The 115,343-nt window shown below is 66.2% G+C and carries 87 protein-coding genes, 2 tRNA genes and 1 pseudogene (2 of these 90 only partly in view); 55 read left to right on the top strand and 35 right to left on the bottom strand.

The window, feature by feature from the left end; all coding sequences use genetic code 11:
- Positions 1 to 3,017 carry the 3' portion of an Rne/Rng family ribonuclease gene (locus EZH22_RS23010; protein WP_203192734.1) on the top strand. The gene continues 247 nt to the left of window position 1, outside the view, so the window shows 3,017 of its 3,264 coding nt (coding positions 248–3,264); its start codon lies beyond the left edge, outside the window; the stop codon is at positions 3,015 to 3,017.
- A gap of 237 nt (positions 3,018 to 3,254) precedes the next feature.
- Here EZH22_RS23010 and EZH22_RS23005 read toward each other — a convergent pair whose 3' ends face one another.
- Genes EZH22_RS23005 through EZH22_RS22985 form a run of 5 tightly spaced genes read right to left on the bottom strand, consistent with a single transcriptional unit; the run spans position 3,255 to position 7,213 of the window.
- Positions 3,255 to 3,986, bottom strand: coding sequence for a (5-formylfuran-3-yl)methyl phosphate synthase (locus EZH22_RS23005; protein WP_203192733.1), 732 nt, complete (start codon positions 3,984 to 3,986; stop codon positions 3,255 to 3,257).
- Positions 3,983 to 4,552, bottom strand: coding sequence for a DUF447 domain-containing protein (locus EZH22_RS23000; protein WP_203192732.1), 570 nt, complete (start codon positions 4,550 to 4,552; stop codon positions 3,983 to 3,985). Before EZH22_RS23000 ends, EZH22_RS23005 begins: the two co-directional genes overlap by 4 nt.
- A complete protein-coding gene (locus tag EZH22_RS22995) occupies positions 4,549 to 5,967 on the bottom strand; it encodes a DUF6513 domain-containing protein (protein ID WP_203192731.1) in 1,419 nt (472 codons plus the stop codon). The genes EZH22_RS23000 and EZH22_RS22995 overlap by 4 nt, the downstream gene beginning before the upstream one ends.
- A gap of 2 nt (positions 5,968 to 5,969) precedes the next feature.
- Entirely contained in the window at positions 5,970 to 6,551 is a 582-nt protein-coding gene (locus EZH22_RS22990; RefSeq protein ID WP_203192730.1) for a flavoprotein, read from the bottom strand.
- Positions 6,548 to 7,213 (bottom strand): amino acid kinase family protein, encoded by a 666-nt coding sequence (locus EZH22_RS22985; RefSeq protein ID WP_203192729.1) that lies wholly within the window; start codon positions 7,211 to 7,213, stop codon positions 6,548 to 6,550. Before EZH22_RS22985 ends, EZH22_RS22990 begins: the two co-directional genes overlap by 4 nt.
- A 199-nt stretch (positions 7,214 to 7,412) precedes the next feature.
- Between EZH22_RS22985 and EZH22_RS22980 the strand changes: the two genes are divergently transcribed.
- The 3 genes from EZH22_RS22980 (at position 7,413) to EZH22_RS22970 (ending at position 10,144) form a co-directional block, all read left to right on the top strand.
- Entirely contained in the window at positions 7,413 to 7,805 is a 393-nt protein-coding gene (locus tag EZH22_RS22980) for a c-type cytochrome (RefSeq protein ID WP_203192728.1), read from the top strand.
- Positions 7,806 to 8,040: 235 nt separating this feature from the next.
- On the top strand, positions 8,041 to 8,772 hold the full coding sequence (locus tag EZH22_RS22975) for a 16S rRNA (uracil(1498)-N(3))-methyltransferase (RefSeq protein WP_203192727.1): 732 nt from the start codon (positions 8,041 to 8,043) through the stop codon (positions 8,770 to 8,772).
- Between the two features lie 250 nt (positions 8,773 to 9,022).
- Entirely contained in the window at positions 9,023 to 10,144 is a 1,122-nt protein-coding gene (locus EZH22_RS22970; protein WP_203192726.1) for a carboxylate-amine ligase, read from the top strand.
- 216 nt (positions 10,145 to 10,360) lie between these two features.
- On the opposite strand, the gene EZH22_RS22965 is transcribed toward EZH22_RS22970, so the two are convergent.
- On the bottom strand, positions 10,361 to 11,209 hold the full coding sequence (locus EZH22_RS22965) for a fumarylacetoacetate hydrolase family protein (RefSeq protein ID WP_203192725.1): 849 nt from the start codon (positions 11,207 to 11,209) through the stop codon (positions 10,361 to 10,363).
- Between the two features lie 205 nt (positions 11,210 to 11,414).
- Between EZH22_RS22965 and EZH22_RS22960 the strand changes: the two genes are divergently transcribed.
- The 5 genes from EZH22_RS22960 (at position 11,415) to EZH22_RS22940 (ending at position 16,253) form a co-directional block, all read left to right on the top strand.
- Positions 11,415 to 12,023 carry a LysE family translocator gene (locus EZH22_RS22960; RefSeq protein ID WP_203192724.1) on the top strand — a complete coding sequence of 203 codons (609 nt, stop codon included), beginning with the start codon at positions 11,415 to 11,417 and terminating at the stop codon, positions 12,021 to 12,023.
- Positions 12,024 to 12,172: 149 nt separating this feature from the next.
- Positions 12,173 to 13,000, top strand: a complete 828-nt coding sequence (locus EZH22_RS22955; protein WP_203192723.1) for a UDP-2,3-diacylglucosamine diphosphatase — start codon at positions 12,173 to 12,175, stop codon at positions 12,998 to 13,000.
- Positions 13,000 to 14,067, top strand: a complete 1,068-nt coding sequence (locus tag EZH22_RS22950; protein WP_269902890.1) for a glycosyltransferase family 4 protein — start codon at positions 13,000 to 13,002, stop codon at positions 14,065 to 14,067. Before EZH22_RS22955 ends, EZH22_RS22950 begins: the two co-directional genes overlap by 1 nt.
- Positions 14,064 to 15,056, top strand: coding sequence for a threonine ammonia-lyase (locus tag EZH22_RS22945; RefSeq protein ID WP_203192721.1), 993 nt, complete (start codon positions 14,064 to 14,066; stop codon positions 15,054 to 15,056). The genes EZH22_RS22950 and EZH22_RS22945 overlap by 4 nt, the downstream gene beginning before the upstream one ends.
- Before the next feature lie 12 nt (positions 15,057 to 15,068).
- Positions 15,069 to 16,253: an MFS transporter gene (locus EZH22_RS22940; RefSeq protein ID WP_203192720.1), complete on the top strand. Its 1,185-nt coding sequence runs from the start codon at positions 15,069 to 15,071 to the stop codon at positions 16,251 to 16,253.
- Here EZH22_RS22940 and dgcA read toward each other — a convergent pair.
- A complete protein-coding gene (gene dgcA, locus EZH22_RS22935) occupies positions 16,223 to 17,203 on the bottom strand; it encodes an N-acetyl-D-Glu racemase DgcA (RefSeq protein ID WP_203192719.1) in 981 nt (326 codons plus the stop codon). The genes EZH22_RS22940 and dgcA overlap by 31 nt on opposite strands.
- 330 nt (positions 17,204 to 17,533) lie before the next feature.
- Here dgcA and EZH22_RS22930 point away from each other — a divergent pair, with 330 nt between their 5' ends.
- The 4 genes from EZH22_RS22930 to EZH22_RS22915 all read left to right on the top strand — a co-directional run bounded on the left by EZH22_RS22930 (position 17,534) and on the right by EZH22_RS22915 (position 21,183).
- Positions 17,534 to 18,661, top strand: coding sequence for an MlaE family lipid ABC transporter permease subunit (locus EZH22_RS22930; protein ID WP_408647641.1), 1,128 nt, complete (start codon positions 17,534 to 17,536; stop codon positions 18,659 to 18,661).
- Positions 18,662 to 18,667: 6 nt separating this feature from the next.
- On the top strand, positions 18,668 to 19,471 hold the full coding sequence (locus tag EZH22_RS22925; RefSeq protein WP_203192718.1) for an ABC transporter ATP-binding protein: 804 nt from the start codon (positions 18,668 to 18,670) through the stop codon (positions 19,469 to 19,471).
- A 154-nt stretch (positions 19,472 to 19,625) separates the two neighbouring features.
- Entirely contained in the window at positions 19,626 to 20,549 is a 924-nt protein-coding gene (locus tag EZH22_RS22920; RefSeq protein WP_203192717.1) for an MlaD family protein, read from the top strand.
- A 7-nt stretch (positions 20,550 to 20,556) separates the two neighbouring features.
- Entirely contained in the window at positions 20,557 to 21,183 is a 627-nt protein-coding gene (locus EZH22_RS22915) for an ABC-type transport auxiliary lipoprotein family protein (protein WP_203192716.1), read from the top strand.
- A 274-nt stretch (positions 21,184 to 21,457) separates the two neighbouring features.
- On the opposite strand, the gene EZH22_RS22910 is transcribed toward EZH22_RS22915, so the two are convergent.
- Both EZH22_RS22910 and EZH22_RS22905 read right to left on the bottom strand, forming a co-directional pair.
- Positions 21,458 to 22,231 carry a hypothetical protein gene (locus EZH22_RS22910; RefSeq protein ID WP_203192715.1) on the bottom strand — a complete coding sequence of 258 codons (774 nt, stop codon included), beginning with the start codon at positions 22,229 to 22,231 and terminating at the stop codon, positions 21,458 to 21,460.
- 256 nt (positions 22,232 to 22,487) lie between these two features.
- Positions 22,488 to 26,681 (bottom strand): apolipoprotein A-IV repeat region-like domain-containing protein, encoded by a 4,194-nt coding sequence (locus tag EZH22_RS22905; protein WP_203192714.1) that lies wholly within the window; start codon positions 26,679 to 26,681, stop codon positions 22,488 to 22,490.
- 305 nt (positions 26,682 to 26,986) lie between these two features.
- Here EZH22_RS22905 and EZH22_RS22900 point away from each other — a divergent pair, with 305 nt between their 5' ends.
- The gene (locus tag EZH22_RS22900) at positions 26,987 to 27,307 is read left to right on the top strand and encodes a 2Fe-2S iron-sulfur cluster-binding protein (protein ID WP_203192713.1); all 321 of its coding nucleotides are present in this window, start codon (positions 26,987 to 26,989) and stop codon (positions 27,305 to 27,307) included.
- Positions 27,308 to 27,453: 146 nt separating this feature from the next.
- On the opposite strand, the gene EZH22_RS22895 is transcribed toward EZH22_RS22900, so the two are convergent.
- Positions 27,454 to 29,739 (bottom strand): lytic transglycosylase domain-containing protein, encoded by a 2,286-nt coding sequence (locus EZH22_RS22895; protein ID WP_203192712.1) that lies wholly within the window; start codon positions 29,737 to 29,739, stop codon positions 27,454 to 27,456.
- Positions 29,740 to 30,137: 398 nt separating this feature from the next.
- Between EZH22_RS22895 and dapA the strand changes: the two genes are divergently transcribed.
- The 5 genes from dapA (at position 30,138) to EZH22_RS22870 (ending at position 33,090) form a co-directional block, all read left to right on the top strand.
- Positions 30,138 to 31,037 (top strand): 4-hydroxy-tetrahydrodipicolinate synthase, encoded by a 900-nt coding sequence (gene dapA, locus EZH22_RS22890; RefSeq protein WP_408647640.1) that lies wholly within the window; start codon positions 30,138 to 30,140, stop codon positions 31,035 to 31,037.
- Between the two features lie 25 nt (positions 31,038 to 31,062).
- On the top strand, positions 31,063 to 31,293 hold the full coding sequence (locus tag EZH22_RS22885) for a hypothetical protein (RefSeq protein WP_203192711.1): 231 nt from the start codon (positions 31,063 to 31,065) through the stop codon (positions 31,291 to 31,293).
- A 322-nt stretch (positions 31,294 to 31,615) separates the two neighbouring features.
- Positions 31,616 to 32,092, top strand: a complete 477-nt coding sequence (gene smpB, locus EZH22_RS22880) for an SsrA-binding protein SmpB (RefSeq protein ID WP_203192710.1) — start codon at positions 31,616 to 31,618, stop codon at positions 32,090 to 32,092.
- A 28-nt stretch (positions 32,093 to 32,120) separates the two neighbouring features.
- Positions 32,121 to 32,519 (top strand): VOC family protein, encoded by a 399-nt coding sequence (locus EZH22_RS22875; RefSeq protein WP_203192709.1) that lies wholly within the window; start codon positions 32,121 to 32,123, stop codon positions 32,517 to 32,519.
- 4 nt (positions 32,520 to 32,523) lie between these two features.
- Entirely contained in the window at positions 32,524 to 33,090 is a 567-nt protein-coding gene (locus EZH22_RS22870) for a peroxiredoxin (RefSeq protein WP_203192708.1), read from the top strand.
- Here EZH22_RS22870 and EZH22_RS22865 read toward each other — a convergent pair.
- Together EZH22_RS22865 and EZH22_RS22860 are read right to left on the bottom strand one after the other, a co-directional pair.
- Positions 33,069 to 33,782 carry a uracil-DNA glycosylase gene (locus EZH22_RS22865; RefSeq protein ID WP_203192707.1) on the bottom strand — a complete coding sequence of 238 codons (714 nt, stop codon included), beginning with the start codon at positions 33,780 to 33,782 and terminating at the stop codon, positions 33,069 to 33,071. The two genes, EZH22_RS22870 and EZH22_RS22865, sit on opposite strands and share 22 nt — an antisense overlap.
- 22 nt (positions 33,783 to 33,804) lie before the next feature.
- Entirely contained in the window at positions 33,805 to 34,416 is a 612-nt protein-coding gene (locus EZH22_RS22860) for a LabA-like NYN domain-containing protein (protein ID WP_203192706.1), read from the bottom strand.
- A 208-nt stretch (positions 34,417 to 34,624) separates the two neighbouring features.
- Here EZH22_RS22860 and rpoZ point away from each other — a divergent pair, with 208 nt between their 5' ends.
- On the top strand, positions 34,625 to 35,014 hold the full coding sequence (gene rpoZ, locus EZH22_RS22855; protein WP_203192705.1) for a DNA-directed RNA polymerase subunit omega: 390 nt from the start codon (positions 34,625 to 34,627) through the stop codon (positions 35,012 to 35,014).
- Between the two features lie 265 nt (positions 35,015 to 35,279).
- Here the strand turns inward: rpoZ and rimO are convergent, their stop codons facing one another.
- The gene (gene rimO / locus EZH22_RS22850; protein WP_203192704.1) at positions 35,280 to 36,614 is read right to left on the bottom strand and encodes a 30S ribosomal protein S12 methylthiotransferase RimO; all 1,335 of its coding nucleotides are present in this window, start codon (positions 36,612 to 36,614) and stop codon (positions 35,280 to 35,282) included.
- A 232-nt stretch (positions 36,615 to 36,846) separates the two neighbouring features.
- Between rimO and EZH22_RS22845 the strand changes: the two genes are divergently transcribed.
- Positions 36,847 to 38,988 (top strand): sodium-translocating pyrophosphatase, encoded by a 2,142-nt coding sequence (locus tag EZH22_RS22845; RefSeq protein ID WP_203192703.1) that lies wholly within the window; start codon positions 36,847 to 36,849, stop codon positions 38,986 to 38,988.
- A gap of 10 nt (positions 38,989 to 38,998) precedes the next feature.
- Here the strand turns inward: EZH22_RS22845 and EZH22_RS22840 are convergent, their stop codons facing one another.
- Positions 38,999 to 39,505: a hypothetical protein gene (locus tag EZH22_RS22840; protein ID WP_203192702.1), complete on the bottom strand. Its 507-nt coding sequence runs from the start codon at positions 39,503 to 39,505 to the stop codon at positions 38,999 to 39,001.
- On the bottom strand, positions 39,502 to 40,683 hold the full coding sequence (locus EZH22_RS32440) for a M23 family metallopeptidase (protein WP_203192701.1): 1,182 nt from the start codon (positions 40,681 to 40,683) through the stop codon (positions 39,502 to 39,504). The genes EZH22_RS22840 and EZH22_RS32440 overlap by 4 nt, the downstream gene beginning before the upstream one ends.
- Before the next feature lie 172 nt (positions 40,684 to 40,855).
- Here EZH22_RS32440 and EZH22_RS22830 point away from each other — a divergent pair, with 172 nt between their 5' ends.
- The 7 genes from EZH22_RS22830 to EZH22_RS22800 all read left to right on the top strand — a co-directional run bounded on the left by EZH22_RS22830 (position 40,856) and on the right by EZH22_RS22800 (position 48,501).
- Complete coding sequence (locus EZH22_RS22830) at positions 40,856 to 42,154, top strand: NCS2 family permease (RefSeq protein WP_210352029.1); 1,299 nt, start codon at positions 40,856 to 40,858, stop codon at positions 42,152 to 42,154.
- A gap of 198 nt (positions 42,155 to 42,352) precedes the next feature.
- Complete coding sequence (gene secG / locus EZH22_RS22825; protein WP_203192699.1) at positions 42,353 to 42,769, top strand: preprotein translocase subunit SecG; 417 nt, start codon at positions 42,353 to 42,355, stop codon at positions 42,767 to 42,769.
- A gap of 108 nt (positions 42,770 to 42,877) precedes the next feature.
- Positions 42,878 to 44,506, top strand: coding sequence for a CTP synthase (locus tag EZH22_RS22820; protein ID WP_203192698.1), 1,629 nt, complete (start codon positions 42,878 to 42,880; stop codon positions 44,504 to 44,506).
- Positions 44,507 to 44,719: 213 nt separating this feature from the next.
- Positions 44,720 to 45,598: a VOC family protein gene (locus EZH22_RS22815; protein ID WP_203192697.1), complete on the top strand. Its 879-nt coding sequence runs from the start codon at positions 44,720 to 44,722 to the stop codon at positions 45,596 to 45,598.
- A gap of 177 nt (positions 45,599 to 45,775) precedes the next feature.
- Positions 45,776 to 46,093, top strand: a complete 318-nt coding sequence (sugE, locus tag EZH22_RS22810; RefSeq protein WP_203192696.1) for a quaternary ammonium compound efflux SMR transporter SugE — start codon at positions 45,776 to 45,778, stop codon at positions 46,091 to 46,093.
- A gap of 63 nt (positions 46,094 to 46,156) precedes the next feature.
- Positions 46,157 to 47,023, top strand: coding sequence for a 3-deoxy-8-phosphooctulonate synthase (gene kdsA, locus EZH22_RS22805; RefSeq protein ID WP_203192695.1), 867 nt, complete (start codon positions 46,157 to 46,159; stop codon positions 47,021 to 47,023).
- 107 nt (positions 47,024 to 47,130) lie between these two features.
- Positions 47,131 to 48,501, top strand: coding sequence for a glutamate--cysteine ligase (locus EZH22_RS22800; protein ID WP_203192694.1), 1,371 nt, complete (start codon positions 47,131 to 47,133; stop codon positions 48,499 to 48,501).
- Here EZH22_RS22800 and EZH22_RS22795 read toward each other — a convergent pair.
- The 5 genes from EZH22_RS22795 to EZH22_RS22775 all read right to left on the bottom strand — a co-directional run bounded on the left by EZH22_RS22795 (position 48,495) and on the right by EZH22_RS22775 (position 55,406).
- A complete protein-coding gene (locus tag EZH22_RS22795) occupies positions 48,495 to 49,193 on the bottom strand; it encodes a DUF2459 domain-containing protein (protein WP_203192693.1) in 699 nt (232 codons plus the stop codon). The genes EZH22_RS22800 and EZH22_RS22795 overlap by 7 nt on opposite strands.
- The gene (locus EZH22_RS22790) at positions 49,193 to 51,985 is read right to left on the bottom strand and encodes a valine--tRNA ligase (protein ID WP_203192692.1); all 2,793 of its coding nucleotides are present in this window, start codon (positions 51,983 to 51,985) and stop codon (positions 49,193 to 49,195) included. The genes EZH22_RS22795 and EZH22_RS22790 overlap by 1 nt, the downstream gene beginning before the upstream one ends.
- A 150-nt stretch (positions 51,986 to 52,135) precedes the next feature.
- Complete coding sequence (locus EZH22_RS22785; protein WP_203192691.1) at positions 52,136 to 53,023, bottom strand: DUF2497 domain-containing protein; 888 nt, start codon at positions 53,021 to 53,023, stop codon at positions 52,136 to 52,138.
- 171 nt (positions 53,024 to 53,194) lie between these two features.
- A complete protein-coding gene (locus EZH22_RS22780; RefSeq protein WP_231711105.1) occupies positions 53,195 to 54,469 on the bottom strand; it encodes a TolC family outer membrane protein in 1,275 nt (424 codons plus the stop codon).
- A gap of 274 nt (positions 54,470 to 54,743) precedes the next feature.
- Positions 54,744 to 55,406, bottom strand: coding sequence for a protein-L-isoaspartate O-methyltransferase family protein (locus tag EZH22_RS22775; RefSeq protein WP_203192689.1), 663 nt, complete (start codon positions 55,404 to 55,406; stop codon positions 54,744 to 54,746).
- Between the two features lie 243 nt (positions 55,407 to 55,649).
- Here EZH22_RS22775 and EZH22_RS22770 point away from each other — a divergent pair, with 243 nt between their 5' ends.
- The 4 genes from EZH22_RS22770 to EZH22_RS22755 all read left to right on the top strand — a co-directional run bounded on the left by EZH22_RS22770 (position 55,650) and on the right by EZH22_RS22755 (position 58,686).
- Entirely contained in the window at positions 55,650 to 56,093 is a 444-nt protein-coding gene (locus EZH22_RS22770; protein WP_203192688.1) for a group III truncated hemoglobin, read from the top strand.
- 103 nt (positions 56,094 to 56,196) lie between these two features.
- Positions 56,197 to 56,270, top strand: a tRNA-Cys gene (locus EZH22_RS22765).
- Positions 56,271 to 56,672: 402 nt separating this feature from the next.
- Positions 56,673 to 58,484: an ABC transporter ATP-binding protein gene (locus tag EZH22_RS22760; protein WP_203192687.1), complete on the top strand. Its 1,812-nt coding sequence runs from the start codon at positions 56,673 to 56,675 to the stop codon at positions 58,482 to 58,484.
- A gap of 126 nt (positions 58,485 to 58,610) precedes the next feature.
- Positions 58,611 to 58,686: transfer RNA gene (locus EZH22_RS22755), tRNA-Asn, on the top strand.
- Here EZH22_RS22755 and EZH22_RS22750 read toward each other — a convergent pair.
- Complete coding sequence (locus EZH22_RS22750; protein ID WP_203196716.1) at positions 58,645 to 60,321, bottom strand: recombinase family protein; 1,677 nt, start codon at positions 60,319 to 60,321, stop codon at positions 58,645 to 58,647. The genes EZH22_RS22755 and EZH22_RS22750 overlap by 42 nt on opposite strands.
- Positions 60,322 to 60,876: 555 nt before the next feature.
- Here EZH22_RS22750 and EZH22_RS22745 point away from each other — a divergent pair.
- From EZH22_RS22745 to EZH22_RS22730, 4 genes are all read left to right on the top strand, one after another.
- Positions 60,877 to 61,179: a hypothetical protein gene (locus EZH22_RS22745; RefSeq protein ID WP_203192686.1), complete on the top strand. Its 303-nt coding sequence runs from the start codon at positions 60,877 to 60,879 to the stop codon at positions 61,177 to 61,179.
- A complete protein-coding gene (locus EZH22_RS22740; RefSeq protein WP_203192685.1) occupies positions 61,176 to 61,607 on the top strand; it encodes a PIN domain-containing protein in 432 nt (143 codons plus the stop codon). Before EZH22_RS22745 ends, EZH22_RS22740 begins: the two co-directional genes overlap by 4 nt.
- 155 nt (positions 61,608 to 61,762) lie before the next feature.
- On the top strand, positions 61,763 to 62,413 hold the full coding sequence (locus EZH22_RS22735; protein ID WP_231711104.1) for a hypothetical protein: 651 nt from the start codon (positions 61,763 to 61,765) through the stop codon (positions 62,411 to 62,413).
- 53 nt (positions 62,414 to 62,466) lie between these two features.
- Complete coding sequence (locus EZH22_RS22730) at positions 62,467 to 62,847, top strand: thermonuclease family protein (RefSeq protein ID WP_203192683.1); 381 nt, start codon at positions 62,467 to 62,469, stop codon at positions 62,845 to 62,847.
- A gap of 40 nt (positions 62,848 to 62,887) precedes the next feature.
- Here the strand turns inward: EZH22_RS22730 and EZH22_RS22725 are convergent, their stop codons facing one another.
- The 6 genes from EZH22_RS22725 to EZH22_RS22700 are packed head-to-tail and all read right to left on the bottom strand — an operon-like array spanning position 62,888 to position 74,012.
- Complete coding sequence (locus tag EZH22_RS22725) at positions 62,888 to 65,650, bottom strand: DEAD/DEAH box helicase (RefSeq protein ID WP_203192682.1); 2,763 nt, start codon at positions 65,648 to 65,650, stop codon at positions 62,888 to 62,890.
- 11 nt (positions 65,651 to 65,661) lie between these two features.
- Positions 65,662 to 66,162, bottom strand: a complete 501-nt coding sequence (locus EZH22_RS22720) for a hypothetical protein (protein WP_203192681.1) — start codon at positions 66,160 to 66,162, stop codon at positions 65,662 to 65,664.
- 2 nt (positions 66,163 to 66,164) lie between these two features.
- Entirely contained in the window at positions 66,165 to 69,380 is a 3,216-nt protein-coding gene (locus EZH22_RS22715; RefSeq protein WP_203192680.1) for a DUF1156 domain-containing protein, read from the bottom strand.
- Positions 69,381 to 69,392: 12 nt separating this feature from the next.
- Complete coding sequence (locus EZH22_RS22710; protein ID WP_203192679.1) at positions 69,393 to 70,382, bottom strand: hypothetical protein; 990 nt, start codon at positions 70,380 to 70,382, stop codon at positions 69,393 to 69,395.
- Entirely contained in the window at positions 70,382 to 73,129 is a 2,748-nt protein-coding gene (locus tag EZH22_RS22705) for a DUF499 domain-containing protein (RefSeq protein WP_203192678.1), read from the bottom strand. Before EZH22_RS22705 ends, EZH22_RS22710 begins: the two co-directional genes overlap by 1 nt.
- Positions 73,116 to 74,012 carry a WYL domain-containing protein gene (locus EZH22_RS22700; protein ID WP_203192677.1) on the bottom strand — a complete coding sequence of 299 codons (897 nt, stop codon included), beginning with the start codon at positions 74,010 to 74,012 and terminating at the stop codon, positions 73,116 to 73,118. Before EZH22_RS22700 ends, EZH22_RS22705 begins: the two co-directional genes overlap by 14 nt.
- Before the next feature lie 223 nt (positions 74,013 to 74,235).
- Here EZH22_RS22700 and EZH22_RS22695 point away from each other — a divergent pair, with 223 nt between their 5' ends.
- Genes EZH22_RS22695 through EZH22_RS22670 form a run of 6 tightly spaced genes read left to right on the top strand, consistent with a single transcriptional unit; the run spans position 74,236 to position 89,820 of the window.
- Positions 74,236 to 76,848: a PD-(D/E)XK nuclease family protein gene (locus EZH22_RS22695; protein WP_203192676.1), complete on the top strand. Its 2,613-nt coding sequence runs from the start codon at positions 74,236 to 74,238 to the stop codon at positions 76,846 to 76,848.
- Positions 76,848 to 80,252 carry a UvrD-helicase domain-containing protein gene (locus tag EZH22_RS22690; RefSeq protein ID WP_203192675.1) on the top strand — a complete coding sequence of 1,135 codons (3,405 nt, stop codon included), beginning with the start codon at positions 76,848 to 76,850 and terminating at the stop codon, positions 80,250 to 80,252. The genes EZH22_RS22695 and EZH22_RS22690 overlap by 1 nt, the downstream gene beginning before the upstream one ends.
- Before the next feature lie 23 nt (positions 80,253 to 80,275).
- Positions 80,276 to 83,617, top strand: coding sequence for a DEAD/DEAH box helicase (locus EZH22_RS22685; RefSeq protein WP_203192674.1), 3,342 nt, complete (start codon positions 80,276 to 80,278; stop codon positions 83,615 to 83,617).
- 57 nt (positions 83,618 to 83,674) lie between these two features.
- A complete protein-coding gene (locus tag EZH22_RS22680) occupies positions 83,675 to 84,859 on the top strand; it encodes a DUF6361 family protein (protein WP_203192673.1) in 1,185 nt (394 codons plus the stop codon).
- Positions 84,849 to 86,705 carry a phospholipase D family protein gene (locus EZH22_RS22675; protein ID WP_203192672.1) on the top strand — a complete coding sequence of 619 codons (1,857 nt, stop codon included), beginning with the start codon at positions 84,849 to 84,851 and terminating at the stop codon, positions 86,703 to 86,705. Before EZH22_RS22680 ends, EZH22_RS22675 begins: the two co-directional genes overlap by 11 nt.
- The gene (locus EZH22_RS22670; RefSeq protein WP_203192671.1) at positions 86,695 to 89,820 is read left to right on the top strand and encodes a helicase-related protein; all 3,126 of its coding nucleotides are present in this window, start codon (positions 86,695 to 86,697) and stop codon (positions 89,818 to 89,820) included. Before EZH22_RS22675 ends, EZH22_RS22670 begins: the two co-directional genes overlap by 11 nt.
- A gap of 70 nt (positions 89,821 to 89,890) precedes the next feature.
- On the opposite strand, the pseudogene EZH22_RS22660 reads toward EZH22_RS22670, so the two are convergent.
- The 6 genes and pseudogenes from EZH22_RS22660 to EZH22_RS22635 all read right to left on the bottom strand — a co-directional run bounded on the left by EZH22_RS22660 (position 89,891) and on the right by EZH22_RS22635 (position 99,938).
- Positions 89,891 to 93,675, bottom strand: a pseudogene (locus EZH22_RS22660) (AAA family ATPase).
- A 3-nt stretch (positions 93,676 to 93,678) separates the two neighbouring features.
- Positions 93,679 to 94,911, bottom strand: a complete 1,233-nt coding sequence (locus EZH22_RS22655) for an exonuclease SbcCD subunit D (RefSeq protein WP_203192668.1) — start codon at positions 94,909 to 94,911, stop codon at positions 93,679 to 93,681.
- Positions 94,911 to 97,019 carry an ATP-binding protein gene (locus tag EZH22_RS22650; RefSeq protein WP_203192667.1) on the bottom strand — a complete coding sequence of 703 codons (2,109 nt, stop codon included), beginning with the start codon at positions 97,017 to 97,019 and terminating at the stop codon, positions 94,911 to 94,913. The genes EZH22_RS22655 and EZH22_RS22650 overlap by 1 nt, the downstream gene beginning before the upstream one ends.
- A gap of 7 nt (positions 97,020 to 97,026) precedes the next feature.
- Positions 97,027 to 98,403 carry an SIR2 family protein gene (locus EZH22_RS22645; protein ID WP_231711103.1) on the bottom strand — a complete coding sequence of 459 codons (1,377 nt, stop codon included), beginning with the start codon at positions 98,401 to 98,403 and terminating at the stop codon, positions 97,027 to 97,029.
- A 4-nt stretch (positions 98,404 to 98,407) separates the two neighbouring features.
- Entirely contained in the window at positions 98,408 to 99,328 is a 921-nt protein-coding gene (locus tag EZH22_RS22640; protein WP_203192666.1) for a nucleotidyl transferase AbiEii/AbiGii toxin family protein, read from the bottom strand.
- A complete protein-coding gene (locus EZH22_RS22635) occupies positions 99,318 to 99,938 on the bottom strand; it encodes a type IV toxin-antitoxin system AbiEi family antitoxin domain-containing protein (protein ID WP_203192665.1) in 621 nt (206 codons plus the stop codon). Before EZH22_RS22635 ends, EZH22_RS22640 begins: the two co-directional genes overlap by 11 nt.
- A gap of 283 nt (positions 99,939 to 100,221) precedes the next feature.
- On the opposite strand from EZH22_RS22635, the gene EZH22_RS22630 reads away from it, so the two are divergent.
- The 3 genes from EZH22_RS22630 to EZH22_RS22620 all read left to right on the top strand — a co-directional run bounded on the left by EZH22_RS22630 (position 100,222) and on the right by EZH22_RS22620 (position 103,848).
- Positions 100,222 to 101,184 carry an ArdC family protein gene (locus EZH22_RS22630; protein ID WP_203192664.1) on the top strand — a complete coding sequence of 321 codons (963 nt, stop codon included), beginning with the start codon at positions 100,222 to 100,224 and terminating at the stop codon, positions 101,182 to 101,184.
- Complete coding sequence (locus EZH22_RS22625) at positions 101,184 to 101,633, top strand: hypothetical protein (protein ID WP_203192663.1); 450 nt, start codon at positions 101,184 to 101,186, stop codon at positions 101,631 to 101,633. Before EZH22_RS22630 ends, EZH22_RS22625 begins: the two co-directional genes overlap by 1 nt.
- A gap of 82 nt (positions 101,634 to 101,715) precedes the next feature.
- Positions 101,716 to 103,848, top strand: coding sequence for a ParB/RepB/Spo0J family partition protein (locus EZH22_RS22620; RefSeq protein WP_203192662.1), 2,133 nt, complete (start codon positions 101,716 to 101,718; stop codon positions 103,846 to 103,848).
- 144 nt (positions 103,849 to 103,992) lie between these two features.
- Here EZH22_RS22620 and EZH22_RS22615 read toward each other — a convergent pair whose 3' ends face one another.
- Entirely contained in the window at positions 103,993 to 104,349 is a 357-nt protein-coding gene (locus EZH22_RS22615; RefSeq protein ID WP_231711102.1) for a hypothetical protein, read from the bottom strand.
- Between the two features lie 282 nt (positions 104,350 to 104,631).
- Here EZH22_RS22615 and EZH22_RS22610 point away from each other — a divergent pair, with 282 nt between their 5' ends.
- The 3 genes from EZH22_RS22610 (at position 104,632) to EZH22_RS22600 (ending at position 111,273) form a co-directional block, all read left to right on the top strand.
- Positions 104,632 to 108,969, top strand: coding sequence for a strawberry notch family protein (locus EZH22_RS22610; protein WP_203192661.1), 4,338 nt, complete (start codon positions 104,632 to 104,634; stop codon positions 108,967 to 108,969).
- Between the two features lies 1 nt (position 108,970).
- Positions 108,971 to 110,014: a DUF7146 domain-containing protein gene (locus EZH22_RS22605; protein ID WP_203192660.1), complete on the top strand. Its 1,044-nt coding sequence runs from the start codon at positions 108,971 to 108,973 to the stop codon at positions 110,012 to 110,014.
- 323 nt (positions 110,015 to 110,337) lie between these two features.
- Entirely contained in the window at positions 110,338 to 111,273 is a 936-nt protein-coding gene (locus EZH22_RS22600) for a DUF2493 domain-containing protein (RefSeq protein WP_203192659.1), read from the top strand.
- A 7-nt stretch (positions 111,274 to 111,280) separates the two neighbouring features.
- Here the strand turns inward: EZH22_RS22600 and EZH22_RS22595 are convergent, their stop codons facing one another.
- Positions 111,281 to 112,033 carry a hypothetical protein gene (locus EZH22_RS22595; protein WP_203192658.1) on the bottom strand — a complete coding sequence of 251 codons (753 nt, stop codon included), beginning with the start codon at positions 112,031 to 112,033 and terminating at the stop codon, positions 111,281 to 111,283.
- A 314-nt stretch (positions 112,034 to 112,347) separates the two neighbouring features.
- Here EZH22_RS22595 and EZH22_RS22590 point away from each other — a divergent pair, with 314 nt between their 5' ends.
- From EZH22_RS22590 to EZH22_RS22560, 7 genes are all read left to right on the top strand, one after another.
- Positions 112,348 to 112,515: a hypothetical protein gene (locus EZH22_RS22590; RefSeq protein ID WP_203192657.1), complete on the top strand. Its 168-nt coding sequence runs from the start codon at positions 112,348 to 112,350 to the stop codon at positions 112,513 to 112,515.
- A gap of 141 nt (positions 112,516 to 112,656) precedes the next feature.
- Complete coding sequence (locus tag EZH22_RS22585) at positions 112,657 to 113,091, top strand: hypothetical protein (RefSeq protein WP_203196710.1); 435 nt, start codon at positions 112,657 to 112,659, stop codon at positions 113,089 to 113,091.
- 572 nt (positions 113,092 to 113,663) lie between these two features.
- The gene (locus tag EZH22_RS22580) at positions 113,664 to 113,990 is read left to right on the top strand and encodes a DUF736 domain-containing protein (RefSeq protein ID WP_203192656.1); all 327 of its coding nucleotides are present in this window, start codon (positions 113,664 to 113,666) and stop codon (positions 113,988 to 113,990) included.
- A 176-nt stretch (positions 113,991 to 114,166) separates the two neighbouring features.
- Positions 114,167 to 114,400: a helix-turn-helix domain-containing protein gene (locus tag EZH22_RS22575; protein ID WP_203192655.1), complete on the top strand. Its 234-nt coding sequence runs from the start codon at positions 114,167 to 114,169 to the stop codon at positions 114,398 to 114,400.
- 132 nt (positions 114,401 to 114,532) lie between these two features.
- Complete coding sequence (locus tag EZH22_RS22570) at positions 114,533 to 114,796, top strand: DNA -binding domain-containing protein (RefSeq protein WP_203192654.1); 264 nt, start codon at positions 114,533 to 114,535, stop codon at positions 114,794 to 114,796.
- Positions 114,797 to 114,916: 120 nt separating this feature from the next.
- Positions 114,917 to 115,240 (top strand): transcriptional regulator domain-containing protein, encoded by a 324-nt coding sequence (locus EZH22_RS22565; protein ID WP_203196840.1) that lies wholly within the window; start codon positions 114,917 to 114,919, stop codon positions 115,238 to 115,240.
- A 73-nt stretch (positions 115,241 to 115,313) separates the two neighbouring features.
- Positions 115,314 to 115,343 carry the 5' end (the start) of a DUF2285 domain-containing protein gene (locus tag EZH22_RS22560; protein WP_231711101.1) on the top strand. 342 nt of this gene lie beyond the right edge of the window, so only the first 30 of its 372 coding nucleotides appear in the window; it begins with the start codon at positions 115,314 to 115,316; the stop codon falls past the right edge of the window.

Here is a 115,343-nt window from a genome sequence, read left to right as displayed (position 1 = left end):
TCGCCGACCGCCTCGCCTTGATCGAGGAGGAGGAGCGCGCTGCCCGCCTCGCCGAGGACGAGGTCGAGGTGAAGGAGCGTCGCCGCGAGCGCGGCCGGTCCCGCCGCTCGAACCACGATCACAGCGTGAGCGAAGCTGTCGAGGAAGCCGAGGTCGTCGCCGAGGCGGCCAAGGTCGAGGCGGCGGATGTCGACGTCGCGGAAGTCAACGTGACGGAAGCCAACTCGGCGGAAGTCGTTTCGGCGCCGGTCGATGTCGCGCCGGTTGAGGTCGCGAATATCGATGCGCCGGCCTCCTTCGAGGCGCCCGGGCCCGCTGCCGAGCCCGCCGTCCCCGTGCCGGAGCATCACGCTCCGTCGAGCGTCACCGACCTGCTGTCCGCCGCCGAGGCGGTGGAAGCCTCCGCCGAGCTGAAGGAAGCTGCGGCCGAGGCCGAGTTCGGCACCCCGCTGCCGGCGCCGCAGGAGCAGCACGTGGCCGACGACGAGGCCACCCGCCGCTGGGAGGCCCCCGAAGGCGAGACCCATCCTGCCCCCGTTCTCGAAGGCGATGACGAGGCCCCCTCCCAGGCCCGCAGCCGGAAGCACGACGACGATGAGGACGAGGATGAGGACGACGGCGACGTCGACCAGATCGACGAGGACGAGGAGATCGAGCATCTCGGCGCCGACGAGGACGCCCTGGAAGAGGTGCCCGAGCGCGCGCCGCAGCGCCGCGCCCGCTCCTACAAGATCCAGGAGGTCATCCGCCGCCGCCAGGTGATGCTGGTGCAGGTGGTGAAGGAGGAGCGCGGCAACAAGGGCGCCGCCCTGACCACCTACCTGTCGCTCGCCGGCCGCTATTCCGTGCTGATGCCCAATACCGCCCGCGGCGGCGGCATCTCCCGCAAGATCACCAATGCGGTGGACCGCAAGCGCCTGAAGGACGTGGTGCAGGATCTGGAGGTGCCGGAGGGGATGGGCATCATCCTGCGTACCGCCGGCGCCAACCGCACCAAGGTGGAGATCAAGCGCGACTTCGAATATCTCCTGCGCCTGTGGGAGACGGTGCGCGAGCTCACCCTCTCCTCCGCCGCGCCGAACCTTGTCTATGAGGAGGGCTCGCTGATCAAGCGGGCCATCCGCGACCTCTATAACAAGGACATCGACGACATCCAGGTGGCCGGCGAGGAAGGCTACAAGGAGGCCAAGGACTTCATGCGCATGCTCATGCCGAGCCATGCCAAGATGGTCCTGCCCTATCGCGAGCCCCAGCCCATCTTCGCCCGCTACGGCGTGGAGCAGCAGCTCGACGCCATGTTCTCGCCGGTGGTGCAGCTGAAGAGCGGCGGCTACATCGTCATCAACCCGACGGAAGCCCTGGTCTCCATCGACGTGAACTCCGGGCGCGCCACCCGCGAGCACCATATCGAGGACACCGCCCTCAAGACCAACGTGGAAGCCGCCGAGGAGATCGCCCGGCAGCTGCGCCTGCGCGACCTTGCCGGCCTCATCGTCGTCGATTTCATCGACATGGAGGAGAAGCGCAACAACCGGGCGGTGGAGCGCAAGCTCAAGGATTGCCTGAAGAACGACCGGGCGCGCATCCAGATCGGCCGCATCTCCCATTTCGGCCTGCTGGAGATGTCGCGCCAGCGCATCCGCACCGGCGTGCTGGAGAGCTCCATCGAGGTGTGCCCGCACTGCGGCGGCACCGGCCACGTGCGCTCCGCCGCCTCCGTCTCGCTCCAGCTGCTGCGCGCGCTGGAGGAGCAGTTGCTGCGCTCGCAGACCCACAACCTCATCGCCCGCACCCGCACCGAGGTGGCGCTCTATGTGCTCAACCAGAAGCGCGCCCACCTGCGCGAGCTGGAGGAGCGCTTCAGCGTCACCCTGTCCATCATCGCCGACGAGAGCGTGACCGGGCATCAGCCGTTCATCATCGAGAAGGGCGAGCCGGCCGTGCCCGCCCCCGCCGCCCCGCGCCTCTCCACCGTGGTGCAGCCCGATTCCATCCTCCCCGACGAGGACTATCTCGAGGAGGAGGATGAGGAAGGCGTCGAGGAGCCGGCCGAGGCCGAAGCCGATGTCGAAAGTGAGGCCGGGGCTGAGCCCTCCGGCGAGCGCACCGACGAGAACGGCCGCCGCCGCCGCCGCCGCCGCCGCCGGCGGGGCGACCGCAAGGAGGGCCGCGAGCCCGGCGCCGAGGGCGAGGATGAGGAAGATGCCTCGGCCGAAGCCGAGGCCGAGGACGGTGAGGCCGAGGATGACGACCGCTCCGAGGAGGAGCGCGCCGCTGACGCCGAGCGCAGCGACGAGGAAAACGCCGAGCGTCGCCGTCGTCGCCGTGGCCGTCGCGGCGGTCGCCGCAACCGGCGCGAGCGTGACGGCGACGCCCCGCTGGCCGCCGGCGAAGGTGACGAGCCGGGCGAGGGCGACGAGGAGGGCGAGGACGCAGTCGGGGCATCCGTGCCGGTTTCCGATGCGGACGCCGCGGAGCTTTTTACCGCCGGGACTCCCGCTGAGGAGAATCCCGCCGGGGAGATTTCCGCCTCGGAGGCACCCGCTCGCCGGCGTACCCCGGCATTCGTGACGCAGCCGGTCGCCGCGCCGCTTCCGGTGGAAGCTGCGCCCGTGCCCGCCGCAACCGAGAAGCCGGCCGAGGATGAAGCCGCCGTGGCGCCAAAGCCGCGCCGCCGCTCCACGGTGCGCGAGAAGGCGCCGGCGATCCTCTCGTCCGAGGCCGCCGTCGTTCCCGCTCCGGCGGAGCCCTCGGCCGCACCGGCGCCTGCGGCTGAGGCCACGGACGCTTCCGTCTCCGCCAGCGGGGAGGCGCCCGCGCCTTCAGGTCAGGAAGCTGGAACCCGGGAACCGGCGCCCCAGGACACGGCGCCCCAGGACTCGGTGGCCCGGGACTCGGAGGCCCAGGAGTTGGCCAACCGGGAGCCCCTCATCCCGGTTCCCGCCGCCCCGGCGGCGGATGAGCCGCCGGCCAAGCCGAAGTCCGGCTGGTGGCAGCGCAAGCTGTTCGGCGGCTGATCGGTCCTGCCGTTTCAAGATCCAGCGCCTCCCGGTCTCCGGGGGGCGCTTTTTCTTTGCCGCGCGGGCGGGGCGGTCCGTAACGGCGGGGAAGAGCGCAGGGGGGAGGCGGCCCACCGGGGCCGTGTGCGCCGGGATCGCCTCCCGCCGCACGCCTCCGGCTCCCGGGCGGGCATGACGGCCCGACCTGAACGACAGGCCATCGCGTTGCCGGGGGGACCCTGGCCGAGGGGACCCTTACGCCGCCGCGCGTCCGCGCAGGGTGTCGCGCACGGCGGCGAGGCGGGCGGGATCGAGGGCGCCGGTGCGGCCGTCCGCGCACAGGGCGCCGCGGAAGCCCAGGTAATGGGGACCCAGCGGGGCGAGGATGGCGATGTCCTCCAGCCGCAGGGAGCCGGCAAGGCCGGTGAGGAGCCCCAGCCCGCGTGCCGAAGCGACGAAGCCGGCGAGGGCCTCCACCCCGAGATGAGCGCCGAGCCGGCCCCGGGCCTTGTCCGCCGTATCCAGCATCACGCCGTGAAAGCCGGCCTCGGCGAACAGGGGCACCATCGACAGGTCCGGGTGCTGGTCGGCGAACAGGACGGCGATGAGCCGGGTGCTGCGCGCCAGCGGTCGCAGGCCGGCGAGGACCGGCGCGAGGGCATCCCCCGCCGCTTCGGCCGGCAGCGGAAAGCCGATTTTCACCAGGGGCACGCCGGCTTCGGCGGTGCGCGCGGTCGCGGCGCAAATCGCCTCTGTCGCCAGCGGATGGTCGCCGATGGTGGCGCTCAGGTCGGCACGGGTGGCGGCCCCCGCGCGCCAGCGGGCGACGGCGGCGCGCAGGGCGCCGTCCTCCCAGGCCCCGAGGGCGCCTGCGGCCGGGTTCTTCAGGTCGACGATGTCGGCGCCGGCAGCCAGCGCCACATCCATTTCGCCGACGCTGGCCACGGACGCGAGGAAGCCCGGCCGCGACGGGGCGCGCACGCTCATGATGCCGCCCGCGCGCGATGGTCGGCGATGGTCTCGCACAGCCAGTCCCAGGCCTCGCGCTCGGCCGGGCCGGCGGTCTTCTCGATGGCGACGGAGAGATAGTTCATCTCCCGGTCCACCCGGTCGGGATCCATCATGTGCAGGCGGGAGACCAGGATCGCGCCCTCCAGCACCGCCGCCACGGCCCGGTTGAGGCCGAGGAACGGTGCGTGGGTCTCCCGGTGCACCGTGCGGCAGAAGAAGCGCGGGCGGGTGGGGTCGTCCTCCATGCGGACGATCTCCACCTCGTCGTGGGCGAGGCAATGGTCGAGGCGCACGGCGCCGTCGAGCCGCGTCGCCGGCACGGTCGGCCAGGAGCGGTGCCGGCCGGAAATGCAGCCGGCGAAGATGCGCGCGTCGTCGGAGAAGTTCACCACCGCGACCTTGAGCGCGGCGAGGTTGTCGAGGGTGCGGGACGGCCGGAAGGGTTGCAGCAGGTAGCCGCCCTCCACGATCGTCGCGCCCATGGGGGCGACATGCGCCTCTCCCGTCGCCGAGGCGGTGGTGACGATGGTTTCGCGGATCACGTGCTTTCGCCTTTCTTGGCCGGGGAAAGGGTTGAGCCCGCCTGCTTGAAAGTCAACCGGTGGGCCTCGTCCGCGCTGCCGCCGGTCTCGCCGGCGACGCCCCATTTCAGCGGCTCGTCCTGCGCATAGCGCTTGCCGAGGCGATAGGCGATCTCCGCCCGCGCCGTCTCCACCCCCAGATAGAAGGCGTGGGCGCCGTCATCCTCCACCTTGAGGTGGGGGAAGAGGTCGAACGGGTCCGCCGCCACATGGTGGCCGTCGCGGTTGTAGGCATGGATGCCCTGTTCGGTGACCTCGATGCGGAAATTGCGATCCGCCACCGTGGCGGCGAGGCGCTCGACCTCCTGCGGGCTGGTGGTGACCGGGCGCCGGTCGCGCAGGGCCATGAGCCCGCCGCCGAAGCCCTGGGGCAGCGCGCCGGCTTCGCGGGCGGCGAAGAATTCCCGCCGCGCCCGGTCGAACTCACGCACGGCGGTGCGGCAATGCGGGCTCACCTGCACCGCCAGCACCGCGTTGAGCCGCAGCTCGGAGATGATGCCCATGAGCAAAGCGTTCATGCCGGTGGTGTCGGCGTCCGTCAGCTCGGTGACGTTGCCGATGCCCATGAGGATGGCGATGTCCGGCTTCAGCCGGCGCAGTTCCGCATAGCGCAGCAGCGAGGCGGTGAAGCCCAGGTGGATGGGGTCGAGGATGGGATCGGCGAGGAAGGGCCGGCCCATGGCCTCGCACATCTCCACCGCGCGGACGAGGGAGGAAAGGTCGCCCGCCTGCGCCGGCACCAGCACCGGCACGGCGTCTCCCTCCTCGGCGATGGCGAGGTTGGTCTCGTTGAGGCTGAGCAGGTAGTCGGCCCCGGCCCGTGTGGCGCGGCGCAGCTCCTGCGGGTCGAAGCTGTCCACGCTCACCCTGAAGCCCTCCGCCTTGAGCGCGGCGATGGCCTCCTCGAGATGGGGGAAGGGGGAATCGGGCAGGGCGCCGAGGTCGATCACGTCCGCCCCCTCGCCCTTGAGAAACCGGGCGCGGTCGAGAAGCTCGGCCACGGAAAGCCGGGTGGCGTCGACGATCTCGGCGAACAGCAGCACGTCCTGCCGGTCGAGGGCGGCCGGCCTGGCGCGGCCCTTGCCGAAATAGTCCGGAATGTCCGCCGCCTCCTCGGGCCCGCGGGCGAAGGGCAGGCCGAAATGGGTGGCGAGGCGGTCGAGGTCGCCGCGGAACCGGCCGGGCATCAGCACCCGGTCCGTGCCCTCGGGCAGCTTGAGGCGCCGCTCGACGATCTCGGCGGTCATCAGGGCGGCGACCTTGACGCCCACGTTCACCACCACCGGATCGAGCCGCTCGTCCGCGATCTCCCCGGCGATGCGGCGGATGCGCGGCTCAGCCAGGGACCCGGTGACGAGGGCGACGCGCTCGGCCATGGTCACAGGGCCGGGACGGGGACGAGGGCGGCAAGCTCGGCGCGGCGGCGGGCGATGGCGGCGCGCAGCTCGCCCAGCGTCTCGGCCACCACCGTCGCCTCGAATGCCTTGAGGCGGGCCGTGTTCTCCAGGTCGATCCGGCGCGGATAGACCGGCACCGGGCCTTCCGGGGCCATGGTGACCATTTCCGGCATGCTGTCGCAGGCGAACACGATGGCCGGCACCCGGCATTTGCCGGCCTGGGCGAAGCAGTTGGTGACGAGGGTGTCCGAGATGCCGGCCACCGCCTTGGCCACCGTGTTGGAGGAGGCCGGCGACACCACGAGGGTGTGGTATTCCCCATGGTAGAAGCGGCCGATGGAGGCGGAGGAGGCGCTGTTGTCGCGGAACACCTGGGTCTGCGCCGGCAAGGGCTCCTTGTCCTGCTTGTACATGCGCAGCACCTCGTCCGCGGCGTCCGAGATGAACAGGTCCACGTCCTGAAGCTCGCGGATGATCTCGATGCTCTCGGTGAAATAGTGGCCGGAGCCGGTGAGGGCCCAGGCCCATCTCGGAGCTTTCGCTGGGAGCGCTTTGGCGGTCATGACGGGCGCGAGCCTTCCTTGGAGCCGTCCTCGGGTTTTACCTCCCCGATGATGTCGCGCTCCTTTTTCCCCGGGCGCAAGGCATCGTCGAGACGGCCCGCTTCGTCGGCGGGGACGAGGAGAATATCGCCTCGAAACCCCTGCGCCATGGTCGCAAAAGCCGCATCCACCAGGCCGAGGCCGGTCCAGGCCGCGATGTCGCCGGCGCGGCTGCCGGCGGGGGCGGGCAGTCGCAGGCCCGGCGCCTTCACCAGCACCAGCCGTTCGGCGGAAAGTTCGGCGGCGAGCCACACCGAAAGGCTGTCGGAGGTCACTGCCCAGCTCTCGGGAATCTCCGCGCGGCCGAGGGTCATGGCGGCGGGAAACCACAGGGCCGTGCCGACCGTCGCCGCCTGCGCCAGTTCGGCCCGGCTGCAAGCGGGCACGAGGCCTGGGGCAAGATCCGCCATGGCGTGGGCCATCTGCTCCATGGCGAGCAGCGCCATGCGGTGGGCCGCGCCGTCGGTGAGGCGCCACTGCGGCTGAACAGCGCGGACGGCATCAGCCAGCGCGCCGCCGCCGGGCACCACGACAAGGCCGCGCTGTCCGGCAAGGCGCTGCAAAAGCGTGTGCGGGGCGGCGCCGCGCGTCAGGCTGCCGCCGAACTTCACGATGATGGTCACGCGGGGCCGGCCTCCGGCTTGGGCTCAAGGTCGCATCGGAGCCACGATTGGAGTCATGCTAAGGAAGCCGCGCGCTGCCTCCAACAGCGGAGTTTTGTGCGCCGCAGCAAGGGGTTGCTTCCCGCAAGGGCAGGTTTTGCGCATTCAATTGCGTGAATGTTATCCCAGCGGCTTTCGTCTGTTTAGAGAGGAATGCTTCATGCGTCTCATTCTGGCTTCGGCCCTTCTCATCGCTGTCACGGGCACCGCCCTTGCGGATCCGGATGTGACGAAGGGCGAGACCTCGTTCAAGAAGTGCATGGCGTGCCACGCCATCGGCCCCGATGCCAAGGTGAAGGTGGGACCGCCGCTGAACGGCATCGTCGGCGCCAAGTGGGCGCATTTCGAGGGCTATGCCTATTCCGCCGACATCAAGGACGGCGCCGCCGCCGGCAAGGTGTGGGACGAGGCCAACCTCGACAATTACCTGACCAACCCCAAGGTATTGGCGCCGAAGGGAAAGATGGCCTTCGCCGGCATCAAGAACGAGGACGAGCGCAGGGACTTGATCGCCTTCCTCGCCCAGTTCAACGCCGACGGCTCGAAGAAGTAGGGGCCGGTAGCCGGGTCCGTTCGATGGCGCATCCTCAGTTTGGGGGATGTGCGCCGCGCGCGGCGCTGTGAATAGTAGGGCATCGCCGGTCAGGGCGAGCCCTCTGGGGGGCGGCAGGCGGCGTCCGGTCGGACGCCGTCTGTTTTCGTGAGCCTTCCCCGCATGCGAGGAAGGGGCCGGCTTGCCAGCGCCGTCCGGCCGTGGTGTCCCTCGCGCGAACGAGGACTCGCCCCAGATGCCCGACCACGATTTCCACGCCCAGCGCCTGCACGTGTCCGCCGACCTCGCCGAAGGCGCGGTCGTCCTGTTGGAGCCGGACCAGGCGCACTACGTGGCGAACGTGATTCGCCTCGCGGTCGGCGAGGCGCTCCTCGTGTTCAACGGCCGCGACGGGGAGTGGAGCGCCACCCGCGCCGCCGGCGGCAAGCGCGAGGTGCGCCTCGAAGTGGCGGCCCTGGTGCGGCCGCAGCCGGCGGCACCCACCCTGGAATATGCCTTCGCCCCGCTCAAGCACGCGCGGCTCGACTACATGGTGCAGAAGGCGGTGGAGATGGGGGCGGGCCTGCTGTCCCCCGTCATCACCCGCTACACCCAGGTGTCCCGCGTCAATCTGGACCGCATGGCGGCCAACGCCGTGGAAGCCGCCGAGCAATGCGGCATCCTCTCCTTGCCGCGCGTCGCCGAGCCGCGCCCCCTCGCCCAGTGGCTGGCGGCGCTGCCGCCGGAACGTGTCGTCGTCTTCTGCGACGAGGCGGCGGAGGTCGCCGATCCCATCGCCGCCCTGCGCCAGGCGCCGGCCGGCCCGGTCAGCGTCGTCATCGGCCCCGAGGGCGGCTTCAGTCCGGAGGAGCGGGCGCTCCTGAAGCCGCGCGCGGTCACCCTCTGCCTCGGGCCGCGCATCCTGCGCGCGGATACGGCGGCGGTGGCGGCGCTCGCCCTCGTCGGCGCGGCCCGCGGCGAGGGGTGAAGCGAAGGCGGATAACGCTGCACCCGGATATTGGTTCCCCGATTGTGCGTGAGCTTAAATTTTTCTTTGTGCATATCCAGAATTCAGCCGGAGATCCGTGCAGTGCGGTAAGCATTTGAAGTCGCATGCGTCTGTTTTCTGTGGAAATGTCCGCCGCATTTTGGTCCTATTTGCCGCCAGTCTGACGGAACTTGGCAGCGCGCCTCGCGTTGCTCACTCGCATTTTTCGAATATTTGGCGGGAGGCCTCCGTGTCGAACACTTATAAATTCGGTATCGAGGAGGAGTTCTTCGTCGTTGATGCCAATACGAAGTCGGTACAGAGGCGCATGCCCTCGGGCTTCTTCGGCGAGCTCAAGGAGCATCTGGGCGATTCCATATCGGTGGAGATGCTGCAGTCGCAGCTGGAGATCGCCACCCAGCCCACCACCGGAACCGGCAGCGCCCTCGACCAGCTGAAGGATCTGCGCCGCACCGTGGCCAACGTGGCGGCCGGGCACGGCCTCGGCGTCATCGCCGCCGGCACTCATCCCACCGCCACCTGGGACGGGGTGCGCGCCACCCGGGCCAACCGCTACGACGGCGTGATGAACGAGCTGAAGATGCTGGGCGAGCGCAACATGGTGTGCGGCCTGCACGTGCATGTGGAGCTGCCGGACCCGGACGAGCGGGTGAACGTGATGCGTCGCCTCGTGCCCTACATCCCGCATTTCATCGCGCTCTCCACCTCCTCGCCCTTCTGGGGGGCCAAGCAGACCGGGCTCATGGGCTACCGGCTCGCCGCCTATGACGAGCTGCCGCGCACCGGGCTGCCGGAGATGTTTGAATCCGCCGCCGCCTACGAGCGCTACGTGGACGCGCTGGTCTCGGCCCGAGCCATCACCGATTCGAGCTATGTGTGGTGGACCATCCGTCCCTCCCGCAAGCTGCCCACCCTGGAGCTGCGCGCGCCCGACAGCTGCACCCGCGTCGCCGATACGGTGGCCATCGCCGCCCTGTTCCGCGCCCTGGTGCGCTTCCTGGTGCGCAATCCGCACCACAATCGCGACGTGGGGGCGGTGGACCGGGCCATCGCCGACGAGAACAAGTGGCGCGCCCAGCGCTACGGCATCCACGGCTCGTTCGTCGACCTCGGCGAGCGGCGCGCCCTCTCGGTGCGGGACGCGGTGGACGGCATCGTCCACCTGGTGGGGGAGGATGCGGAGGCGCTGGGTTGCCTCGATGCGCTGATGCATGTGCGCACCATCGCCGAAGGAGGCACCAGCGCCGACGTGCAGCTCGCCGTCTATCAGGAGGCGCTGCACCGCACCGGCAAGCGCAACGAGGCCCTTGACGCGGTGAAGACCTGGCTCGCCCACGCCACGCTGCAATAGCCGCAAGCCTTTGATCCACCAGGGCGGCGGTTCCGGGCGGGGCTGGAGCTGATGCTTGGCGGCCTGTGGCTGCCCGGGCCGCCGGCGCGATGGGGCCTGGCATCAAGCCCGCGCGGCGCCTGAGCGTCACCACTTGGGCCCGGCCGAAGACCGAGGCAAACGCAGGATCTTGAACCGGGGCGCGGCGGGCCGGCCACCCGCCGCGCCCCGTGGGGCTCACAGCTGGAACGGGACCACGGTCTGCTGCTGCACGCCGAGCCCATCGATCCCCACGCGCATCACGTCGCCGGCCTTCAGGAAGCGCGGCGGCTTGAAGCCGAGGCCGACGCCGGGGGGCGTGCCGGTGGTGATCACGTCGCCGGGGTCCAGCACCATGAACTGGCTGATGTAGTGCACCAGGAACGGGATGCGGAAGATCATGGTCTTCGTCGAGCCGTTCTGCACCTTCTCGCCGTTCACCTCCAGCCACATGGGCAGGGCGCCGGTGTCGGTGATCTCGTCGGTGGTCACGAGCCACGGGCCCAGCGGCCCGAAGGTCTCGGAGCCCTTGCCCTTGGTCCACTGGCCGGAACGCTCGATCTGGAAGTGGCGTTCGGACACGTCGTTGCAGATGCAGTAGCCAGCCACGTGGTCTAGGGCGTCCTTCTCCTCCACGTAGCGGGCGCGCTTGCCGATGACGAAGGCCAGCTCCACTTCCCAGTCGAGCTTGAGCGAGCCCTTGGGGATCATCACGTCGTCATCGGGGCCGACGACGCAGTTGGGCGCCTTGTTGAAGAGCACCGGCTCCTCGGGAATGGGGTTGTTGGTCTCGGCGGCGTGGTCCGCGAAATTGAGGCCCACGGCGACGAAATTGCCCGGCCGCGCGACGCAGGAGCCGAGGCGCGCACCCTCCGGCGCCAGCGGCAGGCTCGCCGGGTCGAGGGCGGCGATGGTCTTCAGGCTGGCGGGCGAGAGCGCCTCGCCGGCGAGGTCGGGGATGACGGAGGACAGGTCGCGCACCTTGCCGGTTGAATCGATTAGACCCGGCTTTTCCCGTCCTTTTTCCCCGAAGCGAACCAGCTTCATCGGTCGAACTCCCTCATCGTGCTGTGGATGGTATCCTGGTGGACCAAAGAGTTGTGGCTCGACCTGCGCGCGACGGACGGGTTCCATCCGTCGCGGTCGAACCGCCAGACGCCGTGACCGGTGCGGCGCGCGGTCGCTCCCGGGGCGGGCACGCTGGCGCGGACTTGAGCGTTGGTCAATGGTGGCGGAGAAGAAAAAGCGGACCATGTCGATCCAGATCCTGCCCGACCAACTGCTCCCGCTGCTGCTGTTCTCGATCGTGGCGAGCGTCACGCCGGGACCGAACAACCTTATCTCGGCGGCCTCGGGCGCCCGCTTCGGCTTCTGGCGGACCCTGCCGCAGATGGCCGGCGTGGCTGCGGGCTTTCCCCTGCTGGTGATCGCCATCGGCCTCGGGCTCGGGCGGTTGTTCGTGGCGGTGCCGGCTTTGCATCTCGTGCTCAAGCTCGCCGGAGCGGCCTACCTGCTCTATCTCGCCTACGGCCTGCTGCGGGCCGATGCGCCGGATGCGCCGGCGGCGAGCGAATCGGCCCCGAGCTTTCTCGGCTCCGCCGCCTTCCAGTGGGTCAATCCGAAGGCGTGGACCATCGCGCTCAGTGTCATTCCGGCCTTCGTGCGGCCCGAGGGAGATGTGCTGCCGCAGGTTTTGCTGGTGGCGCTCGTGTTCTTGCTGACGGCGGTTCCGTCTCTCATGGTGTGGGCGTTGTTCGGGGTGGCGTTGTCCCGCCTTCTTTCTGAGGAAAAGCTGCGGCGGCGGGTGAATGGTCTTTTAGCCGCCTCCGTAGCGGCGAGCGTAATACTGCTATTTTTCTAATCATGACGATCCTATGGGCAGTTGCCCTTCCGTTTTTCGCGTCCGCGTCATAAAAGGGAAACACGACTCCGGCTAAGTCGGGTCGCGCTCCGAGGGAGCAGAGCGATGGTGAAGAGACCGCGGAGAGGGCTGGCCCCGTCCTTGGGCAGATGCCGGGAGGTGATGGCGTGAGCGACAGTTCCGAAGCGCGCCGCTACCGCGCCCTGTTCATTTCAGACGTCCATCTCGGCACCAAGGGGTGCCAGGCGGACCTCCTTCTGGACTTCCTCAAATACCACGATGCCGACACCATCTATCTGGTGGGCGACATCGTCGACGGCTGGCGGCTGAAGTCCTCCTGGTACTGGCCGCAGAAGCACAACGACGTGGTGCAGAAGCTGCTGCGCAAGGGCCGCAAGGGCACGCGCATGCTCTATCTGCCCGGCAACCACGACGAGTTCCTGCGCGACTATTACGGTACCCATTTCGGCGGCATCGAGGTGGTGGAGACCGCCATCCACGAGGCGGCGGACGGCAAGCGCTACCTCGTCATCCACGGCGACGTGTTCGACCTGGTGGTGCGCCACGCCAAGTGGCTGGCCTTCCTCGGGGACTGGGCCTACAGCGCGGCCCTCACCGTCAACACCTACCTGAACAAGGTGCGCCGGCGCCTCGGCCTCACCTACTGGTCGCTGAGCCAGTGGGCCAAGCTCAAGGTGAAGAACGCCGTCAACTATATCGGCAAGTTCGAGGAGGCGGTGGCCGAGGAGGCCAAGCGCCACCAGGTGGACGGCGTAATTTGCGGCCATATCCACCACGCGGTCATTCACGACCAGTTCGGGGTGCGCTATGTGAATTGCGGCGACTGGGTGGAAAGCTGCACCGCCATCGCCGAGCATGAAGACGGCCACCTCGAGATCATCTGCTGGACGCGGAACCTCGAGAAGGCCCCCTCGGAGGAACGGGACATGGTCGAGGGGGCGCGCGCGGCGGCTTGATGCGGGTTCTTGTCGCCACCGATGCGTGGCATCCCCAGATCAACGGCGTGGTGCGCTCGTTGGAGCACACCGCGCATGAAGCTGCCAACCTCGGGGCCGAGCTGGAGTTCCTGAGCCCTCAGGGCTTCCGTACCATCCCCATGCCCACCTACAGCGAGATCCGCCTCGCGCTCGCCACGCCGCGCATGATCATGCGGCGGATCGAGGCCATGGAGCCGGATTTCGTCCACATCGCCACCGAGGGGCCCATCGGCATCCTGGTGCGGCGGGCCTGCATCGCCTCGCGGCGCACCTTCACCACCTCCTATCACACCAAGTTCCCGGAATATCTGGCGGCCCGAGCGCCGGTGCCGGAGCGGCTGACCTATGCCTGGCTGCGCTCCTTCCACAATGCCGGCGGCGGCGTGATGGTTTCCACCGCGACGCTCGAGCGTGACCTTGCGGCGCGCGGCTTCAAGCGGCTGATGCGCTGGTCGCGCGGGGTGGACGCCGAGCTGTTCCGCCCGCGGCCCGAGGCGAGCCTGAACATTCCGCGCCCCGTCTACCTGTTCGTCGGCCGGGTGGCGGTGGAAAAGAACATCGAGGCCTTCCTCCAGCTGGACCTGCCCGGATCCAAGGTGGTGGTGGGCGCCGGCCCGGCGCTGGCCGGCCTGAAGGAGCGCTTCCCGGCCGTGCATTTCCTCGGCTCCAAGGAGGGGGAGGACCTGGCCCGGGTCTATTCCGCCAGCGACGTCTTCTGCTTTCCCAGCCGCACCGACACCTTCGGCATCGTGCTGCTGGAGGCGCTGGCGAGCGGCCTGCCGGTGGCCGCCTATCCCGTCACCGGTCCCACCGACGTGCTGGCGGACGCCACCGAGCCGGTGGGCGTGCTGGACGAAGACCTGCGCACCGCCTGCCTGAAGGCGCTCGAACTCTCGCCGGCGGCGGCGCGGCGCTTCGCCCTGCGCTACACGTGGCGGGAAAGTGCCCGGCAGTTTCTCGACAACGTATTGATCGCGCATGATATAGGACCTATAGCTCGGCGGTATCGCCTGCGACGCAGGCGCAAAGTAGCGTCCGCACCATGAGCCCCTACATCCATCGCCTTCCCACTCCGGCAGACGTGGACGCGGCCGCGCGGCGGCTCGCCGGCGTCATCGTGCGAACGCCGCTCCTGTTCTCGCCGGAGCTCAGCGCATTGGCCGGCGCCCGGGTGTTCGTGAAGCCGGAGACGCTTCAGCTCACCGGATCGTTCAAGTTCCGCGGCGCCTATAACCGCCTCGTGCAGATTCCCGAGACGGCGCGGGCGGCCGGCGTGGTGGCCTCCTCCTCGGGCAATCATGCCCAGGGCGTGGCCGCGGCGGCCAAGCTTCTCGGCATTCCCGCCACCATCGCCATGCCCACCGACGCGCCAGCGCTGAAGCGCGAGCGCACCGAGGCCTACGGGGCGGAGGTCATCGGCTTCGACCGGGCCAAGGAGGACGGCGAGGACATCGCCAGCGTCCTGGCGGGGACGCGGGGCGCCACCCTGGTGCCGCCCTACGACGATACCGAGGTGATCGCCGGGCAGGGGACGGTGGGACTGGAGATCCTCGAGGATCTGGCCGAGCAGGGCCTGACTCCGGACGTGATCGCCGCTGCGGCCGGCGGCGGCGGGCTCGTGGCCGGCATCGCCCTCGCGGTCAAGTCGCGCTCGCCGTCGACGCGCGTCGTCGCCTGCGAGCCCGCGGGCTTCGACGACCATGCCCGCTCCTTCCGCTCCGGCGTGCGCGAGCGGAATCCCGCCACGGTGGGCTCTTTCTGCGACGCGTTGCTCGCGCCCCATCCCGGCGCCATGACCTTCGAGATCTCCCGCGACCTCGTAGGCGAGGCCGCCGCGGTGGACGACGACGAGGTGGCGCGGGCGGTGGCCTTCGCCTTCCGCGAGCTGAAGCTGGTGGTGGAGCCCGGCGGCGCCGTGGCCCTCGCCAGCCTGCTGGAAGGCCGGCTCCACGTCGGTGCCGGCGAAACGGTGGTGATCGTGCTTTCCGGCGGCAACGTGGACACCGAGACCTTCATCGGCTGCCTCACGGCCTGAGGCCGCTCCGCCATGGCGCCACGCCCCGCCGCCGGGAACGGGGCCCCCGAGCTCTTCAGCCTCCGGCTCCGCCTCGGCGGCGCCTACGCCACCTTCTATCTCGCCCTGGGCATCCAGATGCCCTACCTGCCCCTGTGGTTCCAGCATCAGGGGCTGGGGCCAGAGGCCATCGGCGTCGCCCTCGCGGTGCCCATGGTCATGCGGCTCGTGGCGACCCCGGTCCTCGGCGTCCTGTCCGACCGGCTGGGCCGGCCCAAGGCGATGCTGGTGGCGCTGGCGCTGGCGACCGTGCTCGGCATGGCGGCCCTGGCGGCGAGCCGTGACCCGCTTTTGATCTTCATCGTGCTCGGCCTGATGGCCATGGGCTGGTTTCCGAGCTTCTCCCTGCTGGATTCCTACGCCGCGCGCCTGGCCCGTACCGGGCGGGCGGACTACGGCAAGGCGCGCCAATGGGGCTCGGCCTCCTTCCTGGTGGCGAACCTGGTGGGCGGGGCCGTGGCGTCGGTGCTGGGGGCGGGCTCGGTGGTGATGCTGATGCTCGGCTGCCACCTGACCTATGTGGCCGCGGCCCTGAGCCTGCCCGAGCTGCCCCGCGCGGAAGTGCGGCCCCATCCGGTGTTCGGACGCCGGGCGCGGCTCGGCCTGTTCGCCGGCATCGTCGCCTCGGCGCTGGTGCAGGCGAGCCATGCCCAGCTCTATGCCTTCGCCTCGGTGCACTGGCAGGCGGATGGCCTGTCCCTCACCACCATCGGCGCGCTCTGGGCGGTGGGGGTGGCGGCGGAGATGGTGCTGTTCCGTTTCGGGACGCGTTTCGTCATGCGGTTCGGCCCGCACGCGCTGATCGCCATGGGCGGGCTGGCGGCGATGGTCCGGTTCGCCGCCATGGCCACGGATCCGCCGCTGGTGGTGCTGTTTCCGTTGCAGCTGCTCCATGCCTTCACCTTCGGCGCCACCTATCTCGGCATGGTGGAGCTGGTGGCGCGCAGCGTGAGCGAGCATCGCGCCGGCACCGGGCAGACCGCGGCCGCCTGGATCAACAGCCTGGTCATGGCGGCGGCGAACGTGGCGTCGGGTCCCCTATGGAACGCCTTCGGCCCGCTGGCTTTTCTCGCGTCGTGCGGGATCGCGCTGGCCGGTGCCGGCGCCGCCGTCGTCGCGGCGCGGCTTCAGCCCCACAGCTCCGGCTCGGGCGGGTAGACGACGGCGCCTTCGTATCTCAGCCCCGGCACCCGGTCGCGGGCGAGCAGGAGCGGCCCGTCGAGATCCACCACCTCGGCGTGCTGCGCCACGAGCAGGGCAGGGGCCATGGCCAGGGAAGAGGCGAGCATGCAGCCCACCATGACCGAGAAGCCGTGCCCCCTTGCCGCATCCGCCAGCGCCAGCGCCTCGGTCAGTCCGCCGGTCTTGTCGAGCTTGATGTTCACCGCGTCGTAGCGGTCCTTCAGCGTGGCGAGGCCGGCGCGGTCGTGCACGCTCTCGTCGGCGCAGACGGGCACGAGGCGGTCGATGCGCGCGAGGATGGCATCCTTGCCGGCGGGCAGGGGCTGTTCCACCAGCTCCACCCGGGCGGCGGCGCAGGCTTCCATCATCAGATGCAGGTCGGCGGGCTTCCAGCCTTCGTTCGCATCGACGATGAGGCGCGCCTGGGGCACGGCGGCGCGGATGGCCGCAAGCCGCCGGGCGTCACCCGGCGCGCCGAGCTTGAGCTTGAGCAGCGGCCGGTCGATCGCGGCGGCTGCGGCGCGGGCCATGGCGTCCGGCTCGTCGAGGCTCAGGGTGTAGGCGGTCACCAGCGGGCGCATCGCCGGCAGGCCGGCGAGCTCGGCGGCGCGCAGGCCGCCGCGTTTCGCCTCTAGGTCCCAGAAAGCGCAGTCGAGCGCGTTGCGGGCGGCCCCGGCGGGCATGCGGTGCTGCAATTCCTCGCGCCCCAGCCCCGCCGCGATGGCCGGTCCGAGCGCGGTGATGGCGGCCGCGACCCCTTCGACCGTCTCGCCGTATCTGGCGTAGGGCACGCATTCGCCCCGTCCGATAAGGCCATCCTCGGCGAGGCGCACCTCCACCACCACCGCCTCCGTCTTGGAGCCGCGGGCGATGGTGAAGGTGCCGGCGATGGGGAAGCGTTCGACGCTCAGGGTCAGCTCTGCCATGGATTAAGATTAATAGCCGATTCCGCGCGCCCGTCTCGGGGGGCGGGGCGGATGGCGCGGCTGTGTGGCTTTCGTGATCTCGACGCCGCGTGCGCTTGTCTATATGGCTAACTCAACGGCCTGCACTGTCGAAGGAAACCGGTGGATGGCAGGCGGTGCCCGCCGCGCGCCGCGTCCTCGCGACGTGCTCGAAGGCGGGTTCGAGTGGGGCGAAGGTTTGCCCGGGCGGACTGCGTCGCGGGCGCTTGCCGGTGGGTCCACGCGCGGGACCCGCGCCGGAATTGACGGGCGGATCCGGCAGGTCCGGTTCCGCTGATGGAGATGGAAGCGTTGCCCCACGCCTCTCTGATTTCCGTGCACAGCCAGGACGACCGGCTCACGGTGGCCGGGCGCGGCGCGTGGACGTCGGACTATGCCGACGAGCTGGAGCTGGCCGTCGACGACACTGTACGCACCTACGGCAACGCCAAGGGCGTCAAGATCGATCTCGCCGGTGTCGAGCGCATGGACACGTTCGGCGCCGTGCTGCTGGAGCGGCTACGCCGCGCCTTCGCCGGGGGCGGGGCCGAGCCGAAGGTGGACGGCCTTTCGCCGCGCTACGCCGTCCTCATCGACGAGATGGCCCGCATGGGCAAGGATCCGCTGCCGCCCAAGCGCCGGCACGAGGCGATTCTGGAGCGGTTCGGGCATGAGGTGGTCAACGTCCTGAAGGACGCCCTCGCGCTGCTCAACTTCGTCGGGGCGACGGTGGCGGCCATTGGGCGCGTGCTGCTGCGCCCGAAGACCTTCCGCTTCACCTCCATGGTGAACCAGCTCGACCGGGTCGGCTTCCGCGCCGTGCCCATCATCCTGCTCATCACCTTCCTCATCGGCTGCATCCTGGCGCAGCAGGGCATCTTCAATTTCCGCCGGTTCGGCGCCGACATCTACGTGGTCGACATGGTGGGCGTGCTGGTGCTGCGCGAGCTCGGCGTGCTCATCGTCTCCATCATGATCGCGGGCCGCTCGGGCAGCGCCTATACCGCCGAGCTCGGCTCCATGCGCATGCGCGAGGAGATCGACGCGCTCCGCGTGATGGGCTTCGATCCCATCGAGGTGCTGGTGGTGCCGCGGCTGCTGGCGCTCATCATCGCCCTGCCGCTCCTGACCTTCCTCGGCTCCATGGCCGCCATCCTCGGGGCCGGGCTGGTCTCCTGGGGCTATGGCGGCATCACGCCCGACGTGTTCCTCGACCGGCTGAAGCAGGCCATCGACCTCGACCAGTTCAAGGTGGGCATGTACAAGGCGCCGTTCATGGCCGCCACCATCGGCATCGTCGCCTGCATGGAAGGCATGCGGGTGGGCGGCAGCGCCGAGTCTCTCGGCGAGCACACCACCGCGTCCGTGGTGAAGGCCATCTTCCTGGTGATCGTGATGGACGGTGTCTTCGCCATGTTCTTCGCCGCGATCGACATGTGAACCGGCATGAACGCGAGCGCCCCTGTCCCCGCACAGACCACCGGCCGGGAAGCCGTCATCCGGGTGCGCGACATCGTGGTGAAGTTCGGCGAGCGAACGGTGCTCAACCACCTCGATCTCGATGTCTTTCGGGGCGAGATCCTGGGGTTCGTCGGCACCTCCGGCGGCGGCAAGTCGGTGCTCACCCGCACCATCCTCGGCCTGGTGCCCAAGACCTCGGGCACGGTGGAGGTGTTCGGGGAAAATCTCGACGACCTGTCCGAGCGCGAGCGCTCCGCCCTCGAGCGGCGCTGGGGCGTGCTGTTCCAGCAGGGGGCGCTGTTCTCCTCGCTCACGGTGAAGCAGAACATCCAGTTCCCGCTGCGGGAGAACCTCAAGCTTTCCCAACGGCTTCTGGACGAGATCGCCTTCACCAAGATCGAGATGGTGGGGCTGAAGCCGGATGTGGCGGAAAAGCTGCCGTCGGAGCTTTCGGGCGGCATGATCAAGCGCGCGGCGCTCGCCCGCTCGCTGGCGCTGGATCCCGAAATCCTCTTCCTGGACGAGCCCACCTCGGGCCTCGACCCCATCGGCGCGGGCGACTTCGACGAGCTCATCAAGACGCTGCAACAGACTTTGGGGCTTACGGTTTTCATGGTAACCCACGATCTCGACAGTCTGCATACGGTGTGCGACCGCATCGCCGCGCTGGCAGACGGCAAGGTGATCGCGCAGGGCACGATCGAGACAATGATGGCGGCGACGCACCCCTGGCTCCGGGCCTATTTCCACGGCACGCGGGCACGGGCGGTGCAGGCCGCGCACGGCTAGGGACGTGCCGCGCGGGTTGCCTCGCAATCCGGACGGCAGCGCGTTCCCTGGAACTTGAACCAGGGCCGGATCCGCCGCGGGCGGACGGCCCGCGAACGGGAAGGGAAACGGCCGTACGGCGGGGGATCAGGTCGGAACGGAGCCGGGATCAGGCATGGAAACACGGGCCAACTACACCATCATCGGAGCGTTCACGCTCGCCGTCCTCGCGGCGGCGTTCGGCTTCGTGTACTGGTTCGCCGGGCCGCAGGACACCTCGGCGCGCAAGCGCTACGAGATCCTCTTCGACGGCTCGGTAGCAGGCCTGAGGCAGGGCAATGCGGTGCTGTTCAACGGCATTCCCGTCGGCCAGGTGACCAAGCTCGATCTGGTGCCCGGCCAGCCGGGCCAGGTGCTTGCCACGGTCGCAATCGACAAGAATGTGGAGGTCCTCTCCGACGCCCAGGCGGGCCTTGAATCCCAAGGCCTCACCGGCATCGTGGCGGTGTCCATTCGCGGCGGCAAGCCCGGCGAGCCGGCGATCACGCCGGGCCCGAACGGACTTCCGCGCATCAAGGCCGACGGCGGGGCCGGCATGGCCGGGCTCATTGCCTCGGCGCAGGGCGTGGCGAAGAAGATCGAGGTGGTGCTGCAGGCCATCAACCCCGACGAGATCAAGAGCATCATCCACAATATCGATGTCTTCTCGCAGGCCGTGGCGGCGAAGTCGGCGGACGTGGCCGACGTGATCCAGCAGGCGAGCGTGCTGGTGAAGCAGCTCAACGGCGTCGCCGAGAAGGTGGACAGGGTGGTGGTGAACCTTCAGAAGGCCACCGAGGACAAGGACGGCCTGCTGGTGCAGGCCACCGACGCCGCGGCCTCGGTGCGCAAGCTCGCCGACAATCTCGACCAGCGCACCGCTCTGCTCACCAACGAGATCAGCCGCTTCACCGGGCCCGGCCTGCGGCAGTTCGAGGCGCTGGCGACCGACGGCCGCCGGACGCTGGGGGAGATCGACCGCGTGCTCAAGGGCATCGAGCGCAACCCGCAGCAGTTCATCCTCGGCGGCGGCAACACCATTCCGAAATACGGGCGATGAGCGGATCATGAACGACGAACGCAGGAGCCGTGCCGTCCGTGCGGGCGCCATCGTGACGTGCGCGCGCCTGGCCCTCGGGCTGGGCCTCGCCCTCGCGCTGGCCGCCTGCGGGTCGACGCCGGTTCCCACTTACAATCTCTCGGCGCCCAGCGGCTTTTCTTCGGGCGGCGGTGGCGCCGGGCAGCTCGTGGTGATGGCGCCGGCGGCGCTCGCCGTGCTCAACACCGACAAGATCATGGTGGAGCCGGGCGGCGGGCAGGTGGCCTATCTCGCCGATGCGCAGTGGAGCGACAATCTCCCGGCCCTCATCCAGGCGCGCACCATCCAGGCCTTCGAGAACGGCAGCAAGCTCAGGCGCGTCGCCCGGCCGGGCGACGGCGTCAGCGCGGATACCCAGCTCGTCATCGACATCCGCACCTTTGCCCTGCGCATCACGGATCAGGGGCCGGTGGGGGTGGTGGAGCTGTCCGCCAAGCTGGTCGGCGCGCAGAGCGGCCGCATCCTGGCGGCTCAGCTGTTCAAGGCGGCGGTGCCGGCCGCCTCCACCGCCGGCGCGGCGGCCACTGCCGCCCTCAACGACGCCACCGACCAGGTGCTGGTGGCCATGGTGCGGTGGGCTTCGGGCAAATTCTGAGGGCGGCCCCTTTCCGGTCGTCGCCCCCTTTCCGGTCGTCATGGCCGGGCTTGCCCCGGTCATCCACGCGGCATGGCTGGGAGCGCCTCGAAAAGTCGGGCTGAACGGCGGGACGTGAATGGCCGGGTCAAGCCCGGCCACGACGCCCCCTCCGAACACGGCTTTTCAACAGCCTCCCCGGGCGGTTGCTTCGAGCGTCGGAGGTGGAGCCCCCGCCCCTCGGCTGGGGCGGGGGGCGGCCAGGCGTCGTGCGCAGCGTTCGGGCGGGCAGGCCTCAGATCCCCACCTTGTGGAGCTGGGCGTAGACCTCGTCCGCCCAGGTGCGCAGGTCCATGAGGCCGGCATAGGCCGACCAGATCTCGATCTCGAACTTGGCGGCAAGGTCCGCCTCGGTGGCGGCGAGGGCGTCTTCCACCGGCGTGAAGGTCCGCTCGAGATGCGTCCACAGCTCGGAATAGCAGCGCGGGATCTTGATGAAGCTGACGCCGCGTCCCGCCGCCGCCTTCTCGATGCGCGACAGGTTCAGCCCCTCGAAGGAGCCGCCCACCTCGTTCTCGACGATGACGATGTTGGACACCGGCAGCGCGCCGCCCACCACCACGTCCTCGATGAGGGTGGCGACGTTCTCGATGGCGTGGGTCTCGGGCTTGGTGACGATGAGGAGGTCGATCTCCGGCGAGTTGCGCTGCTGCATGATGTGGGTGACGCGCCGGTGGTGCGCCCACTGCACCAGCTGCGGCACCACGTTGGCGCCGAGGTCCAGCACCGCGCCGCCGGTGAGCAGCAGGCCGCCGAAGCGGTCCCAGTAGCGCAGCGGGGCGTTGGCGTCGTTCTCGGACTTGCTCGAGCCCAGCGGGGAGCCGATGCCCAGCTCCAGCACCTTGGTGGGGAAGAACTTGCCGATCTTGGAATGGCCCGTGCCATCGGTGAAATCGGCGGCCACGAGCTTGTAGGCAAGCTCACGCTTCCTGAGAGCGGAGAATACCATCTGGGCGAGCGTAGTCTTGCCCTGGCCACCGGCGTAGGCGGCGCAGATATAGGTCTTCATGGGCGGCAGGCTCCGGCGGTGTGGAACGTCGCTGAGGGAGCCCGGCCTTGGAAACGGCCGGGGGCTCCATGATACCTCCCTGCGAAAGCAGGGAAAGGCCCCTTCCGCTGCCGGACGGGACCCTTGCGCCAGGGCCGGATCCGCTCGAGGTCACTGAACCCGAGCGAGCCCGGCCCTTGGCTCAAAGAAAGAGAACGCCTTGCCGATCAGGTTGCGGTGCATCCCGGCCGGAACGTGCTCTGGCGGGCCGTCCGCCTCAGTCGAAGCGGCCGGCCGCATGGGCGAGCATGGTGTAGACCTTGCCTGTGTCAGACGTGAGATAGGTCTTGGTCAGCACGTCGCCGCGCTCGTCGGCCGACACCTGGTCGAGGAGCTTGTCGAACTCCTCGATGTAGCGGTCCGCGGTCTCGCGGAAGGCGGCATCGGCCCGATACTTGCGCTTTAGCGCCTCGAAGGTCTGCTGGCCCTGCAGGGTGTAGAGCCGGCGAGTGAAGACGTTCTGCTCGCCCTTGTTGTAGCGGTCCCACATCTCCACGGCCGCCTGATGGTCCACCATGCGGGCGATATCCGCCGAGAGCGCGTCGAGGGACTCGACGCCGCCGGCCGGCGTGCGCGGCGAGCGGGCGGGCTTGTCGGCACCGCCGCGGTCGTCGGGGGTGGTGCGGGCGGCGAGCAGGTCGGTCAGCCAGCCCTCCCGCTCCTCTTCGTTCTCGCGCGCCGGGGCGCGCGGGGCCGGGCGCTCCGGCTCGATGCGGCGAGTGGGCTGCGGCGGCGCGGTGCGGCGCAGCTCGCTCTGCAGGGCGCCGGCCTCGGCGCGAGCACGTGGCGCCGGCGTCTCGCGGGCGGACGTATCGCGCGCCGAAGTCTCGCGCGCAACCGAGGCCCGGGCCATGTCCTGCGTCGCGGTGCGGGCCGAGGCCTCCACCACGTCGAGGGCCTGGCCCTGGCGCGCGACGATCTCGTTGAGCTCGGCGAGGGCCTTGATCTGCTCGGCCACGGCGCGGCGCATGGTGGCGGCGCTCGCCTCGGTCTCGGCGGGAAGCTCGAGGATGCCGCGCTTCATCTCCTCGCGGGTGAGAGCGATGGCGTGCTGGACATCCTCGGCCACGCGCTTGAGGTCGCCGGCCACCTGGGTGAAGCGGTTGCCGGTCTCGCCGAACACCCGCTGCACGTCCTCGAGGGCGGCGCCGTAGATCTCGCGCAGCGACTGCGCCGTGCGCTCGCGCTCCGCGTCGGTGGCGACGCGCATCACCTGGAGCTGCTGCTCCATGGTCTTGGCGGAGCCAGAGGCGGCCTCGGCCACCACGCCGGTGATCTGCCGGGCGCGGTTCTGCGCCGCGGCGAAGGATTCCTCCAGCATGGTGTGGAAGCCCTTGAGGCGCCCGTCCACATCGGCGATGCGCTCGCCGAGGGTGGTGGACAATTCCTCGATGGAGGCGCGCCGCGACAGCAGCGTGGCATCCACCTTGTCGTGGGCGGCGCCCAGCTTGCGCGAGGCCTCGTCCATCAGGCGGCCCTGCTGCTGGAAGCTCTCGGAGAGGGTCGCCATCTGCGTGAGCGCGCCCGTGGACACTTCGCGCAGCGCCTTGATCTGGGTGTCGAACCGTCCGGCGGTGGCCTCGGCGCTCTGGTTGATGGAGCCGACCGTGGTGGAGAAGCTGTCCACCTGCCGGGCGAACGAGCCGGAGAACTCGCCGAGATTGGACACCGCCTTGGACATGGCGCCCTGGAAGGTGGAGTTGGCCTCGGCGAGGCGCTCGATGATGGCGCCCACATCGCCCTTGAGCGAGGTGTTGGTGGCGGTGATCTCGGCCACGGCGCGCTGGCTGGTGCGCTCCAGCGCGGCGAGGAAGGTGCCGTTCTTGTCGTCGATCAGGTGGGCGATCTCGGTGAGGCGGGTGCCGAGGGCGTCGGCCACCTTCTCCGAATGCTCGGTGAGGGTGCGGCCCACATTGTGCGAGAGGGTGGTCAGGGAGCGTTCCACCTCCACCGCCTCCGAGCGCAGGGTGCCGGAGACACCCTCGATGCGGCCGACCAGGGCGTCGGCGATGGCGCTGCCGCGCACCTCCAGGGAGGTGGCGACGCCGTCGAGGCGGCCGAGCACCAGTTCCTCGATGCGGTGGACGCGGCCGTCGAGCACGGAGGCGATCTCCTGCGCCCGCACACCGATGTTGCGGTGAACCACGTCGGCCCGCTCGGTGAGCACGTCGCCGAGCGCCTTGGAGCGGGTGGCGAAGAAGGTCTCCAGCGTCTCCACCGACTTGTCGAGGGACTCGGTGGCGCTCTTGGTGCCTTCGGAGATGGTGCGGGCGAAGGTGACCGTGCGGGTCGCCAGGGTCTCGGTGAGGCTCTGGGCCCGCTGGTCCAGCGTCTGCTCGATGCGGGCGATGCGCTGGTCCATGATGGTGGAGACGCTGGTGGAGGTGGCGGCCAGGCGCTCGTCCAGGCTGGAGGTGGCGCTGCGCAGGTTCTCGTTCACCGAGGCGACGCGATGGGCGATCTGGTCGACCAGCTCGGGAGCGTGCACCTTCACGGTGGTGTCGAAGGCCTTCACGCCGTCCTGCATGGTGCGGGCGAGGGCGATGCCGTCGTGCTGCATGCGGTCGGCGAGCTCGGTGCCGCGCACGGTGATGGTCTCCTCCATCGCCTTGAGACGGGCGGTGAGCATCTCGCGGATCGCGTCGCCCTTGGTGCCGATGGTGCCGACCAGGATGTCGGCGGTCTCGCGGAAGGCCTCGGTGACCTTGGAGCCGCGCGCGCCGATGGCCTTCGTCACCTCGTTGGCGACGAGGGAGAGGCGCTCGGTCATGTCGGCGCCGGCATTGTTGAGGGTGGAGGCGATCTCGCTGCTCTTCTCCACCAGGGTGGTGGTGACCTGGCTGGACGAGCGGTCGAGAGAGGCGGTGATGCGCTCGCCGGTTTCCGACAGGCGCCGCTGGAGGTCCTCGCCGCGCACCGCGACCGCGTCGTAGATGCGGTTGCCGGAGGTCTCGATGCGGTCCGCAAGGTCGGTGCCGCGCACCGAGAGGGTCTCGGCCACGCGTTCGCCGGTCTCCTCGAACTTCTTCACCAGCTCGCCGCCGCGGGTGGAGAAGTCGAGCACCGCCGCCTCGCTGGTGGCGCGGAAGGCGGTGTTCACCTCGGCGATGCGGCCTTCGATGTCCTCGGCGAAGCGGCTCGAATTCTCGCTGAGCGAGTCGCCGATGCCGTGCTTCAGGCGGTCGATGTTGGCGGTGATGTCGTCGCCCCACCGGTCGATGAGCTGGGCCACGTCCGAGGTGGTGGAGAGCAGGTTGGAGGCGAGGTCGTCGGCACGCGTCTTGAGCGTGTGCACGAGCACATCGCCGGATTCGGACAGGTCCTGCCGGATGTCGGAGCCGGTGAGCTGGAGCCGGTCGATGAGCTCGCCGCCCTTGGCGGTGAGGCTGTCGATCATGCTGTCGCCGACGCGGGCGAGGGCGGCGGTGATGTGCTCGCCCTTCTGGCCGAGGATCTCGGTAACCTGCTCGCTCGCCTCCATCATGGTGCCGTGGATGCGCGTGGCGACGTCCTTCACCTCGTTGGAGAGCACCGCCTCGGCGCCGGCGAGGCCCTCGCGCAGGCGCTCGGTCTCGATCTGGATGTTGTGACGCTCGGCCTGCAACTCCTCGATGAGGGTGCGGATGCGCACCTCGTTCTCTTCATAGGCACGCTCGAGCACCGAAACCTCGGCACGCACGATGGCCTCCAGCTCGCCGGCGCGGGAGATGGCGCGGTCGATGCCGTCCCCCATGGCCGCCACCTCGCGCCGCACCGCCTGGCCGACCGTCACCACGGTTTCGGTGGCGATGGATTCCGGCTGGGCGAGGCGCAGGGCGACCTCGGTCATGGAGCGGGCGATGCCCTGCAGTTCCTGCGAGCGGCGCAGCACGCTCGCCATGCCGAAGAAGCCGAGCGGCGGCAGGAGGATGGAGGCGAAGATGCCGAGCAGCGCGGGCGAATCCAGCAGCGACTGCACGCCGCCGGAACTCGCCATCAGGCCGCGGTGAAAGGCGAAGGCGAAGGCGACGCCGATGATGATCCAGATGAGGGAAGCGCCCGCCGCCCAGTAATAGGGGGTCCCGGCGGGCTTCTTCTGCAGCTGGCCGAGGAGCTGGCCGATGGTCTGGCGGTCGTCGTTGGCGGCGCGCCGCTCCGCGTCGATGCGGGCGCGGGGCGGACCCTCGCGCCGGCCCTCGGGGCGCGGCTCGCCTTCGGGACGGGGCCTGCGGGGAATGCCGCGGCCCTCGCGCTGCGGCGGAGCCGGAAGCGGCCGGTCTATGGCTGAGGAGCGCTCGGAGGCGAAGCCTGGATCGACCCCCTTGGCCGGCGCCTGGGCCTGTTCGGCATTGTCGAGCTCCAGCGTAAGAGCCTCCTGGATGGCCGACAGAGCCGCCTCGGTCGGATCCTGGATCTTCTTCGGTTGCTTCATGTCGCTGTCGCCTCTGCCTTCGACGGCGGCGGCGGGCTTTGCCCATGGCCGCGGCGCCTACTCCAACACGCACCCCTCCCGCTGCCCCGACGGCCCCACGGAATTGGTTTACCTTTCCTTATCCTAGACAGGCTGCGCTACGGATTGAACCGCCCTGGCCGCATTTGTGAAGATATCGTTAACGCCCCTGGAAGCTGGCGCCGGGGCACGCTTGCCGCTATAGGCTTACCCCGGCCCGCACTGCCGAAGCCATCCTCCCCCTTCCGTCGCCACGGCACGACAACGGTTAACCAGCGGCATTTTTCATGGTTGCCATCACCTTCATCGAATTCGACGGCACCGCGCACCAGGTGGAGGGGCCGGAAGGCGCCACCGCCATGGAGACCGCGGTGCGCAACGGCGTGCCCGGCATCGTCGCCGAATGCGGCGGCGCCTGCGCCTGCGCCACCTGCCATGTCTATGTGGACGAGGCCTGGATGGACAAGGTGGGCGGCCCCTCCGACATGGAGGAGGGGATGCTGGACTTCGCCACCGACGTGCGGCCCAATTCCCGCCTCTCCTGCCAGATCAAGCTGACGGCGGACCTCGACGGCATCGTGCTGCGCACGCCCGAGACGCAGGGATAGCGGGAGCCGCAGGCAGAGCGGGCGGCATGGCCGGCCCGTGATGTCCTCCCCTCACGTCCGCCGCGCGGCCGTGAGGGTCCGAAGCTTCAGGTCGGTTCGAGGACGGGAGCAGGTCCGGGGCGGCCAGGGCTCGCGACAGGCGCCAGTCAGCGCCCGCCGCGCAGGTCGGCTTCCAGCTGCAGCTTCGAGGCGATGTTGAAGCGCACCTTGTACACTTGGTAGTTCTCCATCACCCGCTGCACATAGTTGCGGGTCTCGGAGAAGGGGATGGACTCCACCCAGTCCACCACGTCCACGTCCGGGTCGCGCGGGTCGCCATAGCGCTGGATCCACTTGGCGACGCTGCCGCGCCCGGCGTTGTAGGCGGCGAACACCAGCACGTAGTTGCCGGAGTAGTTCTGCACCAGCTCGCCCAGCTCGGCGGCGCCGAACTGTACGTTGTAGGACTGGTCGCTCATGAGGCGGGCCTCGCTGTAGGGCGCTCCCGTCTGCTTGGACACCTCGCGGCCGGCGGCCGGCGTCACCTGCATCAGGCCCATGGCCTTGGCGCTGGAGAGGGTGCGGGGGTTGAACTGGCTCTCCTGCCGCGTCACGGCATAGACCGCGGCCTTGTCCACCGGATTGCCGATGGGCGTGTAGCCGGGCACGCCGAAGGTGGGGAACGCCTCCGCCTCCAGCGGATGGCCCTCGGCGAGTCCTTCCTTGCCCACCACCAGCGCGCCGCGCGCGTCACCATTGGCCTCGGCCAGGTTGGCGAGCATGGCGAGCTGGCCGGGATCCTCCATGCGCCAGGCGAGATCGTAATAGATGGTGAGCGGGATATCCCGCTCACCGATGGCGTACAGCATCCGGATCGCCTTGATCGGCTCCAGCCGGCCGAAATTGCTGCGCGATTCGAACGAGGCCTGGGGCGTGCCGCGCAGGGCCACCGGGGCCATGCCGAGCTTGGTGCGCGAGAGCTGGCCGTAATAGGTGGCCGGGAAGCGCGCCGCCGCCTCGAAGCCCGCCCGCGCCCGCCCGCCGTCGCCCATGGCCTCGGCCGCCCGCGCCTGCCAGTAATAGGCGCGCGAGAGGGTGATGGGGTGCTTCTGGTCGTCATCGATCTTGGCGAAATGCTGGGCGGCGGTCCGCGGATCCTTCAGGAAGCGCAGGGCGATCCAGCCAGCCGTGAAGTGCTGCTCGGCGCGGTAGTTGTCCGCCTTGGGCGGCACGCCGTTGGCGGCGACCTTGTAGGCGGTCTGGACGTCCCCTTCGTCCAGCAGCTCGCGGGAGACGAGGCGGCGCTCGATCCACCACTCGTCGGGATCGGCGCGCACCTGGTCGGAGCCGGAGCCGGCGAGAAGGGCGCGGGCGGCCTCCTGCGGCTTGTCGGCCCGGCGGGCGAGCTGGGACTTGGCGAACAGGTAGGCGGGATCGTTGGCGAGGGTGAACGGCACCTGGGCGAGCAGCTTCTCGCCGTTCGCCTCCTTGCGCGCGATGGCCATGCGCGCCTTGGTGAGGGCGACGATGTCAGACCCCGCCCGCGCGGCGGCGCGCAGGGCGCGCTCGGGATCGGGCTTGTAGCTGAAACGGTCGGCGCGCAGCTTGTGGTCGGCTCGGGTGATGATGGAGCCGAACTCGTCGAGGATCTTGGTCTCGAACAGCTCGTTCAGGTCGTCCTCGCGATAGGCCTCGCGCACCCAGTCGGCGGCATCCGAGCGGTTGCCGGTGGAGATCAGGTAGCGGGCAAGCGCAATCTTGCCCTCGCCGGATAGCGGCGCCTGCTCGGCGAAGAAGGCGCGCGCCTTGGCCGGGTCGCGGTTCTCCTGGAAGAGAACCCGCTCGGCGCGGCGGCGCAGCGTGTTCGGCGTGGGCCAGCCGGGCTTTTCCGTCAGGAACTGGTTGATGGTGTCGAAGCCGAGGTCGTTCGGCGCATGGCGGATGACAAGCCAGGTGACGAGCGTGCGCGCCACCGGGTCATCGAGCTGCTGCGCCGCGCTCATGGCCTCGCTGGCGCGTCCGTTCCGCGCCGCGCTCACCGCCACCTTCAGAACCGCGAGGTCGCCGCCCGGAATGTTCGAGGAGGCGCCGAGGGTAGGGGCGGCCTGCGGGGCCGTCGGCGCCGGGCGCGACGCCGACTTGCCGCTGGATTTGCCGGAAGAGGATTGGCTGGAAGAGGGCTTGCCGGACGCAGCCTTGGTGTCCTTCGCCTTCGCGTCCTTGGCCTTGGCGTCCTTGCCCGCCTTTGCGTCCTTTGGGGCGGCCTTGGAATCCTTGGCGGGGGCGGACTTGTCGCCCGCCTTCGCGGTCGAGGGTTTGGCGGGTGAGGGTTTGGCGGTTGAGGGCTTGGCGGGCGGTGTCGGCGCGGTCTCCGCAGCCGCCGGCATCGCCCCGCTCCAGGCGAGGGCGAGCGCCAGGGCGCTCACGGAAATCAGGCTCGAGACAGGCGACATGAATTGTCCTCGCGACGCGTTTGTTTCCGTCCTGGGATCCCCTCCCGCAGTTTCCGCCAGCCGCGTTGACGAAACCCTAACCAGAATGGACCTTGGAATCCGGGCGAAACCGGGGCTGTTGACGCAAGGGCGACTGCGCCACATCAAATCTCTCCCTTGGTACCTCCAGCCCTTTGGCGGCCGGCCTCCGAGGCCCGTTCGCCGGGGTTGCCATGCCCCCCGCGCGGCCCTGTGCCCGGTGCGGTTTGCGCCCGGCCCCCTTTCCGCCCGGCCGGCAAAAGGCTAAGGGTGCAGATCCGCACCCGCCGCTCGGCAGAGCCGGCGTGGCGCCGGAGGGGCCGCGGTCCCGCGACCGTCACCGGCCACCGACAAAGCTCCAGGAACCCAAGGCGTTCGCCATGTCGCCCATCTCGTCCTCGTCGCGCTTCCGCGGCTCGTTTACCGCTCTCGTCACCCCGTTCCGCGACGGGGCACTGGACGAGAAGGCCTTTCGTGCCTTCGTGGACTGGCAGATCTCGGAAGGCACGCACGGCCTCGTGCCCGTCGGCACCACCGGCGAGAGCCCGACCCTCTCCCACGAGGAGCACAACCGCGTGGTGGAATGGACCGTCGAGCAGGCCGCCGGCCGCGTTCCGGTGATCGCGGGCGCGGGCTCCAACAACACCGCCGAGGCCGTGGCGCTGGCCGAGCATGCCCAGAAGGTGGGCGCGAGCGCGCTGCTGGTGGTGACGCCCTACTACAACAAGCCCACCCAGGAGGGCCTGTATCGCCACTTCAAGGCCATCGCCGACGCGGTGGACCTGCCGATCTTCATCTACAACATCCCGAGCCGCTCGGTGATCGACATGTCGGTGGAGACCATGGCGCGGCTGTTCGAGATCAAGAACATCGCCGGGGTGAAGGACGCCACCTCCAACCTCGCCCGCGTGTCGCTGCAGCGCCAGGTGCTGGGGCCGGACTTCATCCAGTTTTCCGGCGAGGACGCCACCGCGCTGGGCTTCATGGCCCATGGCGGCCACGGCTGCATCTCCGTGGCGTCCAACGTTGCCCCGCGCCTGTGCGCCGACTTCCAGAACGCCTGCCTCGCCGGCGACTTCAGGACCGCCCTTGGCATCCAGGACAAGCTGATGCCGCTGCATTCCGCGCTGTTCGTGGAGACCAACCCGGCCCCGGCGAAGTACGCCCTCTCGCTGCTCGGCAAGATGACCGAGGACGCGCGCCTGCCCATGGTGCCGGTCTCCGAGGCCACCCGGGCGGTGGTGCGCAGCGCCATGGTGCATGCCGGCCTGATCAACTGAGGGCAGATCTGCTATCCTGGCCTTTATGACCAAGCTGCTGGAACAGGCCATCGCGGAAATCGGCAAGCTGCCCGGCGCGGGCCAGGACCGCGCGGCGCACTCGCTGTTCGGCCCGATCCAGCAGGAGGGGCAGGCGGAGCATCAGCTGCCTCCGGTGCAGGTGGAGCGGGGCCGGCTCGGTCTTGCCCAGGCGCAGCGCGGCGAGTTCGCCGATCCGCAGGACATTGAGGAGCTCTGGCGGCGGTTCGGTCTGTGAGGGGCCACTTCACCGCCGGTCGCGCAGGAGGACCTTTCGGCGATCCTCGCCCATCTCGAACAGCATTCGCCGGTGGGCAAGCGCCATGTTGGTTTGGCCATAAGCCAGACCTGACGCCTGCTTTCAGGCGCGCCTTTCATCGCGTGCCCGGCATCTTGCCGGGCACGCGCGCGTTTGTCGTGCGCGGATATCCTTATCTCGTCGCGTATGAAGTCCATGAGGCGCGCCGCGCGCTCTTGATCCTCTCCATTGTCCACACCGCCCGCCTGCTTCCCTGATCCCCCAGCTTGCCTGCACGGTAACCCGAGCCCACATTCCCATCATGAGCAGCAAGAAGACCGAAGCCCCGCGCAAGATCGCCGCCGACAACCGGCGGGCGCGGTTTGATTTCGAGATCGGCGAGACCTTCGAGGCCGGCATCGCCCTCACCGGAACCGAGGTGAAGAGCCTGCGTACCGGCAAGGCCACCATCGGCGAGAGCTATGCGGCACAGAAGCAGGGGGAGATGTGGCTCTACAATGCCTACATCCCCGAATATCTCGAGGCCAACCGCTTCAACCATGAGACGCGGCGGCCGCGCAAGCTGCTGCTGCACAAGCGCCAGATCGCCAAGCTCGGCCAGGCGGTGGAGCGCGAGGGCATGACCGTGGTGGCGATGAAGATCTATTTCAACGACCGCGGCCGTGCGAAGGTCGAGCTGGCGCTCGCCCGCGGCAAGAAGGCCCACGACAAGCGCGAGGCCTCGAAGGAGCGGGACTGGGCGCGCGACAAGGCGCGGCTGATGCGCGACAGGGGCTGACGGAAGGGCCCGGGCCATGACGGGAAGGATGACGGGAAGGATCGCCTTCGACCATTGCGTGGTGCACGTGGGCGATTTCGCCCGCTCCAACGCCTTCTATTCCGCCGTGCTTGGGGCACAGGTGGTGCCGGTGGGCTCGGGCTTCGCCTATCGATTCGGCGACCGCCAGCTCAACCTGCACGGGCCGGGCGTGGATCCGACGCCGGTGGCGCGGCTCCCGGTCCAGCCGGGCAACAGCGACCTGTGCTTCCGATGGGACGGCCCGATCGACGGCGCCATCGCCCACCTCGCCGCCCACGGCATCACGCCCGAGCTCGGGCCGGTACCCCGGTTCGGCGCATTGGGGCAGGGCACCAGCGTCTATTTCCGCGATCCGGACGGATCGCTTCTGGAATTCATCGCCTACGGGCACACACGCAGGGGGTGACGCCGTGACCAGCTACAATGCAGTGCCGGAAGGCCTTCCGGCCCCGGAGGACGACGGTCTCGCCGGGCATCTGGGCGGGCTCGAGCTGCCGATCATCGGATTACCTTCCACCGATGGCCGCAGGATCGACCTGTCGAGCCTTTCGGGCCGCGCCGTCGTCTATGCCTATCCGCGCACAGGCGTTCCCGGCGAGCCGCTGCCGGAGGGGTGGGACGAGATCCCCGGCGCGCGGGGGTGCACGCCGCAGGCCTGCGCCTTCCGCGACCATTTTGCCGACCTGAAGGCGGCCGGTGTGGAGCACGTCTTCGGGTTGTCGGTTCAGGATACGGATTACCAGAAGGAAGTGGCGGAGCGGTTGCACCTGCCGTTCCCCCTCCTGTCCGACCACCGGCACGAGCTGACCCACGCCCTGCGCCTGCCGACCTTCACGGTGGACGGGACGCTGCTCCTGAAGCGCATCACCCTCATCATCGAGGACGGGGCGATCTCGCACGTCTTCTATCCGGTGTTTCCGCCGGACCGGAACGCCGCCGACGTGCTCGCCCACGTTCAGGCGCTGGCGTCGAGGTAGTCGCGCACGGCGGCGAAGACGGACCGGAACATGTCCGGCGTCAGGACGCGGGTGTTGGTGTTGTAGCGCGAGCAATGGTAGCTCGCGAACACCCGCGCCGCGCCGATGGTGTCGCTCACGCCGTGGCCGAACTTGAGCCGGGAGGCGCGCTCGCCCAGCGCCGCCAGCGTCGAATCGTGGGCGATCTTGCCCAGGGTGACGATGGCTTTCAGGCGCGGCATCGCGGCGAGGGGGGCGGCGAGGAAGGGCCGGCAGGTGCGGATCTCCTCCGGCGTCGGCTTGTTCTGCGGCGGCACGCAGCGCACCGCGTTCACGATGCGGGCGTCGCGCAGGGCGAGGCCGTCTTCCGGATGGGCGGCATAGGTGCCGGTGGCGAAGCCGAACTCGATCAGGGTCGCGTAGAGCAGGTCGCCCGCAAAATCGCCGGTGAAAGGCCGGCCGGTGCGATTGGCGCCGCGCAGGCCGGGCGCGAGGCCGACGATGAGCAGGCGCGCGTCCTGCGGCCCGAAGGCCGGCACCGGGGCGTTGTGCCACGATGGCTCGGCCGCCCGCCAGTCCGCCCGGAAAGCGGCGAGGCGGGGGCACAGGGGGCAGTCGCGCCCGGGCTCGGACGGGCTCCCGACGGGGGTGGAGCCGCGCGCCTTGGCCAGCGCCCTGGCCCGTGGCGCGGCAACGGCGGTTGCCTTGGCCATGTGCTACCTCGGCCCCGGCGGCTCAGGCGTCGTTGCCGTCGCCGGCCGTGGCCGTGGCGCCGCGCCGCTCCAGGAAGCGCGGCGTCTCCTGCATGCGGCCCTGCCGCTCGGAGGGGTCGCGCCCGATCTTGGGCTGCAATTCTACAAGGTCGATGAAGACGTCGGCCTGACGGCGCAGGTCGTCGGCGATCAGCGGCGGCTGGGTGGAGATGGTGGAGACCACGGAGACGCGCACGCCCTTGCGCTGGAGCGCCTCCACCAGCGAGCGGAAGTCGCCGTCGCCCGAGAACAGCACGATGTGGTCCACGTGCTCGGCGAGCTCCATGGCGTCCACCGCGATCTCGATGTCCATGTTGCCGCGCACGCGGCGGCGGCCCTGGGCGTCGGTGAATTCGCGCGCCAGCTTGGTGACGACGGAGTAGCCGTTATAGTCCAGCCAGTCGAGCAGCGGGCGGATCGAGGAGTATTCCTGATCCTCGATCAATGTCGTGTAGTAGAACGCACGCAACAGATAGCCACGGCTCTGGAACTCCTTCAGGAGCCGCTTGTAGTCGATATCGAAGCCGAGCGCTTTGGTCGCGGAATATAGATTGGCGCCATCTATCAGGAGAGCGATCTTTTCCAGGCCCTGCATACAAAAGGTCCGCCGGTGGAATGGGATGGGCGTAAGGATGGAACGGCTGTAAATCACAACGTCCAAACGCCTTTCTCCGACGAAGGCAGGCCCAAAGCAAGCGAAAAAGGCGGGCGAGGCTTGCCCATCATGGTGAATTGCTGTATCGACGCGCACTTCTCAACGTCCATGATCCAGCGCCACGTGCGCACGAGGGAGTGCCGAGCCCATGGCCCGTGTCACGGTAGAAGACTGCATCGACAAGGTGGACAACCGGTTTGAGCTGGTCCTGCTCGCCGCCCACCGGGCGCGCATGATCTCTTCCGGCCAGCAGATCACCATCGATCGCGACAACGACAAGAACCCGGTCGTCGCCCTGCGCGAGATCGCCGAGGAGACCGTGGGGCCGGAGGATCTCAAGGAAGACCTCATCCACTCGCTGCAGAAGTACACCGAGGTGGACGAACCCGAGCCCGAGGCCGTGCCGCTCATCGCCTCCGGCGAGAGCGCGAGCGGCGACGATTCGGAAGTCATGCTCGACCGCATGACCGAGGAAGAGCTCCTCGCCGGCCTCCAGGGCCTGGTGCCGCCGGAGCACAACGACGACGACGAGGGCTGATCGCCCGGGTTTTCGGCGGTCTTCGACTGATTTGCGAGAATGGCCGGGGCATTGCTCCGGCCTTTTTCTTTGGGGCTGGTCGGCGCGGATGACGGTGTCGAGGCGTCATGCCCTGTGGCTCGTCCCGGCCATGACGATGCGCGGAAATATGCCGGCCTTATTTCCTGGAGCGTTTTCGAGCGAAATGGAGACCGGTTCGCGTGAATAAAACGCGATCGCGGAAAGATATTGGGCGTTTCGCCGATTCCTTGAAACGGGAAACGCCCTAGAATCCCACGGCGATTCCGGTGAGGTCGTAGGGGCCGGCGGCCTCGATCTTCACCGTGGCGATCTCGCCCACGCGCAGGGGCCGGCGGGAGAAGACCTTTACCGTGCCGTCGATGTCCGGCGCGTCGCCCTTGGTGCGGCCGATGCCGCCGTCCGCCGACACGTGGTCGATGATCACCTGCTGGCGCGTGCCGACCTTGCGCTTGAGCCGCCGGGCGGAAACCTTCTGCTGGGTGAGCATGAAGCGGTCGTAACGCTCCGCCTTGAGCGCGTCGGGCACGGCGTCGGCCAGATCGTTGGCCGGCGCGCCGCGCACCGGCTCGAACTTGAAGCAGCCGGCGCGGTCGATCTCCGCCTCCTCCAGGAAGGCGAGCAGTTCCTCGAACTCGGCCTCGGTCTCGCCGGGGAAGCCGACGATGAAGGTGGAGCGCAGGGTCAGGTCTGGCACCGCCTCGCGCCAGGCGCGGATGCGGGCGAGCGTCTTTTCCTGCGAGGCCGGGCGCTTCATCCGCTTCAGCACCGAGGGGCTGGCGTGCTGGAAGGGGATGTCGAGATAGGGCAGCACCTTGCCGGCCGCCATCAGCTCCATCACCTGGTCCACGTGCGGGTAGGGATAGACATAGTGCAGGCGCACCCAGGCGCCGAGGTCCCCCAGCGCGCCGGCGAGATCGAGGAAGCGCGCCGCCACTTCCCTGTCGCCCCACTGGCTTGGCGCGTAACGCAGGTCCACACCGTAGGCGGAGGTATCCTGCGAGATGACGAGCAGCTCCTTCACCCCCGCCTTCACCAGCCGCTCGGCCTCGCGCAGCACGTCCGCCGCAGGCCGCGAGACGAGGTCGCCGCGCAGCTTGGGGATGATGCAGAAGGTGCAGCGGTTGGAGCAGCCCTCGGAGATCTTGAGGTAGGCGTAGTGCCGGGGGGTGAACTTCACCCCCTGCTCGGGCACGAGGTCGAGGAAGGGGTCGTGCAGGGGCGGCACGGCTTCGTGCACGGCCGCCAGCACGCTCTCATATTGCTGCGGGCCGGTGATGGCGAGGACGCCGGGATGGATGTCGCGGATCTGCTCGGGCTCGGCGCCCATGCAGCCGGTGACCACCACCTTGCCGTTTTCCGCCAGCGCATCGCCGATGGCGGCCAGGCTTTCCGCCTTGGCGCTGTCGAGGAAGCCGCAGGTGTTCACCACCACGAGGTCGGCGCCCGCATGGGTCTTCGTCAACTCGTAGCCTTCGGCGCGCAGGCGCGTGACGATGCGCTCACTGTCCACCAGCGCCTTGGGACAGCCCAGCGACACGAACGAAATGCGGGGCGACGGTTTCAACGCGGGCTCGGCCATGGGGCGCGACGGGGCTCATATTGCTGCGTGCGGAAGGGGCAGCGGATAGGGGAGGGCGCCCCCCGCGTCAATCCCGAAGGCCGGGGCAGCCGGTGGCGCGGATGGGGTTACCGGCGGCTGGAACCCCTCCGGACCGCGACAGTATGCCCAAAGGCCCCTTGCCGTGGATCACCGCACCCCTCACACTCACCCCATAAAAGAATACAGGTTGGAAACGAAAAGGGTGGGATAGATGCTGGCTTTGGTGTTGATCATCGCCTGCGGCCTCCTGGCCGTGGCATATGGCGTATGGGCCATCCGCGAGCTCATGGCGGCGGATCCCGGCACGGCGCGGATGCAGGAAATCGCCGCCGCCATCGCGGAGGGCGCGCAGGCCTATCTGAAGCGCCAGTACACCACCATCGGGGTGGTCGGCGTCGTCATCTTCATTCTCGTGGGATTGTTTCTCGGCTGGCTCGTGGCCGTGGGCTTCGCGGTGGGCGCCATCCTCTCGGCCCTGGCCGGCTTCATCGGCATGAACGTGTCCGTGCGCGCCAACGTGCGCACCGCCCAGGCGGCGACCCTGTCGCTGGCCGGGGGCCTCGACCTCGCCTTCAAGGCCGGCGCCGTCACCGGCATGCTGGTGGCCGGCCTCGCGCTCCTCGGGGTCACGGTTTACTTCCTCGTGCTCACCCAGATCCTCGGCTTCGCGCTCAACAGCCGCACGGTGGTGGATTCGCTGGTGGCGCTGGGTTTCGGCGCCTCGCTCATCTCCATCTTCGCCCGTCTCGGCGGCGGCATCTTCACCAAGGGCGCCGACGTGGGCGGCGACCTCGTGGGCAAGGTGGAAGCCGGCATCCCCGAGGACGACCCGCGCAACCCCGCCACCATCGCCGACAACGTGGGCGACAATGTCGGCGACTGCGCCGGCATGGCCGCGGACCTGTTCGAGACCTATGCGGTGACGGTGGTGGCCACCATGGTGCTGGCCGCCATCTTCTTCGCGGCGGTGCCGGCGACACTGGCCACCATGATCGTCTATCCGCTCGCCATCGGCGGGGCGTGCATCCTCACCTCCATCGCCGGCACCTTCTTCGTCCGGCTCGGCCCGACCTCTTCCATCATGGGCGCGCTCTACAAGGGCCTGATGGCGACGGCGGGCTTCTCCATCATCGCGCTGGCGCTGGTAACCTGGCTCCTGCCCGGCTTCGGCGCCATTCCGGGGGCGGACTTCACCGGCACCAGCCTGCTTTTGTGCGGCCTCGTGGGCCTCGCGGTGACCGGCGCCATCGTGGTGATCACCGAATACTATACCGGCACCGGCTATCGCCCGGTGGTGTCCATCGCCCAGGCCTCGGTGACGGGGCATGGCACCAACATCATCCAGGGTCTCGCGGTCTCGTTGGAATCCACGGCGTTGCCGACGCTCGTCATCATCGCCGGCATCCTCTTCGCCTACGGGCTCGCCGGCCTGTTCGGCATCGCCATCGCCGCCACCACCATGCTGGCGCTGGCGGGCATGATCGTGGCTCTCGATGCGTTCGGCCCGGTGACGGACAACGCCGGCGGCATCGCCGAGATGGCGGGCCTGCCCAAGGAGGTGCGCCAGTCCACCGACGCCCTCGACGCGGTGGGCAACACCACCAAGGCGGTCACCAAGGGCTATGCCATCGGCTCGGCGGGCCTCGGCGCGCTGGTGCTGTTCGCCGCCTACAGCCAGGACCTGAAATACTTCATCGCCCAGGCGGCGCCGGGGTCCTATTTCTCCGGCGTCTCGCCCAACTTCTCGCTGGAGAACCCGTATGTGGTGGTGGGCCTGCTGTTCGGCGGCCTGCTGCCCTTCCTCTTCGCCGCGATGGGCATGACGGCGGTGGGCCGCGCCGCCGGGGCCATCGTGGAAGAGGTGCGCCGGCAGTTCCGCGAGAAGCCGGGCATCATGGCCGGCACCGAGAAGCCGGACTATTCGCGCGCCGTCGACCTTCTCACCAAGGCCGCCATCAAGGAGATGATCATCCCCTCCCTGCTGCCGGTGCTCTCGCCCATCGTCTGCTATTTCGTCATCTACTTCGTGGCCGGCGGCGGGGTGGCCGGCAAGTCGGCCGCCTTCTCGGCGGTGGGCGCCATGCTGCTGGGCGTCATCGTCACCGGCCTGTTCGTCGCCATCTCCATGACCTCGGGCGGCGGTGCCTGGGACAATGCCAAGAAGTCGTTCGAGGATGGCTTCGTGGACAAGGACGGGGTGCGCCACATGAAGGGCTCGGAGGCGCACAAGGCCTCCGTCACCGGCGACACGGTGGGCGATCCCTACAAGGACACGGCCGGCCCCGCCGTGAACCCCATGATCAAGATCACCAACATCGTGGCGCTGCTGCTGCTGGCGGTGCTGGGGCATTGAGGCCGGTGGGCTACGGCGGGATGTAGAACCGTCCCGACGTGCAGCTGTTGGCCCAGAAGATCCGTCGTCCGCGCTTGCCTTCGCCCGCCCCCAGGGCGAAGGCAAGCCGTTCGCCGGAGGACCAGGCGGCGGCAACCTTACCGCCCATGCCGCAATTGGCGCCGTTGTCACCGGCCAAGGTGCGGATGGTGACGGTGCCCTTGGCGTTTCCCTTCACCAAAGTGACGACTTCCACTTCCGCCTCGATCACGCCGTCACCCGCAACCTCGGGCGGGCCCTTGATCTTGCGGATCGCCAGGACCCGGCCGCTGAAGACGGTCTGCGCACGCTCGATGATGAAATCTCGGCGGGCATCCGGGTCCAGGGGCAGGACGCACTGGCATGCCTGGGCCGGCGCGGCGCCAAGCGCCAGAATCGCTGTAAGAGCCCTGATGGTGCCCTTTCCGTACATGCCGGCTTGCTCCCGAGGCTGAACGGCCGTCCGAATATTCCGGGCTGCCGGCCCGGACAAGATCACGGCCCGAAGTCCACCACCTCGTTGTTGAGGGGCAAAGCGTTCTGCCGCGGGCCCTCAAGGCGGCGGCGGTCGATGGTCGCGGCGACCGGCTTGTCGAAGAAGTCCGCGCCGTCGATCTGCACCACGCCCTGGCTCTGGAACGCGGTGAAGGCGTAGGGCAGCCCGTTGGCATCCAGCGGCGAGGGGCCGTCCATCACATGGAAATGCAGGTGCGGCGCGGTGGAATTGCCGGTGTTGCCGAGCAGGCCGATCACGTCGCCCGCTTTCACCTTATCGCCCAGCTTCACCTTCAGGCTGCCGGGCTGGAGGTGGGCGTAAAAGGCGAAATTGCCGCTGCCCATGTCGATCACCAGCATGTTGCCGCCGATATTCTCCGGATTGATGCCCTTGGCGGCGCCGCCCGGCACCTGCTCGCCGGTGGCGTCGTAGAGGTTCACCACCACCCCGTCGGCGACAGAATGCACCGGCGCGCCGAAATAGGCATAGCTCTTGAGGGCATGCACATCGCCGGTGAAGAGGTGGTCTTCGGCATTGAGCTGCACGAAGTCGATGGCGAAGCGCTCCGGCACCCGCAGTTGTCCGTTCACCGCCATGATCGCCCCGCGATGGGAGGTGATGGCGTCGCAGCAGCCGTTGATGGCGACCCAACCCTTGCCGCGCAGCGGCGGGGCGATAACCACCGCCGGCTTGCCGATGGCGGTCGGGGCGCCGGTGAAGGAGAAGGTGGCGGGCAGGGGCGCATCGGCCGGCATCGGCACCGGCTTGCCGTCTGGCCCGGCGGCCTGGCGCGTCGCCAGCACGCGGGCGAGGACGCGCTCGGGCAGCGGCACGTCGCGGGCGAAGGTCACATCCAGGAAGACGGCGGCGGAGCCCCCCGGCGGCAGGGTGCGGCCGCCACCCGCATAGGCCGAGACCATGGCGCCGAGCGCATCGCCGTCGAGGCCGTAGATGGGGCGCCCGTCCGGGTCCACCGCCTCCACCTTGTCGAGGGTGACGAACTGCTTGCTCGGATTGGTGACGAAAAGCTCGTAGGCGAGGTGCACCCGTCCGTCGGCGCCGAGCACGGGATTGGGGGTGCTGATCGGCGCGACCGCGATGGAGCTCAGGACTTCGTTCGACTTCAGCGCCTGCGCCAGCGCGGGCGTGGCCGTGGCGAGCGCAGCCAGGACGCAGATCATGTGACGCACGATATCCCCCAAAGATGATGAGCGGGCGCAGGGTGGTTGAGCCGCCCCCTTTGTACAAGCCATGCCCGGCTACCGCCGGCGGGGGCCCATCGCGCGCGCCTTGCCGAGGAGCCCGGGATCTGCTGCTAAAGTCATGGCATCGGCGGCAAGGGGGAGGCGGCGCATGCGCGCGTTCGTGGAGCGGGTCTTCAGGCTCAAGGAGAGCGGCACCTCCATCTCCACCGAGATCGTCGCCGGCCTCACCACCTTCCTGACCATGGCCTACATCGTGGTGGTGAACCCGCAGATCATGGCCCAGGCCGGCATCGACCCGGGCGCGGCCTTCACCGCAACCTGCCTTGCGGCGGCGTTTGGCTCGGCGATGATGGGGGTGATTTCCAACTATCCCATCGCCCTTGCCCCGGCCATGGGGATCAACGCCTACTTCGCCTTCACGGTGGTGCAGGGCATGGGCGTGCCGTGGCAGCAGGCGCTGGGCGCGGTGTTCGTATCGGGCCTGATGTTCCTCGTCCTCAGCATGCTGAAGGTGCGCGAGTGGCTGCTCAATGCCATTCCCATGTCGCTGAAGCTCGGCATGGGGACGGGCATCGGCCTGTTCCTGGCGCTGCTGGGTTTGAAGGGCATGGGCGTCGTCGTCGCCAATCCGGTCACCCTCGTGGGCATCGGCAACCTTGCGGCGCCCTCGACGCTGCTCGCCTGCGGCGGCTTCCTGCTCATGGCCGGGCTCGCGGCGCGGGAGGTGCCGGGCGCCATCCTCATCGGCGTCGCCGCGGCGACGCTGGCGGGGGTGCCCCTCGGCCTGGTGACCTTCACCGGCGTCGTCTCGGCGCCGCCCTCCCTCGCGCCCACCTTTCTTCAGTTGGACATCGCCGGCGTGCTGCGGCTCAGCATGGTGGGGGTGATCGCCGCCCTGTTCCTCCTGGTCATGCTCGACAACATGGGCACGCTCATTGCCACCCTCTACAAGGCGAAGCTGATGCGCGCGGATGGCTCGGTGCCGCGCCTCGGGCGGGTGCTCATCGCCGATTCGGGGGGCGCCATCGTCGGCTCGATGCTCGGCACCTCGACCATCACCTCCTATATCGAGAGCGCGGCCGGCATCCAGGCGGGAGGACGCACCGGGCTCACCGCCGTGGTGGTGGCGCTGCTGTTCCTCGCCTGCCTGCTTTTCGCGCCGCTGGCGCTCGCCGTGCCGGCCTATGCCACCGCCCCGGCGCTGCTGGTCGTCGCCCTCGCCATGGTGAGCGCCATGCGCGACCTGCCGTGGGACGACGCGGCGGAGGCGCTGCCCGCCGCGGCCACGGCGCTCGCGGTGGTCTTCACCTTCTCCATCGCCAGCGGCATCGGCCTCGGCTTCATCACCTATGTGGTCGTGAACCTCATCGCCGGGTGCGGGCGGCGGATCAGCGGCGCGGTATGGGTGATCGCGCTCGCCTCCCTGGCGCTGCTGGCGCTGGAGTAGGCGCGGGATCGGGTTGTGGCCGGGGTGCGACGCCGGGCCGAGGCTGAAGATCTGCCGCACAGGCGGAACAGCCGCTTCCCTGCGCGCCGCGCAGGGAAGACCCGCGGTGATACCCTTCCCTCCGGGCGCCCGATCGTGTAGATCACCCGCAACCTGCGCGCCGGGCGTGAAAGCCGTGGCGCGAATGTGATGGATTCCATGCAGACGGTTCTTATCGTTATTCACCTCATGGTGGTGCTTTCGCTCATCGGCGTGGTGTTGATCCAGCGCTCCGAGGGCGGCGGACTCGGCATTGGCGGCGGGGGCGGCGGTTCTGGCGGCGGCTTCTTCACCGCGCGCGGCTCGGCCAACGTGCTCACCCGCGCGACGGCGGTGCTGGCGCTGATCTTCTTCATCACGTCCCTGTCGCTCACCATTGTGGCCGGCTGGGGACGTGCGCCGCGCTCCATCCTGCAGCCGGCGAGCCAGGGCCAGAGCGGTCCCTCGGTGCCGCAGAGCGGCGGCTCCATTCTCGATCAGATCCGTCCGCAGGGTGCCCCGGCACCCGAGGGCGCCCCCGCGGCGCCGGTGGCTCCGGCCGCCCCGAGCGGTCCCCAGGTTCCGCAGTCCAAGTGAGTCGATCGCCGCGGTTTCGCGGCGATCTTCTTTCTCCACAGGCGAGGCGAGGCCCTTCCCGGCTTCGCTCTCGCCGAATCGCGTTTGCACGAGGTAAGGTCGAGGCCCATGGCGCGCTATATCTTCATCACCGGCGGCGTCGTGTCTTCCCTGGGCAAGGGCCTCGCCTCCGCAGCTTTGGGGGCGCTCCTTCAGGCGCGCGGCTACACCGTCCGGCTCCGCAAGCTGGATCCCTACCTCAACGTCGATCCGGGCACCATGAGCCCGTACCAGCACGGCGAGGTGTTCGTGACCGACGACGGGGCCGAGACCGATCTCGACCTCGGCCATTACGAGCGTTTCACCGGCACGCCGGCGACCAAGCAGGACAACATCACCACCGGCCGCATCTACCAGGACATCCTGGCCAAGGAGCGCCGGGGCGACTATCTCGGTGCCACCATCCAGGTGATTCCCCACGTCACCAACGCGATCAAGGACTTCGTGCTGGAAGGCAACGAGGGCTTTGATTTCGTGCTGATCGAGGTGGGCGGCACGGTGGGCGACATCGAAGGCCTGCCCTTCTTCGAGGCCACCCGCCAGCTGAAGAACGAGCTGCCCCGCGGCCACGCCATCTTCATCCACCTCACCCTGATGCCCTACATTCCCTCGGCCGGTGAGCTGAAGACCAAGCCGACGCAGCATTCGGTGAAGGAGCTGCGCTCCATCGGCATCCAGCCCGACATCCTGCTCTGCCGCACCGACCGGGAGATTCCGCGCGAGGAGCGGCGCAAGCTCTCGCTGTTCTGCAACGTGCGCGAGACAGCGGTGATCGAGGCGCGGGACGTGGACAACATCTATGCCGTGCCATCCGCCTACCACGCGGAAGGGCTCGACAAGGAAGTCTTGGCCGCCTTCAACATCGAGCCGGCCCCGGCGCCGAACCTGAAGCGCTGGACCGACATCGAGGGCCGCGTGCGCAATCCCGAGGGCGAGGTCACCATCGCCATCGTCGGCAAATACACGGGGCTGAAGGACGCCTACAAGTCGCTGATCGAGGCGCTGGCCCACGGCGGCATCGCCAACAAGGTGAAGGTGAACCTCGACTGGATCGAGAGCGAGACTTTCGAGCGCGAGGACCCCGCCCCCTTCCTGGAGCACGTGCACGGCATCCTCGTGCCCGGCGGCTTTGGCCAGCGCGGGGCGGAGGGCAAGATCCGCGCGGCGCAGTTCGCGCGCGAGCGGGCCGTGCCTTATCTCGGCATCTGCTTCGGCATGCAGATGGCGGTGATCGAGGCGGCGCGGAACCTCGCCGGCATCGAGAACGCCAATTCCTCCGAGTTCGGCCCCACCTCCGAGCCGGTGGTCGGCCTGCTCACCGAATGGCTCAAGGGCAACGAGCTGCAACGGCGCACGCAGGCCGGCGATCTCGGCGGCACCATGCGCCTGGGGGCGTACCAGGCCTTTCTGGAGCCCGGCAGCCGCGTCGGATCCATCTACGGCACGCGGGACATTTCCGAGCGGCACCGTCACCGGTACGAGGTGAACACCTCCTATCGCGACCGCCTGGAGCAGCACGGCCTGCGCTTTTCCGGCATGTCGCCGGACGGCCTGCTGCCGGAGATCGTGGAATATGGCAACCATCCCTGGTTCATCGGCGTGCAGTTCCATCCGGAGCTGAAGTCGCGTCCGTTCGAGCCGCACCCGCTGTTCGCGTCCTTCATCGGGGCGGCGATGGAGCAGAGCCGGCTGGTTTGACGGTAATAAGGTAGATCGAAACCTCTACCTGAAGTTGTTTCCATCTTCAGCGGTACCGCATTAATCTCCGTTGCGGGCGGCTGGATCATCGCCCGTCTTCGACCGAAGCGATGCGATGCCCGGCCGGGCCGACGCGTCCTTCCTTCCCTTTCATCCGTGCCCCGGCTGCTGCCCTGGAGCAGGACCCGGCGCATGCCGGCAAGAGGAGAAGCCATGCGACGCGGCCTCGACCATGTGGTGCACCTCGTCCGCGATCTCGATGCGGCAGGTGAAGTCTACGATCTCCTGGGCTTCACCGTGGGGGCCCGCAACCGGCACCCGTGGGGCACCGAGAACCGCATCATCCAGACGCCCGGCTTCTTCATCGAGCTGCTCCAGGTGGTGGAGCCGGAAAAGATCCCCCCCGCCACCGAGACCGCCTTCTCGTTCGGCGCTTTCAACCAGGGCTTCCTGGAGACGAACGGGGAGGGGCTCTCCATGCTCGCCCTGGAGGGCAGAGACCCCGCGGCGGAGAAAGCCTCCTTCGATGCGGCCGGCTTCGGCGGCTTCGACCTGTTCGAGTTCGCCCGCAACGCGCGCCGTCCGGACGGGCAGGAGGTGGAGGTGGGCTTCTGCCTGGCCTTCGCCCGCGATCCGGCCGGCCCGGACGTGGGCCTGTTCACCTGCACCCAGAGCCGGCCCGAGAACTTCTGGTCGGCGGATTTGCAGCGCCACTCCAACCAGGTGACCGCGATGGCTGGCGTGGTGCTGGTGGCGGACGTGCCGGCGCAGCACCAGGCGTTCCTCGAGACCGTCACCGGAACGCCGGTGCGCCGCGCCCTCGCCGAGTGGTTCGTGGGGGAGACGCCGCGCGGCAATGTGGACGTGATGAGCCGCGGCCTCTTCACCGAGCGCTACGGCGTTCCCGCTCCCGGCGGGGAGGGACTGCGCCTCGCCGCCGTGCGCTTTACAACGCCGGGCGTCGCAGAGCTGAGCCGGGCGCTGGCGGCGCGCCGCATGGTGGAGGAAGCCATCGAGGGCGTCGTCGTCGTCCCGCCGCGCGCGGCGCTGGGCGCGACGCTGGTGTTCGAGCAGGCCACCGCCGCGGCATGATGCCCCCGTCGCGGCGCCACCGCCGGGTGGCGCGCATTTGTGCATGCCTCCGGCTGGCCACGCAGGCGGCAAGGTCTAAATGAGGAAAGGGGCGCCTTGCCCCCGCCGGGCGCGGACGGCCGCGTTTCCTCAAGTCTCGAGCGGCGGGGACGACCCCGCCACCCGTGGTGTTCGCCCATGGCGTGGATCTACCTGTTCGTTGCCGGCCTGACGGAAATCGCCTGGGCCATCGGCATGAAGCATTCCGAGGGCTTCACCCGGCTGTGGCCCAGCGTTTTCACCCTCTCGGCCATCGGTGTCAGCCTGTTCCTGTTGTCGCTGGCCCTGCGGGGCATTCCCATCGGCACGGCCTATGCGGTCTGGGCGGGAATCGGAACGGTGGGGACGGCGGCGGCGGGAATCCTGTTCTTCTCCGAATCCACCGACATCCTGCGCCTTCTCTCCATCGGCCTGATCGCGGTCGGGATCGTGGGGCTGAAGCTGGTCACGCCGTAAGGATGGGATTAGTTTCGCGCGCCGCCGGGTTCTCCCGGCGGCGCCGCTCTCAAGGATGACCACATGAATGCCGCACCGCCCGCCGCCACGTCCCAGCCCATCGTCGAGGTGGGACACGTGCGCATCGGCAACGGCCTGCCCCTCGCCCTCATCGCCGGCCCGTGCCAGATGGAGAGCCGGGCCCACGCGCTGGAGGTGGCCTCCGCGCTGAAGGAGATCGCCGAGCGCCGCGGCATCGGGCTTGTGTTCAAGACCTCGTTCGACAAGGCGAACCGCACCTCGCTCGCAGCCGCACGCGGCATGGGCCTCGACGCCGCGCTGCCGGTGTTCGCCGAGATCCGCGAGAGCCTCGGCCTGCCGGTGCTCACCGACGTGCACGAGATCGACCAGTGCGCCGCCGCCGCCGAGGCGGTGGACGTGCTGCAGATCCCCGCCTTCCTGTGCCGGCAGACCGACCTGCTCGTCGCCGCTGCCCGCACGGGCAGGGTGGTGAACGTGAAAAAAGGGCAGTTCCTCGCCCCGTGGGACATGGCCAATGTGGTCAACAAGCTGACCGGCGTCGGCAACGGGCGGGTGCTGGTGACCGAGCGGGGCGTCTCCTTCGGCTACAACACCCTGGTCTCGGACATGCGCGGCCTGCCGATCCTGGCCAAGACCACCGGCGCGCCGGTGGTGTTCGATGCCACCCACTCGGTGCAGCAGCCGGGTGGGCAGGGCACCTCCTCCGGCGGCCAGCGCGAGTTCGTGCCGGTGCTCGCCCGCGCCGCCGTGGCGGTGGGGGTCGCCGCCGTGTTCATCGAGACCCACCCCGACCCCGACCGCGCCCCTTCCGACGGACCGAACATGGTGCCGCTCGCCCAGCTGGAGCCGCTCATCGCGCTACTTCAGTCCTTCGATGCGGTTGCGAAGGCGCATCCCGTCACCATTTGAACACAGCTTGGGCTTTGCCGCGATTGTGGCGCGGCCGTGGCTGGATTGTTTGCCGTGGCCGAGGTGCCGTGTATGGTCTCGCGCCCTTATTCTCGAAGAGATTCCGTATGGCCCGCGACACCCTCGATGCGACCCCCATCGTTGACCGCGACGAACTCGTCGCCTGGATGGAACAAGGGTCCAAACCGGTGCGGGCGTTCCGGATCGGCACCGAGCACGAGAAGATCCCCTTCACCCTCGCCCGCCACGAGCCGGTGCCCTACGAGGGACCGAAGGGCATCCGCCAGCTGCTCGAGGGCATGCGCATGCTGCTGGGCTGGGAGCCCATCATGGAGGGCCCCACCATCATCGGCCTCGCCGACGTGACCGGGGGCGGGGCCATCTCGCTGGAGCCGGGCGGGCAGTTCGAATTGTCCGGCGCGCCGGTTTCCACCATCCACGAGACCTGCGCGGAGCTGAACGCCCACCTCGCCCAGGTGCGGGAGGTGGCGATGCCGCTGGGCATCGGCTTCCTCGGCATCGGCATGAGCCCGAAATGGACGCGCTCCGAGACGCCGGTGATGCCCAAGGGCCGCTACAAGATCATGGCGAACTACATGCCCAAGGTGGGCAGCCTCGGGCTCGACATGATGTTCCGCACCTGCACCGTGCAGGTGAACCTCGACTTCTCCAGCGAAGCCGACATGGTGAAGAAGCTGCGGGTGGGCCTCGCCCTCCAGCCGGTGGCCACCGCGCTCTTCGCCAACTCGCCCTTCACCGAGGGAAAGCCCAACGGCTTCCTCTCCTTCCGCTCGGAGATCTGGCGCGACACCGACAACGAGCGCTCCGGCATGCTGCCGTTCGCCTTCGAGGAGGGCTTCGGCTTCGAGCAGTATGTGGACTACGCGCTCGACGTGCCCATGTATTTCGTCAAGCGCGGCGACGCCTATGTGGACGTGGCCGGCACCTCTTTCCGTGATCTCCTCGCCGGCCGCCATCCGCTGCTTCCCGGCGAGACCGCGACCCTGTCCGACTGGATCAACCACCTCTCCACCATCTTCCCGGAGGTGCGGCTGAAGCGTTTCCTGGAGATGCGCGGAGCGGATGCCGGCCCGTGGGCCAAGCTGTGCGCGCTGCCGGCCTTCTGGGTGGGGCTGCTCTACGACCAGCAGAGCCTGGATGCCGCCTGGGACCTGGTGAAGGACTGGAGTGCGCAGGAGCGCCAGAAGCTGCGGGATGACGTCCCGCGTCTCGCGCTGAAGGCGGAGATCGGCGGCCGGCCGCTGCGGGAGGTCGCCCGCAGCGTGCTCGGCCTGTCGCAGGCCGGGCTCAAGCGGCGCGGCTTCCACGATCGCCTGGGCCGCGACGAGACACGCTTCCTCGAACCGCTGGAAGAGGCGGTGCTCACCGGCCGCTCGCCGGCCGAGGGACTGCTGGAGAAGTTTCACGGCGAATGGGACGGCTCGGTGGAGCCGGTGTTCCAGGCGCTGGCTTACTGAGCTTTCGCCCCGCTGCGCCAGCGCAGGTCCGCCATCAGCCCCGCGGAGGCCGTTGCCGCCGCGAGCGAGACGGGGAAGCCCGCATCGTTCAGGAGCCGGGCGATCCAATGGTTGCAGTTCTGGGTGAGGTGATAGGCGCCCACCGCGCGGAAGAACAGGCTGGGGCCGTAGAGGCCGGGACCGAGCTCCTCTGGCCGCCTGTCCCCTCTCTTCGCGAGCGTCGCCTCGATGGCGCGCGCCACCCGGTCGAAGCCCTCGCGGGAGACCTGGAGCCGCACCAGGTCCGACGCCCCGAAGAAGACGCGGGGATCGAACACGCCCGCCACATGCAGCACGGACGGGTTGTCGCGCCCGAACAGGGCCTGCGCCACCAGCGGCAAGGTGAGGTCTGACGCGGTGGGGACGTGACGGTAGAAGCCCTCGTCGCCCCAGCCGATTTCCAGCCAGGAATAGGCGATGAACCGCTCCGCCACCTGCCGCAGCAGGGGCAGGCCGAGAGCGGCCGCCCGGTCCGCCAGAAGGGCGCGGGGCAGGACGAGGCCGGCATGGTAGCCGTGGTCCACCACCAGCACGGCAATGTCGGCCGGCCCGGCGCCGGGATCGCGCCGGGCCGGAAGGTCGGTGAGGAAAAACAGGAGGACGAGTGCGGCGAGCGCTCCGCCGAAGACGGCGAGGAGCGCTCGCCGCCGCATCAGGCCGCCCCGCCCGAGAGCTGGGCGATGGCGGCGCGGACCTTCTCCTTGCGCAGGAGATATTCGTCCCGCTTCTCGCGCTCGGCCTCCACCACCTCTTCCGGCGCACGGGCGACGAAGCTCTCGTTACCGAGCTTGGCGTCGATGCGGGCCACCTCCTGGTCGAGCTTGCCCTCTTCCTTGCGCAGGCGGGTGAGCTCGGCGGCGAGGTCCACGACACCGGCCAATGGCAGGGCGGCGACTTCGCCGCGCACCACCATCTGCACCGACTCGCCGGGCACGGTGTCGGCGATGGTGACCTGCGACAGGCGGGCGAGGCGGCGGATGGCGTCGTCCCAGGCGGCGGCGCGGGCGCGGGTCTCCGCGCCCGGCTCCACCAGCACCAGCGGCACCTGGGCGCCCGCCGGCACGTTCATCTCGGCGCGGACCGAGCGGATCTCGGTCACGAGGTCCACCACCCAGCCCACCTCCGCCTCGGCGTCCGGCGCCTCCAGACCCGACAGGTCCGGCCAGGAGGCGAGCGCCAGCAGGCTGGTGCGGGCCGGGCCGTCCTTGCCGGTCTCCGCCCACAGCTCCTCCGTCAGAAACGGCATGAAGGGATGCAGCAGGGCCATGGCCACGTCGAGCACGTAGGCCGTGGTCGCGCGGGTCTCGTCCTTGGCCGCACCATCCGGGCCGGAGAGGAGGGGCTTGGCCAGTTCCAGGTGCCAGTCGCACACCACGTTCCACAGGAAGCGGTAGACGGCGCCGGCGGCTTCGTTGAAGCGATAGTTGAGGATCGCCTCGGAAACCTCTGAAGTCGCACGCGTTGCCTCGCCGATGATCCATCGGTTGAGGGTGCCTTCCACCTTGGCCGGGTCGAAGCCTTCCACCCGGGCGCAGCCGTTCATCTGGGCGAAGCGCACCGCGTTCCAGAGCTTGGTGGCGAAGTTCCGGTAGCCCTCGACGCGGGAGGTGGCGAGCTTGATGTCGCGTCCCTGCGCCGCCATGGCGGCGAGGGTGAAGCGCAGGGCGTCGGCGCCATACTTCTCCACGAGGTCGAGCGGGTCGATGACGTTGCCCTTGGACTTCGACATCTTGGCGCCCTTCTCGTCGCGGACGAGGGCATGGATGTAGACGTCCTTGAACGGAACTTCGCCGTCCATGAAGTGCAGGCCCATCATCATCATCCGGGCGACCCAGAAGAAGATGATGTCGAAGCCGGTCACCAGCACCGAGGTGGGGTAGAACTTCTTCAGCTCGGCGGTCTCGTCCGGCCAGCCCATGGTGGAGAAGGGCCACAGGGCCGAGGAGAACCAGGTGTCCAGCACGTCCTCGTCGCGGGTGAGGAACTGGGCGCGCCGGTCGGCGTCGGCCATCAGCGCCTCGGCCTCCTCGGTGGAGAGGCTTTCGTTGCCGACATTGTGGGCGAGCGCCTGCTCGAACGCCTCATCCTCATCCTCGGCCACGAACACGTTGCCGAAGGGATCGTACCAGGCGGGGATCTGGTGACCCCACCAAAGCTGGCGCGAGATGCACCAGGGCTGGATGTTCTCCAGCCATTCGAAATAGGTCTTTTCCCAGTTCTTCGGCACGAAGGTGGTGCGCCCCTCGCGCACGGCGGCCAGCGCCGGCTGGGCGAGGGTTTTTGCATCCACGTACCACTGGTCGGTCAGCCACGGCTCGATGACCACATTGGAGCGGTCGCCGTGCGGCACCATGTTCTGGTGCGGCTCGATCTTCTCCAGCAGTTCGAGGCCGGTCAAAAGCTCGACGATCTGCTTGCGCGCGGCGAAGCGGTCGAGGCCCTGGAACTGGGTGAGCAGGCCGGAGGCGTCCGGGTCGTCCACATAGGCCTCGGCGCGCTCGGCATAGTCGTCGCGGATGCCGGTGGCGTCGATGCGCGCTTCCGCGTCGAGCACGTTGATCATGGGCAGGGAATGGCGCCGGCCCACCTCGAAGTCGTTGAAGTCGTGCGCCGGCGTGATCTTCACCGCGCCCGAGCCCTTCTCCGGGTCCGAATAGGCATCCGCCACGATGGGGATGCGCCGGCCCACCAGCGGCAGGATCACGTTCTTGCCGATGAGGTCGCGGTAGCGCTCGTCCTCCGGATGCACCGCCACCGCCGTGTCGCCCAGCATGGTCTCAGGCCGGGTGGTGGCGACGGTGATGAAGCGGTCCTTCTCGCCCTCGATGGGATAGCGCAGGTGCCAGAGATTGCCCTTCATCTCCACCTGCACCACCTCCAGGTCGGAGATGGCGGTGATCAGCTTGGGGTCCCAGTTGACGAGGCGCTTGTCCTTGTAGATCAGCCCTTCGCGGTAGAGCTGCACGAACACCTTCAGCACGGCGCGGGAAAGGCCCTCGTCCATGGTGAAGCGCTCGCGAGACCAGTCGCAGGAGGCGCCGAGCTTCTTCAGCTGGTTGACGATGGTGCCGCCCGATTCGGCCTTCCACGCCCACACCTTCTCGATGAAGGCGGCACGGCCCATGTCGCGCCGGCCGGGCAGCTGCTGCTGCATCAGCTGGCGCTCCACCACCATCTGGGTGGCGATGCCGGCATGGTCGGTGCCGGGCTGCCAGAGCACGTCCTTGCCACGCATGCGCTCGAACCGCGCCAGCACGTCCTGCAGCGTGTTGTTGAGCGCATGGCCCATGTGCAGGGAGCCGGTGACGTTCGGCGGCGGAATGACGATGGAGAAGCCTTCCGCGTCCTTGCGCTCGGGACGGCCGCAGCGGAACGCGCCGGCCTCGTCCCAGGCTTGCGCGATGCGCTCTTCAACGGCGGCGGGATCGAAGACTTTTTCCAGCATGAACTCAGGCTCCGCGGAAGCGCTCGGCCCGGCGCAAGCGCACCGCGCCGCGCCCGGCTCCACGCCCGCACCGGACGGGACAGGTCTGCGGGGCGTTAAAGCCGCTCCTCGGGGGCGGCGTCAACACGCGGCATGTTCAGAAGGCGTGCCTCAGCGCGGCTGGCGCGCCACGCGCTCGATCTCGGCCTTGACCAGACGCTCGACGATGGCGGGCAGGTTGCGGTCGAGCCAGTCCTTCAGCATGGGCCGAAGGATCTCCTTCACCAGGTCCTCCACGGTGCGGTCCTTGTGGGGCAGAACCACCTCGCCCAGGGACTGGAAGGATGCCGCCACGGCCGCATCCACGCCCGGCGAGAGGAGATCGCGGCGCCGGGCGCCGTCCTCGCGGGCGGCAGCCTGCGGCGCGGGGCGCGGGGCCCGGCGCTCGGCGGCGTCGGGATCGCCCGCCGGGGCACGTCGCGATGATAGCTGGGCCTCTGCGCCATCATCCGCGGGCGATTCGCGGCGGGCCACGGCATAAAGCTCGCGCAGCGCGCCGTCGCGCTCCACCGACGCGGCAGGGCGGGCCGGACGGACCGGCGCCTCGTCGAAGTCGCGGGGCTCGGGCTCGGCAGCCGGCCGCCGTACGGATTCGTCGGATCCATAGCCGCCTTGCGGGCTCGCGACCGAACGGGCGGGCCGCCCGTTCGGTGCCGAGGCGTAGGCGTCGCTCATTTCATCCGGGTGCCGGACCGCGGACTGCGGGCGCGTGGCATGAGCCGGCGCCTCGGCTGCGGCACGCGGGGGAGGGGCGGGCGCCCGCGCACCGTAGCCTGCCTCGTCCGCCGGTCTTGCCCGCAGCGCACGGGCTTCGCCCGGCGGCATGGGGTCTGGCCGACGCGGCGGGGCGGTGCGGGGATCGTGCTCCGGCAACCGCGCCGCCGTCGGAGCCTCCGGCCGGCCCGCCGCCGGGGGGCGTTCGCCCGCGACGCGCCGCGGGGCAACGGGCGGCTCGTCATCCGCCATGATGCGGCGGATGGAGGCGAGGATCTCTTCCATTGACGGCTCTTGCACCTTGGGGCTCGCAGGCATGTCGCGACCTCGGTCGATGACGACCCGGCGGGAGCACCGGAGCCCCACCCGGCACCAGCGCTAGAATCGCCTATCTCGCGAGGAGTATGACACCGCCGCTTCAGGCCATGAAAGGCTTCTGGCGGTTTGGGCGCCGGATTATTTTCCGTCCGGCGTGCGCACGCCTGCCCAGCTGTCGCGCACCTGCTCGTAGTGGGTCGTGGGGTTGTACACGTTCACCTTCAGCCCCAGCGAAATCGCATCGAGCTTGCCGATGATCGCGATGAGCGAATAGGCCGCCACCACGCGGTCGCGCTGGGCGACGACCAGCGCCGACTGGGAGTTGGTGAGATCGCGCTGGGCGTTCAGCACGTCGGTGGTGGTGCGCTGGCCGACGCGCCATTCCTCGCGCACGCCTTCCAGGGCCAGCGTGTTGGCCGCCACGGAGGACTGCGCCGCCTGGATCTGCGCCTTGGAGGCCTCGAGCGCCCCCCAGTACTGCACGGCCTGGGCGCGGATGGTGTCGCGGTTCACGTCCACCTCGATCCGGGCCTGGGAGGCCAGCTCCTTGGCCTGGCGGATGTTCGCGTACTCGACGCCGCCCTGGTAGATGGGCACCGAGAGATTCAGGGTGACCGCCGCGCCGCCGAGCGAGTCGACGGAGAAGTTCTGGTCATAAGCCTGAGACAGCTGGCCCTGCACGTTGAGGTTGGGCATCAGCGCGCCCTCGGCCACCTTCACCTGGAAGACCGCCGCATCCACCGCGAACTCCGACGCCTTCACCGCCGGGTGGCGGGTGAGCCCGCTCGCGATCACGCTGTCGACGTTCTTGGGAAGCATCCCCTCGATGGAGCGCGGGGTGGAGAGCTTGCCCGGCTCGACGCCGATCACCTGCCGGTAGACCGCCCGTGCCGAGGACAGGTTCGCTATCGCCTGGCTCACCTGATACTGCGCGTCGGCCACGCGGGCTTCCGCCTGCGCCACGTCCGTGCGTGTCACCTCGCCGACGTTGAAGCGGTCGCGCGTGGCGCGCAATTCCTGCTCGAACGCGGCCAGGCTCTGGCGCTGCAGGTCGAGCAGCGCGATCGCCTGGATGACGTTCATGTAGGCCGTCGCCGCATTCAGCAGCACCGCCTGCTCGGTGTTGCGCAGGGTCTCGCGGGACCCGCGCACCTGCGATTCGGCGTTGCGCGTCTGGTTGGCGGTGGTGAAGCCGTTGAACAGGGTGTAGGCGGCGGTCAGCGCGAAGGAGCGGGGCCAGAGCCAGCCGCTGGTGGTCACACCCGATCCCGTCTGCCGGCCATATTCAGGACCGGCGGAAGCGGTCGCGCCCAATGTGGGCCGGTAGCCGGACAGGGCCTGCGGCACCTTTTCGTCCGTTGCCCGCGTGCCCGCACGCTGCGAATTGAGCGTGGGGTTGTTCACATAGGCCATTCCCAGAGCCACATCGAGCGTCTGCGCGGAAGCACTCCCGACGGACAACGCGACAATGCCGGCCCCCGCGCAGAGTACTAAACCGTTCCGGCGAAGGCGCTTCGCAAACGACATTCCTATCTCCCGATCCGACACGGCCAAGCAGACCCGCCGCACCGACTCTGCCGCGCGGTAACTGTTCGGAAAGATATCTGTGCCGGCCGCGCTCGGGAACCGATCGGTTCGATGCCACGGTCGTTTTCGGCTCACCGCGGCAAACGCGCCACAGGTAGGCTCAGAAAGTGAAGCGCGGCGCTGCCTTGAAGCCGGGAAGCGAGGGCACGGCGGCGTTGAACGCGACGCGGTCGCTGATGGATCCGGCCACTTTGGTGAAGACGCATGCCCGGCCGGCGCCGCCATGGCCAACCACCGCGACCAGGCGCCCGCCCTCCTTGAGCTGGGCGAACAGGGCGGCGGGAACCTCGTCCACGGAGCCGTTGACGAGAATCAGGTCGTAGGGCGCTTCCTTCGGCCAGCCGGCGGTGAGCGGGCCCTGCATGACCGCGACGTTCGCGACGCCGAGCCCGGCAAGGGTCGCGGTCGCCGTCGCGGCGAGGTCGGCCTCCTCCTCCACCGCCACCACCTGCTGGGCGAGGCGGGCGAGGACGGCGGCCGAGTAGCCGGTGCCGGTGCCCACGTCGAGCACGTGCTCATGCTCCTGCACGTCGGCGACCTGCACGAGGCGGGCGAGGATCATGGGCTCGATGAGGTAGCGCGGCCGCGCGCCCGGCCGCAGCACGAGATCGTCGTCGATATAGGCGAGGGACTTCAGCGCCGGCGGCACGAAGCGCTCGCGCGGGATCTCCAGCATGGCGGCGACGATGCGGGGGTCGGTGACGTTGTTGGTGCGGACCTGCCCGTCCACCATGCCGCGGCGAAGCTCGGCGAAATCGATCATGACATGCCTCCGGCCCATCCCCTCGCGCGGCTGCCCTTTCCCGAGGGCAGGGGAGGTCGCGCTCCCCGCCGCATGGGCTCAAGAGCCACATTGCCGCCCCTTTTGCAAGGCGCCGTAAGGGGGCGCCACCGAACTGCGCCGGTGCTGTGGCTGCAAGTCGCATGGCTCCGGCGCCGCGCCTGGGAAAGGTTGTCGACCTGCCCCAGGTGCGTGCGGCCGGCCGTGGCCGACGGAGATCATGCGATGAACGCTTCCGTGCGACCGGAGGCGGGACAACCCGCCCTGGACGGGCTCGACGAGGAGAAGATCCACCGGCTCGTCCACCTCTTTTATGAGCGCGTGCGCGACGATGTCGTGCTCGGCCCGGTGTTCGGCGGGCGGATCGCTGCCGACGCCTGGCCCGTGCACCTGGCGAAGATGTGCGATTTCTGGTCCTCGGTTCTCCTGAAGTCCGGGCGCTACGATGGGCGTCCCCTCCCGCCCCACCTCGCCCTCGGCCAGGATGCAGGTGAGATTCAGTTCGCGCGCTGGCTGGCGCTGTTCCGGCCGACGGCGGTCGAGGTCCTGCCGCCGGCCGCCGCCCAGGCGGCCATCGCCCATGCCGAGCGCATGGCGCATTCGTTCCGGCTGGCCATCGGCTTCCACAATGGCGAGGACATCACGCGGGCCCGGCCCTTCGCGCCCTGAGAGACCCCAGGCCGGGCGCCGACCTCCCCTCGGTGCCGTGGGGACAAGCCGAAGGCGCCGCTTGCGCCTCCCGTTCAGACGCCTTAAGAACCCGCCTTCGTGAGGCCACGTGGCGGAGTGGTTACGCAGCGGACTGCAAATCCGTGCACCCCGGTTCGATTCCGGGCGTGGCCTCCAATTTCCGGATTCGCCGCCGGGCACATCCCAGGCTCAGGACCATTTCGCTGCGGGCGGTGCACTGCGTCCACGCGGGGAGCGGCATGCCTTCCTGCGTGCCGGCCCGGCCGCCGCCGGCCATGTTCCAACCCGGATGCACCTCACCTGAATACCTGAAGCCGTTGACTTGCATGCGCGTCGGCGGTTGATGAGGGGCATGCGGCTGCCCCGGGCAGGGCGCGGAAGTCGGATCGTGGCCAGCGAAGCGGGCGGACGAAGACCGGCGATGCCCGTTCCGGCGGGCCATTCGAGACAGATCGCGGCCCCCGTCAGGCGGCCGCCGGAGACAGGCATGAGTGCAAAAGCCCCCCGCGCCAAAATCCTCCGCGCCTCGGCCCGCCGCCGTCCGCGGACGAAACCCAGATGGTGCTGCGGCGTCTCCTCCTGTCCGATGGCCGCAAGCACTGGCGTGGCTATGCCCTCGCCTTCCTCTTCATGGGCCTCATGGCCGCCTGCACCGCGGGCCTCGCCTATCTCATGAACGATGCGGTGAACGCCATTTTCGTGCAGCCGACGCCGGCCGCCGTGTGGGCGGTGTCCGGCGTGGTCATGGCGCTGTCCATCATCAAGGGCGCCTCGGCCTACGGGCAAAGCATCACCATGGCGCGGGTGGGCAACCGCATCGTCGCCGACAACCAGAAGCGCGCGTTCGACCAGATCCTGATGCAGGACGCGTCCTATTTCTCCCGCCACCACACCGCCGAGATTTCCACCCGCTTCACGATGGGAGCGAACGGCGCCCGCGGGACCCTCGACCTTGTCGTCACCAGCATCGGCCGCGACTTCCTTTCGCTGGCGATGCTCGCGGCGGTCGCCTTCGTGCAGGACCCCTTCCTTGCCGTCATCGCGCTGGTGGTGATGCCGGCGGCGGTGATCGGCACGCGCAAGCTGATCAAGCGGGCGAGGAGCATCTTCGCCACCGGCTTCACCTCGGGGGTGAAGCTTTCCTCCATCGCCATGGAGGTGTTCCAGGGCGTGCGGACGGTGAAGGCCTATACGCTCGAACCGGAGATGCGCACCCGCGCCCACAATTTCATCGACGACGTGGAGGTGAACGCCAATCGCCTGGTGCGCACCCAGGCAAAGTCGAGCCCGCTCATGGAGACGCTGGGCGGCCTCGCCATCGGCGGCGTCATTCTCTATGCCGGCTACAATGTGATCGAGCTCGGCCGTTCGCCGGGGCAGTTCTTCTCGGTGCTCACCGCGCTGCTCCTCGCCTACGAGCCGGCCAAGCGCCTCGCCCGGCTGCACGTGGAGCTGGTGAGCCACGTGATGGGCGCGCGCATGCTGTTCGAACTGCTGGACGCGCCTGCGCCGGATCAGGATGCACCCGGCATTCCGGACATGCCCCGGCCGCGCGGGCAGGTGGAATTCCGCGCGGTGGAGTTCGGCTACCGCCCCGGCGAGCACGTGCTGCGCGGCCTCGACCTGGTGGCCGAGCCGGGCCAGACGACCGCGCTGGTCGGCCAGTCCGGCGGCGGCAAGTCCACCATCATCAACCTCATCGAGCGCTTCTACGACCCGCAGGGGGGCGCCGTGCTCATCGACGGGGTGGATACGCGTACCGTCACGCGCAGCTCGGTCCGTGCCAGCGTCGCGCTGGTGAGCCAGGACGTCTACCTCTTCTCCGGCAGCGTGCGGGAGAATATCGGCTTCGGCCGGCCCGGCGCGGCCGAAGCCGACATCATCGCAGCGGCGCGGGCGGCCCATGCGCATGATTTCATCATGGGCTTCGAGAAGGGCTACGACACCGCCGTCGGCGAGCACGGGACGCAGCTGTCGGGCGGCCAGCGCCAGCGCATCGCCATCGCCCGGGCCTTCCTCAAGAACGCGCCCATCCTGCTGCTCGACGAGGCCACCGCGGCGCTTGATTCGGAATCGGAAGCCGAAGTGCAGAAGGCCCTGAACGAGCTGCAGCACGCGCGCACCACCATCGTCATCGCCCATCGCCTGCAGACGGTGGTGCGGGCACACCGGATCTGCGTCGTCGAGCACGGGCGGGTGGTGGAGAGCGGCACTCACGAGGAGCTGATCGCCCGGCGCGGGCGCTATTACGGCTTCTATTACGCCCAGTTCGCCCACGAGCAGGGTGAAGGCCGCGCGACCGGGGAGCCGGCGATGGATGCCCCCGCAGACACGGCTCCGGCCCCTGACGGGACACGGTTGCGCGCCTGATCGCAGGCGGCCGGGCCGCCGCTTGCGCGCGGGGGTGCGGCAATGGAAGCGGGAAAACCGCGTCTTTCGGCTTCACAAGCGGCGAAGCGGTTGCTATATGGCCGCCTCCGGTCGCGAGACCCATGGTCCCTGATAGCTCAGTTGGTAGAGCGTTCGACTGTTAATCGAATGGTCGCAGGTTCGAGTCCTGCTCAGGGAGCCAATTCGGAACGAAACTGCGAACGCCGTGCGCCGCAGTTTCCACTCCATAGTTTCCTCCAGACGCCACAAGCGTCTGGAGGAGCCTTGGCTTCGATCCCCCGATCCGAATTTCGTCGGCTCCGACCTCCACCCTCTGCACTAGCGCCTGGAGATGGTGACGCCGGAAACCGCCCTCTCGATCCCTGATCTTCTTACGAGCCTCGACGCCGAACCGACGCAGCAGCTCCGGCGTCAGTCGATTGTCGTCGCCCTCTCCACGGTTTTCGGCCCGGTCCGCATCGGCCCGCGCCGCGTCACGGATCCGCTTCAACTCGACAATCCGTCCCTTGAGGTTGGAATCGTCCATTTCAGCGAGACCATTCTCAATGGCCTCATACAGCCGAGTCAGCTTGGCTTCCGCGTCCGCAGCCTGCTTCCTCAGCTCGGCGATCCGACCCTTCAGGTGTTCAGCGTGCTCCTCCCTGCGCTTAAGCAGGCCAGCGAGCAGCTCCTCAAGCCGCTCGGGAGCAAGAAGTCGCTCCTCCAGATGCGACACTACGATCGTGTCCAGCTCGTCCATCGGGATCGTGCGGCCGCGGCACGCCGTCTTCCCCTGCCGTGCCGTCGTGCAGCAGGTGTAGTAGCGGTATTGGTCCCCCTTGCCGGAGGTGCGGAGCGTCATGGCTCCCCCGCAATCGGCACAGAAGCACACGCCGCCCAGGAGCGTCCCGGCCGTTACGAACCGCGGGGCCTTCAGTTGCGGACTGCGCGACCGCATGACCGCCTGAACTTCAGCGAATTCCTCCTCGTCGATGATCGGCTCGACCGCCACGTCGACGATCTCGTCTTCCGACTTCTGCTCTCCCTTACGCTTGCCCGAGACGTTGAAGCGATGGCGGCCGATGTAGGTCTCCCTGGTCAGGATTTGGTGGACCGCCCCGACGCCCCAGCGTCCGCCGGTCTGCGTCCGGATACCGCGCGCGTTCAGGTAGTCGGCGATCTGGCGGGACCCCATTGGACCGTCGTCGGCGCCGATCCGGGCGAGACGGAACATGAGCTGGACGGTCTCAACCTGTGCCGGATCGGGCTCGATCTTCTTCTTGGTCCTCGCCCCTCGTTGCTCTGCCGCTACGATCTTGTAGCCGAAGGGTGGCCGCGAGCCGTTCCAATAACCCTGACGGGCGTTCTCCCGCATGGCCCGGAGCGTGTGCTTGGCGTTCTCCTTCGACTGGTATTCGTCGAACAACGCCATGATCTGACGCATCATCACGCTCATCGGATCGTCGCCCAGATCCTGCGTGACGGACGTCAGACGGATACCGTTCTTCGCCAGTCGCCGGACGTAGAATTCGAGCTGAAACTGATCGCGAAAGAAGCGCGAGAAGGAATGGACGATGATGAAGTTGAACGGGGCAGGCTTCTGCGCTCCGGCATCCATCATCCGCTGAAACTCAGGCCGCCGGTCGTCCGTCGCCGATGCGCCCGGCTCAACAAACTCGGCGGCGACGGCGATGCCCTTTGCTTGGCAATAGGCCTGAAGTTGGCGGCGCTGGTCCGGAATCGAAAGATCGTGTTCGGCCTGCCGGCCGGTCGAAACACGCAGATAGAGCGCGGCATGCCCCGGCGATGCCAAGGCGGGGGTCGCTTTGGCGTTCATGCGGGACCTCCGTTCACAATATTAGCTTTTCGAGCCCAGCAACTCGTCGAGAAGCGGACCGAAATGGACCTCGAAAAGGTCCAGCTCAGCCTCGGTGACGGGCACGTGATCGGGCCAGTCGTCGGAGATTTTGAGGCTCGCCTGGTGCTCGACCCTTTTTCGAGCGCGGGACCGCGGCTTGGGCGGCGCCGACCGGACCGGGCGGGCGTAGTCGTAAAGGTCGGCGTCGCCCTGCGACGCTGGGAACTGAAACACGTTAGCGGACATACTGCCATTGTTGCATCGAACCACGCGATATTGAACGGTTTCAGGTGGTTATCCGAGAAATCTGCAGTGGAATATCGGACGCTCCCGGCTGCGCTCGGCTCCGCTGGCGAAGCTTGGCGCGTCATGGCGAAGCGCAAATACCTACAATCGGCGGCTGCTCGATGCGGTCGTGTGCGGTGTTCGGCACCGGCCATCATGCCTCCTTTCCGGGATAAGCCCTCGCTCCAAGCCATCTTGCCGACCGGCCTGTAACTGGATATATTACCGGGAATAATGCAGAGGTCAATCATGAGCGACACGTCTCAGAGGCGCGCCATCAAGAACTATCGGAACCGCTTGGTCGAACGCGGCATGGCGCGCTTCGAGGTTCTCGGGCGCGATTCCGATCGCGAGCTAATCCGCTCGCTTGCAAAGCGCTTGGCCGAGGACGGCCCGGAGGCCGAGCGCTTGCGGGCGGCCGTCAGCCAAGGCATCGCCGGTCAGCCGCCGCGAAAAGGTGGCATCCTCGAAGCCCTCCGACGCTCGCCTCTGGTTGGCGCCGACGCCGTGCCGGCCCGTCCCTTCGAGTCAGGTCGCAAGGCTGACCTGTGAGCCGGTATCTTCTCGACACCAACGTCATCAGCAACGTCACCAAGCCAGTCCCATCGGAATCACTGCTGGCGTGGATGGGCGACCAGGTCGACGAAGACCTCTTCATTGCCTCGCTCACCATCGCCGAGATTCGGCGCGGCGTGCTGGAAAAACCTGCCGGCCGCAAACGCGATCAGCTCGAAGCGTGGTTCGCGGGACCGGAGGGTCCATCGGCTCTCTTCGCCGGGCGCGTTCTCCCCTTCGACGAGAAGGCAGGTCTCGTTTGGGCGAGACTAATGGCCGATGGGACAGCCGCTGGCCGCCCGCGCAGCGCCTTGGACATGATCATCGCCGCCGTTGCGGAATCCAACGGCTGCACGATCGTCACCGACAATGAGAAGCATTTTGCAGGGATCGGCACGATCAACCCGCTGCGGGGCGGCTCATAGTGACCAAATTGCGGTCACCGACATGCTCCCGTGATCTCCGATATTTTCGCCCAAGATTCTAAGGTTCAGGTGAGTCTATGACGCATGACATACCCTCTGAAGTTCTTGACGGGATTCGACGCGCCGCCAAAACGGACTGGCCGGGTGACCGAGAAATGCAGCAGCATGTCATCGACAGCGAGACCGAGGCTTACCATGCCTTGCAGGCGCTAGACTTCGGTGAAGCGCTACCGTTCAAACAAGCCATTCTGGACGAGGCCTCGCAATACAACGAGACTTGGGAAGATCGTTTCAACGCCGTCCAGGGTCAGGTCGAGGCCTTTGCCGAACTCGCCGCCCTGTCCCCCGACGATGTGCCTGCCGATATGCTCGCAGGGATGAAGCAAAGGGCCGCCGTCGAGCACGACTGGTATTCCGCGCAATTGGAGGAGGTGCAGCAGGGCATCGAAGGCTATCGGTATGTTCAACGGACCCGCGCCAAGGTTGGCCCGATCCGTGACGTCCTGGTGCGCATGGAGAGCATCATCGGCTCGGAGTGCTACAACGCCAACATCCAGAACTATAGCGCCTGGGGCGTGTGGGAGGGCGAAGGCCGATCCTTCCGCTATCCCGTCACCTACATCCGCGACGGCCAGGAAGAGAAGCGGAAGGCCCGGGTCGATGACCTGCAGCCGGAGGCGCTGATTACAGGCCACTACAAATTTGGTGCGAATGAACTGAGCATCTATCGCGCTCTGGTCCGCATCATCGACATGCTCGAGGCCGACTACGGCCTGAAGATCGCGCGCGCTGGAGAGGAATGTTGAGGCTCTCTTCCAGGCCGCTGGGCCTACCGACGATCGCATTCGGCGCCGCAATCATGCTGCTGACCGCATCACCGGCGCGTGCCGACCCATGCGAGGGACGCCTACCGTCGCGCCCCGGACAGCAGTTCGGCGGCACGGTGCGCTACGTCGGCGACGGCGACGGATTTTGCGTGGGTAACTCTGCGGACCCCAACACCTGGATCGAGGTTCGGCTGGCGGACTTTGACGCGCCGGAACTCCATTCCTCTGACGGCCGGCGCTCGAAGGCGCTTTTGGAACAAGTGGCGTTCGGGCAGACGGTGAGCTGCGAAGCGCAGCGCGGTCGAAGCGGCCGGGTTATTGTCTATGATCGGGTGATTGCCATGTGCCATGTGCGCGGCCGAAGCATCGGTGATCTCCTTCGCAGCCTTCACGCGCCCGAAGGCGGAAACTGAGAGGCCCGGCCCTCGATAACAGCGGATCGGCGATCAGCCCTTAGGCGATCTCCACATATCCGATCAGCTCGGCCGAAAAACTCCCGTCTCCATTTGCGGCCCCCTTGTGCTTGAGTTCCCGCTGCAAGGTGGGCTCGACAGCACTTGCGAAGAGCGACAGGCGCTCATCAGGGGACAAGATGGGACTCGTTTCGGCCGCGTGGAGAAATTGGCCGGCCTGACGCTCGACACTGGGAACTCGCGTTCCGTCCGGTTTAACCGCGATCGGCTGAACGGAAACACGCTTCTCCCCGGTGCCGGCTGATGCCTCAACGAGCCAAAACGAGAGAAGCGTTGTTCCAATCTCACTTCCTTCAAGCGAAACCCCGAGTTGCTCTGGCGGCAGACTGCGCCACCGCCCCAGCTCCTCCTGCACAAGGGGATGATCGAGCCCCATAAGGTCAACATTGTCATTTGACGTGGCTATGTTGCGGTCGAGCGTGAACCGCTTCTTTCGTGCCCCGTCCGCGGCGATCAAGTCGTAGGTCAAATCATCGACCTTGATGAGCCTCCAATTCCGATCCGCCAGAGCCGCCGCTAGGAACCGGACCAGGCGGTCCATTCCCGACGAGACATCTGAAAACGGCTTGTAGTCGTCGAGGCTAAATCCATCGAGATCCTGAAACAGATCGAAGACGACTTCGCGAGCTTCCCTCGCGTTGGAAAGCGCTGCCTCAAGTTCAACAGCCGTTCTCTTCAATTCAGGATCGGAAAGCGCTTCCTGATACAGACGGTCGTAGTTCAAACGCTCGGATAGCTGGCCCAATATCTGAGAACGAAGATCCTCCGCTATGTTCCCCTGATCGTCCACCTTGCCGAGTGTCCGCGCGATCTCAGTGAGCTTGTCATCCAAGAGAAGAAAGATGCGTCCCTCGATCGTGTCTGACAGCACGAGATTGTAGACTTGGGCGGTGTGAGCCTGGCCATACCGATGGATGCGGCCGATCCGCTGCTCCATATCCATCGGATTCCAGGGCAAGTCGAAATTGAAGAGAACGCGCGCGAACTGAAGATTTATGCCTTCGCGGCCGGCTGCCGTACAGACTAGGACGCGCGGCCCGTCCTTCTGTCGAAAGCGCCGTTCGGCGGCGACCTTTGCACCGTGATCCCCGCCACGCAGAACGACAACCCCCTGCCCGGGATAGACCTTCTCGATTTCGCTAGCGAGCAGATCCACTGTCCCGAGATAGGTGGCGAAAATCACGATCTTCTCATTTGGATTCTGGCGCCACAGAGTGCCCAGCCCATCGAGCAGTTTCTGGGCCTTGGTCTCGCGCTGCTCCGGGAACACCGATAGCAGGTCGGCAATACGGAGCCTTTCCTCGGGCAGATGGATATCCACTGCGGCCGAGGCCGCGTCCTCCATATGCGACGAGGCGAACTCGCTGCCATAGGGGTCCGACGCCATTTCGAGCGCCTCTTCGTCCAGCTTTTTCGCCAGTCGATATTTGAGGTCGGCCATCACCCGGTCAACTTCAGTCCGGCCAACGGGATCGCGTCCGAGGCACCATTCAATGTGGATCAGCTCGCGGGCCTCATCGTAAAGGCGTTCTCGGCCCTCGATGTCGAGGTCGCGATCACGGATAAGGGCCTCGTGCAACGTTAGCATCAGCATCCGGCGCTTTAACGTCCGGCGAACAGCGGCGAAGCTCGATGCGGCGATCTTCTGGAAAATGGCCATCAGGAAGCCGAGAGCACGGCCCTGGTTGCCCTGCCGTTTCGCGAGGTCGAAGCCGTCCTCGAGGTACTCACGCAGCTTCTCATAAAACCGTCGCTCCTGGTCCCCCATGAGGAACGATTCTGTATGCACCCACCGACGTGCAAAAAGGGGATCACCATCCGGCCGGCAGGCATCGGCCTTTGTTCGACGGAACATGACAGTGTTCAGTCGATGACGGTTTTCGATCATCTCTTCGGGACTGCCGAAAAGGGTCGGATTGAGAAGTTGAATAAGCATCCAAAACTGGAAATGATTGCCTTGGTGCGGCGTCGCAGAAAGCAGCAGGAGATCACGCGTATGACCCTTCAGCGCCTCTCCGAGCTTGTAGTTCTCCGTCTTCCGAACCTTTCCTCCCGTTCGGTACGCGGTCAAGTGGTGCGCCTCATCGAAAACCACCAAGTCCCAGCGAGGCGCTTCGAGCAGCCGCTTGATACGCGCCGGCCGCTTTAGCGTATCGATGCTGGCGATCAGTCGATCATGCTTGGCGAAAGCGTTGGTCTTCCGATCGGTGATATCGCCTTCCGACCCGAACACCTCGAAATCGAGGTTGAAGACTTCGTTCAGCTCCCGGTGCCAATTGTTCACCAGGCCTGCGGGAACCACCATCAATGCACGGTCCAGTTCGCCGCGGCTAGCGAGCTCCCGCAAGATCAGAGCGGTTTCAATGGTCTTGCCCAGGCCGACTTCGTCGGCGATCAGGAAGCGGCGGGGAGACGCCGTGGCGATCCTGTGCGTCAGAACCACCTGGTGCGGAAGAAGATCGATCCGCGCCGACGTCAGAGCCGACGCGCTTTCCATGACCGGCAGCGCATGAGCTTCATAGGAAAGCCAGACCGCCCGCGCCCGCTCCGGCGTGCCTTCAACTGCTCGCAGAATCCGCTCTGTACGGGATACTTCGCGTTGGACGCTTTCCAGAGGAACACGCCGTTCACCGCTGCTGAAAAACGCCCGAAGATAGCCCTCGCGCGGGGCGTCGAGCACAACCCCTGCGCCAAAATCAGGGTGGGTTATCCGGTCGCCCGGACTGAAACTGACACCATCCATCAAACCGGCCCTCAGGTGATCCGCAGGTGAAACAAGCCGACTGGCTTGCCTCCCTCAGAGAGGATGATTTCCTGCGGGTATTCCCGAGCCTCGCCCCATAGGAGACGCCCAAACTCGATCTGTTGGTCGGCGTGAGGTGCCGAGCAACGCCACCGGACAGAATCCGTCGCCATGTCGGTATGAAAGCGCCTCTGCCCGACTGGCAGCCAGAAGATCAGTGCAGCTTCACCCGAATAGGCGTCTTGGAAAGACAAGATGGTAGACTTGAGCTCATTCCCGAGCCAGCCGTCGGCGTCGACCGGCGTCAGCAGGTCAAGGCATGCGTCCAGCCCCGCAACCACCAATGTATTTCCGCCGTTGCTCGGCAGATCATCGGGCCAGTCCTTTGCCGCACGGAGGAGTTCACGCAAGCTGAGGACTTCGGAGGGCTGCGTGGCGATCGCGAGCGCCTCGTCGTCCCAGATCCAACTCACTCCCCGGCGCTGCCAGACGCTGTCGAGCAATTGCTTCATGCTCAATCCTCCTGAAACAGCGACATCTGCGCGACCGCGTCTTTGTGGCTGGAAGCCCAATTGTTGTAGATCGTCAACGCTCGCGACGACGCGTTCCGCTTCGGCTGGGTCGCGCCGTGCCTGCTGAGCCATTCAAGGAGACTCTTCAGGGCGGGATGCGGCTTGAAATTGTCGTTCTTCAATGTGTCCGAAGCGTTGATGCCACTGCCATCATAGCAAGCACCGATCAGCACGAGCGCCTGATCGAGATCGGCCGTGAGGCGCCGACGATGCCTTCCCTGCCAGTCCCGGGCGAAGACGAGAGGATCGGCGAGATGGAAGACCTTCTTCTCTTCGCTCGCCCAACCCCGATTGGTGAACTCGTCCGGCGCGATGCCAGAGCCACGCAATAGCTTTTGCATCTGGTCGCGCGCGAGTTCGGTCTGACCGTTGAACATACGCAGGAACTGCCGAGTAATGGGTTCGGCGGTAACAGGCGGCGGCTCGGTAGTCTTATTCGTATCCTCGTCGATGAGTTGATTGATGCCGACCAGAGCGTCCTTCACCGAGATCGCCCGACCTTCGTCTACGAAGACCTTCCCATAGTGGCGAGAGAAATATTCCAACGCCTTGCCGCGGCGAATGACCTGAAGGTCCGCCGCAGGGAGGCCCGCCTTTGCATGATTTTCCAACAGTCCCTGGAGCTGACGGACATCGGCCAGAACCTCACGCCGCATACGCCCCCAGCTGACAGGCTTCGGCTCTTCGGTCCGCTTCCGGCAAACATGCACGATGTCGTATTCGATCTGCTGGGAACCAAACGTCCCCGGCTTGCTGCCTTCGCCCTTTGTTTCGTCTGACCTGATCGGGTACGTCGCTTCAAGAAAGAAGCCCGCGTCGAACAGTGACTCGAGGACAGATACCCATGGCGCGTCTTCGCTGTGGTGGAAGGTGAATGCCAACATCCCGCCCGGTTTCAGCACTCTATGAGCTTCCTTCCAACAGGCGGTGAGAATGCGCTGATAGAAGCCATCGGGATCCTCAGGCTCACGCGCCCTATTAGATACTGCCTCCATAGACTTCGGCGTATACTCGGGACCGAAAATCTCTGGGTACTTGTCCTTGAGCGGCAAGCGCATCCAAACGTGAAAGAAATCTGCCAACTCAGAATAATGGAGGAGCCCCCCAAAGGGGGGATCGGTGATCACAAGATCAATAGTCGAATCCCCGTACTGATTGAGCTCGGTCGATGAACATTGGTAAATCTCGGCTCCCTTCACGGGATCGCCAGGAAACACCCTCTCGCTTTGGCCACTTACGTCGGATGCCAGGGCAGGGTCTATTCTCTTCAGCGTATCGACGCTGACAGCTTCCCACGGGCGGGTTGCCCACTCGCGCCCCTCAATTATTCCTTCTACACTGGATGCCCAATTGCCGCGACCAAGGTTAGAGAAGACGCAATTCTCTACGACGGTCGATTTTGGATGGTAGTTATTATTGGCAAATTGTGGCTCCAACTTATCTCCCTGGACGTTCCAGAGCGTAAACAAGCTTTGATTGCGGAGATATTGCTGAAATGCCCCGAGAACATATTCGCGAACGTTCCATTGATAGCTACCGACCTCCATAATTGATTTCAATAATTGCGTGTGTACAAGCATCTGCCGCGGATTAAACATAGTCCACCAATGCGAAAAACCGTGATTTGGTATTCCGCCATTGTTCATGTGAGTCATGAATCCAAACGGGACCTCACTTTTGGGCCAATAATTGGCCAAGTCACCGTCTTTTCTCTGACCCCATTCCTCTGCAGCAGAGCTGTACTGCTGGGCAAAGCGTTCATTGAACGGGGAGAAGAAACGCCCGCCATAGGGCATTCCATCGCTCTTGCGTTTGGCTGAGACCCCGTGAGCGCTGTATGCTGCGAGCGGCCCTGTTTTTCCGGTCTGCCTGACGGTCTGCAAGACATCCTGCGTTGTTCCGCACGAGGCGCATGTGTAGCTCGATTTCTTTGGAACCGTGCCTCCGTCTTTCCCGCTACTGAACGTGACCTTAGTTTCGGGGCACGTTACAGATTCCGGAAGAGAGCCCCGAACCTCCAAGAGCCTTATCTTACCGGCACGCTCCCAATTCCATCTCGTCGTCGACTCAGCATCATCCTGCGCGGAACCACCAAAGGATCGTCCGGTGGCATCGTTCCTCGGACTGCCAGCGAGCCACTCCGGATGGACCAACAGAGATAACTCGATCTTCTTGTTCTTCCCTTTGCCGAGCTTCACCATGACGGCGTGACCGCAACCAGGGCAAACTACGCGCCCTTTCGAATCGAAGACCGAGTGCGGCTTCTCATCCGGCGCGACGTAGAGCGGAGCATCCGGCGCCATCCGCGCCTCGGCGTCCTCAACGTCAAACTCTGTGTCGCAGGCGGCACAAGTATGCTCCCAATGCTTCACCGTGAGCGTCTTCACCGCCATGACTGGGCTGGTCATGATCGGCGTGCGGTGACCACAGCCTGTCACCTGGCAGGGGCCGTGCTTGGCCCAGAACGTATAGATGATCTCCGGCCCTTCGTAGCCGTAGTCCGTTCGCTCCCCCGGGCGGAGGGAGAGCGGATCGAACTCCGGACCCATCACGTTACCAGTGGGCTTATGCGTCCAGATACCTTTCTCCCCATTGGGTCCGTCGCAGTAATAGAAGGGAATGATCTGAGGCTTCACCTCGGCCTCAACATCAGCGATCAGCCGCTTCACCTGATCGAGATCGACGTCGGCCAACTCCTGCTTCACCACGAACCATGCAACCGGATTGAGGTCGTTGCCGGACATCTGCATGCCGAGCCGCGAGCCCTCGACAAGGGTCGTGCCGCCGCCCATGAAGATGTCCGCGACCTTCAGGTGCTTGAAGGCGCCCTTCTTCTGATGATTGGCATAGTAGTTGTCCCAGACGAGCTTTGCGGCTAGCGCTGGATCCTCCGGAGCCTTTGTCGCTGCAGCAATGAGCATCGACCTGAACACACTCGATCGCCGACGCGCCCACCATTTCGACATCTGATAGATCGGCTTGCCCGCATTGCCTTCGATGACGGCCACCTGGTTTACGGGCAAGATCGGGAAATCAACCTCAAGACAGGTCTTCGGGCGATTCGGATCGCCGAAATCAACTGTCTCCAACGCAACCGTCTTGCCAGCACCAACTGCGCGAGCCACTTCCTGAGCAATAAATTCTTTCTTCGTGGCCATACGCGGCATTCCCTACTTCGTCATTTCTATGGATGGTGACAGCATCTCAAGCAGAGAGAGCCCACCATGCGCCAGCGTCGGGTATCCACCCTGGCTGCGCCATTTCCATCGACCGACGGCAAGCAGATGCTTGCCATGCGGACTGTTCGCTTGCAGAGCCACCGGAGGCACAAACGGTCCGGGATCGTGCTCGCCGGCCACGAGGCGGCCGCTCTTGAGGATGCCCTTGAGGAAGGCGGCCTGTTCGTCTGGAGCATCGAAGAACAAGCCGGTCGCGGCGTAGCCGTGGTCTGACGTGATCACCAGCCGCCTGCCCTTTGCGAGACGCTCGACAAATTCCCAAAAATCATCGCTGGCCAGTTGCGCCGCAATGTCACGAGTAAGAGTGTCGAGCCCCTGACCGGCGCCTGAACCATCGTGCAATTTGCTGTCTGGCCATTGATGCCAGAAGATCCAATTAGGGGACGCATCGATGAGATCGGCGCAATCCTTCCACGGCAGATCGACGCATTCGGTTCTTGCTGGTGCGAAGCGATGCGCCATGCCACCGCCGTTATTCTGAAGCTGGCTTCGGCTGTTGAATCCAAGGGCACGGGCGAAGGCATTTGTCTCGCTCGGCACCTCCGCCCCATGCGCGGTCGTCCTGTGAACAGCAAAGCCACGGGCCTTTGCGCCCTCAACCAGCCAAGGCAGTTCACGCAGACTTAGCCCATCGAGGATAAGGATGGCCTTGGCGCTGTAGGGTGATGACCACCAGTCAACGAGCCGATCAGCGTTCCGGTCGACAGTCTCGCCGAACTGTTCCCATAAGTCCCACGCCGCCGCGGCGAGGAAATGGTCAAGCGCGCCAATGGCACGGTCCCGTCTCGTGACCTCCCCCGAGGCGTTGGGCGCGGACAAGGGCTGAACGCAGACCGAAAGGATGTCGTCGATGATTGCACGCCAAGCATCGGCAGGCGCTGCGGTCGTGAGTGCGCGAAACTGATCCGGGTCGAGCGCCATCAGTTGCTCTCCTTGTCCAGGGAGAGCTCGAAGGTCATGCCGTCGGGCAGTTTTTTCAGCAACTCCTTCAACTGCGCGCCGGTCGCGGCCGTGACCTTCAACGTCACTTCCCGAACCGGCGTAGCAGGGCCGATTCCCCAACCCTCAAGCTTGCCGATCAGGTTGAGAGGTGAAGTCGCCGGGTTGGACAGGGTCGTCCGCGAGCCGGGCGACGTTCCACCAAAAATGCCACCCCCAGGGGCCTGCTGCTCCGATCCCGGTCCTGAAGGAGGATACGGGAGCGCCTCCCCAGGGTTTGCGGTCGGTGTGGGCGTTGCGCCACCACCGAACAGACCGCCTGCAGGTAGGTCGCCTGGCGCCACCACTGGCGGCGCTGATCCGCCGGAAGACGGCACGGCCGAGGGAGGAAGCAGGAAAATCTCATCGAGCTGCCGTCCGGTATAGGCCAGCTTGGGTCGCAGCCGCTTCCACGCCGCGTCCTCATCCTCGCCGGCTTGGGCTTGAAGATACTCCATTCCGCGGAGATTGATTGCCACCTTGCCGCGCGCGCACATGCGCACGAGGCGTTCCTTCATCGCGATCTCTCCGAGCCAGGGAATACAGTCCTGGCCTGCCGGCCGCGGCTCCTGGAGCTCTCGTAACAGTTTGCCGACGGGGGCGTTGTCGCCCGCCGCCTCCAGCACAAGCGCTTCAAAATCTTCGGGCACAAAGACGTCATTGATTAGCGTCTGCTCAATGGCGTCTGGTATCTTGGCGCCTTGCTCGCGCAACGTCTCAACGTGGAACTCGCACTTCGTGGGTTCTGTAAAGTTCCAGCGATGCAACACGGCGAAGCGGTCGAACCGTTTCTTCAGAATATCTCGAAGCTCATTTTGATACTTCGTTTGGAGCTTCCGATATTCTGGGTTCTGGACACCCCATTCCTGCGCCTTCATCTCGGCGCGCGCGAGGATCAACAGGTCACGGTCATAAAACGCGTTCGTCGTCCCGGCGCGCGGCAGCAGGAAACGAACGGTGTTGCGGCGCTTCTGGAGATGATCTTTCAACCACCGCCCAAGGCGTTCGCTCAACCGGTCCGGCTCCTCCGGCAACACGAGGATCGGCAGGCGTTCATCCCATCGCTCCGGCTGCTCAGCTTCGTCTAGGCCCGACCAGGGATCGTTCAGCCACGTGCGCGGCAGGGCAATGACGCGGAAGGTACGCGCCACCTCCTCGGAACCGCCGATGACATAGCGCGTCTCCCTCGCCAATTGCGCGAGATCGGACCCATCCGTGAAGAGCTTGTCGTTCCGGGCCGAGGCCATGACCTTGGCCTGTGGGTTCTCCTCCTCCTTGAAGACAAGCCGCGCACCATCTTGATGGATGTTGAAGCTGTTCTCGATGATCGTGGCCAGCTCGACCTGAAAGGCATTGTCGTCGATCGGCTTGCTCTGAGTGATATCCGCCTGAAGAACGGCTGGTTCGGCGCCCGCGAGGTTTCCAACTGCGATCGAGCGAAGCCACAACGCGCCCACGATTTCCTGCAAGTGCGGAACCTTCGACGCATGATCGGAGACCGCCTCAGTGACCGAGGTCAGATTTCGCAGCGCCTTGTCGCGAAGCGTCCGATGTTGCTGGTTGGCGACCGAATCCAAGAGCGCGCCAATGCCCGAGGCGTCGTCATCCATCCTGAAATCCGCCGCGGTCAACACGGGCGCTTGGTCTCCACGGCTCTTGAAGAGATTTGCCAGAATTCTGATCAGATCTCGGGTCTCTTGAGCATCGGTGGCGACGAGGACCTGATCTTCCAGCAACTGAAGAAGATGCGGCGCAAAGGGCCACGACTCAACAAAGTCCCGTTGCTTGCGATCCTGCTCCGCCGCCGGCGTGCTCAAGAGTCGGAAATATTCCGAGATGTGCCGCGCAAGGGCTGCCTCGATCGACGACGATGTGATCTGGAGCCTATTTTCGAAGAGGCGGTGCAATAGCATCCGTCGCCGATCGTGCTGGATGCGCTCCGGGCTTCCGCCGGCCTTGAAATCGATCTGCACAGGGTTGACGCGATGTATCTGCTGGTATGCGTCAGTTTCGCCGTTTCGTACTGAAACGACGAGAACAAGGAGCTCAGGATGCTCCTTGGCGATCTCAGACAGAATCTGGATGAAATTGAACGCCCAGTGCTTCCACGGATACTGTTTGGTGTTCGTGAGGCCATCGTACCAAGTCTGAAATTCATCCAGCAGCAGCATGACAGGCTTATGCCGAAGGAGTTCCAGGATGAGTTGGTCAGACGGAATATCCGTCTTCGCCGCACCCATGCCTTCCCACTTACCTTTGATGTAGGCACCGTGCGGATGCTGCTCGAACAGAAGGTCCCAAAGAAACTTGTAGCGCTGCCGATGCAGGCTCTCGCCGATGACGAGCATCCCATCGCGCAGCTTGATGTCGCCGACGTGTGGATCGCCCAGCGTGGTCGACCAGTTCTTCAGCCAAGCACCGGTTGAAGCCGCATCGTTGACCGCGTGAAACAGCGCGGCCATCAAGTGGGACTTACCAAGACCGCGCTCGCCAATAACGACGACTGGACGACCTTGATTCGGCCCGACAGCTTCGATGCCCTTCAACAAGTCATGCGTCGGATAGGTGATTTCCAGGAAATCCTTGGCCGCGATCTGCGTGGCGCCGGTATTTGCCTCGTTTGAAAGTTCGATCGCCGTCCCTTTGAGGCGCCGCCCTCTAAATTCTTGCCTGAGATTAAGCCCGAGCATTCGCCGTCCCCGTTGCCCCGTTCGCGTAGGCGCCGCTGTATGTAGCCAGCGGTTCCAAGAGAATGATTTGTTGATCTTGTGGAGCGCGTGAGTTTGGATCGACATCCAACCCCAAGCGCTTCAGTGTGTAATAAAGAAGAGCTCTGCGAACCTTCACTCGCGTTTTTCCCTCGCGCATGCCGTAGTCCAGCGCGATTACCTTCTTCTGAGCGTCGGAAAGACCAGGGTGCGGGCCAATTTCAAGCGTGACCTCGTCCTGCCAATCAGTATCTGCGCCCGCTTCAATCTCACCCGGTTTCGACCCTCGCGTCTCTAAGATGCGAGATAAAAGGAAATCCTTGAATACTCGGTCGACACCGCAGAATGCCCGTGCATGCCATCGAAATCCGTCAAAGCCGAGAGCATGCGGCGTGATCCAACGCCATCTCGGTTCGGAGCTGGACAGGGACTGGTATCGAATTTCTACGGCTTCGTATTGGCGAACCGCGGAAAGCATTGATCGCAAGACCTCTGCCCTGATTCCTCGCGCAGGGCTGGGAGCGACACCAAACGATGGAAAATATCCAAGCCACGCTTGGGACGGATCGAGGATGCCGTCAGCAACGGAGCGAAGCTGACTGAGATACCCATCGGGGTCAGGCTTTAGGAAACAGGGTGTGAAGGCGTCACTCGCGATGTAGCGCTTGGCGCTCTTGTCGTAGATCGCGTTATGGGGCGCCCGCTCCTGATAGAGAGTGAGGTCCTTGGACGCTTGCGGCACCGACACATCGAACATCTCGATGATATCGGCGCGGTTGACGCCACCTTCCCAGAACAGCCGGAACTCGATGAATTCGAGCCGCCGCTCCACCCCCCATTTTAGTCCCGCGCCAGCCAGCGCCATGAAGCTTGCCTCCAACACGATGCAGATAGAAACTATCTGGACATATCTATTCGACCCATCTATTTTCTATTCGTGAAGTGCGCTTGGGTCAAGGCGGAATGCGTCGCAGTGGACGGGGTGCGTAGCCTCGTTCCACAGAAAGCGCAGTTCCACGGGGTTTAGGGCGGGAAAAACGGTGGAAGCATCAGGCAGACGGACCATCATCGCCCATGGGCGGCTAGCGATGCGCGAGCATCGACTCGCCGCCGCGCGGGAACGCCAGCACGGCCTTCAGATCATGTCGTTCGAACAATTGGCGGTTCGCCTCGCTGGCGGATTCGCCAGGCCGATCGACGATGAGAGTTTGCGCGCCGCGATCCAGGCGGTCTTGCCGTCCACCCCGCTCGGCGAATTGGAAAGCATCAAACTGCTTCCCGGGATGGTCGATGCGTCGGCAGACACCCTTCACAAGGCCTGGCGCGCGGGGATCGACCTGGCGGCGCGCGCAGGGGACCATCCCCGCCTCGACTCCATCGCGCGGCTTGAAACCGCGGTGCTGGCGCAACTGCCGCCAGGGATGATGCGCCCGGCCGATCTCGTCGCTGCGGCCAGTCTGCGCCTTGGTCATGCCAAGGCGGTGCTCGGTCCGGTCGAGATCGTCGGGATCACCGAGCTTTCGCCCTGCTGGCGTCCGCTCCTTCAGGCGCTGACCACCCATATCGCGGTGATCTGGACGGCGGGTCCCCGTCCCACGCCCGCTTGGCTCCAAGGAACCGGTGTGACCATCAACCGGACGGGTCCCCGAACGCCCGCCATCAACGCCGTCAGCGCGGCCACGGCCTATCATGAGGCCATTGAAGCCGTCCGCTGGGCGCGAAGCCTGTTGGCCTCCGGCGAGGCCCAGCCGGCAGAGATCGCCATCGCAGGCGCCTCGACGGCCGAATATGACGACCATTTCCTCTCACTTCACGCCGACGCCAATCTCGATCTGCACTTCGTTCACGGGATCAAGGTTACGACAACGCGGGACGGCCAAGCCGCCGCCGCGCTCGCCGACATCCTCATCCGAGGTCTGTCGCAGACCCGTATGCGCCGTCTGGCTGCGCTTTGCGGATCAGAAACAGGCCCGTTCCAGACCTTGCCCCCAGGTTGGATGCGCATCCTTCCGTCGGACGCACCGCTGGCATCTGCCGCTGCCTGGACGCGCTTGCTCGATCGCCTGACGCCGGCTGACTGGCCCGACGCACAGGATCACGCTGCGACGCTGCGCGGCATCGTCGCGCTCCTCGCCAAGGGCCACACCGCCGCCGAGGAAATCGGCGCGGCGCTTCTCAGCGGTCGAGCGCTGGCGATCTGGCGCAATGTACTGTTGGCCGGTCCCTCCGGATCGCTAGACGCGACCCTCGAAACCTTGAAACAGGATGACGGCCTCGAGGCCTGCGTCTCCGTCGCCTGGATGCCGGCCAGCGCATTGGCTGCGTCGCCGCGCCGGTTCGTTCGGCTCGTCGGTCTCAACTCGGCGCGTTGGCCGCGCGGCATTTCGGAAGATCGCCTGATCTCCGACCACATCATTCCGACCGTCGAGCTCGATCCGCTCCCGGTCGGCGCGGCCGACCGGCGGGATTTCGAAACCATTCTCGCGACGACCGAGCACCAGGTCATTCTGTCGCGGTCTCGCCGCGACAGCGAGGGCAGACTTCTCGGGCGCAGCTCTCTGCTCGGCGATCACGCCGGCGAGACCTACATCCGCCGCAACGCGGTCCCGCTCCATGCTTTCAGTGAAACCGACCGGCTGATGGCGCGTCCGCAAGAGTTTGCGCATGAACCGCAGGCGATCAGTGCGACGGCCTGCTGGCGCAACTGGCACCGCAAGGAGATCACGCCGCACGACGGGCTGGTTCGGGCGGACCATCCTCTCCTGCTGGCCATCTTGGCCCGAACTCAGTCGGCCAGTTCGCTCAAGCTCCTTCTACGAAGCCCGCTCGGCTTCCTCTGGAAATACGGGATGCACTTGCGGATGCCCGAGAGCGGGACCGATCCCCTGGTTCTCGATGCGCTCGGCATGGGCGACCTCGTCCACATGACGCTCGACCTCGCGCTCCAGAAGCTGGAAGCCGCAGGCGGCCTCGCCAAGGCCGACGTAAACCAGATCGCAGCGGCGGTGCAGAACGCTGCCGTCGAGGTTTCGGGTGTCTGGGAAAGCGAACGCGCCATCCCGCCCGCTGTCATCTGGCACCGGACGCTGGACGAAGCGCGCCTGCTCACCAGCCGCGCGCTGACTTATGGTGATGAGCGCCTGCCGGACGCCCGGTCATATGGCGAAGTGGCGTTTGGTGGGGTTAGCGCCAAATCGGCTGCCGACAGCCCGTGGGATTCGGCAACGGTCGTCGAAATCCCCGACGCCGGGTTTCGCATCGCCGGCTACATCGATCGTCTCGACATCTCAGGCGATGGCAAGCGCGCCCTGGTCCGCGACTACAAGACCGGCAGACCACCCAAGGACAACATCGGCCTGGATGGTGGCCGGGAATTGCAGCGCTGCCTCTACGCCTTCGCCGTAAAGGCGTTGCTGGGCGCGGATGTCTCGATCAGCGCGTCCCTGCTCTACCCGCGCGACCAAATCGATCTGCAACTCGACGATCCCGAAGCCACGCTGGTCGAGATCACCGGATATCTGCAGGCGGCGCGCATCAATCTGACGGCCGGCAACGCCCTCATCGGACCGGATACCGGCGGGACCTACGACGACCTGGCTTTCGCGCTGCCGGCGAACGCGGGCGCCACCTATTGCAAGCGCAAGCTCTCGGCCGCGACCGAACTGTTTGGCGACGCCGCACATGTCTGGGAGGCGCAGTAATGACCGCTGTAACGAAAGACCTTCGCGATGACGCGGCCCGCCGCAACGCGATCAGCGTGCATGATCGCTCGATCCTGGTCGAGGCTGGCGCCGGGTCCGGCAAGACGGCTGTCATGGCCGGTCGCATCGCGGTCATGCTGGCCGAAGGCATCGCGCCCAAATCCATCGCGGCGGTGACGTTCACGGAACTGGCGGCCAGCGAGCTTCTGATCCGGGTGCGCGACTTCGTCAGCGACCTCTCCGCCGGACAAATTCCGCCCGAACTGCGGATCGCCTTGCTCGGCGGTCTGTCGGATACCCAGAAAGCCCATCTCGCGGCAGCGAGCGCCGCGATCGACGAGATCACTTGCTCGACCATCCACGGCTTCTGCCAGCGCCTGATTAAGCCCTATCCGGTCGAGGCTGATATCGATCCGGGCGCCAGTGTGATGGATCGCAATCAGGCCGACCTCGCCTTTATCGAGATCGTCGAAGCCTGGCTGCGGGAGCAACTCTCAGGTGGCGAAGGCGGCATCATCGCCGAAATGGTGCTTCAGAATCCCGGTGAGACCGTCGGGCTGATCCACAAGATCGTCGCGAACCTGCGCCGGCGTCGAACGGTGTCCGCCCCCGCGGTCACCCCGCTGACGCCGCACCTGCAAGCCTTCCTCGCCGCAGCGGACACCTTCGCCGAGTTCATTCGCACCGCGCCCGCAGTCGAGGAAGAAACAGCGACGATCGCCGAGCGGTTCGCCGAAATGGCGCAGGCCCTTGATGACGCTCTCGTTGCCGAAACGCCGGCCGGGCTGGTCCGCCTGCTGGTATCGCAGCCACACCGCGATCTTTGCACCAAGAGCGGAGCCTTCTCCGCATACAAGAAGAAGGGCAAATGGGTCGATGCGGCCAAGCGCGAGGGCTTGGCCAAGGCTGATGGCGAGGGCCTCAACGCGGTGGCCGAAGGCCATTATGTGGCGTGCTGCGAGACATGGCAGACCATGCTCCAGAATGTTGCCAGCCGTGTGCTCGCCGATCTGATCGCCCAGGTGCAGCCGGTTCTGCACCGCTTCCGCGACCACAAGCGTTCAGCGGCTCTGCTCGACTTCGACGACTTGATCTTCGCGGCGCGCGGCTTGCTGCGCGATCATGATGATGTTCGCCGGGCGCTGGCGGCGCGTTTCGCCCATGTCCTTGTCGATGAGTTTCAGGACACCGACCCGCTACAGACCGAGATCTTCTGGCGTCTCTGCGGCGAACCGTCCGCGGACGGCTCGACCGCCGACTGGTCAGCTTTTCAAATCCGTCCCGGCGCATTGTTCCTGGTCGGCGATCCCAAGCAGGCGATCTATCGGTTCCGCGGCGCTGACGTCAGCGCCTATGTGCGGGCACGTGATGCATTTCTCGCCCAGAATCCGGACAGCGTCCTGTCGATCTCGACCAACTTTCGCTCCTGCGCCCCCATCCTCACTTATGTGAACGAGCGCTTCGAGACGTTGCTGTCGAGCGCAGGGCAGCCGGGCTTCACCGCGCTCGACCCGTTCCACGCTGATCGCGGAGAGGCGCTGTGCGTCGCAGCCCTGGATGTCGCGGTCGCCGATGAGAACGGCAAAGCCACGGCCGAACAGCAGCGTGACGCCGAAGCCGAAGCGGTCGCCGAAATGTGCGCCCGCCTGATCGGCAGCGAGATGATCCTCGATCGCCGAAGCGGCGCCAGCCGGGTCTGCCGGCCGGGCGACATCGCCTTGCTCGCCCCTACCGGCAGCGATCTGTGGCGCTATGAAGAGGCGCTCGAACGGCACGGCATTCCGGTCGCGACCCAGGCGGGCAAGGGGCTGTTTCGCCGCCAGGAAATCCAGGACCTCATCGCCCTGACCCGCGTCCTCGCCGACCGGCGCGACACGCTCGCCCTGGGCGCACTGCTGCGAGGCCCGCTCGTCGGCCTGACCGAGGAAGAGCTTCTCGACATCATCTGGACGCTGCCGCGCTCCGAGGACTACCCGGAAGCGCTGCCCCGGCTCGATCTCGGTGTCGATGCCAGCGGCATCGAACACGCGCTTGCCCGGACGACCATCGAGAAGCTGCAAGCGCTCTACCGCCGGACCAACAGCACCACGCCGCACGACCTCCTGTCGCAAGCGGTCGACGTGATGCAGGTACGCCCGATCCTGCTCGAACGGCACCGGGGACAGGCGGAACGCGCACTGGCCAACGTCGATCTCTATCTGAGCCTGACGTCCGCCTTTCCGGTTCGGGGTCTTCGCGCCTTTGCCGAGACCATGACGGCGGCCTGGACCGACGAATCGCGTGCCGTCGAAGGACGACCCGACGCGCAAGAAGAAGCCATCGCCCTCTACACCATGCACGCCGCCAAGGGCCTGGAATGGCCGATCGTCGTGCCCGTCAATACGATGACGGGGATCATGGCGCCAGAAAGCGCCGTGACCGATCGCGACAGCGACATCTTCTATTGCCCGGTCTTTGGCGTCCGGCCGGTCGGGTATGACGACGCCCGCGACGCGGAAAAGGCCGAGCTCGACCGCGAACGCATCCGGCTCTGGTATGTCGCGGCCACCCGGGCGCGCGAGCTGCTTGTCCTGCCTCGGCTTGACGCCGCGCCGTCGAAATCGGCCTGGATCTCCCTTCTCGATCTGTCGCTCGGCGAGCTTCCGGCGCTCGATCTGTCACATCTCCCGCCGGACATGGGGGCAGCACCGACCGGCCAGAGCAACCTGCAGACACGGGAGATTTTTGCGGCCGAAGCCGCTGCCATCGCAGACCGTCATCGTCGCCTGACCTGGCTAGCGCCGAGCCGCGACGAAACCAGTGCCGGGCCTGTTGTGACCCCCGAAGCGGCAGAAATCTGGGCAGCAAGCGACCCTGGTCAGCCTCATGGCGAAGCCGCCCTCGCTAGCATCCAGGGCGGACGCGAACGTGGTCTCATCCTGCACAAGCTTCTCGAGGAGGTTCTGACCGGCGAAACGCCCGACGATGTGGCGTCTCTGACCGAACGCGCGCAGGTGCTCATTGCCGCGATCGACAAGCCGGTGGTTGATGATCCCGCCCAAGGGCTTTCGCCGGCCGAGCTCGCGGGCTGTGTGGCGCGCACCCTCGCCTTGCCCGAAATCGCCGAGCTTCGGCCTACCCTTGCGCCAGAGTTTCCGGTCTACGCCTCGGCGTTTGTCGACGACCTTGAACAGGCGACCGCAGGCATCGCGGACGCCATCAGCTTTGGGCCTGATGGAAAACCGCAGGTCGTCATCGACTGGAAGAGCGATGTTCAACCGAGCCCAGAGATCATCGAGCATTACCGCGCCCAGGTCCGGAATTATCTGGATATGACCGGGACCGAACGGGGGCTGATCGTCCTCGTGACGTCGGGCGAAATCCTCACGGTTATGCCTTCGCCAGTCGCCGCGGTCGCGGCGTAGGCGGCAGGCGCTGGGGAGGATCGATGCACGCACGAACAGACGCCACCGCTCCCGGGCAGGACGACCTCTTCACCGAGGAGGTGTCGCTGCTCCTCCCGGCGCGAATGGCCGTCGAGGGCAAAGTTTTGGGCAGCACGACGCGCCAGCAGGCGGTGCCGTCAGTAGAAGCCATGTGCCGGCTCAAGCCTTTCACGGTTCGGCGTGTCGGTGGATTTGAGACGACGCTGTCAAACGGCCAGACCCTCATCATACTCAGCGGAAAGACGGCGACTAAGCTGGATGCTGACCTCATCCTGCTCGTACCCGACGCCCAGCAGCCAAAGGAGATCAAGGAAGCGCTGGAGCGTGGAGAAGGGCGTTGGCTCCGTCCCACGCCCCTCAATCCCGCCCTGGTAAGCGTTCCAGATATGACGGCCCGGCTTGCGGCCGTTACCGTGTCCTGGGACGACGCCTTCCATCTACGCGAAGGCCGCGCGGCTGTGGACGGCAAGCCGGCCGTCCCCGGACTGAGGCGACCCCAGATCGGTGCGCTCCACGCGGCCCTCGCGCACGCGACACGCTCGACCGAGCCCGCAACCATCGTCATGCCGACCGGCACGGGCAAGACAGAGACCATGCTGGCTCTGAATGCTCGCCAGCAGTTTGACCGGTTGCTGGTCGTGGTTCCAACCGACGCCCTTCGCGAACAGATCGCCGGGAAATTCGAGACTTTTGGCGTCCTCAAGAGCCAGGCGTGCCTCGACGCATCAGCCAACTATCCCGTGGTGACCCGTCTTGCGCACATCCCCTCGTCTGTTGCGGAGGTCGATCAGATCTTCGACACGGCCAGCGTCATCGTCACCACCATGCACATCGCCGGGCGGGCGGACCCCCAGGTTCAAGAACAGATGGCGGCGCGAGCCGCAGCGCTGTTCATCGATGAGGCCCACCATATCGGCGCTCGGACATGGTCGGAATTTCGCGGTCTCTTCGTCGACCGCAAACCGCCGATCCCGATCGTTCAGTTCACCGCCACCCCGTTTCGCGAGGACGGGCGGCGCGTGGACGGTGAGTTCATCTATACCTACCCCCTGAAGAAAGCGCAGGAAGAAGGCTATTTCAAACCCATCCGGTTCGAGGCCGTCTTCGGACTTGATCGTCCTGACGCCGACCTGGCGATCGCCGAAAAGCTTGGCGAAGTCCTTGCCGAGGATCTCGCGGCTGGCCTCAACCACCTCGCCATGGCGCGTTGCAGTACGATCGAACGCGCAAAGCACTTGCACCGCCTCTACACCGAGACCTATCCGGAACATCGCCCCGTCATCGTCCACAGCCAGCAGCCGCTGCGCGAGAGACGCGAAAATCTTGAGGCGCTTCGACGGTTCGAGAGCCGGATCATCGTCTGTGTCGACATGCTGGGTGAAGGATTCGATCTTCCCGAGCTGAAAATCGCGGCTCTGCACGACCACCACAAGAGCATCGCGGTCACGATCCAGTTTGTTGGCCGCTTCACCCGACAAGACCCGACCTTGGGTGATGCGACCGTCATCGCCAACACCGGCATCGATGACATCGATCGATCGCTGGCGAAGCTCTATGCCGAAGACGCCGATTGGAACGCGCTCGTCGAAGCGCTGAGCTCGGCCAAGATCGAGCGCCAGGTCCGGCGTGCCGAGATGTTTAAGGCCTTCACCGGCGATCTCGACGATATCCCGTTGCAAACCCTCGAGCCGAAGATGAACGCGGTCGTGTACCGGACCTCGTGCGAGAGCTGGGATCCCTTCCAAGCCGAAGATCTCTACGACCCCGGCTTCTACCTCGGCATGAAAATCAATCCGCACCAGCGCGTGGCCATCTTCGTCACCCGGGCGGAAGAACAGGCCCGCTGGACGACGGCGCAGCACGCCATCAACGTGACGTGGGACCTGCATATGCTGCATTGGGACCAGACAAGCGGCCTGCTGTATATCAGCAGCTCGGCCAAGGGGCCGTTCGACCGCCTGGCCAAGGCCGTTTGCGGCGAGACGGCCCGCCGCGTCGAGGGCGAAGACGTCTTCCGCAGCCTGCACGGCTTCAAGCGCCTGATCCTTCGCAACCTCGGCCTCACTCACCACCAGGGCCGCGGCGTTCGCTATTCCATGTATATGGGCGTTGATGTGGCCGACGGGCTGGACAGCGCAAAATCCCAGTCACGGATCAAGAACAACGTCTTCGCCACCGGATTTCTCGACGGCGCGCCGGCTTCGAGAGGCTGCTCGGCCAAAGGCAAGTTCTGGTCCATCTCGCCGGTACGCGATCTCACCGATTGGGTCGATTGGTGTCAGGACATCGGCCGCGCGGTGAACGATCCCGGCATCACAACGGACGGCGTGTTCAAGAGCGCGATGCGGCCGCGCCAGATCAGTGATCGCCCGGCGGTCCCGCCCGTGGCGATTCATTGGCCGGAATCGCTTCTGATGCAGATCGAAGACCGCATCGAAATCACCTTCGGTGACAAACCAGTCCTGTTCACCGAATGCGACATCGAACTGCTCGACAATGCGCGAACCGGGCCGCTGCGTTTTGCCGTGCGAAGCGACGACCAGTCCGCCGAGTTCGAGATCGTCTTTGCCGATGGCGGAGCGCGCTACCCCCAGCGCAGCGGCCCCAAAACGACAATAAAGGTCGGCAGCAAGATCCAGACGCTTTCGGAATCCTTCGCCGATGATGCGCCGCAGATCGACTTCGGTGACGGCTCCCTGCTGATCTACAGCCACCTCTATGCCCTGCCCGAAGGCGAGACGGTCCAGCCCTATCCGCCCGAGAAGATCGAAGTGTGGGACTGGTCGAAAACCAACATCCGCGCCGAAGCGCAGGGCGTCGCGAAGCGGGTTGATTCGGTCCAGCGGCTCGTCATCGAAACCTTGTTGGCCGACACCGAGCCCTATGACGTCATTTTCGACGACGACGGCAAAGGAGAAATCGCCGATGTGGTCGCGTTGCGCATCACCGACAGCGTCGTGTCGGTGACCTTGTTTCACTGCAAATATTCGAGCGCCGCAACGCCCGGCGCGCGGCTCAACGACCTCTACGAGGTGTGCGGACAAGCTCAGAAATCGGCGAGGTGGCGCGATCGGCCCAACCGGATGCTCCAGCACATGCTGAAGCGCGAACAGATGCGGCGCGACAGAGGGCTCAGCTCGCGGATCGAGCGGGGTTCGGCGGCCATGATCAAGAAGCTGAAAGCCGGCTGGCAGGACCATCGCTTCGAATACGACGTTCGCATCGTGCAGCCCGGTCTTTCCCGCCAAGCGATTGGCGAGGAGGGTCTGCACCTGCTTGCCGGCGTCGAGACATATCTGCTGGAGACCCGCGCCATGCGCCTGCGGATCATCGGAAGCAACTGATGCCCAGGTTCGTTCAACACCGGCGCTGGTCGCCCGAAAACAAGGTTGCGGGGGCCAATGTCGTCACTTGCCTGGATTGATTTCGACGAAGCCGAGCGCCAGCGGGCGCAACGGATCATGGCGCTGTTTCAGGAACGCGAGACGCGCGACGAACTCGGCTTGGGCGGCATCCGGGATTCCATTGCTGACCATCTATTCCCCGGGACCAGCACCATCCAGACGCGCTTGCGCTACATGCTCTTCATCCCCTGGCTCTTTCAGATGCTGGAAGGCTCGGCTGCTGGGCCGGATCAGCTCGCGACCGAAGCCCGCGCGCTAGAAAACAGGCTGGCCAACGCGCTCAAGGCAGGCGGAGAATCGAACGGCATCATCGGCCGCGATGCCGGCGCTGATCTTCAAAGGCTCCCCAGCTCCGTCTATTGGGCCGGGCTAGGAACTTGGGGCATCCGTCTCTTTCCGGGCTCGACCGACAATCTCTTCTCCTCCATGCGCCACCTCCAGCGCAACCGGCCGCGGGTCCGCGAAAGTGAAGATGCCGCGTCGGAAGCCCAAGCCCTTCAAATCTGGACGCCCGCGCTGCCGCCCCGGCCCAAAGATATCCTTGAAGCGGCGCGCTTCCGCCTCACGCCTGATGAGGCCCAGTTCATCATTGACCGGCTGGTGGCGCAGCAACCCCGCAGTCTGCTGGCATTTCTCGCCCGTACCGGCGGCGGCACGGCCGACTGCCGCTATATCTGGGAGCATCCACATCTCGCGGATTTCCCAGGTGATGCCCGCTCGCTGGTCGGTCATGGCGAGGTATTTTCGAGCGTGATGCACGGCGCCTCACTCCTCTACAATCTGCTGCTGAGCGAGATGCGGGAGAAGCCTGACTGGATCGAGGAGTATCAATCGCGGCTGCAGGAATGGCGCGAGGGCTTGGATATGCCGGCGATCCGCGCATGGTCGCTCGACAGCTTCTGGCAGGCCATCGATCATCCCGCGCACCGCATCCGGCCTGCCGCAAAGCGCTTCGTCACCGAATGGCTGGCGCTGGTTCGGTCCGGTGACGTTGGCGAAGGCCGTCTGACACCCGCCGCGCGCATGGTGCAGGATCGCGAGCGACGGCTGAAGACCAGCCAGTCGCGGTTCGCCAACCGGGCTGTGCGGGACCGCTGGACCGGCGCGTCGGGCGTTGAGCGGCTGTCGTTCCGCTGGGCGCAGGGCAGATCGCACCTGCGGGATCTCGCCGATGCTCAATAGGACGACGCTCGATCCTGAGACCCGCGTGCTCTACGGCGACAGCCTCCAGCCTCCGCCGGGCTATGTCTTCGACGCTGCGGTCGCGACAACCTTCTCACTCGATTTCGAGACGGCGCTGGCCGCTCCGGTGAGCCTGGCCTTATTCGCCGCGGAGAACCGCGACGACATTCTCTCGCATCCATTGGCTCTGCTCGAGGGGGCCGAACGGATTGCGGGACGCCTCGTGGTTTTTGCCGATGCCGGGCATCTCCACGCCCAAAGCCGACCGCATTCGCGCCTCTGTTCGCTTCTGGAACGGATCATCGTCGAGGTCGCCGCGCCCCGCGGCGGCGCATTCCATCCTAAGATGTGGGCCTTGCGCTATCGGCCGACCCGCGCCGAGGATCCAACCCTGTTGCGGCTCCTCGTCCTGTCGCGAAACCTTACGCGGGACCGCTCCTGGGACATCTCCCTCCGCCTCGATGGCGAGCTTACGCGCCGACCCGACGCCAAGAATCGACCGCTTTTCGATCTGCTCACCCGCCTGCCGGATTTGGCGGTCGCCGGCATATCCGATGAAGCGCGCGCCCTGACTGCCGAGATCGCCGAGGACGTCCGCCGCGCCAAATGGACGATGCCAGACCGCTTTGAAGACGTCGCCTTCGCCCTCAACGGGTTTGGCGGCAAGATCTGGCAGCCGGCGACTTGCGCGCGACTGGGGGTGATCTCTCCTTTCTGCGACACCGACGCACTCGTGCTGTTGGCGGGTCTGCCGACGGCGGAAAAGCCGATCATCATCAGTCGGCCCGATCAATTGGCCTGCGTGGACACAGCCACGCTCGACACCTTCGAACGCGTTTCTGTTCTCGACGAAATGGCCGCCAGCGAAGACGGCGAGGAGGTCTCCGCGAGCGCGCTCCAGGGGCTCCATGCGAAAGCGTTCATCGCCGAGATCGGTTGGGACACCGTCCTGACGATCGGATCAGGCAATGCGACCCGACCGGCCCTCCTCTCGGGCAACAATGTCGAGCTGTTTGCCTCGCTTCAGGGCAAACGCTCCAAGGTCGGCAGCATTGAGCAAATCATGGGAGAGAAAGGCTTTGGTCGCCTGACCCGCGCCTTCGTCCCCAGCGAGTTGGACCCCGTCGATCCAGCAGTGGTTACGGCTGAAGCACGGCTCGATGACGCCCGCCGCGCCCTATGCCGAGGCGGGCTGCGGCTGCGCTGCGAACGGATCGAGAGCGAAGACGCCGGCGAGCATCCGTGGCGCGTTTGGCTGACGCCTTCGGAACCGCTGCCGCTCAAGGGCATCGGTTCCTTGAGCGCATGGCAGATCACTCGCGGCGACGGTCATGCCTGCGACGTCCTGTCGGCATTGCGGTCTGGCGAGTCGGTCGATCTGGGGGCCATGCCCATGGTCGACCTCACGCGCTTCCTTGCATTCCGGCTGACGGACGAGAACGAGAAGGCGTCCGCGCTGTTCAGCACCAGCTTGATTATGGACGGGCTTCCGGCCGAACGACATGCCGCCATTCTGCGCTGGGTGATCGACAGCCGCGACGCCTTCTTCCGTTACCTCCGGCTCTTGCTCTCCGAACTCGGTGACCCGTTCAGCGCTGCTTTTGCGGCGCAAGAAGGCTCGGGAGCCGCAGCCTGGATCGCAGCGGCTGATGATGCGCCGCTGCTGGAAGACATGGTCCGCGCCCTGTGCCGCGGCGGCGAACGGCTCCACGCCATCGAACGGCTGATGACCCGCCTGGAGGCCGGGAACGACACGGGCGCCGATCCCATCCCGGCCGATTTCCGCACTTTGTGGGATGTCTTTCGCATCGCGCTCCAGGATCAGGGCGCCCACCATGCCGGATAAGCGTTTCGACGCCGCAGCCGCGCTCGCGCCGCTCAAGGCTTTCCAGCGTCGCACTGTCGATTATGTGTTTGATCGGCTTTACGGTGATCAGGATCCTGTCCGGCAGTTCCTGGTCGCCGATGAGGTTGGGCTGGGCAAGACCATGGTGGCCCGCGGCGTCATCGCGCGGACCATCGAGAAGCTCTGGGACACGACCGACCGGATCGACATTCTCTATATCTGCTCGAACCAGGCCATCGCAGCGCAGAACCTCAATCGCCTGAATGTCCTCAACCGGCGCGAACTGGCGCTGCCGACGCGGATGACACTAATCCCGCTTCAGGTCCGCGGTGATCAGGGTCTGGACGCCAACAAGGTCAATTTCATCAGTCTGACGCCGGGCACGACCTTCGACCTGCGATCAACTACGGGTGTGACGCGCGAACGAGCCCTCCTCCTGCGGATGCTGGAGGATCGCGTCTTACGGCCGCGCGGTCTGCACAATCTGCTCCAGGTCACCGCCGGCGTGGACGGTTGGAACGGCGCGGTCCGTGATCTGACCCTCGACGGCGTCGATCAGCGGATCATCGACCGCTTCCGCCGCGACGTTGAATCCGACACCGTCTTGTTCGAAGAGCTCGAGGCCGTTTGCGATCTCTTCCCGCGTCGTCGGGAAACCTACCCCTATGAGCTGGGCCAGCGTCGTAACGCGCTGATCGGCAGGCTGCGGGGCAAGCTCTCGCACGCCTGCATCGATGCGCTGAAGCCCGACCTGATCATCATGGACGAATTTCAACGCTTCCGGGATTTGCTGCACGGCGATACCCCGGCCGCTGAGCTTGCGCGCGAGCTGTTCGATTACTCGGATGGCAATGGCCATGCGGCGCGCACGCTGCTGCTGTCGGCGACCCCGTATCGGATGTTGACGCTGTCGGGCGATGAGCCCGATGACGGCGAACATTATCGCGACTTCCTCGAGACCTTGTCGTTCCTCTACGGTCGCACCAACGGACCGCAGATCGCCGCCACGCTCGAAGGCGAGATGCGGCAATTCCGAGGTTTCCTGCATGCGCTTCCCGAAGCCCGGCCTGCCGCTATCGAGGCCCGGCGTGGCGTCGAGCGGCATCTGCGCAAGGTCATGGCGCGCACGGAGCGCGTGGCGAGCACCGTTAATCGCGATTCGATGGTTGCCGAACCGCCAATGTCGATCATCGTTCAGCCTGCTGATCTTCGTCAGGCCGCGTCCGTCTCGGACGTGGCGCGCGCCCTGGAGGCACCAGAGATCACCGAATACTGGAAGTCTGCGCCCTATCTGCTGAACTTCATGCGGGACTATGCCCTCAAGCGCCTCCTGAAGGACAATCTGGAGCGACCAGCCGCTCGTCTACGCGAAGCGCTTGTTCGCGCCAGGCCCGCAATGCTCGATCACGCGCGCCTCGACGCCTATGAGCCGCTCGATCCCGCGAATGGCCGAATGCGGGGCGTGATGGACGACGTGTTCGGCGACGGGCTCGATCAAAACCTCTGGATACCGCCGTCCCTGCCTTACTACGGACCTGCCCGGCAGGATCCGCCGCTGACCAAGGCGCTGATCTTCTCATCATGGTCGATGGTCCCCGATGCGATTGCGGCTATCCTCTCTTATGAAGCCGAGCGTCGAATGGGCGTCGGCGAAGCAGGCCAGCGGTATTTCGGCCACGTGCGTCCTCGGCCTATCCAGTTCCGCCAGGATCAGGGGCGGCTTGCGGCCATGCGCGCAATGCATCTGATCTATCCGTCGCCGACGTTGGCGCAGCTTGCCGATCCTCTGGCGATCTTCGCGGACCATCCCGAGACCCTCTCGGTCGAGGGCATGCGAAAGGCTGTCGCCGATCGCCTGCGCGGCAGCGTGGACGCGCTGACGCAACGGACCGGCGATGCCGCAGACGGCCGCGATTGGGAATGGGCCGCGCCCGCTGTCATCGACGCGATGGCCGGCACGAAGTCGGTCCCCTGGCTGACCTCACCCTTTGGCTTGGCCACGCTTGGGCATGAGGAAGGCTTCAAGGAGCACGTCGCAGAGCTTCATTCTGCTACCGTAAACCGCAACTTCGGGCCGGTTGGCGACACGATCCTCGACCTTCTCGTCGATGTTGCCCTGGGCAGTCCGGCGGTGTGTGCGCTGCGGGCCTTACGCCGCATCGCCCCCGATCTCGATTGGGACGATCCGCGGCTACTCAAGGCCGCGAACCAGGTTGCGTGGGGGTTCCGCACCCTCTTCAACCAACATGACGCGGTCGCTCTGCTGCGCAAGGACGACGATCGATACTGGCACAGGGTTCTGACCTATGGCGTGGAACATAACCTCCAGGCGGTCCTAGACGAATATGCCCACTATCTCGTCGATGCCGAAGGCCTTGGCGCACGGCCATCGGCCGACCGCATCGCCGGTGTAAGCAAGGCGATGGTCGACGCCCTATCGATCCGGCCATCGCAAATCGACGTGGAGGATCCAACGGTCGACGGCGATACGCTCGTCATCAACAAATTTCAGATGCGCGGCCGTTTCGCCATGCGCTTGGCCGACTACAAGGACGAGGAAGGTGGAGCCGCCCGCCTGGGAAGCGTGCGAGACGCCTTCAACTCGCCATTTCGGCCGTTCGCCTTGGCGACGACTTCGGTCGGGCAAGAGGGCCTCGATTTCCATCCCTATTGCTACCGCGTCTATCACTGGAACCTTCCGGGAAATCCGGTCGATCTGGAGCAGCGCGAAGGCCGGGTTCACCGCTTCAAGGGCCATGCAATCAGGCTAAATCTCGCGCATCGGCAGATCGATGTCGTGCGCGGCCGGGGCTCGATGCCGGAAGATCCTTGGAAGACGATGTTCGACGCCGCCAGAGTCGAGACCGACATCGACACCGACCTCATCCCCTACTGGATTTACGAGGGCCCGGTCAGAGTCGAGCGTCGCGTTCCCATGTTGCCCTTCAGCCGTGAAGTCCGCCGCCTTGAATGGCTCAAGCGCAGCCTGACGGTCTATCGGCTCGCTTTCGGTCAGCCCCGTCAGGAAGATTTGTTGGAATATCTCCACAGCCTACTGGGAACCGACACGGCCGCAGAAGATCTCGCCGAGCTGCAAATCCGCCTGGAGCCGTAGCTCCAAATCGTGACCGGATGCGATCTCTTACGCACCCGCGCCAACGAAGGCCGCGCAACCGCGCCGGCGTCTATTGCACAGCGCCGATCGCAGGCCACGTCGTTCCCATTGCGGTAGCAATTCGGATCTCAGAGCGCCCTGCGCCGCACTTTTCTACGCGGACCTGTACGGCGATCCGTTCGATCATGGCGGCGACGTGAGTGATGACGCCAACCTTTTGACCTCGGCCCTGTAAGGTTTCCAGCGCATCTACTGCCAGATCGAGCGTGTCGGCATCGAGCGATCCGAAGCCTTCGTCGATGAACAGGGTATCGACAAAAGACGACCGGCCCTCGAGGCCCGACAGAGCTAGCGCGAGCGCCAACGAGACCAGGAATCGTTCGCCACCTGAAAGGCTTCGCGTCCCGCGGACCTCGTCGCCCATGTCGCGATCGATGATATGCAGCGCGAGATCCGACACTGTCCCCGCGCGAGCCTATAGCGAGGGCTCAACGCATTGAGGTGATCATTCGCCAGTTGGACCATGTGATCGAGCGTGATGCCCTGGACAAAGCGGCGGAAGCGATCGCCGCTGGCGGAGCCGACAGCATCGTCGACCGCCTGCCAAATTGCGAGTTCCACCCTCGCGGTGTCTATTTCAGCAGATAGGTTTGCGGCTGTGCGGCGCGCGTCGTCGTCGCGCGCGAGCGCGGCGGAAAGAACACCAGTTCGCTGGTGCAAGTCGCCTATTTCCGCTGCCAGCGCGGCAACTACGGTGGTCAATGCCTCCGCGTCAGTTGTCTCGTCGAACCCTTCCAGCGCCCTACCTAAGTCGTTCTGGCGCGTCAGCGTCGCGGCGTCCGCATCGTTTACTGTCCGCTCGATTTCCTGAATTCGTGACCGCAGCGCTCTGCACACAGCCGGATCGGTGGCAATCAGTGCGGAAACCTGATCCGGCGACCGAGCAATATCCTGGCAGTCCGTATTGAATGCCACTTCGGCCGAAGCGCGACGGCTCTTCGCGGCCTCCAATCCAGAGGTGGCTTCCTCACAACGAGCGCTGGCCGACTGGAACGCGCCAGCGGTAGAGGATTTCGCCTCGCGCGCCTTAGTGAGCGTTTCGCGCGCCGTCCGACGAGCCTCATTGATCCGTGTCCGGTGACTGGCGGTAGCCTCGCCGCCAAGAAGTTCAGCTCGGGCGCTCGCCTTCTCTTCCACGACCAAACGACGTTGATTGAGACGGGTCGCGCTCTCCGTCATCTGCGTCCGCGCGTGCTCAAGCGAGGCGGCAGCCGCCGCGCGGTCAGGCGCCAGCCGCTGCAGCACCATTTCGAGCTCGCCAACCTGCTTACGCAGGGCATCGTACTCTTGTGCGACCGCTGAGAGCCTGATGGCAACGTTGGCGGGATCGGCATCGAGTGCTTCGATGGCTAGATCGGCCGCAGCGAGAAATGGCGCGATCTCACGGTCGATGGAACCGAGGCTCTCAGCAAGAGCCGCCTCCCGAACCATTTGTTCTTTTGCCTTCAATTGCGCAGCGTGCAGCTCAGAACGTCGTTGGTCGACGTCTCGGATTATCGACTCGATTGCCCGAGCGAGCGCGTCATGCTCCCGCTGCAAACCGTCGATGCCTGTTCGAAGGCGCTGGGCGTCTGCGAGTGGACCAGTGATAGTGATCCGTTCCGCCTTTGCGGCCGAGGCGAGCGCCGCCAATTCGGACGCGCCTTGGCTGTCGGGCGCGCGGGGCACACTCCCCTCCACTCTCGCCTTCGAGCAGAGATCGCTCAATATTGGCCGCCGTTCGATATAAGCGCTCTCGGCCGCCGAAACTTGGCCGCGCGCGATATTGATTCCGCGGGTCGCCTCTGCGCGACGCACCTCTGCGGCGGCAAGTGCGCGCGTGGCAGCGCCTAGACGCTGGCTAATCGCAGCCAGCGCCGTATCCAGCTCTTCGCGACGGCGGCGAACCGTAGCGACCATCTCGTTCAGCGCGCTGGGGTGCGCGAGATGAGGATGGTCTGTGCTGCCGCATACCGGGCAGGCTAAATTCGGGGTCAGCAGGCTGCGCAGATGAACGGCTTCAGACGAGACAGCTTCATCGGCGAGTTCCGCGAGAGGCACGATTTCGGCGCGCGCGGTCCGCTCGCGGAGTTGATCGGATTCGGCTTCGGCGATTTGGCTACTCGCCGTGGTCACCTCCTGCGCCGCAATGGCGAGTTCTGATTCCCCGCGCGTTAGATCCGCCGACGCGCGAAGATGCTGTTCGCACGTGGCGCTCGCCTCACGCAAAGACTCAAGCGCCCGCTGGAGATCTGTGTCACGTTCATGGAGCGTCGGCTCGTCGATTGCGGCAAGACTGCTTCGACGTTCACTGATGTCGCGACTGAGGCTGTCCTTCCGATCACGATCCGCCGCGAGCTTCTCCGACAGCTCGGCTATTTCACCTTCCAAACGCGCCGTTACTTCCGCGGACTCAGCCGCCCCGGACGCCGCCGTGCCGCGGCTCTGTTTGAGATTGACCCGCTTCTCCAGCAGAACCGTCGCGTCATCGAGGCGCTCGGCAAGGAGAACGCGACCCGATTGATCTCTTAATTGGGCCGCTGTTGTGCCGAGCGACTCTGTGGCCTGGCCAAAAGCCTGATCAAGCGCGGCCAGCGACTCCACATTGGACCGCAACGTCGTTTCCGCCTGCTGCGATTGCTCCGTCGCATCATTGAACTCGATTCGGGCCGTTGCCAGCTCCGCGTCGAGCTTTTCAGCCTCGCTCCAGAGAGGCCCAAAGCGCTTGAAGAGGTCTTCCGCGGCCTCGTCGGCCGTCGTCGCATCCGTCAGTTGAGTTGCAGCCGTTTCGTCGAGCGTCCGCGCTTCTTCACGTGCAACAAGCAAATCGCCGAGGCGTGATTCGGCCTCCGCCGCAGCCCGCAGCGCATTGTCCACATCGACCGATAATGGGCGAAGCGGTTCGACCAGATCGAATTCGGCAAGTGACCGATACTCATCGGCGGCCGCCTCGCGCGCTGAACGCGCCGTCGCCGCTCGAGCCGCCGCCTGAGCGAGATCGCTTCTGGCGGCAGCGACACGCCTGTAATGATCCAGCCGCCCGTTGTGTTGATCGCGCTCGGCGGCTTTCTGGGCGATGGTAGAGGCAAGCTGGCTTTGCTCGTCCAGCAGCCCCTGCCTGGCGTTGTCATCGAGAAGGCCGATGTCGCTGCGACGCTGCTCCAACTGCTCGACGGCCCTTCGTCGAGCCTCTGTGCCTTCATGGACGCGGACCGAGATTGTTGCGTAGATTTCCGTACCTGTGATCTTCTCAAGCAACTCCGCGCGCTCGCTCTCGGCAGCGAGAAGGAAGGCATCGAATTCGCCCTGGGCGAGGAGCACCGTTCGTCGGAACTGATCGAATGTAAGGTCGGTTCTCGCTTCTACCGCGTCGCGAACCTGAGTCTTGCCCGTCGCCACGGCGCTGCCGTCGTCAAGCCGGTACAGCGCGCGCTGCTCATTCTGAAGCCGCCCATTTGACCGGCCGCGCGCGCGATTGGCTTCCCAGCGAACACGGTAGCGCGCGCCATCCTGCCCGACGAAATCTACCTCGGCATATCCGCCGCCGGCGCCTCGGCGCAGGATCGCGCGGCCGTCATGAATCGAGATCGCTTCGCCGCTGGGATCGGGAGCATTCTCGCGCCGGCCGACAGAGACGCGAGGATATTCGCCATAAAGCGCGAGGCACAGCGCATCGAGAATGGTGGATTTCCCGGCGCCCGTCTCGCCTGTGATGGCGAAGAGGCCGGAACCCGCAAGCGGCTCTGCCGCAAGATCGATTTCGAATGGCGCCGCAAGACTGGCCAGATTTTCGCCGCGGATGGCCAGGATGCGCATGGGTCAAGCCTCCGCCCGCGCGCGATGGAAAACATCCAAATGCGCAGCATTCGGCGCCGCGCCAAACTCGCGTTCGAACGCAAGCTTGAACAAGTCCTCTGGATCTCGTTCCGCCAACCGTATCAAAGGATCGGTGAGGACCGCCTCATTCAGCGCGCCGGGTATCGCGGCGACACGGGCATCGACGATGCGCACAGGAAAGTTCTCGGCAATGCGGTCGATCTCCTCCCTGAATCCGGGCGGCAGCCCGTCGCGCGCAAGCCTAATCTGGACGAATGGCCGCTCGGTGATCGGCAAATCCGGCTGAATATCCAATGCCGTTAGGTAATCGCCAAGTTCCGTCAAGCGCATATCGCTAGCCTCTGGGAGACGCAGGAAAGGAACTGGCCGATCGACCGGGATATGCTCAGACGTGACCTGCGCACCGTCGAGGCTCACAACCGTGACCCCATGAACGTAAGGCTGCTCCGTCGCCGACAAGGGGATCAGTGATCCCGAATAGCGAACGGTATCGCGGCCGACGGCCTGGGCCTTGTGCAGGTGGCCGAGCGCCACGTAACTCGCTTCCGTTGGGAATACGTCATGCGGCACGGCATGCTGACCGCCGACCAGGATTCGCCGCTCCGCGCCCTCCGACTCGATACCACCCGCGACATGGAGGTGCCCCGTAAGGACAAACGGCAAACCATCCATCTGCCCCCGCAACGTGTCGAGCAATTCGGCGTAGAGACTGCGCACCCCTGCGACGACGGGCGAGCCCGATTCGCCATCCAACCGCGTCAAATTCGGAAGGCATGCGGCCGTCGGGTAAGAGACCGCCAAGACGTGAGCGGCCACAGCTCCGCTGGCGTCGGCGATCGGCACGAGGTGGCGTGCCGCCTCGATCCGCCCATCGTGTCGCCGCACATTTCCCACGACGCGGATGTTGAATGCCTCCAACAGAGGCCGCGGCGCTTCCAACCGACCAGCGGCATCATGATTGCCGGCGACGATCACGGTTGTCATTCGTGGCTGAACACGGCTCAGCCGCACAAGCGCATTGTAGAAAAGCTGTTGCGCTTCTCCGGACGGGTTCTGACTGTCGAACACGTCGCCGGCGATTATGAGCGCATCGACATTCCGCTCAACGACGATCTCTTCGAGGCGATCAAAGACTTTACGGTGCTCGTGCTCGCGCGAGAACCCGCGCAGCGTTTGACCGACGTGCCAATCAGCCGTGTGGAGGATACGAATCATTACTCCTCCGGCTCTTGCGCCTGAGCAGCGCCCGACCATGCTTGCGAGACTGCACCCCAATCGACGCCTCGCTCTTCGGCCAGCGTCCAAACGTTCCAGAAATCTGGATCTGCCGACTGCGGTCGCTGCGCATCGGGCAATTCATCCACCTCTACCAGAACTGGGATCGGCGCTGCCCAGCCGAGGAGAACCGCCTGCCTGGACGGTAAACTTGGCAACTCGCGCAACAACCCGCCCACATTGTCGGGGACCAGGCGCGCGACGAGATTCTGGTCTGCGTCGTTGACGATGCGATGCAATAGAAACGTGTTGCATTGAGCGAGCACCGTCGGAGAAAGCTCCGATGGGCGCTGCGACGAAAGCACGAGCCCAAGCCCGAACTTGCGCCCCTCTCGGGCGATACGCTCGAACACTTCGCGGCATAGCTGGGTTGGAGATGAGGCAGGACCATCATCGTCCTTACCGCGCCGAACGAATGTGTGCGCTTCCTCAAGCACGAGCACGGTCGGCAAGGTCTGGCCCTTCGGATGGCTGCGGCGATACCTCTGAAGCGATTCGAAGATCAGCCGAGCTAAAACGGAAACAACGATGTGGACGATCTCGGATGGGACGAGAGATAAGTCGACAACTGCGATCTGTCCGTTGCTTGCACCATCGTCGCCCACGTAATCCTTTAGCCAGGCTTCGAAGGAAGTCGGCGGATCGCGCCCAATTACGGCGCCAAGTCGCTGGTCGGCGAGCATTCCGCGAATTCGGAGTCCGAGTGTTGAGATAAACCCCGCAAGGTTTCCCCCTTGCTCGGTTGCCACCCGGTCAAGGTGCTCGGCGAGGATGTTGACGTCAAAGAACTGCGGGGCATCCTCGCTGATGGGCGCTGCGTGGCCAATATCCGGGAGCGTCTGAGCCAGCGTGTCCAGCGCACTACGGACCGTCTCTAGGTCGGCAATAGCGAAGTCGTTGAAGTAATTCCCTGATCGCCGACTATCGACAATTCCCGTGGTCGTGGTTGCAATTGCAGCCAGTGCGTCACTCGCCGGCACCTGAACCTCACCGGCAAACTGGGAGCAATCTGAAGCGATCGTTTCAAGGAGTCGTGCGCACTCGAACCTCGGTCTCGCAGCGCCCGCGAAGGCCTGCGTGCCAGTGTTCAACATCGCCGATATCCGGATCGAATAGGAACCAAGGTAGCGGCGGATCATCGCCTCTCTCGGCACACCCTCCGTCTGGCCGGCCTTCAATTCTCGCAGCCCCTGCATCAGCAACGGACGTTGCGCGCCGGGCTGGGCATGAGCGACGGCGGTCCATTCGTGCCCGCTCCAGAGCCACGCAGGGACATCGAGCGGCCGCTCTCCTTCTGCCACGGGCGGAACGCGAAACAATCGCAGCTCGTCTCCCCGATCAGCAAAGGCCCTGGCGTATTCGCCATTTGGATCAAGGACGATAAACCGCGCATTGGGCGTTCCGGTCTTGCCGGCGTCCTGGATGGCCTTCTCGGCCGCCGCCATAGACCATCGAATTAGCCCCGCTACGGTGCATGATTTGCCGCTGCCGGTATTTCCCAACACGGCCAAGTGCCGGCCGAAGAGCTTGTCAGGATCGACCATGATGGCGGCATTTGACGCCATCGGAGAGGATCCAATTCTGACTCTCTTGTCGTCGTCCCTCGCGCCTACGATGGCTTCGACCTGTGAGGGCGTCGGAATGAGAACCTGGTCTCCCACTGACGGAAATGCGACAACGCCACGCGAGAGTTCGTATACGGTTGTTCCCGAAGCGCGATCACGCCGGGATGTCAGCGTTCCGACCGGGGACAGCGACATTTTCCGCAGCGGAAATGGCAGATCGATCAGGCCGAAATCTTTAAGGCCGGCACGCTTTGGATAGGGAGAGCGCTCGATCCCAATCCAGGTGATGTAGGCAACCGTCGCACCGGCTTCATTGGGGATGAGCAGATATCCATTGAGCCGCGGAAAGCCAGCCGGCACACCGGTATTTAGCGCCGTGGCGTGCGGAGCATCGAGCTCGAGAAGGACCCGAACTTCGTCAGGCGCGACCGACTCGACCACACCGACCACAAGACCGGACAAACGTTCGACTGGAGTTGTCATGATCGCCTCATACCGCACCGATTGAGGGTGCTGGAGACGATGCCGCCGGCGGATCGTTTGCTTTTGGATCGCCCGGTCGATGCTTCAACAGCTCGGTCATTCGGCCGGATATGTAGTCGAGCGCCGGCTTTGGCAGATAGTTTGCGACTAGCGTTTGAAGGTCTGAGAAATGCGGGCCGATCAACAGCGAGACCTGCGCATCCCGCGTCTTTTCTATGAAGGCTTTGAGGCGGTCATCAGCCTCATAGGCCATGATCACCAAATGGGTCGACGGGATCGTGAGCATATCGAGCAGCACTCGATTCACATGATCGTCACCGAAGCCATAGCCGTAGGTCACGACAACAGCGTTGGGTCGGCAGGCTGCGGCTGCGAAGTCGCGAAAGAGCTCCGCATAAGGGTATTGGGTTGTTTCGACATCCTTCGCGGGATTGGGATAGATCATCACCGTATCGACGGGCTTTTTGGGAATGTCGGTATGATCCGCAGGCGCTCCGAATGGGATGCCCTTGCGATAAATTCGCCGCTCGTTCTTATCGAAAAACCAGTCCAGTGAGCCGTGGAGCTTGGTCAGGCGAATGACGCCCTCCATGAACCGAGGTTCTCCCCGAATGCCGGGTGGATTGTAGTGGACGTCAACTTCAACACGCGACGCTCGGAAGACCGGATTCAGAGCGCCGACGAATCTGTCGATGATCCGAAGACCCGCATAATCGCAACCATGTTCGATCAGGCGGTCGTAGTTGGTTGTGAAGACGTGCAAACGTTCACGTGACGCAGCGCGGCTCGCAAAACTCAACAGGAATGATTGCAGAGTTCCTTGGGCAGCATCCTTCGATGCCGGATCCTTTCCAACGACAATCCCGCTTTCCGTCTTCAACAATGAAGTGAGGAAGCCGGACATCTGGGTGTCAATGCCGTCCTTGAGGCTCTTCTCTGCCGCCTTGTCGATGACTCCAAGGCCCTCAAGCAGAGCAAGCGCACTTCGAAACTGATCTTCGATGTTTGCTGCGCCTCTTTTCATGGCCGTCGCTCCGGCCTGGGCGTGGGCATCGATGGCGACGTCATACGTCGTGCCAAATGTAACCTTGGCCATTCCGGTCGCCCCTACACCCGCGAGGTAACCGACCGCAGTGGTGAACCCGCTGCCGAGCAGCAGATTGAGGTGCTCTGCCTGGAAAACAGCGGAAAGCCATGGCTCGATGTGCTTTCGAGCACTGTTGGTCAGGGAGTCCAGTTCATCGAGGTCGGTGGGTAGATCGTCCCAGGAGCCTGAATGGCTGCCCACGCGATAAAAGTGCTTCTTATCCATACTTCCCCCGAGACCGCGACCACGGCCCTTTTCTTCATCAATTGCGCCACTCGGGACGAAATAATTTGTCATCCCGCTATGCCTCATCGATTGCTGCTCCTGGCGACCACGGCCCGCTCGGCGGCCAGACTCGTTGTTCATTCAGTCCGACGACCAGCGGCATCAAGAAGACGCGAAGATCGGCGATGGTAACGGCGAAAGCATCAGGTGCGGCTACCATCCGATCGCGGCCGAGGAAGGCGCGCCATTGAGCGGCCCATGCCTCCGCGAATTCTTCGGTCAGGCCAACCGGAATTTCGGACGGAAGGGCCGTTCCGCGGCGTTCGAAAGTCCGCTGAACGGCCTCGACAAGGGCTGCCTGGCGAAGCTCGAATGTTCGGGAAATCACCCAGAGATCATAGAAGTCCTTGAGCCTGCTATTGGCCACACCGAGGGTCACAAGAGCCTCGAATTTCTCGGCCACCACCGTTTCGACGGGATAGGCTCGAAGATGCGGCGCCGGTGCGTCAAGCAAGGCGGGGTAGTCGATCTCTATAGCCGCGGGCGTAATGGCATCGCCAAAACCAATGTCGACCTGGATCGATATGCGCGCGCCGGCGATCGTTGCCGTCGTGCGAACACGCACGCCACCATATTCCACCTCCTCGCGGATCGGCGCCGCCATCAACGCGGCGACGTCAAACGTCACGCCGTCGTCGGCAACAGGCTGCGCACAAATGGCCCGGAAGGTCTCGGCGATGGCCTCGGCGTCGTTGTCGCCGTGGCCAAGCAGATCCAGATCGCGAGTGGGCCGGAACGGGTCGGCGACCCAGGTCACGAAGAGCATCGCACCTTTGAGGATGAAGCGATCGCGATGTGGTGAGACGCTAAGCCGGTAGAGCAGACGCTCGAGCGCATAGCGCGTCAGGAGAATCTGGAAATCCGACCGTTCGGCACGTGCCCGGTCGAGGAGCCGCGCCCGCACTGATGCGCCGATGTTGCGGGGCTCACGCGGCATCGGACACCATTGCTTCGACGTAAGGGCGCATGATCGACCAGACCCGCGCCTTGCGCGCGTAACGCCAGAGCTGATCCGGCTTGCATCGGCGGCGGCGGAGGCCCTCGCGCAGTCCCTCCATCGCTACATCGAGACCGACCTTGGTCCGGTAGCGAAAGCAGTCGACGATTGTTCTCGCCGGATCCGTGATGGGAACATCGACACTCTCGATGCGGTGACGCTCCACCCCTTCGGTCAGCGCAGACCCCGTAAAGCGCACGAACCGGATAGGTGGATAATCGATCTTGGGACGCCAGGCGGCGCGGTCGATCGCCATCCACACAGCCGAGGGCATCTGCAGCGTCAGTTCGTGGTATTGGAGCGCTGAGGTCAGGCAGACCACGCCCTTTGGGACCAGAACAGCGGCTTCGGCAAGCACATGGGCAGCCTCAACCTGGGTATCCGGGAGCTGATAGAGGCCGCGCGCCGGTCGGACGACCGCTTTCTCCCGAACGAGACGGGCGAGCGTCTCCGGTCCAATGCCTTCGGCAACGAATTCCTTCAGCCGCAGCATCCCCCGAGCCTTCAGGAGGTCGAGCGCACGAAGTCTCTGGGCGGTGGTGGATGTCATTGTCGGTGACGTTTCCTCTGTTCTATAAAAATATAGCAGAGGTTTTATCACAACTCTGCTTGCTCGGAAATCCCGATTTTCGTGAGAGCGGCAGCCCGCCTTTTCGTCCAGCCAACCCTTTGGTGGGGAAAGCCTTCCCCCTGGCCGGCGCCATGGTCGCCGGCGCACCCCCTTCTGCGGGGGGACCCCGCAACGCCCCCTTAGAGGGAGAGTGCGGACCGGATTGCCGTGACGGGTTGAGGGTCGGGAGAGAGGCTCCCGGCGCCCGTCGCGGAGATCCGCGATGTCCAGACATGACCGCAGCGCTCGTTCCGGCTCCGACCGGGCGAACCTCTATGACGAAATCACTGGCAAGATCATCGCCGAGCTGGAGGCCGGCCGTGTGCCCTGGGTCCAGCCTTGGGGCACTGCGTCGGCGAAGGCGCCGCTCGCGATGCCGAGGAACGCGGCCACTGGCCGAGGCTATTCCGGCATCAATGTGCTGATCCTCTGGGGCGCCGTGATCGAGCACGGCTTCCCCGGCCAGAGCTGGCTCACCTTCAGGCAGGCCCTCAGCCTTGGCGGCAACGTCCGCAAGGGCGAGCGCGGCACCACGGTCGTCTATGCCGACCGCTTCATTCCCGACGAGGAGAAGAAGCGAGCCCGCGAAACCGGCGAGGAAGCCCAGGCCATCCCCTTCCTTAAGCGCTTCACGGTGTTCAACGCCGCGCAGTGTGACGGGCTGCCCGAAGAGGTCGCCGTCATCGCGCCGCCTCCACCGCCTGGTCTGATCGAACCGAGGGTCGAAGCGCTGATCGAGGCCACCGGCATCGACTTCCGGATCGGCGGCAATCGGGCCTTCTACATGCCGGCTCTTGACTATGTGCAGGTGCCGCCGCCGCAGGCCTATTTCGAGCCGATCAACTGGCACAGGACCGCCCTGCATGAGCTCGGGCATGCCAGCGGCGCGCCGCACCGGCTGAGCCGTGATCTCTCGGGCTCCTTCGGCTCGAAGAAATATGCCTTCGAGGAATTGATTGCCGAGATGAACGCCGCCTTTTGCTGCGCCTCGCTCTGGATCGTGCCGACCGTGCGCCATGCCGATTACATTGCCGCCTGGTTGGAGGTGCTGCGCGAAGACAACCGCGCCATCGTGCGCGCCGCCTCTCAAGCAAGCAAAGCGGCGGACTACATTCTCGGCTTTCTGCCCGAGGACGAACGGCTCGTGCCGGCGTCCGCCCACACCGATGAGCGGGAGGCGGCCTGATGACAACGCACTTCCGCGGCAAGCATCTGCTCGAGAACGCCGCCGGATTTCTGGCCGGCGCCCAGCTCCTATCCCGGGATGACCGCCACGCCCGTGAAATCCTGCTGCACCACATCGCCTGTGCGATCGAACTGTCGCTCAAATCCTTCCTGCAATTCCGAGGTTGGAGCGATGAACGGTGCCGGCTCGAAATCCGCCACGATCTGACCAAGGCATTGGATGCCGCCGCACGGTTCGGCTTCCATCCGAGCTCCCCAGACCTGCCACTACTCGTCGCGATCCTCTCGCCGTACTATTGCCGCCATCGCATTCGCGATCTCGCGGCGCACGAGCCGGCGCTCTTGTCGCCGCAACAGGCGCTCACGGCGACAGAGGAACTCTTGAGCGACGTCCGCGCCGCGTCTCCCGACGGTTCCGGGCTCGGCGAACGCTCGTCATCGAGCCCCTGAGAGGAAGAGGGCCGAGGGATTTTCGTGACGGGTTGGAGGCCGAGAGAGAGGCTTTCGGCCGCCCGTCGCGGAGTAAATCCCCATGGCTACTGCCGTTCAGAAGATCACCCTGTCGTCCTCGCGCGACATTCCCTTCAACAAGCTGGTGCTGAGCCAGTCGAACGTCCGGCGCGTGAAGGCTGGCGTCTCGATCGATGAACTTGCGGCCTCGATCGCCCGCCGCGGCCTCATCCAGAGCCTCAACGTCCGCCCCGTCCTCGACGCCGAGGGCCAGGAGACCGGTATGTTCGAGGTTCCAGCCGGCGGCCGCCGGTTCCGGGCGCTGCAACTTCTGGTGAAGCAGAAGCGCCTGGGCAAGACCGCCCCGGTGCCCTGCGTGGTGCGCGATCCATCGACCGCCATCCTCGCCGAGGAGGATTCGCTCGCCGAGAATATCGAGCGCGCGCCGCTGCATCCCCTCGACCAGTTCCGTGCGTTTCAGGATATGCGCCTGAAGGGCCAGTCCGAGGAGGACATCGCGGCGGCCTTCTTCATCCCCGTCAACGTCGTGAAGCAGCGCTTGCGCCTGGCCGCGGTCGCGCCGTCGCTCCTCGATGTCTATGCCGAGGACGGCATGACGCTGGAGCAGCTCATGGCCTTCGCCGTCTCGGCCGACGAGGCGCGTCAGGTCCAGGTCTGGGAGTCGATCTGCAACTCCTGGTCCAAGGAGCCGTATCAGATCCGCCGGATGCTGACTGAAAGCACCGTCCGCGCCTCCGACAAGCGGGCGGTCTTCGTCGGGCTCGACGGCTATGAGGCCGCCGGCGGCAGCATCATGCGCGATCTGTTCCAGGCCGACGATGGCGGATGGCTGCAGGACTCGGCGCTGCTCGATCGCCTCGTTTCGGAGAAGCTGAAGATCATCGCCGACGAGATCGCGGGCGAAGGCTGGAAATGGATCGAAGTCGATGTCAGCCATCCCTACGATGTCGCGCGCGGACTGCGCGAGCTCACCGGCACGCCGGTTGATCTGACCGACGACGAGCGCGCGACAATCGAGGCCCTCAACGCCGAATACGCCAAGCTGGAGGCGGAATATGAAGGCGCCGACGAGCTTCCTGACGATGTGGACGAGCGGCTTGGCGAGATCGAGACGGCGCTGAACGCCTTCGACCAGCGGCCCGCCATCTATGATCCGGCCGACCTCGCCCGCGCCGGCGTCTTCATCAGCATCGACACCGATGGCTCGCTCTCGATCGATCGCGGTTACGTGCGCCCGGAGGACGATGCGCAGGTGACCATCGAGACCGACGGCGATGACGCCATCCAGGGCGCTGAGGGCTCCGATCCGGTGGCACCGTCGATGCAGCGGGCCGTCATCACCATTGGCGGCCAGTCGGCCGAGGCGGAGGATGACGAGGAGGAGACGATCAAGCCCTTGCCCGAACGGCTCGTGATGGAGCTGACCGCGCATCGCACTTTGGCACTGCGCGACGCGTTGGCGAACAATCCCCATGTCGCCCTGACGGCGCTGCTGCACAAGCTCGTCACCGACACCTTCCAGCGCAGCTCGACCACCGGCGGGTGCCTGGAAGCCAGCGTCCGGCACGTCTTCTTCCCCGTGCAGGCCGCCGACCTGAAGGACAGCGCGTCCGCCAAGGCGGTCAACGCGCGGCAGGAGGCCTGGAAGACCGACATCCCACAGGAGGATCAGGCGCTGTGGGACTGGCTCGATGGACTGGACGAGGCCAGCCGTCTGGCGTTGCTCGCCCATTGCGTCAGCTACGGCGTCAACGCGCTGTTCGAGAAGGTCGACCGCTATGGCGGCTCCGGCGTCTCGCAGCACAGCCTCGAACGCCGGCTCGGTCAGGCCGATCGGCTGGCCCGCGCGGTTCGGCTCGACATGGTGGAGGTCGGCTGGACGCCTACCGTCGATAGCTATCTCGGCCGCGTGACCAAGCCGCGCATCCTCGAAGCCGTGCGCGAAGGGGTTGGCGAGCGGGCCGCGCAGCTCATCGACCATCTGAAGAAGGGCGACATGGCCAAGGAAGCCGAACGGTTGCTGGCCGACAGCGGCTGGCTGCCCGAGCCGCTGCGCCTCACCGAGGTTGAACCGGCCACCGGGTCGGTCGAGGCCGATGGGGAGACCGAGACGCTGCCGGATTTCCTCGCGGGCGATGACGAGGTCTCGGCAGACAGCGAGGACGACCCGGCGCACCTGGTCGCCGCGGAATGAGCGACACTACCCGGCGGCAATCGCCGCCGGGTCCCAGATACCGATAAGCAAGAGCCCGGCCCCCTGCGTCACAGGGATCAGCCGGGCTTTTTCTTTGTTGGCGTTTGGCGCTGTCGCCCTACCGACCGGCGGCATGCCGTCCCTCTACCAGACAGCCACTTCCCATTGGCCGTTGACGCGCGCGAATCCGATCGGGCGGTTCTGAGGGGCAGCATTGGCCCGCGTCGGGTCCATCGTAAGCTGTGTCATGCACGTGACGCCGGGGCCGACACCGCCCGGAGAGCAATCGCCGAGCTTCAGCGTCGCGTTGGCCAGCGACGTACCCGTGAAGAGCTTATGACGCCGGACGGCGTCCGTCGCTTCCTGCTCGGTCGGCTGTGCGACACCCGCGACCGCAGCCGCCGAGGTCGTGGGCATGAGGACCGGCCGCAGGCCGAACCCCGCGCCGAATCCCACCGCCAAGGCGACCACGGCGACGAGCCCGACTGCGCTTGCTTTCATCCTTTGCCTCCATCTGACCGCGTTGCACCGAAGACGCGGACAGGCCTCGGAGGCCGACGGGATACGCGTCTTGAGATTGTCGACGGAGTGTAGCCACGCCGCCCGGCGATCGAAACCCCGCCCGCATCTTGGTCGCGCCGTAACGAGCGGTTTGTGCGGCGGCGCTGCGCGTCAAGCCTTTGGAATCAGAGGGAGAGGACGGCCGGGACGGGTTTGAGCCGGTGCGGTCGAGAGAGAGCGCCGGGCGGCTCGGACCTTTCCCGCTCTCCTAAAGGACCCTCCATGACGCATCTTCCCGGATCAGGGGCCGCCCTGGCTCCAGCCCTTCCACTCGCGCCCGCGGCCGACCCATCGCCGCGTATCGCCCAAGCGGCGCGTTTCCTCCTGCCCCATCTCGCACGCGGCGCGCGGATCGACGCCGCCACGCTGCGCGGCGCGATGGACGCCGCCTTCGGCGCCTCCGACGCATCCGGCGCCTGGGATTGGAAAACCGCCTATGACGCTTGCGAGGCGGCGACGGTCCTGTTCCTGCGCAAGTTCGGCCCGGCAATCCGCGCCAAGGCCACATCGCCGGCCGCCATGCTGCCGATGCTGGCGAAGATCGCGGAGCTTCTGCCGACCCATACCCGCCGCTCGGCGGAGAGCGAAGCCCTTCAGCAGTTCTCCACCCCGATTCCGCTGGGTCTGGCGGCCGCCACCGCCGCGGCGGTCACCGCGACCGATCGCGTTCTGGAGCCGTCCGCTGGCACGGGTCTGCTCGCCGTCCTCGCCGAATTGGCCGGCGGATCGCTCATGCTGAACGAACTCGCCGCTTCCCGCGCGGGACTGCTCGACTGCCTCTTCCCCTCGGCATCGGTCACCCGGTTCGACGCCGCGCAGATCCATGATTATCTCGACGCCGGCCTCGCGCCGAGCGTGGTGCTGATGAACCCGCCGTTCTCGGCTATGGCGAACGTCTCCGGCCGGATGGCCGACGCCACATACCGCCACATCGCCTCCGCGCTCGCGCGTCTTTGCGACGGTGGCCGACTGGTCGCGATCACGGGCGCCAGCTTCGCGCCCGACGCGCCGGCTTGGGCAGCAGCCTTCGTTCGGCTTCAGGAGCATGGCCGCGTCGTGTTCTCGGCCGCCGTCGATGGCTCGGTCTACGCCAAGCATGGCACGACGATCGACACCCGGCTGACTGTCATCGACAAGCGGCCGGCCGACGATCCCACGGTCGTCGCCCCCTCGGCCGGCAGCGCACCGGACGCCGCCACGCTGCTCGGCTGGGTGATCCGCGATATGCCAGCGCGGTTGCCGGTCCCCGCATCCACGACGGCCCAGGCCACGCTGCGTCCCGCAGTTCCCCGCACCGTGCGCGGCTACCTCGCTCGACCATGCTCGTCGGCGACCGCGGCCACCGTTCTGAGTGAACCCGAGGGCTTCGATCTCGCCTATGAGACCCTCGACTGGCAGCCGGCCGAAGGTTCCCGGCTCACGGATGCGATTTATGAGGAATACGGATTGCAGTCGATCCGTATTCCCGGCTCTCAGGCCCATCCGACGAAGCTGGTTCAGTCCGCTGCGATGGCCTCGGTCGCGCCGCCCAAGCCGAGCTACCGGCCACGCTTGCCGGCGCCGCTTCTCGCCGATGGCCTGCTGTCCGACGCCCAGCTCGAGACGGTGATCTATGCCGGCGAGGCCCACGGCGATTATCTCGCCGGATCGTGGACGGTGGACGACACCTTCGACGTCGTCTCGGCCGCGCGCGAGGATGCCCCGAATGCGGTCCGCTTCCGGCGCGGCTTCATGCTCGGTGACGGCACTGGCGCCGGCAAGGGCCGTCAGAGCGCCGGCATCATTCTCGACAACTGGATGCAGGGCCGCCGCAACGCCGTCTGGATCTCCAAGTCCGACAAGCTGATCGAGGACGCGCAGCGCGACTGGTCCGCGCTCGGCATGGAGCGGCTGCTGGTGACGCCGCTCTCGCGCTTCCGCCAGGGCACGCCGATCCGGCTACCGGAAGGCGTCCTATTCACCACCTATGCCACGCTACGCTCCGACGAGCGTGGCGAGAAGGTTTCGCGCGTCCGTCAGATCGTCGAATGGTTGGGCTCCGACTTCGATGGAGTGATCATTTTCGACGAGAGCCACGCCATGCAGAATGCCGCGGGCGGCAAGGGTGAACGCGGTGACCAGGCCGCATCGCAGCAAGGACGTGCAGGCTTACGCCTTCAGCATGCGCTGCCGAACGCGCGCGTGGTCTACGTCTCCGCCACCGGCGCGACCACGGTCCACAATCTAGCCTATGCGCAGCGCCTCGGCCTCTGGGGCGGCGAGGACTTTCCGTTCTCGACCAGGTCCGAGTTCGTGGAGGCGATCGAGGCCGGCGGCGTGGCGGCCATGGAAGTGCTCGCGCGCGACCTGCGGGCGCTGGGGCTGTATACCGCCCGCTCGCTCTCCTACGACGGCGTCGAATACGAGCTCGTCGAGCACCAGCTCACGCCCGAGCAGACGCGCATCTATGACGCCTATGCCGGGGCGTTCTCCATCATCCACAACAACCTGTCGGCGGCGATGGAGGCCGCCAACATCACGGGCGACAAGGGCACGCTCAATGCGCAGGCCAAATCCGCCGCTCGATCGGCGTTCGAATCCGCCAAGCAGCGTTTCTTCGGTCATCTCCTCACCAGCATGAAGACGCCGACCCTGATCAGCTCCATCGAGCGCGATCTGGCGGAGGGCCATGCCGCCGTCATCCAGATCGTTTCGACGGGCGAAGCGCTGATGGAGCGCCGTCTGGCGGAGATTCCGACCGACGAGTGGAACGACGTGCGCGTCGACATCACTCCGCGGGAATATGTGCTCGACTATCTCGCCCATTCCTTCCCGGTGCAGCTCTTCGAGCCGTTCACGGATTCTGAAGGCAATCTGTCGTCACGCCCGGTCTATCGCGACGGCCAGCCCGTCGAGAGCCGCGAAGCCGTCGCTCGCCGCGACCGCTTGATTGAGCATCTCGCATCGCTGGCGCCGGTTCCGGGCGCACTCGACCAGATCGTCCAGCGCTTCGGCACGGACATCGTCGCCGAGGTCACCGGCCGTTCGCGTCGTATCGTGCGCAAAGGCGACCGGCTCGTCGTCGAGAGTCGCGCGGGATCGGCCAATCTTGCCGAAACCGCCGCCTTCATGGACGACGTGAAGCGAATCCTCGTCTTCTCCGACGCGGGCGGGACCGGCCGCAGCTACCACGCCGAAATGTCCGCCCGAAACCGTCGGCTGCGCGTCCACTATCTGTTGGAGCCGGGTTGGAAGGCCGACGCGGCCATTCAGGGTCTCGGCCGGACCAATCGCACCAACCAGGCGCAGCCCCCGCTCTTCCGCCCGATCGCGACCGACGTGAAGGCCGAGAAGCGCTTCCTCTCCACCATCGCCCGGCGTCTCGACACTTTGGGCGCGATCACGAGGGGCCAGCGCCAGACCGGCGGTCAGGGCCTGTTCCGCCCCGAGGACAATTTGGAAAGCCATTATGCGCGCGATGCGCTGCGGCAGCTCTACCTGCTGCTGGTGCGCGGCAAGGTCGAGGGCTGCTCGCTCCAGATGTTCGAGGACGCGACAGGCCTTTTGCTGATGGACTCGAACGGGATCAAGGACGAGCTGCCGCCGATCACGACGTTCCTCAACCGCATGCTCGCCCTGACGATCGAACTCCAAGGCATCCTCTTCACGGCGTTCGAGCAGCTCCTCAACGCCAAGATCGAGGGTGCCATCGCCAGCGGCACCTACGACGTCGGACTGGAAACGCTGAGGGCGGAGAGCTTCGCCGTCACCGACCGGAACACGATCCACGTTCATCCGGGGACGGGTGCGGAAACCCGTCTGCTGACGATCACGCAGCGGGTTCGCAACCGGCCGGTCACGCTCGACGAGGCGATGGAACTGCTATCCGATCGTCGGGCGATGCTGCTGGTCAACGACCGCTCCGGCCGCGCCGCCGTTCAGGTGCCGGCGTCTTCGCTGATGTTGGATGACGGCGAGATCGAGCGCCGCGTCCGGCTGATTCGGCCGATGGAGCAGCATCACGCCTCGCTGACCATGATGGCGGAAAGCCACTGGGTCGAAGCCGAGCGCGCGGCCTTCGCATCAGCGTGGACTGTCGAGGTCGCCGACGTACCGGCGTTCTCCGAGAGCACCATCCATGTCGTCTCGGGCCTGTTGCTGCCGATCTGGAAGCGCCTGCCAAACGAGTCGCCACGGGTCTACCGGCTCCAGACCAACGACGGTGAGCGCATCATCGGCCGCAAGGTGTCGCCCACCTGGGTCGCTGGCGCGCTGGCAATGGGAGCCGGCACTCTGGCACCGGATGACGCCTTCGCGGCCCTGATCGACGGCAAGACCATCCTCGACCTCGCCGAGGGCCTCCAACTCCGCCGCGTCCGCGTCATGGGCACCAACCGCATCGAACTCTCCGGCTTCACTGATACGATGCGCGAGCGCCTTAGCGCTTACGGCCTCTTCCATGAGATCATCTCCTGGAAGCTCCGCATGTTCGTGCCAACGGACGCGAGTGGTTCGGCCGTGCTTTCGAAGGTCATGGAGCGCTATCCCGTCCAGCGGATCGCCGAGCGGGAGGTTGCGTAACATGGCCCGGCATGACGCATCCGAACTGGCACAGCGTCTCGGACGACAGGCCGAGGCCGTGTGCCGGCACTATCTCTCTGCCGGATATCGCGAGGGCCGCTACTGGCTGGTCGGCGACGTCCGCAACACGCCCGGCCGCTCGATGTTCGTCCGCCTGAAGGGGGCCGATTCTGGCAGGGGTGCGGCGGGCAAATGGACCGACGCCGCCACAGGCGAACACGGCGATCTCCTCGATGTCATCCGCGAGAGCTGCGGGCTGATCGACTTCAAGGACGTCGCCGATGAGGCCCGGACCTTCCTGAGCCTGCCGCATCCGGAGCCAGACCCGGACCACCAACGACGCCCGGCATCGGCGCCCGCCGGATCGCCGGAGGCCGCACGACGGCTCTTCGCGATGTCGCAGCCGATTACGGGCACAGTCGTAAAGTCGTATCTACGGAAACGCGGCATCACGGCTTTGCACGGAACCGGATCACTCCGCTTCCATCCGCGCTGCTACTACCGGCCGGATGAACATTCGCCGACCGAGACCTGGCCGGCGATGATCGCGTCCGTCACCGATCTCGACGGCCGGATCACGGGCGTACATCGCACTTGGCTCAGCCCCGAAGGGAGCGGCAAGGCGCCAATCGACACACCGCGGCGGGCAATGGGCGATCTCCTCGGCCATGCGGTCCGGTTCGGCACGGCGCACGATGTGATTGCGGCCGGCGAAGGCATCGAGACGATCCTGTCACTCCGCATGGCCCTACCGGGCCTGCCAATGGCGGCTGCGCTCTCGGCCGCACACCTTTCCGCCATCCTGTTCCCGGCGACCCTTCGCCGACTCTACATCGCCCGCGACGACGATCCGGCCGGTGACGGCGCGCGCGATAGCCTGGTCGAACGGGCGCAGACGGCCGGCATCGAGGCGATTGTGCTGTCGCCGACGCTTGGGGACTTCAACGAGGATCTCCGCACCCTCGGCATCGGCGCGCTGCGGGCAGCGACCCGTCAGCAGCTCGCCCCAGAGGACGTCGCCCGTTTTCTCACCTTGGCGGCATAGCCGGAAGGGGCAAGCGCGGAGCAGCGGCGGCCGTCGCCGGTTTCGCACGAGGCTGAATCCCGTTGCGCCGGAGAGGACCACGACCCGGCCTTCGAGAGGGCGATCGGCCGTCAAGCGGCCCGGACCGGCAATGGCTGCGCCCGGCTATTTTCCGGCGCGCTCCAGAGGAGCGCTTTCCATCGCGAAACAAAATAGCCGGCCTTCGCCATCCGGCGCGATGCTTGGCCCTGCGCTGACGCTCCGGGTGCAGGTCCGGGCCGCCCGACGGCTTTCGTCGCCAGAAGGCCGCGAGGGTCGCGGTCAAACCGACGAAGGAGCATCCCATGGCGAGCGAGCACGACGACGGCTTCGAACCGCACCACGCCTCATCCCCAACCGACCACGTCCTGACCGAACTCCAACTCTACGGCTTTCGTCCCTTTCAGGACGAACCCGATCCGAGGCCACTTCCCGAAGGCGATGCGGTCGCCGGGGCCATCGCCGACATCTTCGACGCCCTGATCGCCACCCTCGAGGACACCCGCCTCGAACCCGACCTCGATGACCTCCTCTGGTCGACCGTCAACCTTTTCCATCGCGCCACCGACCGGATCGGACGCGAACTCGATGACAATGAGCAGGCGCAGCGCCGCGGCCAGCGCGAACAGGACGGCTCGGAGGTGAAGTCGGTAGAACTCGAACGTCTCACCGCCGAAGGACAGACCATGATCGAGCGCCGCAACGCCTTCGAGCTGATGCGCGATCAGGCCGCAGAACACTTCGAGCGCCACACCGGATCATCCTGGCGGCCACGCAGCGGATCGATGGTCAATCACCGCGCCATGACCTCAGCGATGATCGACAGCCGCGATTTCCTCGCCGCCAAGCGCCGGGCCGAGAGCGAGGTGATGATCCCGGCGGGTCCGAAGATCGCGGTTACCGGCGGGCTCGACTTCAACGATCACCGGCTGATCTGGGCCAAGCTCGATCAGGTCCACACCAAGCATCCCGACATGGTGCTGATGCACGGTGGATCGCCGAAGGGCGCCGAACGCATCGCCGCTCGCTGGGCCGACCACCGCAAGGTTCCGCAGATTGCATTCAAGCCCGACTGGACGAAGCACGCCAAGGCCGCGCCGTTCAAACGCAACGATCAGATGCTCGCCGTCCTACCGATCGGCGTGATGGTGTTCCCCGGCACCGGCATCCAGGACAATCTCGCCGACAAGGCGCGTAAGTTCGGCATCCCGGTCTGGAAATTCGGCAGTGGCGGCGCGTGAGCGCCGCCTAGCCCAGCTCGATGCCCCAGAATTTCAGCACGCCGAGAACCTCTTCTTTCGGATAGTGCAGGAACGCCGCGTTCTCGATATCGATCTTGATCTTCCGTTTGCGCTTGGCGATCTCGCGCGCGATCCGCTCGCTGAACGGCGCGGCGCCTGGCGGTAGCACGCCGGGGCGATCAGGAGTCGGCCAACTCTTCGGATACCCATCAGGGATCCATCCAGACGTCACTTTGGCGGCCTGCTCTGTGACCGAGGGATGCTCACAAGCCCATCCGTAGAGATGGAAGGCGCACACCCTGAGCATGGCCTTGATTTCGGGGAGCGTGTCGGTGAAGCCTTTCAGCGGCGTGGGCAACCACACCATGTTGGCGACGCACGAGAAGTATCGCGGATCCTGCACGACGCTGCTCTGCTGCGCGAACGACGGATCGTCGTATCCCCAGATATGGCAGACGGTCCAATTCTTGGGCTTGGGCGACGCCACGTCGAGGGCGGCCACCAGCGCCTGCAGCGCGGCGACGTTGCCTTCGAACTTCTCAGCGGTGACCCCTGTCGCCTTTCGGGTGTTGGTATAGCGGCGGGTCCATCCCGCATCGTAGAGCGGTCGTCCGCGAGCGGTGTGCGGCGCCCACACCGGTAAGCGCCGAAATGTCTCCGGATTGACCCACCGCGCGGTTCGCTCGATCAGTTCCACGACCGCCGGGATATCGTCCCGCAGTGCCTCATTGCCGTCTGGTATGTAGAATCCGTCAGTCACTCTCCGCCGCCATCCTCATGTCATCTGCCCCGGCTGCACGAGGCGGATCACAATTCGGGCGTGAGTCCTGAGCGGCAGAGCTCGTTGAGAGATCACTCCTCTATCATCTCCGCGAAGCGACGCACCACCCCCGCTTCCTGGCGCTGATCCTTGGTCCGGCCGAGGGCCTGGCGCCATCAACCCGTAAAGGGTCCGCTACGCGAGCGTGCGGCCTTGAGGCTTCGCCCCTGCGGTGATTGCGGCCCTTGGCCGGACACATCGGGCGCCTGTCGCGCGGGGGATGGTCCCCCGCCTCCAGAACAGGAGCCGGATCGATGTCCCTCAACGATGCTCACGCCTTCGCCTTCAGCCTCGCCACCACGCTCATGGTCGCGATCGTGATCTTCAAAGCCGGCGACGGCACGATGAGTGTCATGCCTGCCTCCGAATACGACGGAGACGCCTCGGCGATCATCCGCGAAGTCGATCCATTCGCCCCTTGAGGGCGACGGTCCGCTCGGCCGAGCGGAAATCCGGACGGATTTCCGCTGCCGCCATCACTCAACTTCGGCTATACTGATATTTGCGCCGTGGTGGTGGTGGAAGGCGCGACCGTAGACCTTCATCTCACGGAGCACACCACCATGGTACTCGGCATTCTCTTGAGCATCACGGCAATCGGCGTCGTCTGCTGGCTGCTCTTCACCCTCGCTATCTACGCGCTGCCCTTGTTCGCGGGCATCACCGTTGGCACGTGGGCCTATGGCACTGGCGCGGGCTGGCCCGGCGGCATCGTCGTCGGACTTCTCGCTGCCGGGCTGATGCTCGGCGTCGGCCAGTTCCTCTTCGCCTTCGCGCGTCCGGTCTGGCTCCGGCTGACCATCGGACTTGTCTTCGCGGCACCGGCGGCCGTCGCTGGCTATCATGCCGTTCACGGTATCGCGAAGCACGCCATGCCTTCGGAGACCTGGCAGTTCATCTTCTCCGTGGTCGGTGCCATCGCCATCGGCGCGACGGCCTGGATTCGGATCGCTGGTGCCGAGCCCGCTCGATCCGGGCGGAACCTCGCTAGGGGCTGACGTCCGCAGGGCAATGTCGCGGCGAACCACAGGCCGTATCGAAGCCTTCCTCAGCATCGCCATCGGAGCAGACGAGGATCAGGGTGGCGATGGGCCATCAGATCCGGGCCGGAAGGCGGCGGCCCGTTGAGCAATCCTGACCACCGGACCGATGACCCGGCCACGATGATGGTGCGGGAGCTGCTCAGTCATGTGGTGCGAGAACCCGGGCGGCCGTTGCGGTCTGGATCGGGAGACAAGAAGCACCGGTGACAGAGCCGAATCTTTATCAGTCACCGAGGGGGTCGTTATCGTCTCCATTGATCGGTTCTGTCCGGCCGAGCGCTCCAAAACGGCCTCTTCGATGGGTGTATCTGGCCGAAGGGCGGCTTCGCCTCGATCGCCTATGGCGCAACAGCGCCGTCAAAACTTTCTTCCCCTGCCGGCTGCGCCGTCATTCCTCGCGGGACAAGAAAGTCCCTCCTTTGCTGTCTGAAGCCCTGCGGGTGCGCCGTCGATCGCCTCCGGCCGGTCGATCACCATCGAGGCCGCAATGGTGCGGGCTCGAAAGACAGTGATCAAGGAGACTTCCCATGGCGACCATCGGCACCTTCAAGAAGACCGGCTCGAACGAGTTCACCGGCGAAATTGTCACCCTCAGCGTCCAGACCAAGAACGTCCGCATCGTCCCCGATGCCCGCTCCACCGGCGAGAACGCTCCCAGCCACCGCGTCTTCGTCGGCCGAGCCGAGATCGGCGCCGCCTGGTCCAAGCGCTCCAGCGAGGGCCGCGAATATCTCGGCCTAAAGCTGGACGACCCGAGCTTCACCGCCCCGATCTACGCCAACCTTTTCGATGACGAGGACGGCGACGGCTACAGCCTCATCTGGTCCCGGCCCAGCCGCCGCAATGGCGACTAGCCACCACCGATGCCCCGCCCGGATCGCCGGGCGGGGCATCGCGCCTGTGGGAATCCAGTCCGCGAGCCAGCGGAAGCTCCCGATCATCCCGGAAAAATGACTCCGCCCCTTTTCTCATGTACGAATCACTAGTTTACTAGGTGGAAGTATATTAGGGGAAACGGCGACCTCTCCGCATGAGATTGCGGGAGATTGTCGCCAGAAATTTGCGTCGACTGAGACACGCCAAGGGCTTGTCGCAGGAGGAACTTGCTGATCGTGCCGAGATCAATCGCAACTATGTCGGCATGCTTGAGCGGGAACAGCACGCCGCGACGATCGATATGCTGGAAAAGCTGGCCATCGTGCTGGACATCGATCCGGTCGCGTTTTTCGAACGGACCGAGCGGCAGAGCGCCGACGAAGATTGATTGCACGACCCGCAGCGATGTCTACGCTGCATCACGCGATGTCTTCTCGCGCAGCTTACGACAATTCAAAACTTCGATAAAATCGACTCGGAATCGAATGGCTGTCGCCATTGATGTGTCGGGGGACCCATCGTGACCGCGCCGGATTTTCTTGACGAACCGCCCCGAGGCGCGACGCTGACCGACTACGACATCAAGCATTTGAAGCTCTACGTTCGCCTGCTCGATGCCGATGCCGAGGGAGCGGACTGGTGCGAAGTGGTTACCATTCTGTTCGGCATTGATCCCAGTGATGATCCCGAGCGCGCCCGGCACATCCATGAATGCCATCTCCTGCGCGCCCGATGGATGACCGAACACGGTTACCGCGACCTGCTTCGGCGCGGCCATCACTGAACGGGTCCGCGATGCGCCGCAGCGATCACGCGGCGCTTTTTCCGGGTCTTCCCTAATCCAGCTCAACCGGCAATCGTATCCGGCCCGGATACATGAACCATGTGAGCCAGGAGGTAATCGATGGCGCCGGACCCATCGCAGTGGCGAGCTTCGACCAGCTATGACTATTTCGACGATCTCGGCATTTCCGACCTGGCGTGGGAGTGCTTGCGCCGCAATGTCGACTACCAGCGCGACTATGCAAAAGCATTGAAAGAGATGGATGACCCAGAGCAGGCGACCGCGTCGTTCCGCCTGCGCTGGGGGTTGCAATTTCCCTGCCCACCCAAGCCACAGCGCCATCGAGGAACCCGTTCACTGGACGACGGAGGCCGACCTTGGAAAGGTTCTGCTGATCGCGTCGCCATCCCTTGGCTCCGCCGGCGCACCACTGCCCGCGCTTGACCCGAACGTAACGCGCCGCAGCGCGCACGAACTCCACGCAATTCATGGCGACGGCGCCGACGCAGTCCATGTCGTGTTGCTCGGCGGCATTGGTCCCGACCAG

The organism is Xanthobacter dioxanivorans, from assembly GCF_016807805.1.
In the GTDB taxonomy this organism is placed as follows: Bacteria; Pseudomonadota; Alphaproteobacteria; order Rhizobiales; family Xanthobacteraceae; genus Xanthobacter; species Xanthobacter dioxanivorans.
The sequence above is the reverse complement of the archived record's forward strand: the minus strand, read 5'-3'. Positions and strand labels throughout refer to the sequence as shown.

Bases quoted from the DNA above. Each gene is read 5' to 3' on its own strand.
- EZH22_RS22630 (WP_203192664.1), top strand. From the start codon at position 100,222: ATGTCCAGACATGACCGCAGCGCTCGTTCCGGCTCCGACCGGGCGAAC.
- EZH22_RS22895 (WP_203192712.1), bottom strand. From the start codon at position 29,739: ATGTCGCCTGTCTCGAGCCTGATTTCCGTGAGCGCCCTGGCGCTCGCC.
- EZH22_RS22705 (WP_203192678.1), bottom strand. From the start codon at position 73,129: ATGCTCGGGCTTAATCTCAGGCAAGAATTTAGAGGGCGGCGCCTCAAA.
- sugE (WP_203192696.1), top strand. From the start codon at position 45,776: ATGGCGTGGATCTACCTGTTCGTTGCCGGCCTGACGGAAATCGCCTGG.
- EZH22_RS22670 (WP_203192671.1), top strand. From the start codon at position 86,695: ATGCCGGATAAGCGTTTCGACGCCGCAGCCGCGCTCGCGCCGCTCAAG.
- EZH22_RS22625 (WP_203192663.1), top strand. From the start codon at position 101,184: ATGACAACGCACTTCCGCGGCAAGCATCTGCTCGAGAACGCCGCCGGA.
- EZH22_RS22845 (WP_203192703.1), top strand. From the start codon at position 36,847: ATGCTGGCTTTGGTGTTGATCATCGCCTGCGGCCTCCTGGCCGTGGCA.
- EZH22_RS22580 (WP_203192656.1), top strand. From the start codon at position 113,664: ATGGCGACCATCGGCACCTTCAAGAAGACCGGCTCGAACGAGTTCACC.
- EZH22_RS22775 (WP_203192689.1), bottom strand. From the start codon at position 55,406: ATGATCGATTTCGCCGAGCTTCGCCGCGGCATGGTGGACGGGCAGGTC.
- EZH22_RS22900 (WP_203192713.1), top strand. From the start codon at position 26,987: ATGGTTGCCATCACCTTCATCGAATTCGACGGCACCGCGCACCAGGTG.
- EZH22_RS22745 (WP_203192686.1), top strand. From the start codon at position 60,877: ATGAGCGACACGTCTCAGAGGCGCGCCATCAAGAACTATCGGAACCGC.
- EZH22_RS22645 (WP_231711103.1), bottom strand. From the start codon at position 98,403: ATGACAAATTATTTCGTCCCGAGTGGCGCAATTGATGAAGAAAAGGGC.
- EZH22_RS22695 (WP_203192676.1), top strand. From the start codon at position 74,236: ATGCGCGAGCATCGACTCGCCGCCGCGCGGGAACGCCAGCACGGCCTT.
- EZH22_RS23005 (WP_203192733.1), bottom strand. From the start codon at position 3,986: ATGAGCGTGCGCGCCCCGTCGCGGCCGGGCTTCCTCGCGTCCGTGGCC.
- EZH22_RS22585 (WP_203196710.1), top strand. From the start codon at position 112,657: ATGGTACTCGGCATTCTCTTGAGCATCACGGCAATCGGCGTCGTCTGC.
- EZH22_RS22575 (WP_203192655.1), top strand. From the start codon at position 114,167: ATGAGATTGCGGGAGATTGTCGCCAGAAATTTGCGTCGACTGAGACAC.
- EZH22_RS22980 (WP_203192728.1), top strand. From the start codon at position 7,413: ATGCGTCTCATTCTGGCTTCGGCCCTTCTCATCGCTGTCACGGGCACC.
- EZH22_RS22700 (WP_203192677.1), bottom strand. From the start codon at position 74,012: ATGGCGCTGGCTGGCGCGGGACTAAAATGGGGGGTGGAGCGGCGGCTC.
- EZH22_RS22785 (WP_203192691.1), bottom strand. From the start codon at position 53,023: ATGGAAGAGATCCTCGCCTCCATCCGCCGCATCATGGCGGATGACGAG.
- EZH22_RS22720 (WP_203192681.1), bottom strand. From the start codon at position 66,162: ATGAAGCAATTGCTCGACAGCGTCTGGCAGCGCCGGGGAGTGAGTTGG.
- EZH22_RS22655 (WP_203192668.1), bottom strand. From the start codon at position 94,911: ATGATTCGTATCCTCCACACGGCTGATTGGCACGTCGGTCAAACGCTG.
- EZH22_RS22790 (WP_203192692.1), bottom strand. From the start codon at position 51,985: ATGCTGGAAAAAGTCTTCGATCCCGCCGCCGTTGAAGAGCGCATCGCG.
- EZH22_RS22800 (WP_203192694.1), top strand. From the start codon at position 47,131: ATGGCCCGCGACACCCTCGATGCGACCCCCATCGTTGACCGCGACGAA.
- EZH22_RS22815 (WP_203192697.1), top strand. From the start codon at position 44,720: ATGCGACGCGGCCTCGACCATGTGGTGCACCTCGTCCGCGATCTCGAT.
- EZH22_RS22715 (WP_203192680.1), bottom strand. From the start codon at position 69,380: ATGGCCACGAAGAAAGAATTTATTGCTCAGGAAGTGGCTCGCGCAGTT.
- EZH22_RS22635 (WP_203192665.1), bottom strand. From the start codon at position 99,938: ATGACATCCACCACCGCCCAGAGACTTCGTGCGCTCGACCTCCTGAAG.
- EZH22_RS22685 (WP_203192674.1), top strand. From the start codon at position 80,276: ATGCACGCACGAACAGACGCCACCGCTCCCGGGCAGGACGACCTCTTC.
- dgcA (WP_203192719.1), bottom strand. From the start codon at position 17,203: ATGGCAGAGCTGACCCTGAGCGTCGAACGCTTCCCCATCGCCGGCACC.
- EZH22_RS22730 (WP_203192683.1), top strand. From the start codon at position 62,467: ATGCTGCTGACCGCATCACCGGCGCGTGCCGACCCATGCGAGGGACGC.
- EZH22_RS22905 (WP_203192714.1), bottom strand. From the start codon at position 26,681: ATGAAGCAACCGAAGAAGATCCAGGATCCGACCGAGGCGGCTCTGTCG.
- EZH22_RS22915 (WP_203192716.1), top strand. From the start codon at position 20,557: ATGAACGACGAACGCAGGAGCCGTGCCGTCCGTGCGGGCGCCATCGTG.
- EZH22_RS22620 (WP_203192662.1), top strand. From the start codon at position 101,716: ATGGCTACTGCCGTTCAGAAGATCACCCTGTCGTCCTCGCGCGACATT.
- EZH22_RS22920 (WP_203192717.1), top strand. From the start codon at position 19,626: ATGGAAACACGGGCCAACTACACCATCATCGGAGCGTTCACGCTCGCC.
- EZH22_RS22995 (WP_203192731.1), bottom strand. From the start codon at position 5,967: ATGGCCGAGCGCGTCGCCCTCGTCACCGGGTCCCTGGCTGAGCCGCGC.
- EZH22_RS22950 (WP_269902890.1), top strand. From the start codon at position 13,000: ATGCGGGTTCTTGTCGCCACCGATGCGTGGCATCCCCAGATCAACGGC.
- EZH22_RS22565 (WP_203196840.1), top strand. From the start codon at position 114,917: ATGGCGCCGGACCCATCGCAGTGGCGAGCTTCGACCAGCTATGACTAT.
- EZH22_RS22590 (WP_203192657.1), top strand. From the start codon at position 112,348: ATGTCCCTCAACGATGCTCACGCCTTCGCCTTCAGCCTCGCCACCACG.
- EZH22_RS22955 (WP_203192723.1), top strand. From the start codon at position 12,173: ATGCCGGGAGGTGATGGCGTGAGCGACAGTTCCGAAGCGCGCCGCTAC.
- EZH22_RS22640 (WP_203192666.1), bottom strand. From the start codon at position 99,328: ATGCCGCGTGAGCCCCGCAACATCGGCGCATCAGTGCGGGCGCGGCTC.
- EZH22_RS22940 (WP_203192720.1), top strand. From the start codon at position 15,069: ATGGCGCCACGCCCCGCCGCCGGGAACGGGGCCCCCGAGCTCTTCAGC.
- EZH22_RS22725 (WP_203192682.1), bottom strand. From the start codon at position 65,650: ATGGATGGTGTCAGTTTCAGTCCGGGCGACCGGATAACCCACCCTGAT.
- EZH22_RS22860 (WP_203192706.1), bottom strand. From the start codon at position 34,416: ATGCAGGGCCTGGAAAAGATCGCTCTCCTGATAGATGGCGCCAATCTA.
- EZH22_RS22750 (WP_203196716.1), bottom strand. From the start codon at position 60,321: ATGAACGCCAAAGCGACCCCCGCCTTGGCATCGCCGGGGCATGCCGCG.
- EZH22_RS22960 (WP_203192724.1), top strand. From the start codon at position 11,415: ATGTCGATCCAGATCCTGCCCGACCAACTGCTCCCGCTGCTGCTGTTC.
- EZH22_RS22910 (WP_203192715.1), bottom strand. From the start codon at position 22,231: ATGAAGACCTATATCTGCGCCGCCTACGCCGGTGGCCAGGGCAAGACT.
- EZH22_RS22675 (WP_203192672.1), top strand. From the start codon at position 84,849: ATGCTCAATAGGACGACGCTCGATCCTGAGACCCGCGTGCTCTACGGC.
- EZH22_RS22605 (WP_203192660.1), top strand. From the start codon at position 108,971: ATGGCCCGGCATGACGCATCCGAACTGGCACAGCGTCTCGGACGACAG.
- dapA (WP_408647640.1), top strand. From the start codon at position 30,138: ATGTCGCCCATCTCGTCCTCGTCGCGCTTCCGCGGCTCGTTTACCGCT.
- EZH22_RS22610 (WP_203192661.1), top strand. From the start codon at position 104,632: ATGACGCATCTTCCCGGATCAGGGGCCGCCCTGGCTCCAGCCCTTCCA.
- EZH22_RS22830 (WP_210352029.1), top strand. From the start codon at position 40,856: ATGCGCGCGTTCGTGGAGCGGGTCTTCAGGCTCAAGGAGAGCGGCACC.
- EZH22_RS22770 (WP_203192688.1), top strand. From the start codon at position 55,650: ATGAACGCTTCCGTGCGACCGGAGGCGGGACAACCCGCCCTGGACGGG.
- EZH22_RS22965 (WP_203192725.1), bottom strand. From the start codon at position 11,209: ATGAAGCTGGTTCGCTTCGGGGAAAAAGGACGGGAAAAGCCGGGTCTA.
- rimO (WP_203192704.1), bottom strand. From the start codon at position 36,614: ATGGCCGAGCCCGCGTTGAAACCGTCGCCCCGCATTTCGTTCGTGTCG.
- EZH22_RS22690 (WP_203192675.1), top strand. From the start codon at position 76,848: ATGACCGCTGTAACGAAAGACCTTCGCGATGACGCGGCCCGCCGCAAC.
- EZH22_RS22600 (WP_203192659.1), top strand. From the start codon at position 110,338: ATGGCGAGCGAGCACGACGACGGCTTCGAACCGCACCACGCCTCATCC.
- EZH22_RS22875 (WP_203192709.1), top strand. From the start codon at position 32,121: ATGACGGGAAGGATCGCCTTCGACCATTGCGTGGTGCACGTGGGCGAT.
- EZH22_RS22710 (WP_203192679.1), bottom strand. From the start codon at position 70,382: ATGGCGCTCGACCCGGATCAGTTTCGCGCACTCACGACCGCAGCGCCT.
- EZH22_RS22990 (WP_203192730.1), bottom strand. From the start codon at position 6,551: ATGACCGCCAAAGCGCTCCCAGCGAAAGCTCCGAGATGGGCCTGGGCC.
- EZH22_RS22885 (WP_203192711.1), top strand. From the start codon at position 31,063: ATGACCAAGCTGCTGGAACAGGCCATCGCGGAAATCGGCAAGCTGCCC.
- EZH22_RS22780 (WP_231711105.1), bottom strand. From the start codon at position 54,469: ATGGCCTATGTGAACAACCCCACGCTCAATTCGCAGCGTGCGGGCACG.
- EZH22_RS22795 (WP_203192693.1), bottom strand. From the start codon at position 49,193: ATGCGGCGGCGAGCGCTCCTCGCCGTCTTCGGCGGAGCGCTCGCCGCA.
- EZH22_RS32440 (WP_203192701.1), bottom strand. From the start codon at position 40,683: ATGATCTGCGTCCTGGCTGCGCTCGCCACGGCCACGCCCGCGCTGGCG.
- kdsA (WP_203192695.1), top strand. From the start codon at position 46,157: ATGAATGCCGCACCGCCCGCCGCCACGTCCCAGCCCATCGTCGAGGTG.
- smpB (WP_203192710.1), top strand. From the start codon at position 31,616: ATGAGCAGCAAGAAGACCGAAGCCCCGCGCAAGATCGCCGCCGACAAC.
- EZH22_RS22925 (WP_203192718.1), top strand. From the start codon at position 18,668: ATGAACGCGAGCGCCCCTGTCCCCGCACAGACCACCGGCCGGGAAGCC.
- rpoZ (WP_203192705.1), top strand. From the start codon at position 34,625: ATGGCCCGTGTCACGGTAGAAGACTGCATCGACAAGGTGGACAACCGG.
- EZH22_RS22735 (WP_231711104.1), top strand. From the start codon at position 61,763: ATGCAGCAGCATGTCATCGACAGCGAGACCGAGGCTTACCATGCCTTG.
- EZH22_RS22820 (WP_203192698.1), top strand. From the start codon at position 42,878: ATGGCGCGCTATATCTTCATCACCGGCGGCGTCGTGTCTTCCCTGGGC.
- EZH22_RS22865 (WP_203192707.1), bottom strand. From the start codon at position 33,782: ATGGCCAAGGCAACCGCCGTTGCCGCGCCACGGGCCAGGGCGCTGGCC.
- EZH22_RS22975 (WP_203192727.1), top strand. From the start codon at position 8,041: ATGCCCGACCACGATTTCCACGCCCAGCGCCTGCACGTGTCCGCCGAC.
- EZH22_RS22680 (WP_203192673.1), top strand. From the start codon at position 83,675: ATGTCGTCACTTGCCTGGATTGATTTCGACGAAGCCGAGCGCCAGCGG.
- EZH22_RS22615 (WP_231711102.1), bottom strand. From the start codon at position 104,349: ATGAAAGCAAGCGCAGTCGGGCTCGTCGCCGTGGTCGCCTTGGCGGTG.
- secG (WP_203192699.1), top strand. From the start codon at position 42,353: ATGCAGACGGTTCTTATCGTTATTCACCTCATGGTGGTGCTTTCGCTC.
- EZH22_RS22650 (WP_203192667.1), bottom strand. From the start codon at position 97,019: ATGACAACTCCAGTCGAACGTTTGTCCGGTCTTGTGGTCGGTGTGGTC.
- EZH22_RS22760 (WP_203192687.1), top strand. From the start codon at position 56,673: ATGGTGCTGCGGCGTCTCCTCCTGTCCGATGGCCGCAAGCACTGGCGT.
- EZH22_RS22945 (WP_203192721.1), top strand. From the start codon at position 14,064: ATGAGCCCCTACATCCATCGCCTTCCCACTCCGGCAGACGTGGACGCG.